This window comes from Candidatus Hinthialibacter antarcticus, from assembly GCA_030765645.1.
Lineage (GTDB): Bacteria > Hinthialibacterota > Hinthialibacteria > Hinthialibacterales > Hinthialibacteraceae > Hinthialibacter > Hinthialibacter antarcticus.
In genome coordinates this window covers 1-100,189 of the sequence record JAVCCE010000064.1, presented here as the reverse complement: position 1 = coordinate 100,189, position 100,189 = coordinate 1, and the positions used below count along the sequence as shown (strand labels likewise).

The window sequence follows — 100,189 nt, the reverse complement described above, 5'->3', positions numbered from 1 at the left end:
TTGCGAACGGAAAAGCCAAAATGACCGCTCTCATTGCTGCAATGCGAAAACTTCTATGTATCCTCAATGTCATCGCCAAACCACTTTCACCAGAAAAAACAACTTGACAACCAAGACAGTCGCTACCAGGCTGCCCGCCGATAATAAGTCGTATTGAATTTGGAAAGAGACTTTTATTCGCCTGCCAGGCGGGGGTCGATGGCGTCGCGTAGGGCGTCGCCGACCAGGTTGTAACTCAGCACGGCGAGGAAAATCGCGACGCAGGGCGGATAGACCATGTACGAGGCGGAACGGATGGAATCATAAGCCTCGCGCAGGATATTGCCCCAGGACGGGTCGGGTTGTTGGACGCCGAAGCCCAGCCACGAAAGCCCCGCTTCGGCCAAAATTGCGTAGGCGATGCCAAAGGTGATGGTAACCAGGATGGGCGCGACCGAATTGGGCAACAGATGAATAAACATAATACGGCCCGATGAACAGCCCAGCGATTTTGCCGCCAGAACGTAATCTTCATTTTGCAGGCGAATGAACTCGCCGCGCGCATAACGCGCAATCGACGTCCAACTGGTGAAACCGATGACGATCATGACGTTGATGATGCTAGGCTCCAACCAGGCGAGGATCGATAAAATCAAAAAGAAGGTAGGGAAGCACTGGACGATCTCGATGATGCGCGAAATGGTGATGTCGATCCAGCCGCCAAAATAACCCGCTAATGCACCGAGTACGATTCCTAGCAGCGCGGCGATGCCCATCGAAACCATGCCGACTTGCAGCGACACGATGGTCCCGTAGATGATGCGGGCGGCGATGTCGCGTCCGTTCTGGTCGGTGCCCAGCCAGTGTTCAGCGCTCGGCGGCCTGAGAGAGTCATAAGAGGTTTCGGTCGGGCCATATTTGATTAAAGGCCAGACGGTAAAATCATCTTCGCTGATTGAGCGCTTGGCGTTAAACGTGACTTGGCTGAACGGAGGCTTCTTGTCGATGATGCGTTTTGTGAAGGGGATTTTGTGGACGACTTCGATCAGCGCGGGAAAATGCCACTGCCCCTGGTAATGACAAACAATCGGTTGACGGTTGGCGAGCAATGGACTGAAGAACGCGGTCGCCGCCATCAGCAGGATGAACAACAAGCCCGCCATGCCGCGCCTGTTGCGGCGGAACGAGTCCCAGGCGATGCGGCCCAGTGAACGTCCGGCGGGCGCCTTACTCATAACGCACCCTCGGATCCACAACGGCGTATAGCAAGTCGGCGATTAAGGTTCCTAGCAAAACCAACATGGCGGTAATGAAAGACAACGCCATGATGGTGGGGTAGTCGCGTTGCAGGATGCTTTCAAAGAACAAGCGCCCGATTCCCGGCCAGTTAAACATGACTTCGAGAATGACCGAGCCGCCTAAAATTTGCGGGAAGGTCAATCCAAAGAGCGTCACCAGCGGGATCAGCGTATTGCGGAACCCGTGCTTGATGATAACGGTTGCTTCATCGACGCCCTTGGCGCGGGCGGTGAGGATGTAGTCTTGCTTAAAGACTTCTAATAAATTCTGGCGGACGAAGCGGGTTTGATAGGCGAGCGCGCCGTAGGTGAAGCAAAAGGTAATTAAGACGTAGTGCTGCGCGAGGTCGATGAGTTTGCCGCCGGTGGAGAAGTCCGCATAGCCGTCGGAGACCATGCCTTGAAACGGCAGCAAGTCGAGTTCGATGCTGACCCATAAAATCAGCGGGATCGCCATGACATAGCTCGGCACTGCATATAACGCATACAAAACCGTGCTGCTGATAGTGTCAAACCAGCCGTTTCGATACGCGCCGGACAAGATACCAATCGGGATCGCTAAGGCGAACCCCAGCGCGAGAGAGAGAAGCGCGAGCGAAAGCGTGGCGGGCAGACGCTCCATGATTTTGGTGGAAACCTTGCGGGCGTCGGGCGTCATGGAGTTGCCGAAGTCGAAGGTGACGATGCGCCGCAGCCAATCAAAATAGCGGACATGCAACGGACGGTCGAGCCCGTAGTATTCGCTCAGCTGTTCATAAACGCGGGCGGAGACGCGCGGGTCCATCACCGAGTCGGCGCGTACCGAAGCAGGGTCGCCCGGCGCCAAATTGATGACGGTGAACGTCACCAGCGAGATGCCGAACAAGGTTGGGATCGCGAGCAAGATGCGGCGAATGGCGTAGGCCAGCATGGATTCAGTCGGCCTCGCTTACGGTTTCATCGCTGCGTCGTTAGTGCTTGCAGGCGTCCACCAAGCCCTGATGGATGGGTCGAAATTAAAGATGCCGCGCGGGCCGGATTGCACGCCGCGAATACGCTTGTTGATTGCATAGGTACTGGCGCGGTTGAAAATAAACGTATACGGCTGATCGTCATAAATTAGTTTATGGATTTCCTGGTATATGGCTTTGCGCTTTTCGGCGTCAAATTCTTTGCGGCCTTGCGCGAATAGTTCGTCGACGCGCGGGTTTGAATAGCCGCCATAATTGCGCCCGCCGTCGTATTCTTCCGTGCGCCACAAGTTCCAACCAGTGTCAGGGTCGGTGCCCGTTCCCCAACCGGCGATATGAGATTGAAATTCATGTTTGCGGGTCATCTGTTGGAAGGTGGCCCATTCAATGGTGCGTGTGTTCATGTCGACGCCGATGCTGCGCAAGTCTTGTTGATAGTAATTGGCGACCTGCGGGCCGATGGCAGAACCTTGGGGAATCGACAGAGTGAATTCAAACTTCATGCGCTGGCCGTCGATTGTTTTATAGCGCCAACCGTCTTGCTCGTCTTTCATCCAACCCACTTCATCTAATAATTGTCCGGCTTTGGCGAGGTCAAATGGAAACAATTGAACTTCGGGATTGTACATCCATGCGTCGGGGTGATAGATGCCGGGCGCCTGATCTGACAAATTATAAAGAATTTTTTCGAGAATTAACGGCATGTTCAGTGCGTGGGTCATAGCGAGCCGGACGCGCTTGTCATTGAAGAATTGGTTGGTCTTGCCGTCCATGTTCCAACCGATGTAGTAGTAAGACCATTCGGGTTTGAGCAATTTGACGCCGAGTTTGTCGAACCGTTCGTCGTTGGTTTGGTTGGCGAATTGGTCTTGAGAAAGCAGGATGCAGTCGAGTTCGCCTTTTTCAAATGCGAGTAGTTGCGCGTTGCGGTCTTGAATGAGACGAAAAACGATGCGCTTGAAGTAGGGTTTGGGGCCCGGGTAGTTTTCCCAGCGTTCAAGAACAATACGCTCGTTGGCAGCCCATTCTACCAGTTTGTATGGGCCGCTGCCGATGGGGTTGCGGTTGAGTTGTGAATAGTAGTCGCCCGTCATCAAGTCAGGATTTTTATCCTGCTCTTTTTCGTATAAATGTTTGGGAATAATGGGGAACAGGATGTTCCATTTTGACGTGGGTACGGCTTCTTTGTGAATGTATTTCACCGTGAGGTCATCGAGGGCGATGCAATCAATGACATCAGTCGTTCCCGTTTTGACGGCGGGGCAGGGCACTTTGTCGTCGCAGATGCTTTTCCATGAATAGACGATGTCATGGGCGGTGATCGGGATGCCGTCTTGCCAGGCCAACCCCGGTTTTATTTTAACGATGGCTGAGAGGTGGTCTTCGGCTTCTTCGAATGATTCAACCCAATGCGGCGTTGTGGTCCATTCCATCGAACGGTCAAAGTTAAACGGTTGATCAAAAATCAATTCAGACACCGTAAATTCATATTGCGACGATCCGAATATCGGATTCAGGTTTTGCGGCGCGCCGTCAAGATTCAGGTACAAGGTCGCATCGGTATCAATCAGAGCGAGGTCGTCCGGCGCTGGTTCAAATAATTTGGGAAGATTCACCAGCGGGTCGGCGTCGGGGCTATACGCGACAGTCGGAGCACTTTTGCCGCATCCAGCCGCGAAAGCGATAACCAAGATGAAAACGGGAACGAATACGAAGAGGCTGCGATTGATGGTTTGTCGGCTGGGCGTATTCATTCTGGCTCCTAATTGATGGCGTATATGATTGGTTCGATTCAACGTTGTCATTGGATGTGATTAATCCATCAGCGCGTCGAGCGCTTCGAATTCGCTGGGGTATATTTCAAAACTTTGCTGTAAGTGGACGACCTGAAATAACTCTTGCAACTCAGGCGAGGGGGAGCAAATGGAAAGATGTTTGCTCTGTTCGGTCGCTTGTTTGTGGGCGACGATTAGTTCACGCAGACAGGAACTGCTGATGTACTCCGTCTTTGAAAAGTTGACTAACACATGCCCTTTTACATCGCGGATGCTGCGTTTCATCGATGACGCGAATTCGGATACCTGGTTGGCGTCAATGCGTCCTTCCGGTTGAATAATCGCGATTCCAGATTCTAGCCGAATATGTATGGGCATGTTTCGAGGTTCTCCTGAGTTTTTTTTGATTCTATCACAGGATATCAATGATGAGAAATGTCAGGTCATCGTCGATATCACCATGATGATACGTTTTGACTTCGTCATAAATGTTATCGAGAAACTCGCTGGAGGGTAGTGCGGAGAATTGAGTAATCATGTTTTGAAGGCCGATTTTGCCTAACATCTTGCCCGCTTGGTTGCGGGCTTCGATGAACCCGTCGGTGTATAAAAAGATGCGGTCGCCCGGAGCGATATTGACGGTGGTGTGCGTATCGTCCCCCAGAAAGGTCGGCGCAACCCCCACGGGCGGAAGATGCGATGAAATCGACTCAAGCGATTGCGTGTTCGCCCGCCAGATGTAAATCTCCGGGTGACCGGCGTTGGTGCAGGTCAGTTCGTTCTTGTTTAGGTCAATATGCACCAGCGCCAGCGTGATAAACATGCTGGTTTCTTGAATTTGATCGTGAATAAATCGGTTCAGCAAACTGACGGTTTCAAAAGGAGGATGGTTTTCTGCGATGCGCTGCAGGAGCTGCGCATAGACCAGGTTGGCGGTCAGCGCGGCGGAGACGCCGTGTCCGCTCACGTCGTAGAGCGACGCCGTCAATGCGTCGTCATTAAATTGATGGACGGTCAGATAGTCGCCGCCGATGGCGATTAACGGCTCAAAGCGATAATCTAATTTAAGACGCGGCATTTCGATGGGAGCGGGCAACAAGCAGCGTTGGATGCGTCCGGCGTGGTGGAGGTCTTCGTCGAGCTGGCGCTGTTGTTCTTTCACGCGCTGTTCGATTTCACTGATGTGGAGCACGCGCTCGACCACTTTCATCATGTAGGGCAAATCAATCGGCTTGGAGATAAAGTCGCTGGCGCCGGTCTTCATGGCTTCGATGGCTGATTCCATGGTGCCGAACGCCGTCATAATAACGACCGGGATTTCGTTGCCTTCCTTGGACAAATGTTGCAGAAACTCGATGCCTCCCATCTCCGGCATCATCAAGTCGGAAATAATCAGGTCGGGCGTATTATCGCGGAGTCGTTCCAGCGCTTGGCGTCCGTTGGCCGCTTCTAAGACGTCGAAGCCTTTGAAATCGGCGAAGTCGCGCAGGTTTTCGCGAATCTCTTCTTCGTCATCCACGATGAGCAAGCATTTGGTTGGGGACATCGTCTCTCTATTCGTTGGCGCCAGACGCCGTGATTTCGTCGATTACTCGTAAAATATCGTTGTGGTCATAAGGCTTGAGGATGATCTTGTAGGCGCCGGCGCTCTTGGCTTCTTGAATGACGGACGGCGCCGAGGACGCGCTGACAATGACCACGGGCGTATTGCGGTTTTGCGCTTTGATGGTGCGTAACACTTCAAGCCCGTTGATACCGGGCAGTTGGATATCCAACAGCACCAGTTGGGGATTCACGCGTTCAAACTGCGCGACCGCTTGTTCTCCATCGCTGCATGAGGTGACGGCGTGGCCTTTAAACTCCAACAGGTCCGTCAAGTTTTCGCGAAGTTCTTCTTCGTCTTCAACAACCATAATGGACAGGTTCGACACAACCGTCTCCCTCAATCTTGTAGTGCTTTGTAAAAACGCATTCTACATCAGAACTCACCGGTTTGTCTCTAGGGTGGTTTCCCACGGAGGGATTTTGTTAACCATCTGTTTTCGGCTATTCAACAATCCCGCCGCATGCTAGCGTATGAATACCATCTTAGAGGGGGCGGAAACATGCACACCATACCAATTCAATTTATCTCAAGACGGACGTTTGTGCAGATCAATGCCGGTTTGGCGGCGGGGGCGGTTTTGCCCGCGATTGGGGCTGAACATGCACTGATGACGCTGGAGCCTGCGAAATTGCTCAATGGCTTGAAACAAGACGGCGGCGAGGAACTCTTAGAAAACGGCGCATGGTATTCTAGCAACAAAACCGGGGCCGGGTTGGAATACAATATCCCGAAAGGCTCGTTGAGCGAGGCTTCGTACTTGTGTTCTGATTTTATTGTGGATGGAGACCATTTGGCGGTATTTCAAATTCGCTTGCATGAAGCCAATGACGGCCCATCGTTTAGCTTGCACTATAAAGGACTGAATCAGGCGCAAGCGCGTATCCGGCTGCCGCTAAGCGCGGTCAACTTGAATAAATGGCGGTTGGAGCGCGAGGGCGCTTGGCTGAAACCGATCTGCGGCGGTCAGCGGGTTGATCTGGCGAATGTCGACCGCATTACGCTGACCGTGATGCGCAAAAGCGAATCACCCGTGCGATGGATGCAAACGCCATTACTCGCCTTAAAGAACGAACCTGCAAGGTTAACCAAGCCTGTTTTGCCTAAGGGTAAACTTATAGATGAACTCGGACAAAGTTTAATTCATCAATGGCCGGGGCGTACAAAAAATGAAACCGAGATGAAGGCGCGCCTTGAAAAACAAAAACAAGAATCGGCCCAAAACCTTTGGCCTGAACATTTCTCGAAATGGGGCGGCTGGAAAGAAAAGAAAGTCGATTCGACTGGCTTTTTCCGTACCCACCACGATGGCAAGCGCTGGCATTTGATTGACCCTGATGGGCATTATTTTTGGTCGTCGGGTTTGGATTGCGTACGGGCGTATATCAATTCATTTTCAAAAGACATCGAGAGCGCGTTTACCTGGCTGCCGGAAGAAGGCAGCCGCTATCGTTCCGCCTATAACGGGCAATTTATGAATTATTTGCAATGCAATTTTATGCGCACGTTCGGCGCGGACGCGTGGTATCAGAACTGGGCGAAGATTTCACTTTCGGTGATGAAGCAGGTCGGCTTTAACACCGTCGGAAATTGGTCCAATTGGGACATTGCCCGCGATGCGCAGTTTCCCTATGTGATTCCGCTTTCGACGCGATTGGCGCGTTCGAAGATGGTCTATCGCGATTTCCCTGACGTGTTCCATTCGGATTTTGAATTGGATGCGGCGGAATACGGCAAACAATTGGAAGCCGTTCGCGATGATAAGGCGCTGATTGGGTACTTCTTGATGAACGAGCCGACCTGGGGCTTTTCGAGCGAATCGCCTGCGGCGGGGATGCTGTTCAACGCACCGTCATGCGAGACGCGCAAAGCGCTGGCGAAGCATCTTGGCGCCAAATACGGCGACGGCAAAACGCTTGCTCAAATATGGGGAATCAAGACGGACCTAGAGCAAGTCGCGCAAGGCGAGTGGAAACACCGGCTAACCGAACAAGCGAAGAAGGACTTATATGAATTTAGCGAAGTGATGGTTGAGAAATTGTTCAAGGCGCTTTCAAGTGCGTGTAAGAGCGTTGATCCCAATCACTTGAATCTCGGTATTCGCTACGCCAGTACGCCGCCCAAGTGGACCATCAAAGGGATGGAGCAGTTCGATGTATTCAGCATGAACAGCTATACCGAAAAAGTTTCGGCTGACGTATCGAAAGAAACCTCGACCCGCTTGAACATGCCGGTGATGATCGGTGAATGGCATTTTGGCGCATTAGACGCGGGGCTTCCTGCGTCCGGCATCGGTCGGGTGCATACGCAGGCCGACCGGGGACGCGCGTATCGCTATTACTTGGAAGATGCAGCGGCGAATCCGTATTGCGTCGGCGTACATTGGTTCACGATGTATGACCAGTCGGCGATGGGGCGCTTTGACGGAGAGAATTATAACATCGGATTTCTTGACGCCTGCAATCGGCCCTACAAAGAAATCGCTGAGGCGGCGCGGACGGCGCACGAGCGGATGTATTCGTTAGTGATGGGCGATGTGAAGCCGTTTAACGACCCGCCGGAGTATCTTCCCAAGTTGTTTTAGACCAAAAAGCGTAGAAAGAACAAGGGGCCGAAAAAGTAATGTCATTGACTTAAGGGGTGGCAAGCCAAGGCGTCGCGAAGTGAGGGCAGCCCTTGATGCAACGAAATCAAAAATATCAGCCCTGTAGGGGCGCAACGTGTTGCGCCCGAATCCCCCCTGGCGCTTTCAGCGCCGTCCCCCCCTTAAAAAGGGGGGCTAAAAGTCTTAAGTCAATGACATTGGCCGAAAAGGCCCCTTGTTAATTGCTATAATTAATCTGCCTATTTATATCGAATTCCATTCGACGATCAAGAAAAGATGAGGTAGAACTTTATGAAAGCGCGTGAACTTGATAAACAATTTGATGAAGGGCGCTCTATCAAAAAACATTTAGTCGTTTCTGAATCAAAAAAGCCCAATCAGGAACAGAAACGCGTAAACGTGGATTTTCCCGTCTGGATGATTCAACAACTGGATCAAGAAGCGAAGCGGTTAGGCGTTCCGCGCCAATCCATCATTAAGATTTGGGTTGCGGAACGCCTGGAGAAAGTGTCTTAGATTAAGGCTTCAGATGTTTCATCAGCCATTGATGCGCGTAGTCGCTGTGTTTCTTGTCGGTCCAATGCCCCATGTAAGGGATGATTTGGATCTCTTTTTCGCTGGGGATGGAGTTGTAAGCAGAAAACATCGACGTCGGCGGGCAGGTCTCATCGTTGTAACCCAATCCCATCAAAACAGGCATGTCTAATTTGCGGGCGAAATTGACCACGTCGTAATAGGCGGCGGTTTCGATTTTATCTTGCTTCACCGTGAATGGGTTCATGTTTTTAAACAGGTGCGGCCATCCGCCTGCGCGCCCATTCAAGTAACCGTAATGGTCGCACAACGCGGGGTAAGTTGACGCGACAAAACGGATGCGCGGATCGAGGCCAGCCGTTGTGATCGACAAGGCGCCGCCCTGGCTGCCGCCGTGAATGCCAAGCGTCTTGCCGTCGAATTGATCGAGTTGAACAATAAAATCGACTGCGCGGGCGCAGCCCAAAAAGACGCGGTTGTAATAATATTCGTCGCGGTCATCCAGATTGGCGGAGAAGTAATTTCGCAATGCTGCAGGGTTCAAACTGTTGTAGAGCCGGTCTGGCAAATTCACCGGGATGCCGTGGATTCCAACCGTCAGGTGAATAATGCCCTGTTCCGCCCAGTAGGCTTGTGGTCGGTAAGCGCGAACGCCTGCGCCGGGCACTTGCAGCAGCCCGGGGAAGGGGCCGTCGCCTTTGGGGACCGCCAACATGCCGTAAAAGCGAGGCGTGTAGCGCCAGTTATTTGGCCCTGTATTGAAGCTAACATGGTAGCAGTCGACCTTGTCGTTGCTTTGATCTTCGAGAAATTCCAATTCCGGCTCGAGCGGGGAATTGCGCATTTCTGCGAGTTCGCTTTGCCAGAAGTCGTCGAAGTCGTCGGGCATTGGCGTGGTCGGTTTGATGCCGGGCGCGTCGTATGCGCCAGTGGCGAGGCCTTTGTATGATTTGCCGTCAACCTCAGCGTAGACCATGCAGCGCAAAAAGCCGGGGCGATCGAGGCCGTGTGATTTGAGAGTGGTTTTCCCGTCCTCTAATGTCGCGTTGCCTGACTGAAACGGCGCCATTTGTTCGGGGCCGATGCTATACCGCACGTTTCCTTGAACCGATTTGCCGTCATCAAGAACGCTGACTTGAAACTGGATGGGTTCCGCAATTTGATATACCCAGTCTTCATGGTTCGGTTCGACCTTGACTTCGATCTCCGCTTGAATGGAAATTGTGTTCAATACCAATGCGGCAATAATGGAAAGAGGCAAGAAGAATCGCTTCATTATTTATTCCTTTTTAAATAAGGTCTAGAATAGGGCTTCGCCTTATCCTAGCAAAAGGGAAAAAACGCTTATAGCGGCAGAGCGAAAATATAGTTTGGTTTGAATATGAGAACGACGCCTGTTTAATAGATAATATGCGTCAGGACTAGCCGTGATCTTTTCAATGTCTGAGTTTGTTTTGCAGTTAATTTTTATTTTACAGTTAATAGGCATGATATAGTTATATAAACTGGATTGTATTTATTCATTGAGAAAGTGAAGCCTCTATGCTTTTTGAACGCGCAAGTGGAATTTTGCTGCATCCAACTTCATTGCCAGGACGCTTCGGCATCGGAGACATGGGAGAAGCGGCATTTCAGTTTATTGATTTTTTGCAGAGCAGCGGTCAACAATATTGGCAAGTTCTGCCGCTGGGCCACACTGGCTACGGCGACTCGCCTTATCAGTCATTCTCCGCCTTCGCAGGCAACCCTTTATTGCTGAGTTTTGAGATTTTGGCGAAAAAAGGTCTTGTGCTTCAAAGCGAATTGGATGCGTTTCCTGAATTTTCTGAAGGCCGCGTTGATTACGGCGCTGTGATTCCCGCAAAATTACGCGTATTACAAAAAGCCGCCAAGCGGTTTCGCGATTCAATGTCTGAAAAAGACCGTGAAGACTATCACCAGTTCTGGTTGCACAATAGTTGGTGGCTCGATGATTATGCTTTGTTTATTGCGTTAAAAGACTATTACAAGGGAGCGGTTTGGACGCAATGGGAGCCGGGCCTTGTTTATCGCGACTCTGAGACGATCGGGCGCTGGCAAAACGTATTGCATGACGCGATCGAGTCAATTAAAACGTGGCAGTTTCTTTTCATGCAACAATGGGGCGATGTGAAGCAATACGCCAATCGACGAGGGATCAAAATGATTGGCGATATTCCCATTTATGTTGCGCATGACAGCGTTGACGTTTGGGCGAACCAGTATTTGTTTCAACTGGATGAGAATGGCGAGCCGAGCGTTGTCGCTGGCGTACCGCCCGATTATTTCAGTGAAACGGGACAATTATGGGGCAACCCGATTTACCATTGGGACGTTGCGCGCGATCAAGGCTATTCGTGGTGGACAGCGCGGTTTCGCGATACCTTCAAACAAGTCGATATTGTTCGCTTAGACCACTTTCGCGGATTTGAAGCCTATTGGCAGGTGCCTGGCGGCGAAGAAACCGCGATCAATGGCGAGTGGATCGACGGCCCCGGCGCCGCGTTGTTTGACCATTTGCGCCATGAATTCGGCGGTGAGTTGCCCATCATCGCAGAAAATTTAGGCGTCATTACAGAAGAGGTTGAGAACCTACGTAAGCGCTTTGGCTTGCCGGGTATGGCGATTTTGCAATTTGCGTTTGGGGGAGACGCCGCTTGCGGCGACCTGCCTCATAATTATCCAAACGACATTGTCGCCTATTCAGGAACGCACGATAACGACACGACGGTTGCGTGGTGGCAATCAACCGGCGGAGAAGACAGTACCCGCACGGCGAAAGAAATTGCAGACGAAAAAGCATACGCAAAAAAATATTTGAACACGCCGGGAAACGAAATCCATTGGGATTGCATCCGAACTCTGATGGCGTCGGTCGCGAACACGGTTGTTACGCCAGTGCAAGATTTGTTGGGATTGGGCGGAGAGGCGCGAATGAATTTTCCCGGGCGCCCATACGGCAACTGGCAGTGGCGACTCAAACCGGGGCAATTAACGGATGACGTTAAAAAGCGCTTGCTGGAAATGACTGAATTATATGGTCGTGCTCCTCGGATACGTAAACAAAAAGGGATCAAGTAATTTTTCATTTTCGCTGAATGCTGCTTTATTAGTTTAATGTTCATCATTGTCGACATTTGGTCATTTGGAATACCACGTTACACTACGTTAAAGTATTAGTTAGTTATTTGTTGCTGACGTTTTGTATGAAATGACGAAAGCGAGCGTATGAAAGTAATCGTTGCGGATGATGAATCTGTATCCCGGCGTATGGTGCGTGAGTGGTTGTTACGGTGGGGATATGATGCGCTTGAAGCGGCTGATGGACTGACCGCATGGCATGAGATGCAATCCGAAGAGCCTCCTCGCATGGCGGTCGTCGATTGGTTGATGCCTGATTTGGACGGCTTAGAGTTTTGTCGAAAGATTCGTGAACGCGAGCAATACCAACCTTATACCTACATCATTCTTCTAACAGGAAAAACCTGCAAAGAAGACATCGTGCGCGGCCTCGAAGCAGGGGCTGACGATTTTATTTCCAAACCGTTTGACCGTGATATTTTGCGCGCCCGCTTATTGGTCGGCAAGCGCATCTTAGATTTGCATACACGGCTTCATCACGCGGCGACCCATGATGCGCTTACCAACATCACCAATCATGGGGCCATTTTAAAACTGCTTGAACAATTGATGGCGCGGGTCGAACGGGTGCGTGAACCCATCAGCGCCATCATGATCGACTTAGACCATTTTAAACGGGTGAACGATGAGTATGGGCATTTGGCTGGAGATACGGTGTTGAGCGAAGTTGCCAAAAAAATACAAGAATCTATCCGGGCGTACGATTCTGTCGGACGGTATGGCGGGGAAGAATTTTTGGTGGTGAATCCTGGAACGACGATGGCTGACGCCGCTGGTTTGGCGGAGCGTATTCGTCTGCGGTTTGAGAAAGAGCCGATTCGGTTTGATGACCGTGAGATTACTATTTCTTTGAGTTTTGGCGTTGCCGATAATCAAAATCCTTTCCATGCAAACGTAGAAACCCTCATTCGTGACGCGGACATGGCGCTGTATCAAGCAAAACAAAAAGGCCGAAACCGGGTGATCCGGGCTGACGACCGATAGTCCCGCTTGGTGTATTCTATATTGTAATCAATCGTATCGCCTAATCCTGCTTACCTGATCTGATTATTTTCCCTTCATTGTTTTTGAATCGGCGCTATTATATGCATATATCCGGATGAACGGATATAGAGAAACCGAATGATTCCCGCAACTCAAAGTTGCGCATGGATAGATAGAAAAAGGAAACATATGTCGAACGCTGATCTATTTCAACAACGATTAAAAGACCACATTGTCGTATTTGACGGCGCCATGGGCACCTCGATCCAAAATTTGGACCTGGCGCCGGATGACTTTGGCGGCGCTGATCTTGAAGGCTGTAACGAAAATCTGGTTTTGACCAAGCCGGATGTGATTGAAACCATCCACCGCCAGTTTTTTGAAGCGGGCGCAGACATCGTCGAATCCAACACTTTTGGCTCGGCCTCCTTGGTACTAGCTGAATACGACCTGCAAGATATGGCGGAAGAAATTACGCTCGAAGCCACCCGGATTGCGCGCCGCGCCGCAGACGCAATGAGCACGCCAAGCAAGCCGCGTTTTGTCGCGGGGTCGATGGGGCCAACCACGAAAAGCATCACCGTCACTGGCGGCGTGACATTCAACGAATTAATTGACACTTTCTATCAGCAAGCAAAGGCGTTAATCGAAGGCGGTTCGGACGTCTTGTTGCTCGAAACCCAACAAGATACGCGCAACGCCAAGGCGGGGCTGTTCGGCGTTCATAAAGCGTTTGAAGTCACCGGGCGCCGCCTGCCGATTATGGTGAGCGGCACCATTGAGCCGATGGGCGCCATGTTGGCGGGGCAGAGCGTCGATGCGCTCTATGCTTCGTTGGAACACGCCGACTTGTTGTCAATCGGCATCAACTGCGCCACCGGGCCGAAATTTATGACAGACCATATTCGCACCCTGGCGGAGATGGCGCAGTGCAACATCAGCTGCATCCCCAACGCCGGGCTGCCGGATGAAGAAGGCAACTACAACGAAACGCCGGAGATGATCGCCGGGGTTCTCGAACAATTCGTCCATGAAGGATGGATCAACATTCTGGGCGGATGTTGCGGGACAACGCCGGAGCATATCGCGGCCATCGCCAAATTAGCTGAGAACAAAAAACCGCGTCAGCCGCAAACCGTCACCCGCTGCCACATGTCGGGCATTGAATATTTTGAAGCCACTGACGAGAAGCGCCCCATCCTGGTTGGCGAGCGCACCAACGTCATCGGTAGCCGCAAATTCAAGCGTCTCATTTGTGAAAACAAATTTGAAGAAGCCAGTGAGATTGGCCGTAAGCAGGCCCGCACCGGGGCGCATATTCTCGATGTGTGTTTGGCCAACCCCGACCGGGAAGAGATGGAAGACATGGAGACCTTTCTTGAGCAAGTCATCAAGAAAGTGAAATTGCCTTTAATGATCGACTCGACGGACGCAGCGGTCATCGAGCGTTCGCTGACCTATTGCCAGGGTAAGAGCATCATCAATTCGATTAACCTGGAAGACGGCGAGGAACGCTTTGAGCAGGTCGTTCCGATGGCGAGGCAATTCGGCGCCGCATTTGTCGTAGGATGTATCGACGAAGACCCCGATCAAGGCATGGCGGTGACGGTCGAACGAAAAGTTGAAATCGCCAAGCGGTCTCATGATCTTCTCGTCAATAAATATGGAGTGAAGTCGCAAGAAATTATCTTCGACCCGCTGGTGTTCCCTTGCGCGACCGGCGACAAAAATTATATTGGCTCCGCCGAACAGACCATCAAAGGCGTCGCGGCCATCAAGCGTGAACTGCCTGAATGCAAAACGATTTTGGGCGTGAGCAACGTTTCATTTGGTCTGCCCGCTGCGGGCCGCGAAGTGCTCAACTCGGTTTTCTTGTATCATTGCGTCAAAGCCGGGCTGGACATGGCAATCGTCAACACCGAAAAATTAGAGCGGTACGCGTCGATTTCAGACGAAGAAAAGAAGCTCGCCGACGATTTGTTGTTCAACCGGGGCGAGGACCCCATCGCGACGTTTGCTGCGTTTTATAAAGACAAAAAAGTTTCCGATCAACCCGCAATGCCGCGCGACTCGATGCCGCTGGAAGAGCGCTTGTCGAATTGCATCATGGAGGGCAGCAAAGAAGGCTTGATTGAAGACCTCAATGAAGCGCTCAAAAAATACAAGCCGCTAGAGATCATCAATGGGCCGCTGATGGCGGGCATGGATGAAGTCGGGCGCTTGTTTGGCGCGAACGAGTTAATTGTCGCCGAGGTGTTGCAAAGCGCGGAAGTGATGAAAGCCGCCGTCAGCCATCTCGAGCCGTTAATGGAGAAGTCTGATATTCATGTCAAAGCCAAAATGTTGTTGGCGACGGTGAAGGGCGACGTCCATGACATCGGCAAAAATCTAGTCGATATTATCTTCTCAAATAATGGATACCAAATCATCAATCTGGGCATCAAGGTTTTGCCGGAAACACTGGTGAAAGCCTATCAAGATCACAAGGCGGACATGATTGGCTTGTCTGGTTTGTTGGTGAAATCCGCCCAGCAAATGGTGACCACGGTTCAAGATTTAAAGCGCGAGAATGTTCAAGTCCCGGTGTTGGTTGGCGGCGCTGCGCTGTCGAATGCGTTTACGCGCAATAAAATCGCGCCTGCGTACGGCGAATTGGTCGTGTACGCCAAAGACGCGATGAGCGGGCTTGATCTCGCCAATCAGATCAGCGATCCGAAGCGCCGCCCTGGTCTGGAAAAAAATATTCTTGAGATGACGGAGATGCTGCAAGACCGCGCCAAGAAGAAAGCCGAAGCCGCGCCTAAGCCAAAGAAAAAGCGCGTCAGCGTGCTTCGAAATGACCATGAGATTCCAACCCCACCGGACTTTAAATCGCATTTAATTCAAGACCATCCATTTGAAGAATTGATGGGCTACGTGAATCCCCAAATGCTATACGGCAAACATTTAGGCTTACGCGGCGCCGTCGAGAAAATGTGGGAAAGCGGCGACGAAAAAGCGTTAATGCTCAAGAAGCAAGTCGAAGAATGCGTCGATTTGATTTTATCGAACCAGATATTAAAGCCGCGCGCGGTGTTTAAGTTCTTCCCGGCGCGCCGCGACGGCGACGCCATCGCGATTTTGAACTCAGCGCGCAGCAAAGAAATTGACCGCCTTGTGTTCCCGCGCCAATCGGAGGGCGATGAACTCTGTTTGAGCGATTTTGTTTCATCCGACCGAGACGACGCGGTGTCGATGTTTGTTGTTTCAACGGCGGATGAGACGCTCTATGAATGGGCGGACCGCTTCAAACAAGACGGCGAGTATCTCAAATCGCACATGCTGCAGGCGATTGCGATTGAAAGCGCCGAAGGCCTGGCGGAACTATTGCACAAAAAAATTCGTGAAATGTGGGGAACCGCCGACGCGGCTTCGCTTTCAAAGAAAGAATTGTTCCATGCCAAATATCACGGCTTGCGCGTGAGTTTTGGTTATCCCGCTTGCCCAAGACTAGAAGATCAGCGTATCCTGTTCCAATTGCTGGACGCGACAAATCAGATTCAAGTGAAATTAACCGAAGGCGACATGATGGAACCGGAAGCGTCAGTCTCTGCATTGGTCTTTCATCATCCTGACGCCAAGTATTTCAATATTTCAGATTCTGATTTGCAAGCATTTGAAGAATCGTTAAAACCGTCGGCTCCCGCAGCGGTTTAACAGAACGTGGAATAGGGTGACAAAGATGAACCAGTTTGTATGCGCCGCTGCGGCGGCGCTTCTTTGTAGTGTTATGTATTGCGGCGCCGTTTGTGCGCAAGAAAGCGCAACGACGGCTGTTTCAGCCACTGCGCAAATCACCATTTTTCACACCAATGATTTTCATAGCCGTCTTGAGCGCGCCGACGCGTTGGTCGACACGATTTTTCGCTTACGTGAAGATCGCCCGGATTCGATTTTACTCGACGCGGGCGATATGTTTGAAAGCGAGTCGGAAGAAGCCGCGTCGACAAAAGGACGCGCCGTCGTCGAGATGATGAACCGGGCGGGGTATGATGGAATGACCTTGGGCGACGGCGCTTTTCGGGGATTTGACCTGGAAGACATGCGGCGTTGTATTCAAGAGTTTGCGTTTCCCGTTTTAAGTTCCAACCTGGTCAGCAGCGATAACGGCGACCCGATTACCATCCCCTATTGGATTTATACCGTTGGCCCTGTTCGCGTCGGAGTGATCGGCGCGTATAACGATGAGCCAATTCGCGACGCCGGGCTTCACGCGATTGATGCGCATACGGTACTTGAGTATTACGCCTATCATTTGAAGGGCAAAACGGATTGCATCGTGGCGCTGACTCACGCCGGATTAAACAATGATAAAGCGCTCGCCAAGGCGGTGCCGGTGATCGACGTTATTGTCGGCGGTTCGTCGAACGACGCGCTTGAACAACCGCTTGTGCTGGATGATACAATCATTGTGCAGGCGGGGTCGGTGGGGCGTTATGTGGGCGTATTGAATCTCACGATTGATCTGGATGCTGACAAAGTGGTTGCGCATTCAGGGCGCTTGGAACCCGTCCGGGAGCAATAACAACATGGCGTATGAAACAATGAACGGCGGCGCGGCATGAGTGATGGATTTTCCTTTCATATCCCGACCGGCGACGGCGATGAACACCTCATGCTGACCAATCCGTGCGTGGTCGATTGCAACACGGAAATTGGTCGCATTACGTTGATCCTTGATCGACAGTATCCACGGTTTTTGTTTGTTCAAATTATGAACGAATGGCGCAAGTGTATTTTGCTGGAACCGCAATTGACGCACTTCAACAATGATATGGAAATATTTGATTTTCTCCGCCGTTTTCAAGCGACCACCGCATTTAATAAACTCATCGAAGAAGAAAAAAACTTAGATGCGGGTTGGGAAGCGCTCTAAGTTATTCAATCTAACCTAAAACGGCCAGATGATAGGAGCCAGCGTGACGGTAACGGCGCCCAACAAAAAGTTGAGCGGCAGACCAACGCGGGCGTAGTCGGAGAAACGATACCCGCCCGGGCCGTAAACCATTAAGTTTGTTTGATATCCGATTGGTGACGAGAAACTGGCGGACGCCGCCATCATAATCGCGATGGCGAACGGAACAAAACTGACCTCCAGCGAATTAGCGGTTGCGAGCGCAATCGGGAACACCAGCACCGCCGCTGCGTTATTCGTAATCAATTCCGTGAAAATTGTGGTAATCAAATACACGATGATTAGAGCGAGAATCGGGCTGTCGCCGGCGAACGCGATGAATCCGCTTGCGATGTAGGCTGCTGCGCCTGTTTTATCGAGTGCGTGTCCTACTCCAAGCGAGGCTGCAATGACCAGCAAGACTTGCCAGTCAATGCTCTTTCGCGCGGTGGAGCCGCTGCAGCACCCGGTGGCGATCATGGCGCCTGCCGCCAACATCGCTGCTTGTAACATGCTCAAGACGTTAAACGCCGCAGACAAGACCATCGCCGCTAAAACGAGCAGGGCGATGAGGCCGCGTTCATGGCGCAAGGGTTGCGAGTCTTGCAACTGGCTTACCAAAAAGAAATCACGTGAATCGCGCGACTGTTGGAAAAACGTCGGCGGCGCTTCCAGCAGCAAGGTGTCGCCGGGGCGCAATACGATATCGCCGATTTTTTTGTTGATGCGCTCACCGTTGCGCGCCACTGCGATGACGGCGGCGTTATAGACTGTACGGAAACGCCCTTCACGAATGGTTTTTCCCACCAATGGGCATGAATCTGAAACCACGGCTTCGACCATGACGCGTTCGGTGCGGGGCGCATCGAGTTTAAACACTTGATTGGTGGCGGGCGTGAGTCCGCGTATTTTTTGCAAATCGACAATCGAATCTATGACGCCGACAAAAACCAGTCGGTCATTGGCTTCCAACTGTTCTTGCGGGCCGACGGCGGGAATCAAGTGTCCCGCCCGTTCGATTTCCATCAAAAAGAGGCTCGGCAGGTTTCTCAGTCCCGCATTTTCAATGCTGCGGCCCACCAACGGGCTGGCGTCTTCAACCAGCATTTCAACGGTATATTCGCGGGGGTCTTGCATGGCGCCGATGCTGGGGCGGCGATCCGGCAAAAGCCAGTCGCTGAACAGAAACATATAGGTCAGGCCTACCAAGGCGCTTGGGATTCCAACCCAGGCGATGCTGAAGACATGAAAGGGCGAGGCGCCGGTTTCACTAATCATCAAACCGTTGACGATCAGGTTGGTGCTGGTTCCGATGAGCGTACAGGTTCCCCCAAAGATGGAGGCGTAACTCAGCGGGATCAACAATTTGGACACTGAGAGGTTGTTTTGTTTGGCCCAGTCAATGACGGCTGGAATAAACATACCCACCACAGGCGTATTGTTTAAAAAAGCGCTGAGCGTTGTAACGGGAAACACCAAACGCAATTTTGCTTGAAATAAATTTTTGGGGCGCCCCAGTCCCCATTGAACAATCCAGGCGATGCCGCCGGTTTCACGGATGCCGCAAACGACGATATAAAGTGCGCCGATGGTAATCATGCCCGGGTTGCTGAATCCGCTCAGCGCATCCGCTGCGTCGACGCGGTTGCTAACGAACAGCACGGTCAATGCGCCTAAAAAGAGCACGTCAGGGGCGATCCGCGTGAACATCAGCGAGCCAAGCAGAACGACCAACAAAACCAACATGAAAAAAATATCAAAAGTCATTACTGTTTAGCGCCTGTATGAGTTGGAATTTTTTTACGTTTATTAAGAATGGTATGGTATCGCGAGAACAAGAAATGGTATACCGACTCAACCGTCTGGTTAGCGTCGCGGCGGGCGCACCATGCGAACGGCGGTTTGTTTTTTTGCAATGCCCATTCCCGCGCCGGATTTTTCGAGACGTACTTTCTTTTCAAATTTGATGCCTTTTTCGCGCAATTGCTCGCCGAAAGTATTGAACAAGGCTTCTTCTAATTGTTGCAGTTGTTCGAGTTGAGTCTGGCAATCGTCCAGGTGTTTGTCGATTGAGGATATTTGTTGTTGTTTGGAATCGAGGGTGACTTTATATTCTTCCAGAGTTTTGGGTGATTCGTCATGTTCGTTTTTGACCAGTGCGCCCGTTGATTTGACGGCGTTGATTTGCGTTAAAATCATATCCGAGACTTCGGGGTCTGCATCTTTAAAGAGTTTCGCCATTTCGCTGAGGTTGCGGTGGCATTGATTGCGGCAGGCGTCTAATAATTCTTGTTTGACGCGCAAGACCTTCTGATGGTGACGCGCCAGCGAAAGCTGCGAGACGGCCTGTTCGAGCATGTCCGGCTCGAGCGCCCGTTGCGCAAGCCGCACTTTCGATTGCATGTGGTTGTGTAAAGTGGCGCGCGCGTTGTCTAACTTTTTTTTGATCGCCGCATAGTCTTCAGACTCTGGATGGTGTTCTTTCAACGATTGTTCATAGCGGCGAATCAGAACTTGTAATTTAAACGCCATGACAAAATCGGGATGTTCGCGTTTTTTTTCAGCGATTTTCTTTTCCAACCGGGCGACTTCTTGCGCGGCGGTAGAGCCCGGGTCTAAGTAGTCGGCCATGATCGGCAGCATGGCTTGTAATTCTCTGCCGTTGGTTCCGCGTTCACGGGTCAGGTCGGCGACCAGCGAGAGGCAATCAGCCAGATTGCGGCGAATGGGAAGCAGAAAGACTTCGGTATCAAACGCGAGCGCATTTTCGGCGTTATTGAGCAGCTCGCGCGCTTTTTGCGTTGAGAGCGCTGACTCAAACTTTTGAAACGCCTGCGAAAATGTGTCGTTTGATTGCTGGGCTATTTTGAACTTATCCATAAGAAACCTTCATCACATCGCATCTTATTCACAGAGTCTATCAAACTTTTGATGATTTATCTCATCAACTATCACTTAACACTAAATGGTACTTGATATTATTTCATTTTCACAGCCGCGAAATGGGAAGATTGGACGGTGCTGTTATTAACTGGAATACCGTTGCGTGACGCCGCCAAAAGCGTCGATGCGACGGTCGCGCAAGAACGGCCAGTTGCGGCGGACGTCTTCGATGCGACTGGGATCAATCTCTGCGTACAAAATTTCTTCTTGATCGCTGGTCGCCTCTGCGAGCACGACGCCGAAAGGATCACAGATAAACGATCGTCCCCAAAATTCGATTCCAGGCGCTTGTGGGTCGGGCTTTTCAAGACCGATGCGATTGACGGCGGCGACGAATACGCCGTTGGCGATGGCGTGACCGCGTTGAATGGTGCGCCAGGCGTCATGCTGCTGATCGCCGTATTGCTCTTTCTCTGCGGGATGCCAACCGATGGCGGTCGGATAAACAAGCACTTCCGCCCCTTGCAGCGCGGTCAGGCGGGCGGCTTCTGGATACCATTGGTCCCAGCAGATTAGCGTGCCGATTTTTCCCGGCGCGGCGTCAAACATGCGAAACCCTAAGTCGCCGGGCGTGAAGTAATATTTTTCATAGAAGCCGGGGTCATCGGGAATGTGCATTTTGCGGTAGACGCCTAGCAAGGCGCCGTCTCGCCCGATCATAGCGATGCTGTTGTGATACAAACCCGGCGCGCGCTTTTCAAAAAGCGGAACAACAACGGCGATATTCTTGTCTTTCGCAACGTGCGCAACTGCTTCCGTCGTTGGGCCGGGGATGGGTTCGGCGAGATCAAACAACCGGGCGTCTTCGACCTGACACAAGTAGGGCGTTGTGCAGAGTTCTTGTAAGCAGATGACGCTGGCGCCGTTGTCCGCCGCTTCGGCGATGGCGTCGAGCACTTTGCTGCGGTTGTTTTCTACATTTTCAGTTAGCGCCATTTGCGCAGCAGCGAGCGTATAAGATGCTTGGTTAGCGTTTGACATAATCGCTCAACGCGTCTTCAAGTACGGGCGCTTGCGGGTAGCCGTGACCCTTGTGCATACGAAAGCCTTCGCCGTACTCATAACCAAAATCCAGGCCGCGTTTTTGGTTCCATTCCAACATCGAGTGGACGTAGTGGTCCATGCCATGATAGGCGCGCAGCCATTCGCGTTGCGATGCGTGTCGCTCCAGCATGGTTTTCTTGGTTTCGATGACGGAAGACACGTCTACGCAAAAGTCGGGGCGGATGGAACTTCCAAAGATGTCTTTGCCCTCGGAGGGGTCAGTGTAATAGAGCGTGGGTACGGCCTTCATCACGGGAGCGTCGCCGGTTTTGTAGTTGGGCGCCCCGACGATAAACGCTGCATGGCGCACGAGGTGGCTGCAGGCTTCATGGTCGGCGTGATAGTCTTGCGGCGGCGCGGTGATAATGACATCGGGATTCACCGCGCGGATAAATTCGGTCACGCGCCGTCTCGATGCGTCGTCGTCAAAAATTTCATAGTCGTTAAAATCGACGCAGCCGTAGGACGCGCCTATGACGTCCGCCGCGTTTTTGGCTTCGATCTTTCGGATGCGGGCGGTTTCTTCGTTGGATGTTTCAAGCGAGCCTTTGTCGCCATTACTGACGGTCGCGATGGCGATGTCGTGTCCCTGGTTTTTTAACAGCGCAAGCGCGCCTGAACACAGAAATTCTACGTCGTCAGGGTGGGCGTGGATAGCGAGTATTTTCATTGATTAACCTCGGTCAGTTTGTCATTATAACTTTAAGTATAGAGTGATTTCTGGACGTTTCATGTATTACATGGATGAAAACTGAAAAAGAGAATGATAATATTTTATTAGTATACTTTTTGCTTTATTAAATCTATAGCCATTGGTAAAATAGACCGGAATTTGAACGCTGTATCTTGAATAATTCTGACAATTTGGTCTAATTTAACTAAGTTAATCATCTTGGGCGGTATTTTTATCAAATCGCCTTAGTTCAAATGTATGCGCAACGAGGTACGACTTCATGAACGCTACAAAACGAATGCTGCTCAGTGGCAACGAAGCAGTCGCGTTAGCCGCAATCCGCGCCGGCGTCGCGCTTGGCGTCGGATACCCGGGTACACCCTCCACCGAAATACTCGAATCATTTTCTAATCTCCAAGGCAAGGCGCAATGGTCGCCCAATGAAAAAGTGGCGCTGGAAGTCGGTTTAGGCGCGGCCTATGCTGGCGCGCGCACTTTAGTGACCATGAAACACGTTGGCTTGAATGTCGCCGCCGATCCGCTTTTCACCGCCGCGTATACGGGCGTCTCGGGCGCATTGGTCATTGTGAACGCTGACGACCCTGGCATGGCGTCGAGCCAAAATGAGCAGGACAACCGCCGCTACGCCGTCGCGGCGGGACTGCCGATGATCGAGCCGTCTGATTCTCAAGAGGCGTATAATTTCTTTTTAGACGCCGTCAAACTTTCAGAGCGCTGGAACATTCCTGTTCTGTTTCGCGTAACCACGCGAATCTGTCACTCCAAAACCGTTGTGAACCAGAACGGCAATATTGATGACGCTGCCGCGCCCAATTTTATTCGCGACATCAAAGGTCGCGTGATGATTCCCGGTTATGCGCGGTTGGCTCATAAGCGCTTGCGCGTAAAGTTGGCTGAGATCGAGCAGTGGAACGAATCGGCGCCGATCAATCAAGAAATTCGTCAATCAAGCGAACTGGGCGTCATTACCTCCGGCATTTCCTATGTGCATGTGCGCGAGGCTGTCCCGGAAGCGAGCGTGTTGAAACTTGGATTGACCTATCCTTTGCCGATGGACCGCATTCGGGAATTTGCGTCTTCGGTTTCGCGATGCGTCGTGATTGAAGAAGGCGACCCTTGCCTGACGGACGCCATTCGCGCCGAAGGCATTGATATTGACTCCAAGCAGGAAGCGTTTCGTTTTGGCGAATTAAACGTCGAGCGCGTCAAACAAATCATCAACGACCATAAACCGATAGAGTTTGTACGTCCTCCGGGAAAGCCGCCGCAGTTATGCCAGGGGTGTCCGCATCGCAACGTGTTCCAGGCGTTGCATGATTTTGACTGCATTGTCTCCGGCGACATTGGCTGCTACACGTTGGGCGTGATGCCGCCGTTTGAGGCGATGGACACCTGCGTGTGTATGGGCGCCAGCATCGGCGTTGGCCTTGGCTTGCGTCATACATTGCCCGAAGCGCAGGCGCGCCGCGTGGTTAGCGTAATTGGCGATAGCACCTTCATCCATAGTGGAATCACCGGCATTGCGGAAATGGTTTATAACCCGCCCTCGACCGGGCACGTCGTTATGATTCTTGACAACGGAACCACAGCAATGACGGGCTTGCAGGAACACCCCGCAACCGGGCGCACTCTCGACCATCAGCGCACGCACATGGTCTCGATGGAAAAACTCTGCGAAGCCATGGGCGTCGACCGCGTCGAAGTGTTAGAACCAACCAACTTTGATGCGCCGCTGCAATCGGCGTTGAAGAGCAATGATCTAACGGTACTGATTGTGCGGCGTCCTTGTATTCTCGCAGCGGGCAAAATCCGCCAATACGAAAAAGCCATCACCCATGAAGAATCATGTTCATGTCATCAAGAGCAGGAGCATCATGAATCCAAAAGTCACTAATGTTGTATTCGCCGGTTTGGGAGGGCAGGGCGTCCTCAAAGCCTCTGATATATTCGCCGAAGTTGTTTTTTGCGCGGGCTTCGATGTAAAGAAAGCCGAAATACACGGCATGAGCCAACGCGGCGGTTCGGTGACGTCCGATGTTCGTTTTGGCGAGCAAGTTCACAGCCCGATGGTCTCTTCAAGCCAAGCCGACTATTTAGTCGTGTTGTCAGAAGACCAACTTGAAGTCAACCAGCACTACCTGGCGCCGGACGGCGTTCTCATTTCTTCCTCCGTGTTGAAAGATGTGAAACTACCTCATCCCAAAAGCGGTAATGTCGTTCAACTTGGAATTTTGAGTACACATCTTTCCATTGAAGAAGAGTATTGGCATGAAGCGATCCGCTTACTCATGCCGGAAAAAATACATGATGTGAACCTACAAGCGTTTGCTTTGGGGCGATCTTTGAATTCTGGGGAGGAAAGCTCATGACTCGCATCTCAGGTGATATGGCTTGCGCCGCAGGAGATTTTCATCCCGCCAGTGCACCCGATTATCTTCCCGTATCGCAATTGCGAAACCTGCAAACTCAGCGGCTGCAAAAAATTGTCTGGCAAGCCTATGACCGTGTGGAACTCTATCGCCGCCGCATGGACGAACGCGGCGTTTCGCCCGAAGACATCGGCTCAATCAAAGACATTACAAAACTGCCGTTCACGACTAAAAACGACTTACGCGACAATTATCCTTTTGGGCTATTCGCCGAACCCATGAACAAGGTTGTTCGCGTTCACGCGTCCAGCGGCACCACGGGAAAACCCACAGTGGTCGCTTACACGCAGGAAGACGTTGACGTGTGGGCGGACGCGATGGTGCGGTGTTTCGCCTGTTATGATCTTCATGCGGGCGACATCATTCAAAATGCTTATGGGTATGGTTTGTTCACTGGCGGCCTTGGCGCACACTACGGCGCCGAAGCGCTGGGCGCAACCGTGATCCCCATTTCAGGCGGCAATACCGACCGCCAGATTATGATTATGAAAGATTTTTCGGTTACGGCGATCTGCTGTACGCCGAGTTATTTCTTGCACATCATTGAACGCGCTGAAGAACTGGGCGTGAATATTCGCGACCTGCAATTGCGCGCGGGCGTGTTTGGCGCCGAGCCGTGGACGGAATCCATGCGGGAGCGCATCGAAGCCGCAACGGGCATCAAAGCCTATGACATTTATGGATTGTCTGAAATCGTTGGCCCCGGCGTTGGCGCAGAATGTTGCGCGCAAGACGGCCTGCACATCATTGAAGATTATTTCTATCCAGAAATTGTCGATCCCGAAACCGGAGAGCCAAAACCTGACGGCGAAGAAGGCGAACTGGTGTTGACCACATTGGGCAAGATGGCCATGCCCATGCTACGCTATCGTACTCATGACATCACCTTCATCTATCCTGAGCAATGCAAATGCGGGCGCAGCATTCGCCGCATCCAACGCATCGGGCGACGCAGCGACGATATGTTCATCATTCGCGGCGTCAATGTGTTCCCATCCCAGATCGAAACCGCTTTGCTCGCCGTTGAGGGGACGCTGCCGCATTATCAGATTATCCTCACCCGCGATAAGGGGTTGGACAAGATCGAAGTCCAGGTCGAAGTCACCGCCGAACTCTTCAGCGACAAGGTGCGCGAACTCGAAGGGCTTCAGGAAAAACTCAGCCAGTCGATTGAGCGTACGCTGGGCATTCGCGTCCATTTGCGTTTGGTTGAACCGCACACCATTGAACGCAGCATGGGCAAAGCCAAGCGCGTGATTGATAACCGGCAACTTTAAGTGAGGAGAATGAACCATGAAACTCAAACAGTTGTCACTCTTTTTAGAAAACCGCCTTGGTCAGTTGGACAACGCAATTCAAATTTTAGCAGACGCAGGCGTCAATATTCTCACGCTTTCGCTTGCTGATACGGAACAATTTGGAATTCTCCGTCTTGTGGTGAAGGATTGGGAAAAAGCCAAGACTGCGCTCGAAGCAAAACAGTGCGTAGTGAAAATTACCGACGTGGTCGCGGTCGAAGTGCCTGACCGTCCCGGCGGGCTGGCGGAGTTGCTGCGCCAAGTCGATCAATGCGGGATCAATATCGAATACATGTATGCATTCACGTTCGGTCGCGGCGGCAGCGCCATCTTGATTTTACGCTTTGACGACGTTGACGCTGCGATTGAGAAACTACGTGATAAAGCCGTGAACATGGTTGGCGAGGTTGAGTTGTTCGGGTTGTCTGCGGGCGAATAGGCATGGTTTTGAATCCACGTTCCGCTCCCGTTCAGGCGCCGGAGTTCGTCACAGAAAATCGCATCTGGGACCCAGACGAAACCCTGCCGCTCCCGCAATTGCAGGCGTTGCAAGTCGAGCGTCTGCGTGACTGCGTGGGTCGCGCGGGGACGGTGTCGTTTTATCGCGACGCGTTCCAAAAAAACAACATCACCATCAGCAGCATCAAGTCGCTGGACGACTTGAAACGTCTACCGCTTACTACCAAACAAGACCTGCGCGAACATTACCCGCTCGGCTTTCTCGCTGTGACCCGCGATAAAATCGCCCGGCTGCATGGCTCGTCGGGAACCACGGGCAAACCCACTTTCGTCGCCTATACCCAGGATGATCTTAAACTATGGGCGGACCTGTGCGCGCGTTTTTTGACCGCTGGCGGTTTGCAAGCCAAACACCTCGTTCATATCGCATTCGGCTACGGGTTGTTCACCGGAGGCTTTGGGCTGCATTACGGCGTGGAGCGCGTCGGTGCGGCGATTGTGCCCGCTGCGTCCGGCAACACCGAACGCCAAATCATGCTGCTGCGCGATCTCGAAGCGGATGCGCTCGTCTGTACGCCTTCGTATGCGCTCTATATCGCGGAAGTCGCGCAACAAGAGGGCATTGATCCTCGATCTCTGCCTTTGAAATTCGCCCACTTCGGCGGCGAACCCTGGACGGAAGACATGCGCGCTCAGATCGAGCGCGACATGGACATTCTCGCCTTTAACAATTACGGCCTGTCGGAAATCATTGGCCCCGGCGTGTCGGGCGAGTGCGCGGCGCGGCGGGGAATGCACATTCAAGAAGACCATTTTCTGGTCGAGTGCTTGGACCCCGATACGCTGGAGCCTGTCCCGGACGGGCAGCCCGGCGAACTTGTGATTACCGCCATGACCAAGCAGGCGATGCCGATTATTCGCTACCGTACCCGCGACATCGCTTCGCTGGACCATACGCCGTGTCCATGCGGGCGCACGACGGTTCGCATGGGCCGCGTCATCGGGCGTACGGACGACATGTTGATCGTGCGCGGCGTGAACTTGTATCCCTCGCAGATTGAAGAAGCCCTGCTGCGCGTTGAGGGCGCGGCGCCGCATTATCAGATCGAAGTTGACCGTCGAGGCAGCCGCGACAATATCACGGTCCGGGTCGAGATGCGCGCCCAGGATTTCTCCGACAAGATGCGCGAGATGGCGGTATTGCGCGACCGTATCGACCGTGAGATTCACCACATCACCGGCCTGCGAATGCACATCGAACTGGTCGCCCCGCAAACTCTCGAACGCTTTGTCGGCAAAGCCAAACGCGTCATCGACCACAGGCCGAAGGCGGAGTTGTAAGCACACTTAGGTTAAGCAATATGTCAAAAGATTTTTTTTCTACAGAAAATTTTATCGTGTGGGGATTTTTAATTCCACTGGTCTTTCTTTTAATTGAAGTGAGAAAACGAAGGCTTGATAGTGAATACAAGATAAATATCTTTATTCCAATATGGAGTCCTGTTGGGTTCTTTTTACTTTATTCTTTTGTTCTCTTGCGTGATTTTTTATATAGCACACTTGCTTTTGCTAATCATATTCTTTTGTCATTCACGATTTCGATTGTTCTATTCGTTTTATGTTATTGGTTTGGTTTAAAAAGGCTCAATGCAATTAAGAACCATAACCGAGAGAATGCGCCATCATTAGAACAACAGCGGCTCGGAGTTTTCTTTACTTCATTGATTATGGGGCTTATGACATTCCACACTGCTACTTTCCAGAATCAGTATGCACCTATTGCTATAATATTTGTTGGTGTGTTCCCTTTATGGTTCTATTTGGATAGAAAAGTCGAGTAGGGGCGGGCTCGCGTAACAGCCCGCACTGAAGCCAATGTCATTGACTTAAGGGATGGCGAGCCAAGGCGTCGCGAAGTGAGGGCAGACCTTGATGCAACGAAATCAAAAATATCAGCCCTGTAGGGGCGCAACGTGTTGCGCCCGAATCCCCCCTGGCGCTTTCAGCGCCGTCCCCCCCCTGGCGCTTTCAGCGCCGTCCCCCCCTTAAAAAGGGGGGCTAAAAGTCTTCAGTCAATGACATTGACACTGAAGCGAGCAGAGTTGTACCCATGCCACATGCAGCGAAATCTCAATTCAATTTGTAGAATAAAATTCTAATTTACAGAAGAATCCTTTTTCATTTACTTCTTCATCTCAATCCACACACCGTAGTTTATACCATCGCTGCCTGCGGGGCGCGGGCGGATGATGCGGAAATTTTCGATTCCTAATTCCATTAAATACTTACGCCAGGTCGCTTCGGCTTCGTCGGGGTCATACGCCGGAAACGAGCGGCTTTTGTTTTGCTTGTCGCGAATGGCGCGGGCGGTTTCGACAGGGACGTTTTCCGAGAATCCACGACCGATATACGCAACGCAACCCGGCTTGAGTACGCGGTAGACTTCAGCCAGCCCGGCTTTGACGTCACCCCAAAAGGGAATCGACCCGCGCGAGACAATAACGTCTGCGTAATTGTCTTTGAATGGTAGGTGCTGCGCATCCGCCAGCATGGCGCTGGCTCGACCGGTGAAGCCCGCTTGGTCAATGCGTTGTAGAAAAGCCGGAAACGCCTTGGCGTTGATATCCGCATTCACCCAATGCAGGCGGGTGCGGCTGCAAAGTTCGAGGATCAGGTCGCCGCGCCCGCTGCCGATGTCGAGAGCGACGCCTTCCAGACCAGCGAGATCATATTGTTCGACAAACCAGTCCGCCAATTTGGGGTAAACCGGAGCTAACAGGGGCTTCTTATCATCCTGACTTGACGAAGTGTTTGCGATTATCAATAGTAGGACTGAAGCGATAAAAAGTGGAAATAGAATTTTCATTGGTGATTGCTTCCTTTGAGTTGTATAGTACAATTGTTTTTCAGTTCTTGTGAATCAACCTGATTCATGTATTCTCTATCTTGTAAGATGTTATAACAAAATGTGATCTAATTTCAGTCTATTAAAAACTTCATGCGCCATTTACTTTTCATCCCGTGTCTAATTGCCTTATTTTCTATCGGCTTCGCTTTTGCTGAGAGCGAAACGAGGGGCATTGCGCTTTCACAACTTACTGAACTGAGTTTGGAAGACCTGCTCCAAGTTGAAATCACGTCCGTTTCTAAGAAAAAAGAATCGGTCTCCGGTGCGCCTGCGGCGGTCTTTGTTATCACCAACGAAGACATCCGCCGATCAGGGGCAACCAGCATACCGGAAGCGCTGCGGCTTGCGCCGGGGCTGATCGTTGCGCGGATTGATTCAAATAAATGGGCAATCACCTCACGGGGTTTTAATGATCGTTTATCCAATAAACTCCTGGTGCTGATTGATGGGCGCTCGGTATACACGCCTTTGTTTTCGGGCGTATATTGGGAATTTCAAGATGTCGTTCTCGAAGATATCGACCGCATCGAAGTGATCCGCGGCCCGGGCGCGACGTTGTGGGGCGCGAATGCTGTCAACGGCGTCATCAACATCATTACCAAAAATGCGAGAGAGACTCAAGGCGGGTTGGTCAGTGTCGGTGGGGGGACGCAGGAACACGGCTTTGGAACGGTGCGGTACGGCGGCAGTCTTGGCGAAGACTTTTATTATCGAACTTATCTCAAATACTTTAATCGCGACGGCTACCTCGATGAAAACGAAAACGAGGCGGAAGACGATTGGGACATGTTGCGTGGTGGATTTCGCGCCGACTGGCAAATGGATGAAAACGACTCATTAACGCTGCAAGGCGATGGATACGGCGGGAGCGTCGGCAATATCTATACGTTCCCGAAACCCAATGATCCATTTTGGGTTTTTGAAAATGTGAATGATAACGCCCAGGGCGCCAACTTTCTTTCGCGATGGACGCGCGAGTTTTCAGAGGATTCGGATTTATCGCTGCAATTCTTTTATGACTATACCGAGCGCGACCATTACGCCTTCCATGAGCGACGCGACATTCTTGATTGGGATTTTCAACATCGCTTTAAAATTGGCGAGAGACAAGAATTGGTCTGGGGGCTGGGCTATCGCCTGAATCTGGATGATCTGCAAGGCGGACAAGAAATTAATTTTGATCCTGACAGCCGCACCGACCAATTATTCAGTGGATTTGTACAAGATGAATTTGAATTGCTTCCAGACAAATTACGGTTGATACTCGGCTCGAAATTTGAGCATAACGATTATACGGGATTTGAGATTCAACCAAACGCCCGCATGGTGTGGACGCCGGATGAAAACCACTCATTCTGGGCGTCCATCTCGCGCGCCGTCCGTACGCCGTCGCGCGGCGAACATGATTTAGAACGATATGAAAGCGCAAGAATTTTTGGCGATGATCTGGCTCTTCCTTTTGATATTTTGATAAAAACAGTAGGGAACGAAGAGTTTTTGTCAGAAGAACTCATTGCCTATGAAATCGGATATCGAACGATCATTTCAGAGAAAGCATTATTCGATGCGACGCTGTTCTTTCATGATTATGATCGGCTGCGCGTTGCGGTGAATGGTGACATCGAATTTATGGTTGATGACCTCGGACGTCCCTTTATAGAACTTAGCAGCCCGCTTGTGAACGATATAGAGGGGACTATCTATGGTTTTGAAGCGGCCTCAACAATCAATGTCGCTGATTGGATGAAATGGAAATTGGCCTACACACTTTCCGTCGTAGAACTTGATTATCAGCGTGTTACTTTACTTGAAGGCGCTGAAGAAATTGAAGAAACCGTAACGCCGCAGCAACAAGTTTCATGGCTGACGAGCATCGACGTGGCGAAAGATGTCGAACTTGATTTATGGCTGCGTTACGTCGATGAAATTCCCTTTCCCGATTACAGTTTATTTCTTGCCGATGGCCAGTTGGCTGACCACATAAATCTGGATATTCGGATTTCATGGTCGCCGAATGAGAACATTGAACTCTCTGTTGTCGGACAAAACCTGTTGGATTCCAGCCGCCGGGAATTTTATGATTCTCCCTACTGGTTTTCTGCGCCAACCTATATAGATCGAAGCGTTTACGCAAAAGCAACTTTCCGATTCTGATTTAATTTTCGCTATTCTTTCAATTGACTGCCATAATAAACAAATCACTTTGTTAATCCATCTGTCTTTTATATCCAAAGGGGAATCAAACATGTCTCACAAAATTTTATGTTCAATCGTTGCGCTATTCATGGTTGTTGGAGTTGCAGTCGGGCAGGAACTCGATGACGTTGTCATCGTGACGGACGCAATTTTTGGTCAACAGTTTCCTGATGTGACTTACAACTCGACGGACAATACGTTTCTTGTGGTATGGGAAGAACAACTGGTTGATCGTGTGCATGACATTCACGGCGTGATCGTGAATGGTGATACTGGCGCGCCAATCATGGAGCCGTTTTTGATTATGAGCGACCCCGCTGGAATGGAGGCGCCGGAAGCCGCGTATAACAGCACGGACAACGAGTTTGTTGTTGTTGCGCGTATGACCAATAGCAGCCAAGCCTATGGTCAACGTGTGGCGACTGATGGTCAGCTGCTAGGCAATTTCACTGTGATTGACAATAGCGGCGGCCCGACGTTTTTTGATCCTGCCGCCCGCGCCCGCGTCGTGTCAGTCGCTTATAACGCAACCGATAACAAATACATTGCTGGATTATCACAGAACCCTTCCGCCCAAATTCTATTTCCCAATCTTGATCTGGATATTCCCGTTGACGTATTCGGCAACGGCACCAATTCGTCAGTCGCGTGGTCAAGCGTTAGCAATGTCTATCTGGTTGCTTGGGAAGACCGCGAGTCGCGCAATACTGGCTCCGAAAATTTGAGCGCACAACTATTAGATGCAAACGGTGAATTGATTGGCGAAACGCTGTTTATTCGCGACCAGGAATTCGCCGAAGAATCGCCAAGGGTTGCCTACAACTCCGATGACGATCAGTTTCTTGTGATTTGGGATGAACGCATTGGCTTCTCCGAAGGCCTTGATCCTCAAACAGCGACTGACGTAATCGGGCAGATTGTTTCTGCGGATGGAAGCCTGGTTGGAGAGCCGGTTCCCATTGAGAAAACGACGGCCTACTCGCTTCGTCAGGACGCCGATTATAGTTCTGCTGCTGGCGTTTATCTTGTCGTTTGGAAAGGCGACCCCAGCGGCGAATTTGCCTTCGCTGATATTTATGGGCGATTTATTGGGCGGGACGGCTCACTGGCAAGCGATATTTTTCTGATCTATGACGGCGGCGATGACGCCACCGAAGACTTCGGCAGCGAACGGTATTATGACGAATCGAAACTGCCTGCCGTAGCGACGAACACGCAGTCGGGTGATTTTTTCGTTGTATGGGAAGAAGACGGAACGGAAGGCGATCCCGACATTCGAGATATCTATGCGCGTTTTGTTCGGGGCAGTAGTTCAATCACAAAAAATTGGCAGCTCTATTAATAAGAAATAACGTCGCTTCAAATAAGCAGGGCGGGGAGCAATCTCCCCGCCCAACATTTTGCTTATTCGTACAATGTCCAGTCGGCGACGTTTGATGTGCCCTCGCTTCCAGAAATAGTAATCGTAGCCGCTGGCGGCCAAGCATAATCCAGCATCCCATCAGGATCATCAAGAACCGAATAGGAATTGATTTCAGCAACTAGGCCGTTTTCATCCGGCCCGCCGGCGTTTCCATAGAATGGAATATGTTCCACAAGCCCGGTGTTCATTTCTGTTCCCGCGTCATAGGCGACTGCTTCAATAGAAGCCGGGGCGCCCATGGTTGGAAGTTCTACGCTGTTAATTCCGATGAATACGTCATTCGTTCGTGCAAACATACTCACGACGCTGACAAGCATTCCGGGCGCCGCCATGAATGATGTTTCATGCTCAAAGCCAGGGCCTGTTCCCGCGACGTTGACGGAAAAAACGCCTTCCGTAGGAAATAACTCACTAACAAGCGTGTCTGGCATGCCTTCTTCTGCGATGATTTCTAAACCCGCCGAGGCTTCGCTGCCGATGGTAAACACTTGAGCGCGTGAATCGTGGACAACAACGACGGGAGGCGTCAGCGGTTGGCCTTCGCTTGTTCCTGTGATGTTGATGGTGTAGTGAAGCGCATTCGCTAACGGGGTAATGATGATTTTCGCTGATGGAGGCCAGGTGAAGTTTTCTTGGCCATTGGCTGGGTCGTCTTGAATGGTGAAGGCGTTTGCGATTTGGATGGTCCCATTTTCTTCTTCGCCGACAAACTCATTGCCATAGGCTGGGATGTGAGCGATGAGACCAGTGTTCATTTCTGTGCCAGCGTCATAAACGTCTGCGTCAATTTCGACGGGAGCGCCTTCACCAGGCAATGCCATTGAGGAAACGCCGATGAAATTGTCATTGGTGCGGGCGAACATGGAGACGAGTGAAAATAAATCTCCCGGTTCAGCATCAATGAAAAATTTAAAGGAACCAAACGTCGGGGCGCTGCCGCCGACATGGACGCTTTGTACGCTGCTGCTGGCATTGGCTTCGTCGACCAACATGTTTGGGTGACCGTCTTCAGCCAGCGTCTCTAAACCAGGAGTCGCAGGTCCATTGATCGCAAACAATTGATAGCCTGCATCATGGACTACTGCAACCGGCGGGGTTAGCGGCTGGCCCGGTTCTAAGTCTCTTACTTCAATGTGATAAACCAAAGCATAGGTCGGCATGGAAGCCGAAAGTGCTACAACGAGAACCGCAATACCAAACAGATTAACAATACGACGCTTCATACACAAAACTCCTTCTGCAATCAAAAAATTTCCATTTCTCTCTTTTATAGTGGTTGCCAGAATTATGTGCGGATTGAGTTTTGTTAACTCTCTCTCACGCTGAGCCTCTGCCTGCGACAGGCAGGCTACGGGCGCGCTTAGCGCACATACTTTTGACAAACGCTCTGACGGAAATGGTTTGCAGTAAGTGAGTCGAAGCGGGAGGTGAAATCTTACAAAAAAAGTGAGTGATTAAAAAAAAGGCAAGATTGAGTCGTAAAGGAACTACTGATTCAATTCATCATCAATGGATTTTTGTATTCGCTGTTTGGCTTCAGACGGCAGGGCGGTGATGAGTTGTTCTTCTTGGTCCAGCTCGCTTCCAAGAGAGTGCAGAAATGTAATTTGAACACGAAAGCGCCTGCACCATTTGCAAACAGTCAAATGAATTCTCAGCGCGAATCTTTCGAGGAACGAAAGTTCTCGATCTAAAGACGCAGACAATAGAATGGATGCTTTCTTACAAGAAATCATGACGTCCTATTTTTTGAACCAATTTATTTCCAGACATTGCCTCAGCCGAAGCCGCGCGCGATGAATGAGGACTCCTAAGTGAGTCGTTGTGATGTCCATCATCTTACAAATTTCTTCGCTATTTGTTTCATCAAACACGCGCAGCGAGAACGCGTCCGCCATTGGTTCGGGTAGATTTTCGATGCATTGGTTCAATGTCAGCCAAAATTCTTTTTCGTTTAACGATGCGCTGGGGTTCTTCCATGTAGCGGGATGGTTTTTCCAGTGGTTGAAATAATCAAACCATTGGCGGATCGGATAGGTGTTTTCTAAGTCGCTCGACGGATCGAGGATTTCTTGTTCGCGGTATTTTTTTCGCAACATATCGTGAATCTTGTTGCGCAGGATGCCGATTAACCAAGTGCGGACGGTTGACTTACCTTTGAACGAATCTTTAGCGCGAATGGCGGCGATGAAGGTTTCCTGAACAGCGTCTTCGGCCTGGTCTGGATTTTTTAACATCCGTAACGCATAGCGATATAACACGTCGCCGTAGTCTTCCGCCCAATTTTGTGGGGACAAAGTAGTCGTTTCATTCATTTGCTTAAAGGCTTTCCATGCAGTCGGCCGTTTCTTAGTTGGTCAAACTGGACAAGGATTTCTTCGCCTTTTTGTATTGGAAGAGGTGAGGTGAATTCGGCGCGAAGATAGTTTGAAGTATAGCCGATAAATCGGCTTTGCTCGGATGATTCACAAAGAACGGGCAACGATTTTGTCAAATACGCTTGCTTGACTTTATTCGCGGTTTCGTTGGCGATGCGGTCGAGTTCAATGCGGCGTTGTTTAATTAGATTCGGAGGCAGATGGTTCTTCATTCGCGCTGCGGGCGCTTCGTCGCGAACCGAGAAGGGAAACGAATGGACGCGGTTGAACCGGCTGATACGGACTGACTCAAGCGTCTGTTCAAAATCATCATCGCTTTCATCCGGGAACCCGACCATGATGTCTGTCGAGACTTCAAAATTGGGGATCAGATCGCGGGCGGTTTGTATTCGTTCAAAAAAGGACTCCCGCTGGTAAGGGCGTTTCATTCGGCGCAGAATTTTGTTGGAGCCGCTTTGGATGGGCAGATGCAGATGCGGGCAGGCGATGTCGCCGTAGTCCGCCATCACGCGAAACAAATCATCGCTCACGTCTTGCGGTTCCAGCGAAGAGATACGAATGCGCTTAACGCCCTTGATGTTGGCTAATTCTTCGAGGAGATTGTGTAGCCCAAAATCTTCGCCGATGCCGTAATGTCCGATGCAGATGCCGCACAAGACGACTTCCGGGTAACCCAAATCAATCATCCGGCGCGCTTCATTCATTACTTCAGGAATGGGCCGACTGCGGGCGACGCCCCGGCTGGTGGGGATGCTGCAAAAGGTGCATTTTAAATCGCAGCCGTCTTGGATTTTAATGAACGCGCGGGTGTGTTCGTGAAAGATTTCGATGCCGCCGCCTTTCCAGAGGTGGCTTTGGTCTTCGCATCCCCAACCGAGTTCGTCGGCGATGCGCGCCGCCCAGGCGTCTTGGTCTTGAATGGGGACGATTTCGTCAACGCCTTCAATCGCTCCGATTTCGAGCGGTTTGCGTTCCGAGTAACATCCGGTGACGGCGACGCGCGCATCCGGGTTTTGGCGGATCAACTTACGGATCATCTGGCGGCCTTTGCGGTCGCTTTCAGAGGTCACCGAACAAGTGTTCACCACGATTAAGTCCAGCGATTCATCGGCCTCGCCTTGCAACTGAAAGCCGCGTTGCATCAGCTGGGTGCGGATGCGTTCTGAGTCATATTGATTGACTTTGCACCCTAGGGTATGAATGGAGAAGCGCGGCGCGCGCGTGCTGGTGGTCATGGTTTTGTTTTCTTATTTGGTTCTTCCGTAAAATTGGATACTTTTTTTATACATTGAATTGAGATTTCGCTGCATGTGGCATGGGTACAACCCGGCTCACTTACCGGATGAACCTCTTATTTTCTAATGTCGGGATTATAGCAGCCTATTTTTCTGGATGAGGGGAAACTGCGCTGAAAATTCCCCTGCGGTCTTGTACCAGCGCTACGCCCACCGTAACAGCCAACTCGCTGCGCAAAATCCGGGGGCCAAGGCTTCTGGTTTGAACTCCCATCTGTTTTGCCCAGTCAATTTCATTGTCGGTAAAACCGCCCTCCGGCCCAAAAATTAATTGCATCGGGGCTGTTGTGAATTCAAATCGAAGCGCTCGCTCTGTTTCATTTTCCCAAAACAAGACGGATTGTTGGTCGATTTTGGCTGCTTCTTGTAATGGTTTGTCGATGATTTCTATTGTTGGAACCGTGGAGCGCCCGCATTGGCGGCAGGCCTCAATCGCGATTTTTTGTAGACGCGGTTGTTGGTCGGCTTCGGGGCGGCTCACGCAACGCTCCGCATAATAAAACACGATTCGGGTTACGCCAAGCGGGGGGAGATCGCGAACGATGCGGTCTTTATTTTTTCCTTTAACGGCGGAGATCATTACGGTTGTCTCTGGGATGTTGTCGCTTGGGTTGTGAAGATGCTTTTCAAGGTCAAGCGAGAGAGCGTTTTTCTGAGACGCTGCGACAGCGTAAATATAGCAATTTCCGTCTCCATTGAAGCAGTCGATCCGTTCCCCTCGCCGTAGACGTAAAACTCGTGATACGCTTAACGTATCCGAGTCGTCGAGGCAGAGCATGGGAGCGCCTGCGCTTGGAACAAAAAGACGGGTCCGTATTTTTTCGGTCACTTGCCGCACCTGTTAAAAAAGGATGGTCTGAACCCTTGCAAAGTTTAGATTCTATTCGTATGCTAATTGGTTGCGGAAGCGTAGTACACCCGTCGAATTCTTATTAGACAAAAGGAGTTCTCCGATGGCGGAATTAGTAAGTGATGAACGGCGTATGGAAATTGTGGCGATGGTAACTTCATCGTATATCAGTGCATTTAACGGTGACGATATGCGTCCGCCTGACTCCATCACGATTAGCCGGTTTATGGACGATATTATAACCAAACTGGATGAAAAATTTCCCCGCCCCGAATAAGGTTGCGGGGATTTTTTCGTCCTGGCTGGTCAAGCGCTGGCCGAAAATTTTAACTTTCTCATACGTAAGGTAGGTTTGTATGGACCCGAGGTTGTCGCAATTGCTGGTATTGCAGGAAACGCTCAGCGAACAACGAGAGATTGAATCTGAGTACGATATCATCCCCAAACGGCGCCAGGAAATCGAAGGCCTGTTTGGCGCGTTGGAAGATGCTGTCGAAGCCGCGAAAACAAAAATTCAAGAATGCGAAACTGAGCAGAAAACCCGCGAATTAGATTTGAGTTCCAACCAAGATAAGCGGGTGAAAAAAGAAGCGCAGCTGCTTTCCATCAAAAATAAAAAAGAATACGACGCCACCCTGGGCGAGATCGAAGCCCTCGACAAAAAAAATCAACGCATCGAAACCCGGATGCTTGAGTTGATGGAATCGGTCGAAAAAGCCAACAAGACCATTGAAGAAAAAACCGCTGAACTTGACCTGAAAAAATCGCAATTCAGCGGCGAGCTTGGCGCTCTGGAAGACCGCGCCAGCGAGATGAACTCTTCGATTGAAGAAGCCAAATCGGCTTCGCAAGAAGTTGTTGATAAAGTCAATCCCAGCCTCTATCAACGCTTCATTCGCGTATTCAATTCTCGAAATGGCTTGGCTGTGGTTCCCGCGAATAACGGGCATTGCGGCGGGTGCAGCGTACGGCTCACTCCACGGATTATACAGTTGGTCAAACGGGGTCAGGACGTAGTGCAGTGTGAGGCGTGCCATCGTTTTCTGGTTTGGGAAAGCGATGAACTGATCGACGACGACCAAGCCCTCCTGTAAGGGTTCGGCGGGCGGAGAGGTGGAGCCGTGTTGACCGTATCCGGGTCCGACTGGAACCTGATTCGCGTGAAGTGGCTGCGCATGGTGCGCTATTGGCGTCGGTTTAACCTCGACGCTTTTTTGCAGGCGTCAGCGTTTCTGTTGCTGCTAGGATTGTTTTGGACGCTATGTTTCGCAGGCGTCAGCCGGTTGTGTAACAACCTCGCGACGATTGACGTGATTGGCCCCATCATTCTTACGCGCTTTCTCTCGCTTGGTTTTTTCTCTGCGTCTCTCATTGTTTTTCTTGGTCACGCCCTCACCGCGTTTGGTTCACTGTTTCGTGGGCATGAACTGCCGTTGCTCATGTCAACTCCCTACCATGTAAGCAATATATTTCGCATCCAATGCTGCGAGGCGTTGATACGCGGCGGTTGGGGATTGGCCTTGCTCTGCATTCCCGTCTTATTGGCCTATGGATGGGCGTTAGACGCGCCGCTCATTTATTACCCCATTGCTTTGATCGGTATGCTGGGATTTTGGGGCGTCATCGGCTTGTCGGGAATCATCGCGATGGTGTTTATCGCACGCTGGATTCTGGGGCGGCCTTATCGGACGTTGTTCGCCAGCACTTTATTGTTGACCACCGTTTTTTCATTGGTGGGATATGTAGTCGCAAACAATAGTGATTTGTTCACCCAGGTTGACGCGCAGGCGATTGGCGAGCGCCTCGCGAATATGCAACTTTCAACGCTGCCCTATTTACCCAATCAATGGTTGGCAAGCCTGTTGACCGCTTCCGTACAAAATGATTTAAAGGGCGTCGGCATCAACTTGCTCTTGCTGGTTAGCGGCGCCTTCCTGCTCTGGCAGTTTGCGATGGAGTTGGGAGACCGCTGGTATCGCGAAGCCTGGTTGTGGTCGCAAGAACGCATCCGCATTAGCCGGTCGCGCGAGTCGAAAGAATTCCATCCGCGCGGGCTGCGCGCCATTCCGTTTTTGCCGAAAGCGTCGGGCGCGATTTTGCTGAAAGAAATCCGGCTGTTCATGCGTGATTTTTCTCAGTGGGGGCAAATGGTGCTCATCATTGGCCTGGTGTTGTTTTACATCGCCCACATGCAGAACGTGAATCTAGAAGGGACTGAATCAGAAGAACGCGCCTACTTCCTTGTGTTTTTTAATATCATGCTGCTCGGGTTTATTCAGGCCACGCTTTCACTGCGGTTTACTTTTCCCTCGATTAGTCTCGAAGGTCGCGCCTTTTGGAAAATCATGAGTTCCGGCGTGGGGATGCCGCGCTTTTTCTTTACCAAATATTACCTCCATGCTTTCTTTTTGCTGGTCATTGGCGAGAGCATGTTGTATCTGTTGAACTCCATCCTGCAAGCGGACGCAACACTGTGGATGATTAGCTCGACCTCGTTACTTTTGTTTGCGTTTGGGTTTACCAGTTGGACGATGGGGCTAGGCGCGGTGTTTCATAAATTTGACGCGACCAGCGCGGCGGACGTGAGCTCAAACACGGGCGCATTGGTGACGATGATTTTAACCATGTTATATTTTGCTGTGAGCGCGGCGCTGTTGGGGCGCTTTGCGCTCGATCATACCCCTGGCGTTGATTTCTCGACCTTGCTTGCTATTGAACCGGGGCTGATGATGTGGGTTACGCTCTTTTTGTTATGGCAAACCTGCGCCATTTTGATTCCTGTTTGGTATGGTCTGCAGAAACTGCATGAATTGGAATGGTAGTCGAATCAACCAGCGGGTTTTAATACTTCAACCAAATCATACGGAAACACGCGAACTCCATACATGGGGTCGATGGTAAAGGCTTGCACGGCGCCCCATGAATCGGCAATGACAAATGTATAGCCCTCCTGATAGTCTCCAAAACGAACGTCTTGCAACTCAACGTATGACAAATACCCGCCCTCGGTTTTGTGGCTCACAAGTTTGGCTCTTGAGCGAGGAGGTGCAACCTCAATCGACTCAAAGTCGCGCTTGACGACGAAGCCTTCGCTCTCCGTGCCGAAGTTTGGGTGGTACGCAATCACGCATTTCTGGTTCATATCCTCTTGGCTGATTTGAATGCCAAGTCGCTGAAATGCATTGGCCCAATTCAAGCGGTCGCTCGCAACCAAACTGGGCGAACCAGCAATGAAGACGCTTTTTCCTTGCGCTGTTTTTTGTAACCGCTCGAAAAAGGTTTCATTGAGCGGCGAGTTTGTGGGTGAATAGATACGTTGAACTTGAAGCCCAAGCCTTTGGTAGGCTGCGATGTCAGAAAATGTGAATGCGCGTCGTCCCGCAGGGATGGTCTCGCCGCGCGCCGAGAGGGGAACGCCGTACACGATGTAATTAAATGTTTGCGCGGCGAATTGGGGCAGAATAAACGGCTTCACGTCAAAACGGTTTTGCTCCATGCGGTAGTAATTGAATAACTGTTCGTAGGTATAGAACCCCGCGTCGAGTATTGAATCGTTTGGAACCTGCCTGAGCATTTCTTGAATGGGCTGCGGCTGCGAAGCGCGGTATTTGACTAACTCTTGCGGCGGCGCTGTCCATCGGAAGCCGACGAAACATACGACAACCAGAGAGAGCAACGGAACATAAAATTTTTGATGGTTCTTAAAACAAGTCGGCAGGCGATGCGCAATTAAAAGCAAAACGAGAATAAGCGCATGGGGAAAATATTGGTCGATGTCTGCGATGTCATAGGGGCCGCAGATAATGAACCAGGTCAGCAAACTCGCGAGCAACAATAGCTCGCTGCGTCTGTATTGAATCGCTGCGCGGACGTTCGCGGCTGCGGCGACCAGCGCAATGATGAGCGCGGGCCAACTCCATTCCTGCGCGAGCCGAAGGCAGAGCGCCCCGCATTTTTGTATCCATGAAAGCATGGTCTCATCCGCAAACAATAGGGTGCGATATCCGCCGCCCATGACGTAACTCACATACCCGCGTACGTCCAATTCGCCCCCGTCCATATAGGGAGGCTCCATTTGTAAGCGCAAATAAAACAAAGCGTGTACGCCGACGAAAACAAATAAGGAAATAGCAATTGCCAGAAGGACGCGTTTGACGCGGGGCCATTTCGGTCGGTTCAAAAACAAGAACAATAAAAAAGCGGGCAGCAGCGTGATGGTCAAAAGATGATGGAGAAACGAGAGCGTTAGAATAAGAAGTAAGAAGAGAAACCGCCGGGGCGTCGGCGCCTGTTGCCATTCATACGCAATCCGCAAAAACAGTAGCATAAGAAACCAATGCAGCGAATAGACTTCCGCCACGCAGGAGTAACTCCATACGGCGGGAGTCGAAGCGAAAAATGCGGAAAGAGAAAACGCCGTCCAGTGTGAGGCGCCGAGCCGACGGATGCTTGCGTATAACAAAAGAAGAGACGCTAGCGAGAAAAATAAACTCAGGACATTGGCTTTGAACGCGTACGTAGAAATCGGAATTTTTGCCGTCGCCCACAAAAGTCCCATGTATAATGGGTAGCCGGTGGGGTGGGGGGCGCCGAGCACAGGCCCGATCGCCTGGAATTTAATACTATCGCCGCTGAATCCGGGTTTGTCGAATAAATAGGGCAAGTAAAGTGCGCAAGCAATTGCCAGCAGCACTCCAATCGCGACAGCATCACAATATCGTTGTTTCATTGATGAATGGAGATGGTTTCCCTACAATTATTAAAGAGGCGCAAGTTACTGTATCATTGGAACGGCTAAGAACGAAGGAGATGACATAATGTTGAGTCGCCGTATTGCTTATGTATTTCTATTTATTTGTTGCGCGGGTATCAGTTTCGCGGAGACCCCAAATCCGCTGCCTTGGGCGAACCCTTGGGACGTTGGCTTAGATTACGAATACGTCAACGCGGCGTTTTCTGACTTGGCGGGAGAAGTGGAAAACAAAAGCGGGCCGGGCGGCGTCGGTATGATTATCAAAGACGGCAAGATCGTCGCGCGGCGCGCAGTGGGCAATATGCAAACCCAAATGATGAGCCGTGGATCTGACGGCGATATCGTCTATACGCCTGCGCAACAACCCATGATGGAAATGACCATTTTTGATATGGCGTCCGTTACTAAAGCGGTGGCTTGTACAACTTCGATCATGCTTCTGGTTGAACGCGGACAGTTAGATTTAGACGCAACCGTTGCGAGTTATATCCCCACCTTTGGCGCGCGCGCGAAAGACCAGGTCACCGTTCGCCAATTGATTACCCACACCTCGGGGTTGCCAGCGTGGTTCCCGTTTTATACTTTGTTTATTGATCGACAGGATGTCTACCGCCAAATTGATGAGGCGCTCTCGTTGTCTTACAAACCGGGCGACAAACGTATTTACAGCGATTTGGGCTTCATCATGTTAGGGCGCATTGTCGAAGTGATTTCAGACGAACGCCTGGACGTATTTACTCGCGATAACATTTTTGAGCCGTTGGGTATGGAAGACACCATGTACTTACCCGACTTGCAGCACCGCTTGCGCACGGCGCCGACCGAATATGACTTGATGCGCGATAAAGAACTCAAGGGCATCGTCCATGATGAAAACACCCGCGCGATGGGCGGCGTTTCCGGCCATGCCGGGCTTTATTCGACTGTGAACGACTTGGCGATCTTCGCCCAGATGCTGTTAAACAAGGGCGAATTCAACAGCGTCCGCATCTTCAAAGAAGAAACCATTGATCTGATGCTGAAGCGACAGATTGCGGAAGGGCCTCGAAAAAAAGGCAGCGGATTTCTGCAAAGCCGCGAGCAGCTGATCGGCTGGTGGGGAATGGACGACAAGTTGACGTTACACGGCGGCGGCGGGTTGCCCTCAACGTCGGCGTTCGGTCACCAGGGTTTTACCGGTACCATGATTTGGGTTGACCCCGAGCACAATTGCGCGGCGATTTTGCTGACCAATGCGGTGCACCCCAAACGTGCAGAGGCTTCCAAACCGTCTCTGTTCCGCGCGTTTTATATTAACGTCAGCAAAGCGCTGGTCGGCGAAAAGGTGAACATTCTCGAACCATAATTCAGCCTGAGGGGAGGAAGAGCGATGGGATATCTATTTGCGCGAGCCATGGAGATATTCGCACCTGGGATTAGTGTTGGCGTTGCGCTTTTTATTGCGGGCTTTCTTATGGATTCGCGGGAAGAAGATGAGCGTCGCGGCTTAATGGGGAACCTGTTCGGGGCGGTTGGTGTGATGCTTGGATTAAGCCTGGCGCTTTTTCTTTCTCAATGGGTTCCACTTTTCAGGTATTTGTTAACGCCGATCATGTGGGTTCTTATATTTGTCAGTTTTCGACTGGGCTCTTTGATTGAAATGGTGGCGATGTGCGTCTTGTCATTTCTTATCATGAAAATTTTAACAGCAATGCTCATAGGGCTTGCATAATTGATTCGCAGATTTTTATTGAGACAAAAAAACAGCCGGGCGAAACCGCCCGGCTGTTTTGTATTATATCTAGCAAATTTCGCTACGCTTTGAGGCCCCAGGATTTCATGTTCTTGATGCTGAGCGTGATGCTTTCAAAGTGGTCGCGATAGCATTGGTCTTGCTCAACGATGACGTATTTTGGTTTCGCTTTTTTGATCGCGTCAAGAATGGCGGGCCAATTCAAGTTGCCTGCTCCAACTTCGGCGAACACTTGCTTGCCGTCTAACATCAACATGTCTTTCATGTGGACGGTGGGGACGCGGCCCGCCGTTTTTTCGATCCATTGCGCGGGGTCGGCGCCGCCAGCTTGAATCCAATAGGTGTCAATTTCAAAGTTGAATGCTTTGGGGTCGCTCTCGGTCCGTAAGACTTCCTGGCCCGCGATTCCATCGAAATGATGGAATTCAAAGTTATGATTGTGATAGCCAAAGGTCATATTGTGTTCAGCCAAATTTTGGCCCACTTCGCTGGCTTGTTTGGCGAATTCTATATAACTGGCTTTGTCTTTGCGCATGTCGCCAGGCATGGAGCCGACGCATATATGTGAGCAGCCGATTTCTTTGTGCTCATCGACGACTTTGTTTAAGTCATTTCTCATTTGATCAAACGAGGAGTGGGTTGAAACCGCGTTCAGTTCATTGGCTTTCAACAGTTTGGCCAGTTCGGAGTTTGACACCGCGCCGCAGCTGGTGATTTCCACATTGTTGTAACCAATTTTTTTGATCTTTTCAAACGTGCGCGCAATATCATCGCCCGTCTTCAAAAAGTCGCGAAGCGTGTAAAGGATGAGACCAATTTTGGGTTCATTCGCGGTGGTAGACGGCGCGGCAAAAGCCGATTGGTTCAAGCCAGCGCTGGCGGCGAAAGCGGCGGTTGCGCCCGCTGCAAGAAATTGACGGCGTTGTAAAGCATCTTTCATGATGGTTTCCCCTTTGACTTTGAGTGTTCAACTTTAAATAGAATACGACGGCGGTGAATTGAACGAAAGAGGCTTGATCTTGAATTGCTTCAAAATGATTGAATCAAAAAAATCGGGAACAGAAAACTGTTCCCGATCAGATTTACGATTTCACGCTTCGAGTTGAATTCACAAATCACAAATTGAGTCTGGATTAGTAAATTTGTGAAACGATGTCTTCGATGCTATTCGGGTCGATGTTTGAGCCGGGTTTATGTGACATGCGTTGAACGATAGAACTCATTTGTTGTTGCGAGAGCGCGTTGTGAGCAACATGCACCCGGTCTAATGTGTGGCATTTTGAGCACATCTCTTCAAATTTTGGATGAGAACCCGATGCCGCAGTTGATGTTGATTGCCCTGTTGTCGCACACCCCATTGCTAGAACGACAGCAGCGATTGTCCCCAAGAATACCCAGTGAATTGCTTTCATTGTGTTGCTCCTTTGATGGTAATCTTTCCCCAGTAACTCCATTGTTACATTATTTTACTGAAAAGGTCAAATGCTAGTTAACTATTTCTCTGAAATAATGTGAATAATATATCTATTGTGGTGGAGGCGCCGAGTCGTCGTATTGACGATAATTATTGAGCATGAGCCGATAAAACGCGGTGAGATAAAAACAAGTTGTTGAGAGGTTATCTATGATATAATCTTTATCATTGCAGGGTATATTAGACAATGGAACGCTTAGAAAAACTATTAGGGCAAGTTGACCTTTCGCTTCACGATGAACATTCAGCAAAAGATTCTTTTGCTGAGACAAGTGAATTGAAAGCGGATCAAGTTGAATCGCTTGAAGCCGTTATGATTCAAGCGGGCGTTTCTTTGGTGATGAACCATTCGCATACTAAAGCATGGTTGCGGTTCCATCCGTCTCTTGGTCGTCCTCCCAAAAAATACGATGCGCGTGCTTGCCTGAAACAGTTAAATGAAATGGGCGTCATCCAAGGCGTCATTGAACGTAATGCGCTCAAAGGATTTCAGCTGTTAAAGAACCAGCCCGATGTTGAATTAGAAATCGTGATCGCAGTGGGCCGCGACCCTATCCCCATTGAAAATTTTCGCCGCTCATTTTGGATTGCTGGCGAGGCGCCCATCGACGAGTCGGTTGAAGTGGTCGTGCGGAAGAATGAGTTATTACTGAAGTTAGAAACGACAGGGACTGGCGAGCCGGGCATTGACATTTACGGCCACACCCTCGAAGCGCCTGTGATTGACAATGAACCGCCCAAAGTTGGCGCGAATATCCACACCAAAAATGGGCACGAATACTATTCCTCCCTTGAAGGAACGCTGAAAGTTAACGAAGGCGTTTTGTCTGTTCGCCCGAATAACAAAGACGCTGCCATTACAATTTCCGTTGATGAGAATGGAATGCGCGCCCTGCTTTCGATTGAACCGCCGCAGGGTCTCGGGCGCGGCGCTTATTTTCAAGATATTGAAAACCGCTTGTCGAAATTAAAAGTCGTGCGAGGCATTGACCGGGTACGAATCCGCGAGGCGATTAAGCAAGCGAACGAACAATTAAAGCCAGTTCAACAATGGCAAATTGCGCGGGGCAAACCCGCCCGGCATGGAAAAAACGGGTCCATTGAATGGATATGTAAACCCACGCTCGGTAAAAAGTTTTTCTCTATTGGAGAAGACGGGGGCATCAATTTTTATAATTTACAAAAATTTTCGCAAGTTCCGGCCGGGGAGCATCTGGTCTCGGTGCAATTTCCAACCCAGGGGATGAATGGCTTTGATATTCACGGACATCTGCTCGAAGGCAAAGCCGGAAAAGCAGCGAACCTCGAACCGGGCGAAGGTATCCGCGTAGACAATGACGGCAAAGATTGGTTCTCGACCCTAGCAGGGCGTTATCGCTTTGAAAATGATGTGCTGAGTGTTTCTGAAGTATTAGAAATTGACGGAGATGTTGATTTCTCTGTCGGGAATATTGATTTTCGGGGAGACGTTGTCATTCGCGGCAGCGTCTTGGATGATTTTAAAGTCAAAGCCTCTGGTTCGGTCACCGTGGTTGGCGCTGTTGAAGCGGCGGAAATCAGCGCGGGCAAAGATGTCGAAATTAAAAAAGGGATTTTTGGCAAAGAACAGGGGACCGTTTCGGCGCAGCGCGACGTGATCGCCGGTTTTTTACAGAATGCGGATATTCGCGCAGGCCGCGACGTTGCCGTGGGGACGCAAATATTAAACAGCCAAGTCATGGCGGCGAGAAATATTGAATTGCGCTCAGGCAAGGGTGCGGTGGTCGGCGGGCGCTGCGTTGCGGGACACACAATTGTCTCACGCATCGTGGGCGCGGAATACGGCACCCGTACGGAAATTGAGGTCGGAATTGATTTTGCCGTGATGGAAGTAATGGCGACCATGTCGCAAAAAATGAAAAACAACACGGAGTTGCTCAAACAACTCAATGAAGCCATACGCTCCTATCAAGATTTAGATGAAAGACTGTTAGACCGCGCTCAAGAAAAATGCAACTTGTTGGAGCAGAAAATCAAAACGCAACGAGAGGCCTATCAGGCTCTGGCGAAAAAACTCCATTGCACCAAAAATCCGTCAGTGATTGCTGGGATTATTTATCCCGATGTCTTTGTGCGGATGCACGACGCCCGATACAAATTCCGTACGCCCCAACATACATGCGTCGTGACCTATGACGAAAAAGACGAGAAAATACACATTAAATCAAAAGAAACGAACTCGGATAGTGAATAAATGTACGGCTGATTTGATTGAAGTGTTCGAAGAGTCTCTATTTCGATTTTAGTTTTTGTTCCAGCAAATTCACGAGCGTTTTTAAGGTCTTGATACGCGCATGGAGTTTGCAATCTCCTTCAACGATTACCCAGGGCGCATAGTTGGTGTTGGTGCGTTCGATCATTTCACTGACGGCAACGTTGTATTCGTTCCACTTCTCCCGGTTGCGCCAATCTTCTTCTGTGAGTTTGTATCGTTTGCGGGGCGTTTGCTCGCGTTCTTCAAAGCGGCGTAGTTGTTCTTCGTTGCTGATATGCAGCCAGAATTTTAAAATCACCGTTCCGAAATCCGCCAGGTGGCGCTCGAACTCGTTGATCTCATAATAGGCGCGTTTCCATTCATCTTCGCGGCAGAACCCTTCAACGCGTTCCACCATGACGCGCCCATACCAGGAACGGTCAAAGATCGCGAAGTGTCCGGCTTTTGGGGCGTGTCGCCAAAAACGCCAAAGATAATGCTTGGTGGCTTCTTCGCCCTGCGGCGCTGAGATGGGAATCACATTGTATCCGCGCGGATCAAGTTTTTGGGTCATACGTTTAATGTTGCCGCCCTTGCCGCCCGCGTCCCAACCTTCATACACCAAAATCACAGGGAGGCGTTTCGCATAGCAGGCAAACTCCAGCTGGCGCAAGCGCATTTGATATTGGTCTAAATCTTCGCGGTATTTTTCGCGTGAGATTTCGATGGTTGGGTCGACCCGGTCCAGCAGGGTTCCTTCTTCGCTGCCGCGAATTTCATACGGCGTTGGAACATGGTTTACGACGGATACGGTTGTGGGCGGCTGTTCTAACGAACGCGAGAGCGTCTCGACGATTGTGCGCAATACGATGACGCGGCGGTAGCGTCGGTCGGTTGATGGAACCAGCGTCCAGGGCGCGTAGGGCGTATCGGTTTCGACGATGATGTCGTCTGTGGCTTCTATATAGTCGTTGAATTTTTTATGGTTTTTCCAAGAATCTTTGTCGACCCGCCAGCCTTCATAAGCGCTTTTCTCTCTGACTTTAAAGCGGTCGCGTTGTTCTTTTTTGCTGATATGCAGCCAAAATTTGATTAACACGGTTCCATCATCAATGAGTTGGCGTTCAAACTGTTTCACTTCATCAATCCAAGTGCTCCAGTCTGAGTTGGACAGTTCGCCTTCCACGCGCGCGCGGACCGTTTCCATATACCAGGATTTGTCATAGATGGCGATCTCGCCCCGCTTCGGAATCCGCAGCCAATGGCGGCGCAGTTTCGGCCAGTATTGCTCATCTTCGGTCAGGATGCTGTTCATCAGGTGGACTTTAAAACCGCGCGGGTCGAGCGGAGACACCACTTGGCGAATGCTGTCGCCTTTGCCGCAGGCTTCTATCCCCTCGAAGACAATCAAGACGGGGCGCTCTGCGTCTACAACGGCCCGCTGTAATTCGACCAAGCGCTCTTTGAGGGGAGCCAGAGCCTCTTTGTATGCCTCTTTGGCAAGAGATACATCCAGGTCGAGGGTGTTCAACATAATCACTGCTCCTTAGCAGGCATTTCAATCGTTAGGTACTAACACTTTAAAAGTGAGTATATTACAATTTTGCTTTGCAGAGAGTGAATTATGTGATTTGTTTTTGATTTGTTACTCGATACGAGAGTGCGCGGCCTCCAGATAGTCTAACAATACACCGATGTTTCGTTCATAGATTACTGAATGGATACACTTCATTTGAGGATCGGGGTTTTCTTCACTTTCGAGATAAAAATTGCGCATGGATCCGCCTAGCGATGACAGCCAGCGGCCTTTGCCGTCTAGTGTTTTGATGGCCTCTTGCGCGCGCTCTCTTGCAGACCGCAATGAACGAGGTTTCTGTTGGTTTTTTTCCTCATGGCGTTGATCGGTCGGCGCTGCGATGAGCCGCTGAATTTCTGCTTGGAGACTTTCGCTGAAATAAGAACCTTGCCAGCCATAGCCCGGCCGGGCTTGGTTGACGTCATAGATAACTTTGCCGTCGGCGGTTGAATAAATGGCGCGGTTGCTGCCGTATTCATAAAGACGCGCCCATTTTCCGTTTTCGAGTTTTGAGCGTTTGAGCCAATCGAAGACGGGGAGGCACGCTTCCAAATATTTCTTGTCTCCCGTCTCGATGTATATCTCTTTTAGAACGCGCACTGCGTCCATGGACTCGGCGCTGCTGAGACCAACCGGCTCAAACGCGCGGGCGGAATCGGGTTTTCCGTCCGGCGTGAACTGCTGCGCCCAACCTGCCTGCGGCGGCGCGCCGCGCAGCGCGACCAAACAATCGGCGCCGCGTAGAGCGGCGTTGCGGTAGCGTTCGTCGCCAAATTCGTGATAACACACGAGCAGTGTTCGCATGACATCCATCATCGCTTGGTCATTGAGAGTGATGTTTTTTCCATAGCCGTTGCCGCCGGGGTAACGTTGAGGCCAACCGCCGTTTTCATATTGTGAATCAAGCATGAATTGGGCGGCGCGTTTGACGGCAGCCTCGATTGTTGCATCCTGCGTCTCGCGATACATGGAGAGAAGAAAACGGGTCGCGCCTTGGGTAACGTCATCGTCGAACGTACCAGTTCCTTTCTTATCGCCGGGATAATACTCGTGGGGCCAGCCGCCGTTTTCTAACTGTCCCTCGATTAAGGCTTGGGCGGCGGCTAACGCAACTTGGCGATATTTTTCATCCTTGAGAATTTGGCTCGCTTTGAGAAATGTTTGACCGAGTCCCGGCGTGGCGGGCGGCTGTACGGTAATGATATTGTGTTCCCGAATACGATGCTCTCCGTAGAAATATTTCAGGTCTTCCGTCCATGCCATTGCCCATCCGCCGCCGCGTTGTAAGCCTGCGATGAAATTCAAGGCGCTGCGTAAAGCGGTTTCAGCCTCTTTTTGGAACGCCTGTTCATCATCTGCGCCGATTGGCGTGCGGCAGAATAAACAGGCAATCAAAACGATAATGGAAACTCGGACAATTTGGATCATTGGACTTTGTTCTCCCATGCATTGCTTTTTACTCTAATCTATTGAATCATAAATCAATCTGAATTTCGCCACCTGATTTGCCAAAGGGGAAAAGAATGAAGAACAGTGTTTATCTGTCCACGTTTTTAATATTACTAGTTAGCGGTGCCGCAATTGCTGAAGAACGCACCATCACCCGCGAAGAACTGATGGATAAACTGTCCGGCTTTTGGGTGGGGCAGTTAGTTGGTAATTATATGGGGTTTCCCTTTGAGAATAATTACGTGGATGAGTCGATTCCCGTTCTCGTTGACCATTATTATACCTTTAAAGACGATTCGGGCGTTCGTGTGAATCGTAACGACCATCGCGGCTATATTCCGATCTTCGCTGCTGCTGTGGAAGGCGCGTTTTCAGACGATGACACCGACATCGAACTCGTCACCCTGCATGCAGTCGAGAAATACGGCCTTGACCTCAATTACGAAGAAATCACCGCGATGTGGAAAAAACACATCAATCGAAAAATCTGGGTTGCCAACCGAACCGCGCGAAACCTGATGGAGCAGGGTATGGTTGCGCCCGACACGGGCAAGAAAGAGAATAACGAAAACTGGTTTCAGATTGACCCGCAACTGGTCAACGAAATTTGGAGCGCGTTTTATCCTGGCTTGACCCAACAGGCTGCTGAACGCGCTGACTGGGGCGCGCGCATTACCAACGACGACTGGGGGACGCATCCGACAATTGCATACGCGGTGATGTACAGCGCGGCGTTCTTTGAGAAAGACACCGAGAAACTCGTTCAGTTGGCGCTTAAGGCAATTCCACAGGAAGGCCCGTTTTATGAAGGCATGCTCGACGTAATCAAATGGCATAAGCAGAACAAAAATTGGCGCGACACGCGTAAGTTAATTCACGATAAATATTACCGCTACAAAAAAGGCGATTTCGAAGCGCCGGTTTCGGTCGTGTCTTCCTTACAAAACGGATTGTGCGGCATCATGGCGGTACTTTACGGCGAAGGCGATTTTATGAAAACAACCGGAATTGCGGTTTCAGCCGGATACGATTGTGACAACCAGGCGGCGACTTGCGCGGGACTCATGGGCGTGTTAAACGGCGCCAAGACGATCCCCGATGCGCTGACCAAAGACTTCGTCGGCAAAGGGATGTGGGATAAACCGTTCAATGACCGCTATATCAATTACACGCGCGATGAAATTGCAATCGTGACGCCCATTAGCGAAATTGTCGAACGCATTGCCGCCGTCGCCGAGCAAGCCATCTGGAACGCAGGCGGACGGAAAATCGAAAAGAACGGCGAAGTGGTTTACGTCATCCCGTGTGATTTTTAAACGCCGTGCTCTTACCAGACAAGATCGTCTGGCATGACGTCTTTTTCCCAGGCGGCGAGATCGCTCAGTAGAGACTGGACTTGTTGAGGGCGTTTCGATGCCAAGTTGTTCGCTTCACTTGGGTCGTTTTTTAAATTAAATAATTCGATTTCGTCTTTGTTCAGTTTTTTTGTAATAACCAGTTTCCAATCGCCGTCTCGAACCGCGCGTTGTTTGTTGTACGACCAAAACAGTTTGCGGGTGGGGACAGATTCTCCATCGAATAGAATTGGCGATAAGTCTCGTCCATCAATGGGGCGGTCGATTGGGGCTTCTGCGCCGCCAAGCGTGAGCAGCGTTGGGAAGATATCGAGGCTGATGGTTGTGTCGTCGATCACGCCGGGTTGAATGCGTCCCGGCCAGTACGCCATGGCGGGTACGCGATGGCCGCCTTCCCACAGCGTACCTTTCCATGCTCTTAAATCGCCGTTTGAGCCGACCTTGGTTGCGCCATTGTCAGAGAAGAAGAAGACGAATGTGTCTTCTTCGAGATGGTATTTTTTTAGCGCGGCTAAAATTTCTCCTACGCCCTTGTCCATCTCTTCGATCATTGTTTTGTAAGCGCTTTTTTTGTCTTGGCGCGAACCATGCGAGTTAAACGTGCCGCCGACAGTTCGGTCTGCTGTGTCACTAGGTGCTTGATAGGGGTAGTGGGGCGACTCGTGCGCGACATACAGACAAAACGGTTGAGCGTGGTTGTCTTCAATAAATTGTACGGAATGTTGCGTGATGAGATGAGTCGAATACCCTTCTTCCGGGGCGAGGCGTCCGTTCTCCCACCAGTCGGCGACGCCGCCCTGGTCGATATGCGAGATGTAATCGACGTTGCCGCTGACATAACCGCGAAAGCGGTCAAAGCCTTGCCGGGTCGGGTTGAATTGATTCTGATAGCCCAAGTGCCATTTGCCGAATACCCCGGTCGCATAGCCGGTGTCACGCAGGCGTTCGGCAAAAGTGATCTCACTGGGCGGCAGCCCTCTATCACGATGTTTGGCGACGGTTACGACGCCGGGGACGCGGCAGCGTTGTTGGTATCGCCCTGTGAGTAAGCCTGCGCGGGTCGGGCTGCATACCGGACAACTGGAATGAAAATCAGTGAAGCGCAAGCCGCCCTTGGCGAGTGAGTCTAAATGAGGCGTTTGTATTTCGGTATTGCCGTAGCAACCCAAATCGCCATAACCCAAATCATCCGCCAGAATGACGATGATGTTCGGCTTACAGGCTGAACTAAACGCATTGGGCGCCGTCATCGCCGCCACCGCGCTTTGAATGAAAGAACGTCGTGAAATCGTGTCCATTAGTCTGTTTGAAAGACGTCTACGTATTGCATTCCAACTGCTTGATCTCCAAAGTCGATCCATGCCTCTAAACGAGCGGGGCCTTTCGGCAGTTTGACCGAGGCGAAGGTCAATGAATCTGAACCGGCCTTGAGTTCTTGCGCAAGCAATACGCTACGTAATTTAAAATAGGCAACGCCCTTTTGGGGTGCGCGTTTAAAACGGAGCCGCACATCATATCTCTTGTCTTCCAACACATTCACTTCCCAATACCCGACCGAGTTTTTGTTCCAGCCAGCGTCAGGCCCGCGCCAATCTTGTGGAGTCAGAATGGTGGGATTCTCGTCGGGTGAACCAATATGAATCAGCGGCGGGGAGTAGCCGCGTTCACCGGAAACGTCGCGGTACCAGTCGAGGTACTCCTGGCGCATTTTCGCTACGATGTTTGGATGTTGACTGGCGATGTTGGTCGTTTCGCCAGGATCGTTTTCGATGTCATACAGTTCTTTTCCATTGACCAATTTATAGCGCTGTCCTCGTACGGCGCAGGCTTCAAAGCGCTGCGGAACGTCGCCGCGATGCCATTGAAAATAGAGATTGCGGTCAGGCCAGGCGGTTGGTTTTTTCTCAAGTAGTGGCATAAGATTTTTGCCGTCAAACGCAATCTCTTGCGGTTTGTTGACGCCGCAGGCTTCAAGAATCGTCGGCGTAATATCAATATGCCCGGCGATGCGGTCTACCGAAGCGCCTGCTTGTAAGCGTTTTGGCCAGCGGATATAAAACGGAACGCGCACCCCGCCTTCATAGACGGAGCCTTTGCGCCCGCGTAAATTCGCGGTGTAGCGTTTTTGTTGGGGGCCGTTGTCGGTCATAAAAATCACGATGGTGTTATCGACCAAATCAAGGCGCTCCAGCGCACTCATCAACTTGCCCATGTTATCGTCGATGTTTTCTACCATGCCGTAGACTTTGGCGGTGGTTTCATCAAGTCCCATATCCAAATAGGGCTTCACGTAATCCGCGTGGATTTGCAATGGCGTATGCGGCGCGTTGGTCGCAAGATAAGCGAAAAATGGTTGCTCTTTATTTTGCTGAATAAAATCAATGCAGGCGTCAGCGAAGATGTCCGTGCAATAACCGTTGTAGGTCTTCGTCTCGCCGTTGTGAGATAGTTTTGGATCAAAGTAGCGGTTGCCCGGCGGGTCGGAGGGCTGACCGATGCCGCCGCCCATGTGCACCAGCGATTCTTGGAAGCCTTGTTCGCTGGCGCGAAGCGGCGCGTTATCGCCCAAGTGCCATTTGCCGAAAATGCCCGTTTTGTATCCAGCGCCGCTGAGCATCTCCGCAAGAGTTGTTTCTTCGCTGTGCATCATGGCGCGTCCTATGTAAGTATCGACGACGCCGGTGCGATAGTTATAACGCCCCGTCATCAAACAGGCGCGCGTGGGCGCGCAAACCGGGCATACATAAAAATGGGGGATGTGTACGCTTTGTTTGGCGAAAGCGTCCAAGTGAGGCGTGCGGATTTTATCATTGCCATGGACGCCCAAGTCGCCGTATCCCTGGTCGTCCGTCATTACCAAAATGACGTTCGGTCGCTCTTGGTTGGCTGCAACAGCCTGATAGGGAAGCGCCAGCGCCGCTGCCCCTGCGCCAATAAATGTTCGACGGTTTAAGTTTGCGTTGTGCATAATCAGGTTTTCTCCGGTTTTTATATCCTATTCCATGTTGTATATATAAAATTGACTTTCTTGTCTATGTGAGTGTTTCGTATGTAAATCAAGAGAGAGACAAAAGTATTTGAAAATTTGTCTTTTTCTTCTTGCTATTTAAGCGATCATTAAATACTATTTAGTTAAATAGCTAATAAAGATGAATGGGATTATATTACTGATTTAGTAAACTTTGAGTGGAAAATACCCAGATGTATTTTGTCATAATGCGGGTTTATAAAAATAAAAATGCTAATATAGTAAAGTTTGGATGGACGTTAATATTTTGAGGTAAATTAAATTTGATTGTTTCAATCAATTTCAATCTAGTCATCTAGGGATACGACAGAATGGATGTTAAAGAGCTTACCATTGGAATAGTGGGAAGCGGTGGTGACGGCAGCGTAACCTGTGGAGAGTTAATCACCCGCGCTTCTGCAAGAGTTGGATTACACGCATTGTTTCTCAAGTCATACGGCCCCCAGATTCGCGGGGGAGAGTCTTCCGCACACATACGCCTCAGCACAAAGCCGATCCCTTCACAAGGCGACCGCTTAGATGTCTTAGTGGTTTTCTCTTGGAATGAATTCAAGAAATTTCAAGACGAGATGTCGCTCAAAACAGGCGCCATCGTCATTCATGACGAAACGATGGAACCGGACTTCGCAAATACCAACCCGCTCGGCGCGAATTTTGATGCGCAGTATATTCATGCGCCGTTTAGTGAATTGGCTGAACAAAGCGCGGGAACGACGCTTTCAAAAAATATGGTCATGTTGGGCGTTTTGTTTGATTTATTTAATTTGCCCTATGATGATTTATGTACGTTGATTCAGCGGCGTTTCAAGAAAAAGGGCGATGATGTCGTCGCATCGAACATGAATGCGGTCGAGGCGGGGCGTCATTATGCACAAGCGTTCCAAAATGATTTCCCTATTCCACGTTTAAAGTATACGCCAAGTCAAACGAAGATGGTCATGGCGGGCAATGAAGCCATTGCTTGCGGGGCGATTTCTGCTGGCTGCCGTTTTTTTGCGGGCTATCCGATCACGCCGTCCAGCGAAGTGATGGAATGGTTGAGCCGCGAGTTGCCTAAAGTAGACGGCTCGGTGGTGCAGACTGAAGACGAGATTTCCGCGATGAACATGGTGATTGGCGCGGGCTACTCGGGTGAAAAAGCCATGACGGCTACTTCCGGGCCGGGTCTTTCGTTGAAGCAAGAGGCGATTGGCTTGGCGTCGATGGCTGAAGTTCCCTGCGTGATTGCCAACGTCCAGCGGGTCGGCCCCAGCACGGGCATCCCCACCAAATCGGAGCAATCTGATTTGATGGCGACCATCTATGGCTCTCACGGCGACGCGGCAAAAGTTGTTGTGGCGCCAACCTGCGTCAGCGATTGTTTTGACGTTACCCGCAAAGCCTTCGCGATTGCCGAAGCTTACCAATTGCCTGTCATCATTTTGTCTGACCAGTTTATCGGACAGCGCATGGAAGCGATCGATCCGCTAGATGCGACTTTGCCTCCTGTTCCTGACCGAAAACAGTTGAGCGGCGAAGCGTTGGCGACGATGAAGCGCTATCAATTGACGGATGACGGCGTCTCGCCGACGGTGAAACTCGCGACGCCCGGCGGCGAACACCTCGTCAGCGGAATTGAACACGATGAAGCGGGCAAACCTACATCATCGTTTACTATTCATGAACAGATGAATGAAAAACGCTTTAAAAAGTTAGAAGGCGTTTTAAAAGATTTTTCATTGATTCATCATTGCGGCGATTCAAAGTCGGAGATCGGCTTGATTGGCTGGGGTTCCAGCCGGGGCGCAATCGAAGAAGCAATCGAAAGCGCTGATATACTGGGCCTCGCAGTTGAAGGTTTCGTCCCTGAAATGATTCACCCGCTGCCTCTGGAAGACCTAAACGCATTTATCCAAACCAAGCGCCTTGTATTGACAGTCGAACTTTCCTTCCAAGGCCAGTTTTATCGTTATTTGAAAAGTTTGGTTGATGATCCAAATAAATTACATTGCTTTGCTCGTAGCGGCGCCAAAGTGTTGGGCAGCGAAGAGATCGTGTGCCAATTGCAAAAAATGGCCCAAAATACAGCGATTGCGAACTAAGGGAGTTGGAATCGTATCATGGTTACATTATCCAGTCAGCCGGTTCACCCGGATTATATTCCGAAGGATTTTCGCAGCGAACTAAAACCAATTTGGTGTAAAGGCTGCGGCAACTTCGCCGTATTAAGCCCGGTTCACAAAGCGCTTGCTGAAGTCGGGGTTCCACCGCATCTCGTCGCTGTGATTTCCGGTATTGGATGCAGCAGCCGCATTCCCGGTTATTGCGCGACGTATGGGTTCAATTCGATTCACGGGCGCGCATTGCCAATCGCTTCCGGCGTGAAGATTTGCAAACCCGAAATGACCGTGATCGTTGCGGGCGGCGACGGCGACGGGCTTGCCATTGGCGGCGGGCATTTTCCCCACGCGGGGCGCCGCAACGTCGACATGACCTATATCATGATGGACAATTCTATTTATGGTTTAACCAAAGGGCAGGCGTCACCCTCAACGCCGCTGGGCGACCTCACCAAGTCGACGCCATACGGGACGACCGAGTCGCCCTTGGACGCGGTGTCGTTGGCGTTGGCGTACAACGTTTCGTTTGTTGCGCGGTGTTTTGTTGGTGAAGGCGCTCATTTGGTCAACACTATTACCGAGGGCATTCGCCATCCGGGTTTTGCGTTCATTCACGTGATCTCGCCATGCCCGACTTATCGCGGCATGGATGTATTTAAGCAGGTGAAAAGCCAAGTCGAAATTCTCGGCGACGATCATGACACGATGGATAAAGGCGAAGCCTATAAAATGGCGATTCGCGGCGACGGAAAAATTTCGTTAGGCTTATTTCACAAACACATTCGCCCCACGATGCTCGACAACGTCGAACATATCGAAGAAGAAGCCCATCATCGCGGCGACAATTCGATGGAGACCATTTTTTCGCAATTCATGCCGTAAAATAAAAAAATGCACTTATTAAACAAACGCGTCGGCGCCGAGTTAGCGCCGACGTTTTTTTTATGATAAAAAATAGTAATCGTTTATTTTGGGAAGGAATTGCAATGAGTAATCAACAACATACCAGAAGAGATTTTCATAAAACGCTTGGCGCGAGTCTGGCTCTGGGCGTTGCGCCTGCCATTAATGTGATTGGCGCCAATGAGCGCATCAACATAGGCGTGATTGGTTGCGGCGGGCGGGGGCAATACGACCTCAGTTTGTTTTTGCGCGATGAGAATGTACGCGCACTTGCGATCTGCGACGTTGACCAGGAACGCATCGACCAAACCCGCAAAGACAAACTCAAGGGCGATTCTTCTGTGAAAGCCTTTAAGGATTTTCGCGACCTGCTCGAAATCAATGAGATTGACGCAGTCATTATCGGTACGCCAGACCATTGGCACGCGATACCGTTCGTTCGCGCCTGTGAGGCAGGGAAGGACGTCTATTGTGAAAAACCGCTGGCGCTCACCATCGGCGAAGGCCGTAAAATGGTTACCGCCGCCCGCAAACACAAGCGCGTCACACAGATCGGAACTCAACAGCGTACAATTCCTCATTTTAAGCAAGCCGTCGAGTTGCTTCACTCGGGCAAGATTGGAAAAATGACCCATGTTGAATGCTGGAACGTCGATAACCGCATAGAGCGAAACATGGGCGCTCCGCCAGACAGCGACCCGCCTGCAGGCCTCGATTATGACATGTGGTTAGGGCAAGCGCCGATGCGGCCTTATAACAGAAACCGCTGCCGCCAATGGCGTTGGTTCTGGGATTACTCCGGCGGACAAATGACCGACTGGGGGACGCACCACATGGACATCGCCCGTTGGGCGGTCGGCGCCGAATACCCCATCAGCGCTAGCGCGACCGGCGGTAAGTTCGCCTTGCCCGACAATAGCGAAACACCCGACACCATGAACGCTGTCTGGGAATATGACGGCGGCGTAACGGTTTCGTATATGTTCCGCATGTGCAGCGAAATCAAACACCTGGGACAAGGCTACGGCATGATGTGTTATGGGACGGACGCGACCTTGTTTATGAACCGCAGCGGGTTCGAGATTACGCCTATCGGCGAGTCCGAGCCGGTCATGAAGGAATCCGGCAGCGATGACACCTATATACACGTTCGCAACTTCTTGGATTGCCTGCGCAGCCGAAAGTTATGCAATGCGGACGTCGAAATCGGTCACCGCTCGACGCTGGGGCCGCATCTGGCGAACATTGCGCAATGGAGTAACGAAAAACTCACCTTTGACGGCGAAACCGAAACCATTATCAATCATCCCGAATGCAACCGCTTTTTGGATCGGGAAAAACGCCCGCCCTGGACGCTGTAAGGTTGGGCTGAATATTTCGTATTAGAAGCCATCTCACAATCAATGATTACGAAAAAGGCTTTCAGCATATCAAAAATTGCAAACCAATTTTGGCATGGGTGCAACTCTGGGAGCGCCTGTGCATAAGGGCCTGAAAGCCCGCACTGAAGCAAGCAGAGTTGCACCCATGCCACACGCAGCGAACAATCAAGTATTTTTGAGGTGGCTTCTATTAGGCGTAAGCGATTGCAATAGGCTTACGCCTTTTTTCATCTCAGGAGGATAAAATGGATACGAAGTCGATCAAATGCCCTTTTTGCGATGTGGAAAAAGAACAAGGATTCGTTGTCGATATGAGTATGGGCGACACTTTTGCTAACTCTTGGCATCCAGGAAAACCTGAACCAGGGTGGTTGTACACAATCAAAGTGAGTTCTGATAAAACAATACCAATCAAAGCCATGCGCTGCCCGCAATGCGGGCACCTCGACCTGTTCGCAGAGAAGATTCGCTACAACAAAAACGAAGACTGAAGTCGAACTTTCCTGCTTGCGAAGTGAACCATTCATTCGGATGCAATGAACTATTGCATCGTTTTCTGACATTTTTTCGCATAATCCCTAAATATTGTTTACTGAAGAAGGTAAATGTGATATTATTAACATTATCCTTTAATATAAGGGGTAATAAATCATGAATAATAATTCCTTGATAAGTCTATTAAGAAGTGGAGAGGGCAAAATGAACGCATTTCTTCAATCCGCACAAGTTTTTTTGAATGATGACGACGGCCCGACTGCGGTCGAATACGCGGTTGTCGTAGCGTTGATTATCATCTCGTGCATCGGCGCAGTCACCGCCTTCGGCGGCGCCGTCGCGGGGTGGTTTAACGGCGCGGCCCCAACCATTACAGGCTTGCCGACCAGCTAAACGCTGCACGGCTTGTCGAATCGGCGTTCCCTTGAGAAAATAGGCTTTTGGAGGGAACGCCATGAACAATCTACCTGTCTCACGCCGCCAATTTATCGCTTCGACGGCTCTGGGTGCGGCTGTATGTACGTCGCCTTGGAGTGCGCTTGCTGCTAGTCATTCTCGGAAGCCGAATGTGCTGCTGATTATCACCGATGACCAGGGCTGGGGCGACGTGCGTTCACATGGCAACCCCCAGATTGATACTCCCACAATGGACAGTCTCGCTGCGGATGGGGCGCGGTTTGAGCGCTTCTATGTCAGTCCAGTATGTGCGCCAACCCGTGCTAGCCTGCTGACGGGCCGATATCACATTCGTACGGGCGTCACCGGCGTTACGCGCAACCTCGAAACCATGGATGCTGATGAAACGACCCTCGCGGAAGTTTTCCAGAAGGCAGGCTATACCACTGGATGTTTTGGCAAGTGGCATAACGGCGCCCATTATCCCCAGCACCCCAACGGACAGGGATTCGATGAATTTTTCGGGTTCTGCGCCGGGCATTGGAACAACTACTTTGATACGACGCTTGAGCGCAATGGAAAATATGAGAAGACCAAAGGGTTCATCAGCGACGTGCTGACAGATGAGGCGCAGAGGTTCATTGTCTCAAACAAAGATAAGCCATTTTTCTGCTATGTTCCCTACAACGCTCCTCATTCTCCCTGGCAGGTTCCAGCTCAGTATTTTAATAAGTATAAAGCAAAAAGACTTGACGACACTACAGCATGCGCTTATGCCATGTGTGAGAATCTCGATGATAACATTAAGCGGCTGCTCGATTGCTTGGACGACCAAAACCTGAGCGAGGATACCATCGTTATTTTTATGACGGACAATGGGCCTAACAGCGACCGCTACAATGGTGGAATGCGGGGCCGCAAGGGGAGCGTTGATGAGGGCGGCGTCCGTGTGCCGTGTTTTATCCGATGGCCGGGCAAGATCAAGGCTGGGACGCGCATCCCTCACCAATCCGCCCATATTGATATGCTACCGACTTTGGCGGCTCTCTGCGGCGTTGAGGCGAATCTCTCTAAGTCTATAGACGGTAGTGATCTATCTGGTTGGATTACGGAAAATTCCAACCAACCGCTTGACCGTATGCTCTTCCACACGTGGGGCGGTCGAGGTTCGGTTCGGCATGATCGTTGGCTTGCAACTTGTGAGAGAAATGGTTCCTGGCGTTTATATGATATGAAGGCGGATCCTCAACAGAAACAAAATGTTGCGGAACAATATCCCGATAAATTAAAGCAATACCAGAGTGCTTATCAAAAATGGTATCAGGATGTCACCGCCCGAAACCTGGAACCGGACGCAATCTCAATCGGTTATCCTGAAATGAATGAGGTTGTTATGCCAGGCCATGAGGCGTTGCTTTCTCCTCCATCAAAAGAGGGAATCAGCTATCTGGGCAGCAACGGCTGGGCGAATGATTATATTACCAATTGGACGGATGTTACGGCTTATCCCTATTGGGATGTTGAAGTTGTCTCTCAAGGTAACTATGAAATCTCACTTGAGTATATATGTGATAAGTCAAATATTGGTAGTGAGTTTCAGGTTGAAATTGGCGGGAAAATCATCAAAGGGAAAATCACCAAAGCGCATAATCCGCCGCATATCCCTAGCCCTGATCTGGTTCCTCGAAAAGAGGTCTATGAAAAAGAATGGCAGCCGCTTCGGGTTGGCGCGGTTCAACTAAAGCCAGGGCGAACAAAACTTTCGGTAAAAGCCTTATCAAAGACAGGCGAGCAAGTGATGGATTTGAAGGCAGTTATCGTTAGAAAAGTTAATTGAGGATCAAGGTTCTATCTCTTTTCACTTAACCGCCAATGAGGCCTGAGGCGCGGATGTCGCCGCCAAAATAACCAATATCGCCAAAACTCTCTAATCCGTTGCTGGGATTATAGATAGAATCTCTAACCGTCTCGCCCGGAAAGCGATAATACTGCGGGAACGGAAAATCAACCATATACGAATCTTGCCGATCTGGCCCCACACTGACCAAAGCGAAGCCCTCACGGCGCAATTCCGGCCTTCCATGCAATCGAGACAAACTCACGTAAGGTGTGTAAGTATAGGAGTTTTTGATGAGTGGTTGGTTTTTAGCGGAAAATCCTTCATCTTCAAGACCGGGTGGCGCCAATCGTACTTCCTCATACTCTTCAACCGGTCCGAATGGGTCGATTACGCTTGGATTATTTACGTATGCAACCGGAGTCGTCAGGTCGGGCATTAAATAGTATGTGAAAAAAAGGACATCACTGTTTTTTCTTGGAAAGCGACTATTGTCAAGGCGATAACTTTCCAACCCAACGCTTAGAGTGCGCAAATCCATTTTCGCCTTAACCACATGGCTCTTGATGGTTGCATTGCGATAATTTGGCAGCGCAATTGATGATAAGATGCCGATGATTGCAACGACAACAAGCAGCTCGACAAGGGTGAATGCTTGACGGTGTTTCATCGCTTGTCTTTCTCTGGCGCCGCCAGGGAGGGGAAGTAGCGCTTCATTTCTTCTTTGTCCCAGTCCTGATGTAAATCGTTCGCCCATTGAAACTGCTTGTTGTCTCGATATCTTTGGATTGGAAGCAAGCCGCTTTTGGCGAGTGAACTTTGATATCCCTGCCGAACCATGACTTTCTCTTGTTGATTTGCGACCTCAACCACGCCGCGGGCAACCATCACTTCGCTGGATTCTGGACTAATTTCAATGGAGAACGCCGTCCCTAAAACTCTCACCTCGCCATGCGGCAGAGCGACTTCAAAGCCTTTTCCGCCTTTGGGTACGTCAAAATAGACGCGGCCAACGTGTAAAGCGACTTTTTTAGGACTCAGCAAGGTCAGTCGGCTGCGGGCGTCTACATAAGCGATGACGCCGTTGTCTAATTCGACAATCGTTTGAGATTCGGTCGTGGTTTGAATGGTCTGGCCGCGTTTGACGGTGGTTTGGCGTTGTATGGTCGGGGCGCCGCTGGACTCGAGCATTACGGCCCCGGCGGTGTATTGTACGGCGCCAATGTTATTGTACGTGTTGATCGAAACGTAGAGGGTAGGGAACAAAAGCGCAGCGACGATTGCAACCGTAACAACCTTGCGCCAGCTAAACACGGCGTTAAACCATTCGCCGGCGACCTTGTCGAGAGCCAGTTCGCGCCGGGTTGAGTCAGACAATGCGGCGCGGCGCTTCTCACGGACAGCGTTTTGAGTGAGTGATTGGAAGAAATTGTCTTCCGGCTCCCAGGTTTCGGGTTGATGCAGCGCCTGCAGCCAGCCTTGGGTGCGTTTCCACTCTTCGAAAAGTTCTTCTGATTCATTCAAGGCATTTTGATAATGCGGCGGCAATTCGGCGCCGGGGTGGTCTAATTTCCACTCAACCATTTCATTCATCAAGCGTTTATCAATCATGAAAACCACTCTTCCTCACGCACGCCTTCAATACGCGCGAGTTTGCGAAGATGTTGCAATGCACGATGGGTTCGAGTGTTGACTGTTGGAACCGGAATTTTTAACAAGCGTGAAACCTGATCGCTGGGCAGTCCTTCCATAATGCGAAGGATCAACACATCCCGGTATTTTGGTTTGATGCGATCAACCAGTTTCTTAATCACGCTGAGAACTTCGCGCTCTTCGGTGGCGTTGCGTGGATCGGGCGTATCGGCGGGCGGATCGTACGGATTGCCCGCTTCGTTGGGTTCATCCATTGAGACGACTGGCTGGCGTTTCAACCGATTGTGTTCTTTGTAGGCCATATTCCTGGCAATTTGAAATAACCACGGCCCCAGCGGTCTGGTTGGATCGACTTGATGATGGGCGCGGCAGGCCAAAAAGAAGGCCTCCTGCACCAAGTCAACGGCGCGGTCGCGGTTATGGTTAAGATGCGTGACAAAATGGACCATGGTTTTGAAATAGGTTCTCGCGGCGGCTTCAAAGGCCCAAGCCTCGCCGCGTTGAAATCCTTGTGAGATTTCCCGTTCCCGGTCGCTTCCGATTCCGTCCACCAATTCCATCCAGTTGAATACGAGCCCCGGAAGCGCAGGTCGCGAGTCAAGCAAACTGATGAGGGGCGTTCGCGCATGATCGCGTCGCTGGCTCCCCCGCTAAGTGTGCTTATCTATTAACTATCTGCTTCGCTAGAGTCTGTTTCATTTATTTTATAGTGGTTGCCAGAATTATGTGCGGATTGAGTTCCTGTAACTATATCTATCGCTATGCCCCTGCGGCAATGTCATTACCAGCCCCCTTTTTTAAGGGGGGACGGCGCTGAAAGCGCCAGGGGGGATCTCAAAACAGCATAAACAAAACGATGCATTCAAACAATATTTCAAGGGCTGGCTTCATTTGATTCAGCCTTGCCCTTGCCACCCCTTAAGTCAATGACATTGAGCCTTGCGGTCGTACTTTACGCACATATTTTGACACTCGCTCTCACAATTCAATGTTGTTCTGCAGTTTGGCGTGACAATATCATAGAGACGAAAAAGCGTATGTGAAATATGAATTACAAATGATAGAAAAAAAATGAAAGATATACGTCTGGCTGCGATACAACTAAGTAGAAGGCATTTTTTTTACTGGAGGCGCTGTAGATGAAATACCGTTTTGATTATTTGAATGTCATCGCACTTTTAATGTTGATGTTTGTTGTGTGCCTGGGCGCGGCATTCGCCCAAAGCCAAGAGACAGAACCTACCATCCCCTTTTATCGGCCCGCGCTTGAGGTTACGCCTGCGTTTCCGGTCGAAGGCGGTGATGTGACATTCACCGTTCGGGGATATTTAGATGACGGAAGTTATGCGTTCATCGCGCCGAATGAAGCGCAGATCGTTTTCGACGATGAAAATGATGTGACGCGAGTTTTTTTGCCATTCAAAGTCATTAAAGCCTCCGAAGTTGGTATTCAAGTTTTAATTGACGTTGAAGAGAAAATTACAGTAACGGGTCTGCCTGAAGGCCAGTATGAGGCTATTGCGACGATCAACGGTGTCGTAAGCGATCAAAAGAAATTCCGCGTCGCCCCTGAAGGAACGCCTGAGCCAATTGATTACTCGCAATTCAATTTGCAGATCGCTATGGACCCCGTCATGCCTGCGCCGGGCGATGAAGTCACGTTCTATATTATTGGCGCGTTTCCCAGCGCGGGGTACACGGTTGTTGACCAGCGCCTCGATATTATGGAGTCATTGCCGGAACAAATTGCAGCGCGGATTTATGTTGACGAACCGACTGGGCCGGATGCGCAAGTCATCACGCCATTTCGCGTCATTGCGGGCAAAGCAGTCCTGAGCGAAGGAGTTCATCCGTTGATTGGAACGGTCAACGATGTGGTGTTTTTTGAAGGCGCCTTTGATGTCGGCGGAAAAGTCCAACCGCGTCCTGAGCCAATGGTTCCCGATGTGAAAATCGTGATTGAACCAGAATATCCTGAAGCAGGAGAAGAATTCACCGTATTCGTTGAAGGCGTGTTTCCGTCGCCGGGGTATTTCATTGCGGAAAAATCAATGTACATGACGCGCTCGATTCCGGCGCATGTGGTTGTGAACCTCACGGTGTTGCCATTGGAAGGCATCGCGCCGCATGACCCCATGCCCTTCAAAGAAGAAGTCGGAACGGTCGCATTGCCGACGGGGGCGCATCCTCTGCGTGGGTTTATGAATGATGTCTTGTTCTATGAAGCGCGATTGATTGTCGGTGAAGATGAAAAACCGGAATTCCCTATATACAAATTTGGTATAGAAATGCTCCCGCCGAATCCCCGACCGGGCGAAGCGTTCGATGTCTACGCTGTTGGAATCTTTCCAACGCCGGGTTATGTATTTACCCGGAAAGACCTCTCGGTTGGAGAATCGGAACCGGAGACTTTGATCGCAGCATTGCAGATTGAGGCGCCTGTCGGCGGACAGCCTGAAGTGGAAGAACCGTTTCGTGAATGGATCGGAACGCAGACGTTGGATGAAGGCAAATATCCAGTTCACGCCATTGTGAACAATATCATGATGTATCGCGCGACGTTGACCGTTGGCGGGGATGAATCACCGCCGAATTCGGAATGGATTACCTTTCAACGCAGCGGCGGCTTTACCGGGTGGGTTCAAAATTTGACTGTTGATATGGACCGCAGCGCATTGATTACCAGTGACTCTGTCATCGAAGCAAACAACCGCTCAGGCCTCGTTCCACAAGAGAGTTTTGACCGCTTAAGCGAGATCATGGAGACAATTGATTTCAGTGTTCTCGATTCGTATTATCCGAAAGAAGTCCCGATTGCAGACGGTTATGTTTATGAAATTACGGTGAATCGCGATCAAGCGCTTCTTGTTGAACAAGGCGCGATGGCGCCGCCGGAAGTAGCCGACCTGGTTTCAGTGTTAGAGAGAATACTCGACGGTCGCATTGATCTAGATCGCCGATTGGACAGTGAATCTTCGGTCTCGAATTGGAGCATGTATTAGAAAAAAGAAGTATCACGACCTACCAGACGATTTATTCGTCTCTATTTCTAGGGCTTGGGCGCTGCTATCAGCGCCCATTTTTTTTAAATAATTCTTGACAAGAGTTAGCGCATGTAATATCTTGATTTGTAACGACTTTCGCTTGAATGGTTTTGGCTAGTTTTGGCGAGTTGCCGTGAGATTGAATGGCCGGTTATGAATCGTTTTGATTTGTTGCATGTTTTTGTGCATAGTCCATTTCCGTATGAAATTTAATTTTGAAGAACCGATATCACCCTACGCAAAGTTTGGTGAATCTAATTATTGGGAGGAAGAATGATGAAACATGCGAGTAAATTGATGATGGGAGTCTGCGCATTGGCATTATGCGTGTGCAGTACGCAAGCTTTTTCGCAAGGTTTGATTGGACACTGGACGTTTGAAGAAGGTTCGGGAGAAGTCGCAGGGGATTCTAGCGGCAGCAACAATGTAGGAACAATATCCAATGTGAACAATGGCTTAGGAGACGGCGGGTCTGTTTGGGTTACTGATTCTGAACGCGGTTCCGTCATCAGTTTCGGCGGTACGGCAGAGGGCGCTTATATCCAGACTGCGAATTTATTACCCGTGTTGTCGCTAGAACAGAACTTCACCTGGATGTTTTGGGCAAAGCAGGGAGAAGGAAACGAGAGCAACCATATCATCATGGGCAATCGCTATAACCTGGATGCGGTAGACTTTGTTCCGCGCCAATTTGTAAAATTAACTCCGACGAAATTTGAGTGGCACACTGAAGGTAACGGCAACGATAACATGGAATATGATGACCTTGAAAATGGCGTATGGAACCATCATGTTGTCGTTAAAAGTGGCGCAAATTTGACCTATTACCGTAACGGCGCCAGAGCGTCAACAAGCGTAATCACTCAACCATTACTTGATGCCATGCCGCTGTTCTTAGGTGGAAACAATAGCGGTGATGCGGGCGAAAACTGGAACGGATATATGGATGATGCGCGTGTATATGACGCCGCATTGAGCCGCGACCAGGTAATCGAAGTCTTTGTCAGTGAAGGCGGCGTGAAATCATACGCTGGCGATGAATCACTTCAATTGAAATAAACTTCATTCTTACAATTCGTGTGCTTTCATGTAATGCGCCTGTTTTTCAGGCGCATTTTTTTTGTTTTCTCTGAATTTCAGTCTGTTTTGTCGTCTGATTGTCGTTTCAGTCATTTTGGTCGACCCCGCCACATTTACAATTCCCGATTGTATATAATCTGCTTTCGCGTATCAACTTCGGTTTCAAAAGCCCTACCCAAAACCTATTTTCTTAGCAAAATTACATTACACAAAGAGTCAAAAAAAGAATCAAAAAGAGAGCAAAAAACTAAAAAATAAGTTGACGTTGTGTATCGTTCATGCTTTACTAACTATTGTAATGTTTGATATGGTTTTAATTGAGGCGTGTTGAGTTTCCCAGTAATATTTCTTTTCAGGGTTGTTATGTTTCAAATGTTTTGTGGATAAGGCTAGAATTATTAGCTCTTTATCGGCAGAGGTGCAGCCTTTTTTATTTGCTTTAAATCCTTGCTTGTTTAAGTAAGGTAAAAATAACGGGTGGTAGCGATAGGAGAAAATATCATGAACAGTATCACATCCAAACTGCATCATTTCATTACGAGTGAAGATGGCCCGACCGCAGTCGAGTACGCAGTCGTTGTTGCGTTGATTATCATCGGTTGCATTGGCGCGATTACTGCGTTCAGCGGCGCGCTACAAGGTTGGTTCAACGGCACATCGGCCACAATCACCGGTTTGCCCACCAGCTAATTGTTGGACATGAATTGCTTTTCGGGAATGTATTAATTGTCGATTGGTGGAAGAAAGGGCGCTTAAGCGCAGGAACAGACGTGAGGGTGTGAGCCTGTAGCGTCCTTTCTTCCCACCCAATTCCCGCCACTCTTTAAATCGAGGTGATATGTAATGAGCGTTGAAATTCTCGCGGCTACGGTTGTGTTGACCATCGCCGCTTATATCGACTGGAAAGAACATCGGGTCCCCAATTGGTTGACCTTTGGCGGTCTCGGATTTGCTTTGGTTTACCATGCGGCTATGACAGGCTACCCCGGCTTGGGCTATGCGCTTTTGGGCGCGTCGGTTGGCTTGGCGACATTAATTGTCATGTACGCCTTGGGCGGCATGGGAGCGGGCGACGTAAAACTGATGGCGGCGGTTGGCGCCTGGGTCGGCGCGACTGCGACGATTCAAGCCTTTGTCTGGATCGCCGTGATTGGCGGGATGATGGGAGCCTATTCCATGTACCGCAGCGGCCAATGGCAGCAGCGTTTGGCTACAGTCGGCGTTGCCAGCAAAAACCTGGCTTCACTTAAAACATTAAATAATGGCTCTGAACAAGCGCCAGCAAAAATATTGTTGCCTTACGGCGTTCCCATCGCATTTGGGTTTTACGCCTACTTCCTCATCGGAGGGATGGTGGCATGAACAGCAAGCCAAAGAAGGCTTGGAACCAGGGCGAACGAGGTTCCGCGACGGTGGAATTTGCATTGGTGCTGCCCATTCTGATGCTGATGTTGTTTGGCATTATCGAATTTGGGCGCGTACTGAGCGTACAACACCTATTAAACACCGCTGTGCGCGAGGGAGCGCGAATGGCTGCGCTGCCGGGAGCGGACAATGCAACCGTGATTGCAAAAGTGAACGAAGTATTGTCCGGCGCAGGCGTTTCATACGACGGGTTGCAATTGACCCCGGCGGACGTGTCGTCGGCAAGCCGCAATGATCCAGTCACGGTGCGCGTCCAAGTGAACTATGAATCGGTGGCTTGGGTCGGCGGCATCGTTCCGGGGTTTGGCGGAACGCAATTGCAAGGCGTGGTTGTCATGCGCAAAGAAGGCTTCATCTAAGTTCATTCGCCAACGGAATATCAGCCAACGGGGTTGAACCATCAACCTGCGAAAGGGCTAAAACCATGTCGAAATTAGGGGCGTTACTCATATTGGTTGTTGCGGTGTTTTCGGGCTTATTCGCAAGCGCGACCGTATTGCGATATATCAAGCAACAACAGACCGTCGTGAACGCAGAGCCAGAAGCTGCTCAGGTTGTCGTTGCGGTTGAAAAAATTTCTGCAGGTTCATTGATTCGCGCTGAGAAATTAAAGATGTCCGCAATGTTGAACGAAAGCGTTCCACTTGGCGTTTTTGGCAGCATTGAGGAGATCGCGGGACGTTATGCGCGTACGACGATTTACCCTGGAGAAATGATCGTTGCAGACCGGCTGGCGGATGCGAATTCATTTGGCGGATTGCCGGCGTTGATTCCTGAAGGGATGCGGGCGATTACGCTTCGCGTTGACGACACCATCAGCGTGGCGGGTTTTGTTCGTCCCGGGCACAGGGTCGATGTATTAAGCACATTTGATGTTGATGAAGGCAATCGCGACACCGTAACAAAAACTATTTTGCAAAACCTTGAAGTGATCGCGACTGGACAGGAACTTGACGATGTTGACGACGCCGTGAAACGGGCAAAACTCGTTCCAACGGTTACCGTCCTGGTTTCATTGGCGCAAGCAGAGCAGCTGACGTTGGCTTCAAACGCTGGCGTCATTCGTTTGGTGTTGAGAAATACTACAGACCAATTTCAAGAATTAACAGAAGGCACTTTTCTAACGAGCATGATTTCAAGAGAGAAGCCGGAAGTGCCGTTACCGGAACCCGTCCAGGTTGAAGTTGAACCTGCGCCGCAGGTCCCGATGAAAGTTGTGGAAGTCTTTCGCGGCATCGATAAATCTGAAGTGAATTTTTAATTTTTATTGCATTGCAGGTTGAGAGAGAAATCCACTGAAGATGGATAGAGTTACAGTGAATTTCTAAACGAAAAGAGGTTCAAAATGGGCGGCTACTATTGTTTGTTTTCACGGGCGATTGTGTGGATTGGTATAACGGTGTTCTGTTGCAATAGTTTTGCGGGGAACCTGCCAACCATCGAAGAGTTAATTCCAAACGAAGAAAACCTCACACTCACGATCAATAAGTCGCAGCTGCTTGCGCTGAATGTTCCCGCGACGCGGGTTTCGGTGGTTGCGCCTGAGATCGCGGATGTTCAAATTCTGGACCCCAAACAAATATTAATTACGGCGCGCCAAGTGGGCGAGACGACGGTCATCGTCTGGACGGAAGACGACAAAACGCGCATGTTCGACGTTTGCGTCGATTGGAACACGCAACAAATTGAACGCCAGTTAAAACACATCATGCCGGACGACTCGATTGAAGTGCTTTCGACTGACCACGGCGTTGCGCTGAGCGGTTCGGTTGGCAGCATCTACGGCGTCGAGCGCGCGATGAACATTGCGTCGGCTTATTCATCAGAAGTGCTAAATTTGATGGAAGTGCCTGGCGTTCATCAAGTCATGTTAAAAGTGAAAATCGCTGAAGTCGCGCGGTCATTCCGTGATGAAATTGGCATTAATTTTCGGTACTTGGGCAGCGACTTTCAGGGCGGATCACTATTAGGCAATTTAGCGTCGGGCGATCTGGGCGGACAATTAACCGTTGCTGACGCCGTTACCACATTTTTTGGAATTCCAGGTAGCAACATTGAAGGCTATGTAAAAGCGTTGAAAGAAAAAGGTTTGCTTGAAATTCTTGCTGAACCAAACTTGGTTGCGCGTAGCGGCGAGAAGGCGAGTTTTCTTGCAGGCGGTGAGTTTCCGATTCCAGTTGTGCAATCAGGCTCTAATAATTCGATCACGATTGAGTATAAAGAATTTGGCGTGAAAGTCGATTTCAGCCCGACGGTAACCGAAGACCAGCAGATTCAAATGGAAGTGTTATCGGAGGTCAGCGATCTCGATTTTTCACAAGGTCTCGAACTGGGCGGGTATGTGATTCCGACCGTGATTACACGACGAACCAACACCGTTGTGAAATTGAGAGACGGTCAAACGTTCGCCATTGCAGGGCTTATCAGCAAAGGCAAGCAGATTACCAGTCAAAAAGTTCCAGGCGTCGGCGATATTCCATTGTTTGGAAATTTGTTCAAATCAAAACAATTGGAAGAAACCGAAACCGAATTGCTGGTAATGATTACGCCGCAATTGGTGGCGCCGTTAAACGATGCAGATGACTACCCCGGGCCATCCGAAATTGATTACGAAAGCATGTCGCCCTCTGACCTGCAACGATTAGAAACAGGCCTTAAAGGCGTGTTGGATGATCCGGCGATTAAGACGTTTGAATTGCCTGAAGCGAAAAATGAAACCCTTACCGAGCCGGATGATTCCGCCGCGCTTTCAATGAACGGCGCCGCATTACATTCTTCAACAATTCAATCTACTGAACTGCCGAAACAATTTGATCCACTAGATAATCCTTCGCCCATCGCCTTGCGCAAGAACGATAAAAAAGCCGTTTCCCAAAGAGAAGAAGCCTTGCAAGGTGGTGTTGGTGAAAGTGAAAAGCGACAGCGCTACCAGCGAAAAAATTCTAAGGGTAAACGCATTCGCTAGTAAGAAAATGAAATGACGAATTGATTCGGCTTGGATGCGATAGAGAACTTAAGGAGCGGCAACCATGGGCAAGACCGGAAAATCCACACTGTTTCAAGCGGTGGTGGTCGATCCGCATCATCACGATCTGGCGAAGATTGTGAAGATGTTGGAGTCAAGCCAATTGGTTGAAGTGGTCGGTGAAACGACTTCGCGTTTTTTGGGATCGTCGTTGATCGAACGCAATCAACCCGATTTGGTTTTTATCACTGCTCCAGAACAAAATGTAACTACTGAAAATTTTATTCAAGGCGCGAAGCAAGCCCACAAAGAATGTTGCGTTGTTGTTTTAGGGACGGAATCGAATTCTGAATTAATTTTGCAATGTTTCCGCGCCGGGGCGGACGAGTTTCTGACCTTGCCGCTGAAGGCGGAAGAACTGATCCCGACGTTTGATCGCGTTCGCCAGAAACAAGCGGCGATGCAATCCGGTTCCGGTCAAGGAAAAGTGATCGGCGTTTGGGGCGCGCGCGGCGGATGCGGCGCGACGACGGTTGCTTGTAACACGGCGTATTCGCTGTTGAACGCAGGGCCTACGATGTTGGTTGATTTCCATTTCGCGCAAGGCGATCTCAGCGTCTATTTTGATATGCAGCCCACGTTGTCGTTGATGGACATCAGCGAAACCGCCGACCGTTTAGACCGGACGTTGATCGAGAGCGTAACCGCGAAACATGAATGCGGTTTGCATTTGATGTTGCAGCCTTACGATCAACACCCGCCCCAACTAAGCAACGACGAGATGTGCAGCCTGATTTATGAACTACAACACATGTACCCGTTTGTGGTGCTTGATCTGGGGCATGACGAGGAAAACGTGACGTTAGCCGCACCGTATTTGCACCAGTTGATCCTTACGGTCAAGCCCGATCTGCCGTCTCTGTTTTTGGCGAACCGCAAAATTAACTGGCTGGGCGAAATCGGTTATGACGTGAACCAACTGACCGTCGTGGTGAATGGATATGACGCAAAAAATTCATTATCAAAAGGACGAATCGCGAAAGCGTTAAAAACGAAAAAGATTGATTATGTTCGTTCGGACGAGAAGCGCGTTCACGCGGCGATTAATCAGGGGCAGCCGTTACGGCGCATGTCGCGTTGGGGAAAGGCAGCGAAAGATATTGAGAGAATCGCCAAGCGCCTTCATTCCGGCGAGTCTCAGCCAAGTCTTGAACCATTAAACGATTATGCGCCTGAAAAGGCCGTAGAAAAATCTATTTTGGCGGAATCAATCGGGTAATCCATGATGAACCAGTCAACAGCAAAAACACAAGACACAAATGGTTCGATGCGCAATGCGGAACGCCGCAGCGTGTATCAGGAATTGAAACAATCCGTTCACCGCCAGTTGATTGAACGGCTCGATCTTGAGCGTGTTCGTGAAGATAACAAGGAAGCGGTCAAGCGGCAGGTGCGGCCTGTTTTAACTGAGTTGATTACTTCAAATCCGGCTCCATTAAATGGCGCCGAACGGCGTCGCATGACGGATGAAGTTCTTGATGAAGTGTTTGGATTTGGGCCGCTGGAACCCTTGCTGAAAGATACGGAGATTTCCGATATTCTCGTTAATCGTTTTGATGAAATATTCATTGAGAAAAAAGGCAAATTACAAAAAGCGGAAGCATCGTTTCGAGACGACCGCCATTTGTTGCAGATCATTGACCGGATTGTTTCGCGGATAGGCCGCCGGGTCGATGAAACCTCGCCGATGGTAGACGCGCGACTGCCGGACGGCTCTCGCGTCAATGCGATTATCCCCCCGCTTGCGTTGAACGGACCGGCGATGTCAATTCGACGGTTCGGCGTCAATCCATTAACTATTGATAACTTGATTGAAAATAAATCAATGACGCCGGAGATGATCGAATTCATTGAAGGCGCGGTGCGCGCCAAATTGAACATGATTATTTCTGGCGGGACCGGGTCAGGGAAAACAACGCTTCTCAACATTATGACGTCGTTTATTCCGCCGGATGAGCGCATTATTACCATCGAAGATTCGGCGGAATTGATTCTTCAACAACCGCATGTTGTGCGATTGGAAACGCGGCCTCCGAATATTGAAAACTTCGGCGCGATTACGCAGCGCGACTTGTTATTTAACACGCTACGGATGCGCCCTGACCGGATCATCGTCGGCGAAGTGCGCGGCTCCGAAGCGTTAGACATGCTGCAAGCGATGAACACCGGTCACGAAGGCTCGCTGACGACCATTCACGCAAACACGCCCCGCGATGGACTCAGCCGCATCGAAATGATGGTGGCGATGGGCGGGTTGGATATTCCCGTGCGGGTCGTTCGGCAACAAATTTCTTCCGCCGTTAATTTGATTATTCAGGCGTCGAGAATGATTGACGGCACCCGCCGCATTACGCGCATTTCTGAATTGGTCGGCATGGAAGGCGAAGTTATTACCATGCAGGATATTTTCGTTTTCGACCAAAAAACGGTGGATAGCGAAGGCCGCGTGCATGGCGCTTTTCAAGCGACGGGCGTGCGCCCGCGTTGTATTAAACGTCTGGAAGCGGCAGGCGTGAGATTATCGCCCTCGGTGTTTGAACCAGGCGATAAGTTGGTGGTGGGAAACGAATGAATCAAGCCGCGTTGGTGATGATTGTTTTTTTGGGGACGACTGCGCTGGTCATGGCTGGCGCGTTTGGCCTGTATTGGCTGATGTTTGCAGAGACCCGCGCCGTTGAAAAACGCTTAGACCGTATGATGAGCCAAGGCGGCGGGCCGAGCCAAAAGCAAATTTTAGACATGCTGAAACAACGCAAAGATTCAGATAAATACCCCATCTTTTCGACGTTTCCTCCTTTGATGAACCTTCCACTCCTTTTTGAACAGGCGGGTAAAAATAGTGATGTGGTGACATGGTTATGGATGTCGGGAATCTTGAGCATCGTTACTTTGATCGGGACATGGTTTGGAACGCAGAGTGTACTTTATGCGTTGCTTGCGGGCGTGGGTTTCTTTGGACTACGCTATCTGATGATACTGCGCCAGCGTCAGTCTCGCTTAAAGAAATTTGAAGGACTCTTCGCGCAATCGCTAGAGATCATTGGTCGTTCTTTACGCGCTGGGCACCCATTTTCGATGGGACTCTACATGGTTTCGACGGAGATGCCAGACCCGGTTGGAACGGAATTTGGCATTGTGTTTCAACAAAATCAAATGGGGTTACCGATGGAAGATGCGCTCGCTTGTATGGCGGTCCGCGTCCCCATTTTAGATGTGCGGTTTTTTATTCTGACTGTAATGATTCACCAGGAAACCGGCGGCGACTTGGCTGAGGTCTTAGACAATCTCTCCGGCGTGATTCGCGACCGTTTCAAAATTCAAGGACAGGTGAGAGCGTTGACGGCGGAAGGCCGCTTGTCGGGCTGGGTGTTGAGTTTGCTTCCTGTGTTTGTGTTTGGCATCATTTTTATTATGAACCGCGATTATGTCTTGGTGCTGATTACAACCGAATTGGGCAACAAAATGATGTATGCCGCGATTGGTTTACAGATCATCGGGATGCTTCTCATTCGAAAGATTGTGAACATAAAAGTCTAATGATAGAAACTGCGATAGTTGCGTTGGTGTTTTCCGCCGTATTTTTTGGAGTGGTCTCGTTCGCCGCGTTGTCAGGCATTGCGCGGCATCCAATGGATGAACGGATCGCGCGTTTGCACGGCGCACAAAATGGGAGCCGCGCGCTTCAAGCGGGGCATGAAAAAAATGAAATGAACATGGTTGCGGCGCTCGGTCGTAAACTGGCGCCCAAAGAAGCCAAGCAGCGTAACGACTCCAAGAGACGCTTAGCGCTCGCGGGTTACTACAGCGACGTCGCTTACTTTGTTTATTGGGGTGCGCGCTTGATTTTAATGATTACGCCCGCCATCGCAATCACACTGATTTATATCCTCATGGGCAAAGCGCTTCTGGATGGATTGATGCCGATGGCGTTTGCTTGCGGGTTGGGCATGTTTCTTCCTGATATATTTCTGTTCTTCGTCAAACGGCAAAGGCAAGAGCATATTTTTTGCGGATTGCCGGATGCGTTAGACCTCTTGGTTGTTTGCATAGAAGCGGGGCTAGGGCTTGACGCGGCGATGCAAAAAATCAGCCAGGAATTTCACATGAGCAACCCGACCTTGAGCCGCGAATTTCAGATTACTTGCGCGGCGATTCGCTTGGGGCAAGAACGAGAAATGGCCTTGCGTGAATTGGGAGACCGCACCGGCGTCGCTGATCTAAAGTCGTTGACCTGTGTGTTGATTCAAGCCGATAAATTTGGTTCAAGCCTCGCAACGGCGCTTCGCGTTCACTCGGAAGATATGCGGACGCGGCGCAAACAGCGGGCGGAAGAAAAAGCAGCAAAGACGACGGTCAAATTGATTTTTCCATTAGTGCTATTTATTTTCCCCGCGATCTTCGTCGTCTTGGGCGGGCCTGCGGTGATTAAAATTTTAGACACATTTATGAGTATGAATCAGTAACCAGCGAATTAGGGCGCTGGTCAACTTGGAGGCGTAAGATGAAACGTTTATTGCTACTCGGCCCGTTGGTTTTTCTTGCGGTGGGATGTGAGTCGATTGATACCAATCAATGGACGGCCTATCAGTCCACGTCATTACAACGAGTGGTTGAAGCGCCGTTTGAAAAGATGGCGGAAAATGCAAACCCGATTGATCGTGAAGTTGGGCGCATCCACTTTGCCTACGACAAAGCAAACCTCAATGCAGAGGCGAAACATGAATTGGATCGCATCGCGTTACAGCTCAAACGCCGCGCAGGCGCGGTCGTGATTGAAGGACACGCCGACCATAACAATAGCGATGAGTACAACACGCGCCTTGGATATCAACGCGCCATCACGGCGGCGCACTATCTGCGAAGCGCAGGCGTATGGGAAGAGCGTTTGGTGGTGCGGAGTTTCGGCGAGGGCCGACCGTCTGCCAGCAATTGGAGTGAAGACGGCCAAATGGCAAACCGGATCGTGATCGTAAAAACCTATGCGCAAGGCGAGGGGATGGCGGGAGATGAAGCCGAGCGGGCATATAAATTGATGCGCGCAATTCCTGAAGAAGAACAATCTAGCCCATCAATGATGGAGTCGTTATTGTCATCCGAGTCGGGTTCCTGAGAGACATGATGATGCAAAATGTACTCGCTGAGAAAATAATAAATGGAAGTGGACGAGCAAACGGCTGCTCTCCATTTGCGCATGATGCATCTGCGTCAAATGCGATTTCTGCTCCGGCGACGTTAGAGGATGTCGGGTTATCGTCATCGTATATCAGCGATTTGATTGCGAAGCATCTTTATCGCTACGGCGTATTGAGCGGCAGCGAGATTTCACAAAAAGTCTGTTTGCCGTTTTTGTTAATTGACGATTTGCTTGACGATATGGTGCAAAGCGCAAAAGCGGAAAAGCGCGGCGGTCGCGGCCTGGGCAACGCCGCTGATGTATTTGCGTTGACCGAGCGAGGACGTAATTTCGTTAAACAATTACTCGAGGCGGACACCTATACCGGCCCGGCGCCAGTCCCGCTAACGCAATATGAAACCTACGTTCGCGCGCATAGCCTTTCGAATGTTTCCGTGACGGAAAAGCAATTGCGCGAAACGTGGGACGGCTTCATTGTTGATGATTCGATGTTCAAACAAATTGGGCCGGCGATTCGTTCCGGTAAATCGTGTTTTCTCTATGGGCCTCCCGGTACGGGCAAAAGCACGTTAGCGAAAGCGGTTGCGCGATTTCTTGACCGTAGCGGCGGGCAGGTTGCGATTCCACATGCGGTGTTGGTCGGCGGCAGCGTGATTCGCGTCTACGATCCCGTCCATCATGTTCCAATTGAAAATGAAAAATCTGACCCAGACGCTGTTTGGCTGGATGGTACCGTCTCCAATGATCGGCGTTGGGTAATGTGTAGGCGTCCCGCTGTTGTGGTCGGCGGCGAACTTACGCTGGATATGCTTGATCTTCGATACAATTCGACCACGCGGTTTTATGAAGCGCCGCTGCAAATGAAAGCCAACGGCGGCGTCTTCACCATTGACGACTTTGGACGCCAGATGGTGCAGCCCAAAGATTTACTCAACCGTTGGATTATCCCTCTTGAAGAACGCATGGATTATTTGACGCTTCATACAGGCAAAAAATTTTCGATTCCGTTTGAACAATTTGTGGTTTTTGCAACGAACTTAGACCCGGCTGATTTGGCGGACCCGGCATTTTTGCGTCGCATTCGCTACAAAATTTATGTAGGGGCGCCGTCACAAGCGGCGTATGAATCGATCTTTCGACAAGAATGCCATAAAAAAGAAATGAATATGGATGGCTTGAATCTAAAGGCGTTTATTGATGAATTCTATAAGAAAACCAACCGGTTGTTGCGCGCTTGTGATCCACGCGATTTGACGGATTTGATTTCAGATGAGTGTCGATTCAATCAGCAAAATACGGACATTACTGCAGAGCGTTTATATCAAGTCGCTCAGTCGTATTTTTCTGATTTGAGAACATGAATTAAAATTCCATTCACTCCGTAAGGAGAAAGACGATGAAGCAGACAAGAAATAATAATGGATCGGTTTTAGTGTTACTTTCGATTTCATTGGTGATGATCTTTACCATGATGGCGATTGTTCTTGATTTGGGCATTATGGTGTCAACGCACAATGAATTACAAAATGCGGCGGACTCGGCTTCGCTGGCTGCTGCGTCGCAATTGGTGGACGAAGACGTCCTGACCGGTTCAGCCAATCTGACGGACGACATTATTGAAGCGCGCGCGTATGCGGAACAATTCGCTTCGTACAATGTTGCGGCCAAGCGCACGTTGGCGGTTGATCGCAACGACGCCAATGATGCGTCCGGCGGCGTCGTTGTGGGCTATATTGATAATCCACTCGATATCAATGACGCGATTCAAACCAGCGGCGTAACAAATTATAATTCCGTTCAAGTTCAGGCGGATTTAACGAATACGCTGAATGGGCCGTTGTCGATGTTGCTGGGGGCATTTTCCGGTAAGTCGCAGATTGCCATGCGCGCTCAGGCCACCGCCACGCTGGAAGACCGCATTGCCGGATTTACGTTAGGGCCGAATGAGACGCTGCCGATGTTGCCGTTTGCTGCGTACGCTGGCGCTTGGGAAGATGCGTTGGTTAGCGGGCCGGACAATTATCGCGTGGTGAATGGGCAGGTGCAATCGGGCAGCGACGGCATTCCTGAATTAACGCTGTACCCTTATCGTTACAACATTGGCGTTCCTGGAACGCGAGGCAACGTCGGGACGATCTTTATCTCAATGGTGGTCGGCACGTCGTATGTGAACAACCAAATTTATGATGGCATGACCGCAGGCGACCTGGCGACGATTGATGAACTCTTACTCGTTGACAACGGCGGCGGCGGGTTATCGCAATGGCTGCCTGGCGAGAATTGGATGTCGAGTAGTTGGCATTATTCCTTACGCAACATTCGCGGCGAACCACGCATCATGGCGCTGTATACCGCCATCAGTTCAAATAATCCGACTGCGTACGCCGATCCCAGCCAATTTGATGAACCGATGAGCGACCTTCCAAGTGTTGAGACCTGCTGCGCGATTCAGCAATATTATAAAGCGACGGAATTTAAAGCAGTCACGGTGGTAGATTCCACTTGGTCGAGCAACAGTAATTATATCCGTTTCGTTGTTCAACCGACGCAAATCACCAGTGATTCCGCCGTCGTCAATCCAGATGCGCCTCATTCGGAACTGATCTATACGCTGTCGCTGACGCGCTAAGCAGATGGGGCGGCTTATGCTATTTCGCATATTGGTTGCAATGGTTGTTGTTATTTCCGCTCAAGTTGGAATTACGCTTCTCAGTATGCAAGAGGCGCCAACAAAGCCGATGACGGTTAAGCCCGTTGCAATTTTGATTAATAATGACGACTCGCAACGGCACGTCGATAACATCCTTGCTGCGAAAAATGCTTGCACTCAATTTGGCATTGAGCCGATCATTATCTCAAGCGACGAACACGGAAAGCCTACTCGTAAGAAAGTAATCCAAACATTAGAGCAAGTACAAGACAATCAACAGCCGCTTGCTTTAATTTATTTAACAGGGCATGGTTTATTGTTGTTTAACGGCTCTGAAAAGCCTTCTTCGTCCATTCATTTTAAAGATGGCCCGCTTGTCGCAAATGACATTGCATCGCGGCTCGGATCAGGCCCAATCGCAATTTATATTGATGTTTGTTTTGCGCCGGGATGGGTGGAAGAATTAAACCAAGCGATGCCAGGGCCGTTTCTGCTGCTTAGCGATAAGCCGGTCAATGCTCAGCAACGCTCCTGTCGCGGCGTGAGTACCGAATTTTGGCGTCTTGTCGGCGAGAATCAGTCTGTCCCTTTTACAACGTCGTTGAGCCAGGCATGGGAAAGCGTTTGCCCTGACGGCGTTCGTATTGGTCATTGTATGAGTGAGGCGGCATGTCGTTAGTCGGCTGATTTTTTCATTGATTGTAGAACGTCAAAGATGCTATCAATGCGTATATTGGCGGGTTTGGTCATTGCTTGCTGAATTTCTTCTTGTGAGAAATTTTCAGTCAACCAGGTTTGCAGGTCAAGTTCGTTGCCCCAGCAGCGAAACAGGTTGAAGCAGGGAAGCGTTTTGTTCATCCGGCGGCAATACTCAAACGTCACGGAACCGCCCAGTTGCGGGCAGCGCCACATGCTGCATTCATCGTGTTGTTTGAGCGTCGGTTTATCGTTCATGTTTATATTCTTAATGAAATTACAAAGAAGTCAATTGTTCCTGTAGCAGTATTTCTTCGACCGCTTCTTGAATTAATTCACGTGAAGTGATAGCGATTTGCGCATCGCTTACCGCTTGAATCGTATACGAATCTGTATTGCCGGAATATAGCGTCTCAAATCCGATCCATTCACACGACCTATATATCTCCTCACCGATTTTCGCTTCTCCTTTTACGACGACGCCGAGAGAGCCTTCAACGCCTCCTTCCCAGTTTAACGATTCGCCCGGATTTAATTCATGCAAGTGAGTTTGAAGAACCGCCCGTAAAAACAGCGACGGCGACATTTCATTAAACAGGGGGAGAGAGGCTAATAACTGGCTCCACTGGCGTTCTTCGGATGTTTGTTTCAAATGTTTCTCTAATAGGGGACATTCGTTTTTAACATCTCTGCGGCGCAAAGCGACCGCTAAAAATGGTTGGGAAGCGCGGACTGTCGCGGTACGTGGTTCAGTGGTTAAAAATGACACTTCGCCAAAAAAAGCGCCCTCGCTTAAATAGGCGACTGTGTGTGAGGAAACGAAACTATGATTGTTTTCAATGCGAACTCTACCTGACAAGATGACCGCTAATGCATCATCATCAGAGTCCTGGCGTATCAATATATCTCCCTCATCGGCGACCCAGACGCGGACAATTGCATTCAGGTGTTTGCGGTCAAGATCGAATCCGCGCAGGCATGGCACATGTAAGAATGCCTCCAGTATCGTTTTCTCATTCAACTGTACATCACCGGATATCAATCGGATTTCTTGCATTAAAGTGGGTTCTGTCTGGATTTCTTTCCACGTCAGCGTTGGCAGCCAGTGTTTGAAAACGCAACGCCAGGCATGAGGGCCAATCTGTTTTTTGATTGCAAGAATGGATTTCATTTCATCATCGGCGCTTGGCAAATTGATTCTGGCGCCCGTCGCCTGATGAACGCAATAATTTAAGCGGTCTAATGGCCGAGATATCGCATAAGGGCGCCAGTCATCAAGCCGCAAATCGTAAATGGATGATTTCGCCAGTATCGCGATACAGAGCGCAGATTGACTGAGATAGCCCACCCACGGACTTAATTCATTTTCAAATGGTAACAGGCTGCTATAAGAATCAAGTAAAAAGGCGACGCTCAACCATCCCCAGATCAGACGTTCACGGCTGGTAATGGATAAGCAAAATTGTAGAAGAATGATGATAAACAGGGGAAGCCTGAGATATTGAAATGAGATTTGGTCGAGAAAAGAAAAATAAATAACGGAGATCACAAGAGCGCTGATTAACAGCGCTTGTGCGAACCGGCCCTGACGCTGCGCTGAAATCACAATGCCCAACGCGACCGCGCACCAAGCGTAAAGCGTATAATTGAACGGTGAGTTCAACGCCGCAGCGATGTGGGCGGCGCCGAGCAGCCCGACGCCCAACCAGGGCCAGGCGTTCTGTTGGATCCATTGGGAGGAAGTAAATTTGAGCGAGAAAAAAATGATTGCCAATCCCAAAACGGCTTGGGTGATAGATTGCGCCGCCGGAAGAATTATCGGTGGTAAAAATGAGATGCGGCAAGTCACGGCGGCGATCAGCGCAAACAACATGAATAACAGAATATGGGTTTGTTGCGGTCGCCATCTCATGGTCAGGTTTTTAATGGCGCCGCGAATGAAGAAGATCAATGTCGAAGCAACGGCGAAGACCGCGCCAACGCTGATGAACGCGGCGACAAAGAGCGCGGCCCACCAACCCGGGCTGCCGCTCTCTTGCGTGAGCCGCCCCAGCAATCGGGGAATGTCATTTTTAAATAAAGCGGCAAATGTGCGAACGACCAACAGCGGCCACAATAGCGTCCAGACTCCCCAAATAACAAAGTGAGTGCTCTCGCCTTTGTTGTTTGCTCCGACGAATAGATAACCAAACAGTGACCGCAGTGAATCATAGAGTAATGCGGTAAGGCTTCTTTTACGAAAGCCGGGCCGAGCGAGGCTGGAATAGGGAGACTCAAACCAAGGCGAAGAATACATCAACAATCCAAGCCAAGCCCCGAGTGCTAGTTGAGTTGCAACGTCTTTCCAGAACACTGTTAACGGGAGCGTTGTGATCCATAAAAACAATCCAACCGCGCTTAATAAGCGAAGAACCGGAAACAGAATGATGCGCGTACGTTGGCGGCGAGGTAAAATAAAACTCGCGGAAGCATCAAATGAAGGAACCGGCAACCCAATTGGAAAAACGCACCCCAATGGAATAGGCCTATTCACACATGCAGAAAGTGAAACGGACTGTATCCAGGCGACGAGCCATAGAAAAACAAACGCGCTAAATGATGCAATACAGGCGCCCCATGCGGTCGATCCTTCAATTTGCAAAAAACGCAATAGTGGTGAGGAAATGAAAAAGGCCGTGAATGTAGCGAGGATGAGAAGGCATAATACTATAAATAAAAATTTCGATGCAACGGCGGCGCCGATAAGTTTGAGCGCCGGGTTGATGCGCGGTTCGAGCGGAGCGGGCGTGACATTGCTGCCATGCGCGCTGGTTTCATCTTCGCACGGCGCGTTTACCAGAAAACCAAAATGGTCCAGATCGTGCAGCAATTTTCCAAGCGTGGTTAGCGGTTTTTGTTTGAGATGAAAGATTGACTGAACTAACGATTCGATTGTCGAGCCGTTTAAGCGTTGAATGAGTGTTTTTTCTTGTGCAGTTAAAAAGATTGATCGCCCGCTTGAAGCGTCGGTCAATATATGATTGTTCGGTTGGTCGGACGGCGATTGGATCGCGTATGGTTTCAGCGCAATTTTTCGGGAATGAATAGTCACAATTCTATCTCCGTCTTGGTTGAATCAAGACTGGTGGATTGCGATTCGGTGGATAAGGCGTGGTCAGGTCGTCGTTTGAAAAGAGTTTCTGATCTGCGCCCAGGCATCGTATCTCAACTTCGGGGCCTAAAAATAAGTATTCCGCTCCCCATGGATCTTTGATCGTTTCTTCGGGCGGCGTGTCATATTCTTCCTTGATAAAAAAATGCAGTTCTTGCGGCGGGGTCGGGTAGCGGCCGTTTGTTGTGTAAAACTCAGAAAACTTTTGGTGAAACGATTTCATATCAGCGCGGGCGACGACAACTCCTGTCGATTGCGTTAATCCTCCGATGAAATCTTCTGCAGACGCCGTTGCCATATAGCCCACAGCGCCGATTACGGCAAACTTCGCAACCAATGATCCCAACGTCATGATCTCTCTCCCCGATCGGACACCATTTAAATCATTAGTTTGACATAATTGTGGGAAAGCGGGAATGTTTTTTTGCGGATTCTAAAATTTGAAAAATCAATAAAAACTTGTTCGATAATCAATCAATTAGAAAAGGGCTGATGATTTAATATTTCATCAGCCCTTGTAATGACTCTGTTAATGCGATTATAAAATTGTTACAGCGCCCACGGGCGGCGATGGGGGCGGTTGAGCATGGCATTCGCGCCTGCATCATTGATGATTTCTTCTTTGTCCGGGTCCCATTTCAGGTCGCGGCCTGTTTGCAGGGCAATGTTGCCCAAGTGCGCGAGTGTGATTGAACGGTGCGCGGCTTCGACGGGCGCGACGCATTCTTCACGGGAAATCATGCAATCAATAAAATTCGTAACATGGTCGTCACTCTTATACAGATGAATTTCATTTTCGCCGATCTTTTCATTGAGAATAGATTTCGGGTCGGCGTCATGGCTGCCGCGGTTTGCCCATACGCTGCCGTTTTTGCCTTCAAAGGTGACGCCGCCGCGCTTCTCTTTGCTGGAGATAATTAACTTCACGCCGTTGGCGTAATGGCATTCAAAGTAATATTCGACCGCAGTGTTGTAAAGCGGGTGCTCGGCGAATTTTCCGCTGGCGTTTTTCACCGCGACCGGGCCGGTGTATTGCGTCCCCATGCCCCATTGCGCGATGTCGGGATGGTGTCCGCCCCAATCAGTGATCTGTCCGCCCGAATAATTCAGGTTCCAACGGAAATTAACGCCGACGCGGGCAGGGCAGTAATACTCAACCGGAGTTGGCCCTAGCCAGTAACTATAATTGAAGCCTTCCGGGATTGGCTCGGGGTCCGTGCGATGCGCCGTCTTGCCAAAATCGGGGATGCCTCCTGGCAATCCGCAACGCACGGTATGTAATTTGCCAATGCGACCGTTGAGTACGAGTTCACATGCGCGGCGGAAATTTGAGTCGGAGCGCTGCTGGCTGCCGGTTTGGAAAACAACGCCTGCTTTGTTGACTGCGTCTGACATCATGCGGCCTTCGCCAATGGTTAACGACAACGGCTTTTGGCAATAGATATCTTTTTTGGCTTTCGCCGCCTGGATCGCCATGATGGCGTGCCAGTGATCGGGCGTACCGATGTATACGGCGTCAATGTCTTTTCGCGCAATAACTTCGCGGTAGTCTTCATACCCGTCGCATAGTGTCTGGTCGTAAAATTGGTTGACCATGCGCAGCGCCGGTTCACGGCCTCTGATCGAATTGTCCCAGTAGCCGGGGCCTTCTTTATTGACGTCGCAAACCGCAACCACTTTAACGCGGTCGTCGCGTAGAAACGGGCTGAGCCAATTGGTGCCGTTATTGCCCGTCCCAATGAATGCAACGGTGATTTTGTTGTTGGGCGAGTCAGCAAACACGCTTGATGAAATAAACATTGGCGCGGTCGCAGCAGTGAGTGATGAAGCAAGAAATGATCGGCGATTGATATTAGAAGACATGATAAACCTCTCCGCATTTTTTTTGATATTACTGAATCAAAGCAAAAATAGATATTGGCGCTTACGAATTAGTTTTCGCTTAGTATATCAGAATAAGAAAGCAATTTGATTCCTCGCTGTTTGATGACGGCTTTGACTTTTTCGCTGCAAAACGCCCGCGTCACGCCTTCGCGGTCAATGGCGACGTTTTCATAACCCTTGTGCCCGATGGCTTGCATTTCCTGCACGTCGTGACCGGGATGCTCAACGGTCAACCAGGTTCCAGGCTTAAGGTTTTTGATCATTTCAATTAACGCGGCTTCTTTTTCTGCGGGCGACTTATCGTTGCCGCTCCATCGCGGTGTGCTTTTCACAAAATCAGGAAGCCCAATCGGGAGGCCGTATTCGTCCGCTAGGCTTTGCGTAAGTTTTCGTAACTCTGGCGTACAGGTTGGCGTTCCCATGTGCGAGGAAAGATGGCTGACATTGTGAATATATTTCTTGGCAGTTTCAATTTGAGCGCGCAACTCGCGTTCGACTTCTTGCAAGTCTGGTTTCGCTTCAAGAAAACTGGAGCCAGCAGGAAAGTTTGGGTTCTTTCCCGTCATTGGGAAAAAATAACCGAATGCGTCAACGAATGAAGTTGCGTGCGTTAGCGGTCGCCATTTGACGTTTTTCCATTCGCTAGTCAGAGTGAGGTGGACGCCGACGTCGAGGTTGGGATGTTGGTTGAGCATCTCGACCGCTTCCAGAAACCACGGGCCGGGAACCATCACTTCAACGGTGCGGGCGACGCCGTTTGTATAGGCTTCAATACAGGCAAGATTCACCGCATGGGCGCAGCCTATATCATCCGCTCTGACGATAAGACGAATTTCATTGTCATCTGCTGCGTAAGAATGAAATACTGAGCATAAGATGAAAAATATAATCAAGTATTGAATATTCCTCATGATTCTCCTCCTGCTAAAACTTCATCTGCTTCTGGTGAATTGCGCCAAATCGACGCTAACACGCTGGCTGTGATAATGCAAACGAAAACGAATATTGCGGCGGGCGCGGCGGTTTCTTCGCCAAAATGCTGCAACGCTAATACGACGCCAAGACCTGCGTTCTGCATTCCAATTTCGATAGCAAGCGTTCGGCGGCGGCGTTTTTCCATGCGAAAAATGGAACCGACGCTGTAGCCCATGATGGTTCCATACGCATTAAGAAATAGCGCGGCAACAAAAATTCCGCCCGTAATATTTGGCAGACGGTCGCGGTTGGCTGCGATGACCAGGCTGCATACCATGACGATGAAGGTGGTGGAAATTGCCGGAAAGACAAACAGAATTCGATCTATCGTTTTACGGAAAAAATGCCGAAGCGCAAACCCCGCCAGTAATGGAACCAGCACCATCCAAACGATGTCGATCATCATTTTGGTGAACGGCACGTCCATCTTTGCGCCTGCCAGCAGGAGGGTGAGTCCTGGCGTGAGGATCGGACAAAGCATAGTCGAGGCCGTTGTGAGTGACACCGAGTAAGCGACGTCGGCCTTGGCGATGTAACTGAGTACATTGCTTGACATCGCGCCCGGTGCGGAGCCTGTCAGCACCAAGCCGACGGTGATGGCGTCTGAAAATCCCATCCATTGGCAGATCAAATAAGCGCCCAGCGGCATGATGGTGTATTGAGAAACCACGCCAATCAATATGACGAGCGGGTGGCGTATGATGCGGACGAAATCTTCGGCTTGCAACACAACGCCGATGCCGAACATGGTCAGCGCAAAGAACCAGTTCATGCCGGGTTTGATTGCAACGAACGGACCGGGGACGTAAAAAGCGATGATTCCAAAAAGGACAACCCAGACGGCAAACAGGTTGGTGTAAACCGTGAGAATTGTTTTCAATTGTTTCATTACAAATCGTTTCCAATCCCAAATGAATCGGCGTATTCTACCGGAATATGTAAGTTGCGTAAATTGGGCGAGTTAAAGCGTTTGACAAAATACTGTGCGGTCAGCGCTTCTGTACCCATGCCACATGCAGCGAAATCTCAATTCAATTTATAAAGAAAGTATCCAATATACGGAAGAACCATAAATAGGTTTTTTAGAGTCAAACACGCTTGGCTATTAATCCCTCTACAAAATAGCCGATAACTGAAACGAGTAGAACGATACTGTTTTCAGAGTTTTGTGATGCCTTTACCTTCAACAACTTCAGAAATATCTGCACTCAATCTTCAATATGCTATTCATCTGCATCAAAACCGCAGGTTTCAAGAAGCCCGTTTGGGATATCTTCAGTATATTCAGAATAATCCGAATGACGCCAATGCCTTTAAGATGATAAGCCTTCTCTATCATGAGAGCGATCAACCGGAACGGGCAATTCAAGCAATCGACAAAGCCATTCAAATTGAGCCGGAGCAAGTCGCTTTCTTTATTTTGAAAGGTGTATATTGCACGAATTCAAGCCGCTACCCGGAGGCGATTCATGCACTAAAACAGGCTTGCGTAATGGATTCTGAAAACATTGAAGCCTATCAAAAACTCGGATACGCCTATGGACAGAATGAGCAATATCATGAAGCGGCGGCTTGCTTTAAGCGGGCAATTAAAATTGATCCTCAAAAAAGTGAATCTCACTCAAACCTGGGCGCACTGTATATGGAAATGAGTGAACACGCGCTCGCGGAAGATTGTTTAATGCGGGCGCTTACGCTCGGCCCCAATCAAGCGACTGTACATGCCAATCTCGGCAAATTATATCTGAACCAACGGCGCTTTTTCGATGCAGAGAAAGAACTGCGGCATGCAATTACTCTCAACCCTGATCTGCGAAATGCAAAGCTTCTTTTGGCGAAAGTGTTGAAAGAACAGGGCGCGGTTGATGACGCTGTGCAACACTATCAGAACTGGCTTCTCCTTGAGCAACCCCGCGATCCTTATTGGAACAACTATCTCTTAACGCTTCAATATTCAGGTACAGCGACTTCTGAGCAACTCTGTCAAGCGGCCGTTCACTGGGGGCGCCAACTATCAAACATCACGCCGAAGGCTCCATGTCTTCAGCGGGATTGGCGTGAAGACCGGCCCTTGCGTATTGGCTATGTGTCCGGCGATTTGCGAAACCATCCCGTCGGGTATTTTATCGAGCATGTTTTTCGAGCACATAACCGGGAACAATATGAAGTCTATTGTTATTCCAATGCAAAAGTCGAAGATGATTTAAGTCTGCGTTTAAAACGCTATGTTCAACAGTGGCGTGATATCCATTTGCTGAATGACAAGGCGGTCGTTCAGCGTATTCAACAGGATGGCATTGATATTCTGATCGATTTGTCAGGGCATACGGCTAATAACCGGTTAGAGGTGTTCGCTGCAAAGCCTGCGCCGGTTCAAGCGACTTGGTTGGGGTATTTTTCCTCTACGGGATTGCCCGAAATGGATGTGATTATTGGCGACTCATTCGTCATTCCTCCCGAAGAAGAACAATATTACATTGAACGAGTCGAGCGTCTTCCAAATAGTTATCTTTGTTTCACGCCGCCTTGTATGAATGTTTCTGTCGGCGAACTTCCTTGCAAGAAAAACGGTTTTGTTACGTTTGGCTGTTTCAACGCAATCTCAAAATTCAATGACAACGTACTTGAGTTGTGGGCGAACATTTTACAGAAAATCGAACAGAGCCGTTTGTTGTTAAAAACAAATGGTTTTGACGATCCCTCTCTTCGCCAGAAAATGATTGACGCATTCAAACGCAACGGCATTGATGAGGAGCGTATCATCATTGAAGGGAATTCGCCGCGCATTGAATTGTTGAATACATACAATCAAGTAGATATTGCGCTGGACCCGTTTCCGTTTAACGGCGGCACCACCACAGCGGAAGCGTTGTGGATGGGCGTCCCTGTTATTACGTTACGCGGCGACCGGTTTGTCTCTCATGTCGGTGAGAGCATTCTGCAGGCGATCGGGCGCCCTGAGTGGATCGCTTCGAGCATCGAGGAATATAGTAAAATCGCAATCCATCTCGCGAACCAGATTCCATCACTTGAACAATTACGCGCATCGCTTCGAACGCAACTTTGTCAGTCTCCTCTTTGTGATGCGGAAACATTTACGAACGATTTAGAAACCCTTTACAGGAGACTTTGGCATGACTGCATCCGTCAAACGCAAACAGGTTGCATCCCGTCCGCATAAAGCGCGGCCCAAGCCATTGATCGCGACATGCCCTGCTTGCGGTCATCATATTGCTGCGCCGTTTTTTCCCGCGGGCGACAAGCCGCTGGCGACTTTGGCTTGGCCTAAAAGCCAGGGGGAAGCGCAGCGTATGAAGCAACTGCCGCTGAACTATGTTTGTTGCGTTGATTGCAGCCATGTCTTTAATACCGAATTTCAGTATGACGAAGTGCCATATTCAGAGAAACCCAACCTGATGTTTAACGAGGGCAAAAACTGGTCGGAATTTATTCAACGGATGCAACGGCGAATTATTGACCCACTCCCATCTGCGCCGCGCGTTGTTGAGATTGGTCACGGCAACGGCGCGTTTCTTTCTGCACTTTCGAGATTGCGTCCCGAGGGGAAATTCATCGGATTTGATCCAAACGGCGCTGCCAAGGGATCAGAAAATGTAGAGTTAGTCCAGGCGTTATTTCAGCCGGACATTCACCTGGCGGAGATCATGCCCGATATCGTTATCAGCCGCCATGTGTTAGAACACTTAATGAATCCTCTGGCGTTTTTACAATCGCTGCAATTTCATGCCAGCAGCATTGACCTTGATCTGCTCGCCTATTTTGAAGCGCCTTGTATTGACCGGGCAATTCAAACACAGCGCACGGTAGATTTTTATTACGAACACAATTCGCAATTCACCAGCAAGTCATTCTCGCGCATGTTGTCCCGATGCGGCGCTGTACCGGAAGACATCGGCCTGGGCTACGGAGGAGAAGTGATCTACGGCTTCGTGCGCATGGGAGACTGCAAGCGCCAGATTGAACATGCGCACATGGCGACAAGTTTTATGGAATCCGCCTACGCAAGCGAGCGGACGATCAAACGGCAATTGCAGGAACTGACCGACGCCGGGCGCCGCGTGGCGATATGGGGCGGGACAGGGAAATCCGCAGCATTTATTAATCGTTACGAATTGGATGCGGAGCGCTTTCCGATTGTCGTTGATTCCGACCCAGACAAAGCGGGTACGTATGTTCCCGGCGCAGGGCAGGAGATTCGTTATCGCGATTATCTGAAAGGACGCCCGGTTGACGTCCTCATCATCCCGCCGCAGTGGCGCGCAAGAGACATTGTGGCTGAGATGAAGCGTGAGAGCATTCAGGTGAATTCAATCTTAATCGAACATAAAGGCGAATTGGTTGAATTTAACAATCAGTATTAATCAGAGTTTCATCATCGTTGTACGTGAAAGGCCGGAATCTTCGGCCTTTTTTTATGCGCTACAATATGATTTCTTATTAGTGTATTGAAACAACGCTCGATTTTTTGGGAGGAGCAGCATGAATCGTTTCATCAATCTCATTGGCTTATTAACGTTGTGTGTATTTTTGAATCTGTCGTTCGCACAGGAAAGTTTAGATCGCGGCATGGTTGCGGTACAGCGTGCTGACGGTTCCGTGTTTGTCAGTTGGCGCTCGCTTGAAAGTGATGGTGAAGACCAAGCATTTAAAGTAATGAAGTTGAAATCGTCTTTTATGAGTGGCGGGCCTCGGATGCCACTGAAGAATGATGGTAAAACAACTTGTGTTGTCGATACTGATGTCAAGACTGGCGATGAACCTCACTATCTGCTCTTTAAGGCGGACGCGCCGTCGAAAGTCATTGGCTCAGCAGGGATCAAGGTAAGCAAGAACCCAAAGCCTTACATCAGCATTCCATTGCAAGGTGATTATGATTTTCAAAAAGTCGGCGTGGGCGACTTAAACGGCGACGGCTCGCTGGAATTTGTCATCAAACAACCTAATTTCAATACAGACCCCTATCAACAACCGGGCTATTGGAAGCCCAGCCCGACGACCTATAAGATCGAAGCCTATAACCTCAACGGCGAGATGTTATGGCGCTATGACATGGGCTGGTCGATTGAAGCGGGGATGTGGTATTCGCCCTTTGTAGTGTATGACCTCGATGGCGACGGCAAAGCGGAAGTCTATTGCAAAGCGGGCGAAGGCGACCCGCGAGACGAAAAAGGTTTGGTCAAAGACGGCCCGGAATATTTGGTGAAACTCGACGGCGAAACCGGCAAGGTCGTCAAGAAAATTGATTGGCTGACGCGCGACGGGTACGTCGATTACAACCGCTCATGCCGCAACTTTTTGACGATCGCCTATCTCGACGGCGTAAAGCCATCGCTCATTATGCAACGCGGAACATACAAATTGATCCGCACTCAAGCGCTCGATAAAAACCTGAAACAAGAGTGGCTTTGGCAAGCGACGGAAGATATGCCCAAGTATCGCGGCAGCGGCTCGCACGGCCTCATCAGCGCAGACATTGATAACGACGGCAAAGACGAACTGGTGATTGGTTCCTCTGCCATTGACGATAACGGAAAAGAACTCTGGACGCTGGGCATGGGGCATCCCGACGTGTGTTATGTCGCGGATATTGATCCTAAAAACCCCGGGCTTGAAATCTATTACGGCTTCGAGACGCGACAGGATACCGACGGCGTTTGTCTCGTCGATGCGAAAAGCGGCAAGAAACTTTGGGCGCACAAAAAACCGACGAAGCATATCCATAATCAGGGCATGATCGGCGACGTGTTGGCGGAGCATCCCGGCATCGAAACTTTCAGCGGCGAGCGTGATTCAGACGACCGCTGGTTCTATAGCGCGTCGGGTGAGTTAATTGATGTGGAGCAGGGAGGTACCTTGTCGCCGCGTCCGCTTTGGTGGGACGACGATCCACAAAAAGAGGTAATCAAAAAGCGTTCGATCCAAGACTGGGGCAGCGACGATAGTTTACAGGATATCGAAGGGCGTTTGATTGCCGTGATGGATTGCCTGGGCGACCATCGCGAAGAAGTCATCACCGCGCTGAAAGGCGAATTGCGTATTTATACGACAACGATCTCAACGAATGAAGTGAAGCCTTGTTTATTGCAAAACCGCCAATACCGCGTTGGCGTCGCCGCACAAACCACGGGGTATTACTACCCCGCTCAATTAGGGATTGAATAAGATTCGCAACAAAATGTCAAAATTAAAAACGCCCAATTTATTTGTTGGGCGTTTTTGTTTTTAACTGATCCGATGGAAATAGCAGAGAATCGGTTTCAACCGTATTTAGGCTTTCGGTTCAAAGTCTTTATACAACAGGCTGGGTTGAATGCCTTTGTTGTTCTGGTATTTATCGCTGTGATACAAATCGTATTCACCGTCGATGCGGTGGTAATAGATTTGGCAGATTTCAACATTGGGATAAATGCGAACCGGTTGGACGCAGAACATTTCTAACGTCCAGAAGCCAGCAAACCCGACGTCGCCGAATCCGGCGGTTACGTGAACAAACAACCCCAGGCGCCCAATCGAAGACCGTCCTTCCAACATGGGGACATACGCTTTGGTTTCGGTGAATTCAACCGTGCGGCCTAAGTACAGTTTTCCAGTTTCGAGCAGCAAACCCTCTTCAGGGATGGTAATGTATTCGGTCGGGTTGGGCGTCTTCATATCAAGCGCCTGGTTTTGGTAAACCAGCAATTGATGATGAAGGCGTAAATTATAACTATTCGGATTCAGGCGGTTCTCGTCAAAAGGATCAATGAAGATCGTCTTGCCGAGTTGGCTATGAATTTCACGCCCGGATAGAATCATAAATGAACTGGCCTAACGCCCACTGCGGCGGGCGCTGTGCATACCAGAACGCTTTGATGGTTCGGCTACGGGGTCGCTGGAGCCGGGCTGCGGTGCGCCCTCTGAGCGGTTTTGCGCGGCGGAGGCCAGCGCTTCCTGACATATCCGGTCAAACGTTTCCTGGTCTTCGTCGCTTGCTTTCATACGTAACACGCCCCGCACAATCCCGACCAACATCATAAAGCGCAACAGCACTTCAATGCCTGCGGTTTCTTGCGCCTGGTCTTTGGTGGGGAGTTTGTCGATGCCGCGGTCCATCAATTGCTCAACATAAAGGCGGACATCATCCTGGTTCGCATGAAATGAAGCATTGGCAAGCATATCTTTCCAATGCACTTTGTCGGAATCTTCCGTAGGGAATTTATTGGCTGGATCAAAAACAAATTCCCGAACGTAGGGCGCAATGCTGCGGATTGAGGTTCCAACCGCAGCCAGTTCGCGTTTGATCTTCGGGTTGTTCATCAAAACCATCGCTTTGGATGGAATCATATTTGAAATCCGGTAGCAACTAGGGCACATGAGGTAGGTTAATGAAACGCTGTCGCTGTCGCACCACTGGCAATGTCCAAAACTACGCTCTGGAATACTATGCTTCAAGTCTGCACACATCGCAGTCTCCCAACCTGGAAAAAATTGATCAATGATGTCGCGCTACAATTGTTGCACATAAATTTCTAACAAATCTTAAACCAAAAAAACCAACAATGGAATGCTTTTATCAAGATGGTAAATTTTATTAACAATTATAATACAAGTAAAACATTAATCTTCTATTTCAGAAACCGGAACTAATTGGCTGATGCGAGTAGATTGATTCTTTCCACCATAGAGAAAAAACCGTTCCTCCGGTTGGGGCTAAGGTGGCTATCTAGCCCCAGACGCGCAAATATATCCTCAATTTTGACTTCGCGGATTTCGTCGAGAGTTTTGCCTGAATACGCCAATTGCAAAACGCCGATGAGTCCCTTCACGATATGAGAATCGCTATCAGCAATAAATTCGTAACGCGGTGGAGCGTCATCAATTTTTTTGGTAATCATCCACACCTGGCTCATACAACCGCGTACTTTGGTTTCTTCCGTCTTCTGTTCTTCCGGCATTTCGGGCAATTTGCGGCCTAAATCAATGATGACGCGGTAGCGTTCTTCCCAGTCATCTAGAAATTCAAATGTTTCGTATAAATGGTCTAAATCCATGTTGGCGCTCATGATAATCCTCACTTACAACGGTTTATTCATTTTAAAATTGATGGGGCGGATTTCTTTCTGCACATCATACGCAATTCCGTTTACGACGGTGAATAGCATCTCGCCCCGCAGCGTTTCGTCGCGATAGGCGGAATGATATTCGCCATCCTGCAATTGTAGCCGTAATTCATTTTCGTCAACTTGGTATGGCGTTTCTGGATTAAAGATCGCCAGGTTCGCCATCGCGCCGTTCTGCATTTCACCGACAGGGTAGGGGAACGATTTATACTGCGCCATGTACTTGGCGGGTGCGATAGACGTTAACCAGTCGATGTCGGCAAACGTATAACCATGTGCGTGAACCAAGTTCATATAGACCTGCAATGAGTGCTCCAGGATACGGGTTCCCGGTGCGCCGGGCAGGCCATTTTCGCGCAATCGTTTCGCCGAGAGCGCATGAGGCGCGTGGTCGGAGCCAATAAATGTAAGCGGGTCGCGTTGTTGCGCGCATTGCCGCGTCAGTTCGATTAAAGCCGCCTGGTCTTGCTGTGAAGGCAGGGCGGGACGGCGAAAATTAATCTCCCGCGTTGCCCGGCTTTCGAGCATGTCGCGGTTGAAATACAGATAATCCAACCCGACTTCAGCTGGCGCCTCAAATGGTACATCTGAGCGTGAAGTTAAAATCATGTCGAGCGCAGGGCCGGTTGGGATATGCCGAGTTAGCAAGCGTTTTAATCTGGCTTCCTGCGCCAGGGCAAAGGTCTCTTTTTGCGCGGCGAGCACGGTATCGCCGTCGTAATAGAGGTGATGAAGCATGTAGTCAGGCGGATTCACGCGTTCGCGAAATGCTTCGATTGTTTCGTCGTCGCGGGCTTTGTCGTTGTGGTAGGAGATCATCCCGCCGCTGCGGTCGAGATACATCTGTTTTCGTACTTCAGGCGGCAAGCCTGACCCGCCGAAAGTGGAGCCGAAGTCTTTTTCTTCCTGTCCTGCAATGGGCGCGACGCCGGGTTCGATGCGCGGCCACAAATGAGTGAAGACCAGCGCGCGATCTTGATATAACTGGTCAGACTGCTTCCAACGCTTCTCGCCCAACGGCGCCCAAAGTGTGTTTCCCATTGCGCCCGCCAGCCAGATTCCGCCTTTGAGCGCGGCGAGCGACCCCTGGCGAACGTCATAGAGCGCATTGGCCGACTGGATTTTTGCAACCAAATCTTCATAAGAAATATCGGTTGGTTTCAGCGGGTCGTCTTCAAACTCGTCTTTTGTAGGAACCAGGCACTCGCGAAAATGCACATGAGGATCCACTCGCGCAAGCGAGATATGGCATGCGTCGGGCAACTCGACGTCGCAGGCGGCGTTTCCATCAAACTCAATAAACAACGGTTCGCCGGGCGTACAATGGACGCAGGCGGGTGCGACGTCTCCGTTGTCTAAATGAAGATGTTTTGTTTTGATCCGTACCGTTTTTGTTGTTGTGTTCATAACCGCCATGATGACCGATTTTTATTTTCAATCAATCGACTTGAGGAACCTTTGTCCATTGTTTTGATGCGCCCGATTCAAGCGCCGCTTCAAGCACGGCCTGTACTTTGGCGCCGTCAAAAATGCTAGGCTGCGGTTGGACGCCGTCAACGATTGATTTGACGAAATGATACAGGCAATGAACGTGAAAGCGCTCCCAGCCGATGGTGTTTTTGGGGCCGGGTAATGACGCTGGCTTGGGATAACGCGCCACGCACTCGATCGCTTTGAAGCCGCGCTCCCCGCCGTAATCGCCTCCCGGAGAAGTTGCGTCGTAAAATTCCAGGAAATTCGGTTGCATCAAATTGAATCGTATCGCGCCCTTGTCGCCGTGCGCCTCAAAGCGAATTTCATCTTGAACGCCAGTCGCGAGGCGAGATGACTCTAGTGTCCCGATTGCTCCATTTTCAAGACGGAACATCATAAGAGAAATATCATCGACTTCGACCGGGGCGGTTTTGTTTGGATTGTCGGGCAGAGGGCGCTCTTTAACAAACGTCTCGCCGCAATGCAGAACTTCTTCGAACTCGCCCAATAAATGCCGCGTCAGATCAATGACATGAGCGCCGAGATCAAACAACGCGCCGCCTTTTCCGCTTTGGGATACATCCAACCGCCAGGAGTGAGGCCGCTTGGGATCGACATACCCCGCATGAAGGTAACAGACGCGGGCGCTGAACAGACGCCCCAACGCGCCTTGTTCGATCAGTTGCTTCGCGCGTAATAATGCCGGGACAAAGCGGTATTGAAATGTCATCTGGGTGAATTGCTCGGGATGCTGTTTGGCGCAATTCGCCATGATGCGGGCTTCATCAAGATTCATACACAGCGGCTTGTCCATGTATACATGCTTGCCGTTTTCCAAAGCGCATAGCAGGATGTCTTTATGCAAATAATTGGGCGTACAGCAATGAATCACGTCAATGTCTGGATGCGCGCATAGTTCTTTGTAGTCGGTGGTTCCGAACGCAAAGCCCCCATTTTCAATCGCCCGTTTCATGGAAGATTCGCTTTGCGTCGCGACGCCCGTCAATTCGGTTTTTGCAGGCGCGGGGTCGTAATAAAACGGCAGCGAGCGGTAGGCGTGGGCGTGCATCTTGCCCATGAAGCCGTGACCGATGACACCTATACGTAATTTTGCGTTCGGCATGAATTACTCCAATTGTTATATTAAACTCAGCGTAGGGCATGAAATTTCCCTATTGTTTATGGTACGATCTTAGCGTTTGAATCTGCAAGCCGGGCGAGAGCCTCGGCCACTGGGAGGAATCGTACACATGAGCAACATTGCGACGTTAGATTACATTATCTTTTTTCTGTACTTTGCGATTGTCATATCAATCGCTATCTGGGTGTCAACCAAGCCGAAAGGGGAAGAGCGAACCTCCGAAGATTACTTTCTTGCGGGCCGCTCATTGCCCTGGTGGATTATCGGCACTTCATTGATCGCGTCGAACATATCCGCTGAGCAAATGATCGGCATGACCGGATCAGCATTCGCCAGCGGAATCGCCGTGGTGTCGTATGAATGGATGGCGGCGGTCACACTGCTGATCGTGGCGAAGTTCTTCCTGCCAACATTCTTGAAGATGCGCATCTACAGCATGCCGCAGTATCTCGAAAACCGCTTTGACGCCCGCGTCAGTATGGGCTTGGGCGTGTTTTGGCTATTGGTATATGTCTTCGTGAACTTGACCGCAGTGCTCTATCTCGGAGCATTAACCATGGAGCGGGTCGCGCAAATCCCACTTTGGTACGGTATCATCGGCCTCGCTGCGATTTCGTTGATTTATACGCTTTATGGTGGTTTGTCGGCGGTGGCGTGGACGGACATCATCCAAGTCGCGGTGTTGTTCTTAGGCGGTACGGCGTTGACTTATGTTGGCCTAAATGCGGTCAGTGACGGCGGCGGCGCCATTGTTGGATTTAACATGCTGATTGAGCAAGCGCCCGACCGCTTTCACACGTTTCTGCCGTGGAACCACCCCGATCTGCCCTGGATCGGCGTATTCATCGGCGGGATGTGGATGGCGAACATCAGCTATTGGGGATTCAACCAATATATCACTCAACGCGCCTTGGCGGGAAAGAACATCCGTGAGGCGCAATTGGGTTTGGTCTTCGCCGCGTTTTTGAAGGTAATTGTGCCGATTGTCGTCTTGCTGCCAGGCATTATTGTTTATGTCTTGATGCCAGACCTGGTCCCGGTTGATGAATTCGGTGTTCAGCGCAATGACATGGCCTATGCGACATTGATAAACGAACTCGCCCCGGTTGGGCTTAAAGGCCTAGTCATCGCGGCATTGATCGCTGCTATCGTCTCGTCGCTTAACTCAATGACCAATAGTTCCGCCACCATCTTTACGATGGATATCTACCGAAAATTCGACCACAAAGCCTCTGAACGCCGCCTAGTCTTCATTGGCCGCGTTACCTCGTTGGTTGCCATCATGATCGCGATTTGTATGGCGCCGTTGATGCAGAGTTTCGACCAGATGTTCCAGTACATCCAGGAATACACCGGTTTCGTCTCGCCCGGTGTTGTAGCGATCTTCTTCTATGGTCTGTTCTGGAAACGCGCTACGCCCGCTGCTGCATTGTGGATGGTGATTCTGACGATTCCATTGTCGGTTGCGTTCAAGTTTGCGCCGGATATGCTGTTCCCCGATACGATGGCGGCGGCGTTTATTAACCCGTTCTTAAATCGCATGGGGCTGACATTTGTTATCTTGATGATCGTTGGTTATGTGGTTTCAATGATGACCACGCCAAAACCGATTGATGTCGAAGAAGAGCCCGTTTCATTCTCGACTTCATTTGTGTTTAATTTGGCGGCCATCACGATTTTGGGCGCTTTGGCTGCTCTCTATACCATGTTCTATTAAGATTGATTCACATTGAAATCATGAAGCGGCGCTTTCAATTCAGAGAGCGCCGCTTTTCTATTGCCTCGCTTTTCAATTGCGATTAACAGTTGTAGTAAGTTATCTTGTATTGGTAGGGATATTGGTTGCTTCTTAGTAAATGCCATATCCAAATTGTTGGAGCAACGATGAGAAATGGAATCGAGATGTAACAAAGCAAGTTGTATACGTCGAGAATGTCCCAATCAAAACCGCTTAATGCACAAAATACCTGTAGAGTTTGTGTGTTAGGCGTGGGTACATCTCTCTTCGCTTCGGTGCGGGCTTTCAGGCTCTTTTGCACAGGCGCTCACAGAGTTGCACCCACGCCTAATTTGGCTCGTCAAAAATATGGCGAGTTTTTTTTAGTCTAATTCGGGTTTAATTCCCCGCCCCTTGGGCAATGTCATTGACTTAAGACTTTTAGCCCCCCTTTTTAAGGGGGGACGGCGCTGAAAGCGCCAGGGGGGATTTCAAAACAGCACAAATAAAGCGATACATTCAAACAATATTTCAAGGGCTGGCTTCATTTTATTCAGCCTTGCCCTTGCCAC

General features: G+C 50.1%; 84 protein-coding genes. 47 read left to right on the top strand and 37 right to left on the bottom strand.

Annotated elements, in window-relative coordinates:
* Positions 1-173: 173 nt before the first annotated feature.
* The 6 genes from P9L94_16365 to P9L94_16340 are packed head-to-tail and all read right to left on the bottom strand — an operon-like array spanning position 174 to position 5,933.
* Entirely contained in the window at positions 174-1,214 is a 1,041-nt protein-coding gene (locus tag P9L94_16365; protein MDP8245660.1) for an ABC transporter permease, read from the bottom strand.
* A complete protein-coding gene (locus P9L94_16360; protein MDP8245659.1) occupies positions 1,207-2,187 on the bottom strand; it encodes an ABC transporter permease in 981 nt (326 codons plus the stop codon). The genes P9L94_16365 and P9L94_16360 overlap by 8 nt, the downstream gene beginning before the upstream one ends.
* Before the next feature lie 18 nt (positions 2,188-2,205).
* On the bottom strand, positions 2,206-3,981 hold the full coding sequence (locus tag P9L94_16355) for an ABC transporter substrate-binding protein (GenBank protein ID MDP8245658.1): 1,776 nt from the start codon (positions 3,979-3,981) through the stop codon (positions 2,206-2,208).
* A gap of 60 nt (positions 3,982-4,041) precedes the next feature.
* On the bottom strand, positions 4,042-4,380 hold the full coding sequence (locus P9L94_16350; GenBank protein ID MDP8245657.1) for an STAS domain-containing protein: 339 nt from the start codon (positions 4,378-4,380) through the stop codon (positions 4,042-4,044).
* A 34-nt stretch (positions 4,381-4,414) separates the two neighbouring features.
* Positions 4,415-5,548: a SpoIIE family protein phosphatase gene (locus P9L94_16345; GenBank protein ID MDP8245656.1), complete on the bottom strand. Its 1,134-nt coding sequence runs from the start codon at positions 5,546-5,548 to the stop codon at positions 4,415-4,417.
* A 7-nt stretch (positions 5,549-5,555) separates the two neighbouring features.
* Positions 5,556-5,933 (bottom strand): response regulator, encoded by a 378-nt coding sequence (locus P9L94_16340; protein MDP8245655.1) that lies wholly within the window; start codon positions 5,931-5,933, stop codon positions 5,556-5,558.
* Between the two features lie 174 nt (positions 5,934-6,107).
* On the opposite strand from P9L94_16340, the gene P9L94_16335 reads away from it, so the two are divergent.
* Both P9L94_16335 and P9L94_16330 read left to right on the top strand, forming a co-directional pair.
* On the top strand, positions 6,108-8,189 hold the full coding sequence (locus tag P9L94_16335) for a hypothetical protein (protein MDP8245654.1): 2,082 nt from the start codon (positions 6,108-6,110) through the stop codon (positions 8,187-8,189).
* A 312-nt stretch (positions 8,190-8,501) separates the two neighbouring features.
* Positions 8,502-8,726 carry a hypothetical protein gene (locus P9L94_16330; GenBank protein MDP8245653.1) on the top strand — a complete coding sequence of 75 codons (225 nt, stop codon included), beginning with the start codon at positions 8,502-8,504 and terminating at the stop codon, positions 8,724-8,726.
* Position 8,727: 1 nt separating this feature from the next.
* Here the strand turns inward: P9L94_16330 and P9L94_16325 are convergent, their stop codons facing one another.
* The gene (locus P9L94_16325; protein MDP8245652.1) at positions 8,728-10,020 is read right to left on the bottom strand and encodes an acetylxylan esterase; all 1,293 of its coding nucleotides are present in this window, start codon (positions 10,018-10,020) and stop codon (positions 8,728-8,730) included.
* Positions 10,021-10,286: 266 nt separating this feature from the next.
* Between P9L94_16325 and malQ the strand changes: the two genes are divergently transcribed.
* From malQ to P9L94_16300, 5 genes are all read left to right on the top strand, one after another.
* Positions 10,287-11,843: a 4-alpha-glucanotransferase gene (malQ, locus tag P9L94_16320; protein MDP8245651.1), complete on the top strand. Its 1,557-nt coding sequence runs from the start codon at positions 10,287-10,289 to the stop codon at positions 11,841-11,843.
* 147 nt (positions 11,844-11,990) lie between these two features.
* Complete coding sequence (locus P9L94_16315) at positions 11,991-12,887, top strand: diguanylate cyclase (protein MDP8245650.1); 897 nt, start codon at positions 11,991-11,993, stop codon at positions 12,885-12,887.
* Between the two features lie 189 nt (positions 12,888-13,076).
* Positions 13,077-16,583 (top strand): methionine synthase, encoded by a 3,507-nt coding sequence (gene metH, locus P9L94_16310; protein MDP8245649.1) that lies wholly within the window; start codon positions 13,077-13,079, stop codon positions 16,581-16,583.
* 25 nt (positions 16,584-16,608) lie between these two features.
* Positions 16,609-17,451, top strand: a complete 843-nt coding sequence (locus P9L94_16305; GenBank protein ID MDP8245648.1) for a metallophosphatase — start codon at positions 16,609-16,611, stop codon at positions 17,449-17,451.
* 36 nt (positions 17,452-17,487) lie between these two features.
* Positions 17,488-17,802, top strand: coding sequence for a hypothetical protein (locus tag P9L94_16300; GenBank protein MDP8245647.1), 315 nt, complete (start codon positions 17,488-17,490; stop codon positions 17,800-17,802).
* Positions 17,803-17,817: 15 nt separating this feature from the next.
* On the opposite strand, the gene P9L94_16295 is transcribed toward P9L94_16300, so the two are convergent.
* The 4 genes from P9L94_16295 to P9L94_16280 form a co-directional block, all read right to left on the bottom strand.
* The gene (locus P9L94_16295; protein MDP8245646.1) at positions 17,818-19,587 is read right to left on the bottom strand and encodes an SLC13 family permease; all 1,770 of its coding nucleotides are present in this window, start codon (positions 19,585-19,587) and stop codon (positions 17,818-17,820) included.
* Between the two features lie 99 nt (positions 19,588-19,686).
* Positions 19,687-20,700 carry a hypothetical protein gene (locus P9L94_16290; GenBank protein ID MDP8245645.1) on the bottom strand — a complete coding sequence of 338 codons (1,014 nt, stop codon included), beginning with the start codon at positions 20,698-20,700 and terminating at the stop codon, positions 19,687-19,689.
* 147 nt (positions 20,701-20,847) lie between these two features.
* On the bottom strand, positions 20,848-21,744 hold the full coding sequence (locus tag P9L94_16285) for a carbon-nitrogen hydrolase (protein MDP8245644.1): 897 nt from the start codon (positions 21,742-21,744) through the stop codon (positions 20,848-20,850).
* Positions 21,731-22,477, bottom strand: a complete 747-nt coding sequence (locus P9L94_16280; GenBank protein MDP8245643.1) for a PIG-L family deacetylase — start codon at positions 22,475-22,477, stop codon at positions 21,731-21,733. Before P9L94_16280 ends, P9L94_16285 begins: the two co-directional genes overlap by 14 nt.
* Positions 22,478-22,760: 283 nt before the next feature.
* On the opposite strand from P9L94_16280, the gene P9L94_16275 reads away from it, so the two are divergent.
* From P9L94_16275 to P9L94_16250, 6 genes are read left to right on the top strand one after another with little or no spacing between them, the layout of a single operon-like run.
* Positions 22,761-24,395: a thiamine pyrophosphate-dependent enzyme gene (locus P9L94_16275; protein ID MDP8245642.1), complete on the top strand. Its 1,635-nt coding sequence runs from the start codon at positions 22,761-22,763 to the stop codon at positions 24,393-24,395.
* Positions 24,376-24,870: an indolepyruvate oxidoreductase subunit beta gene (locus tag P9L94_16270; GenBank protein MDP8245641.1), complete on the top strand. Its 495-nt coding sequence runs from the start codon at positions 24,376-24,378 to the stop codon at positions 24,868-24,870. Before P9L94_16275 ends, P9L94_16270 begins: the two co-directional genes overlap by 20 nt.
* Positions 24,867-26,207 (top strand): phenylacetate--CoA ligase, encoded by a 1,341-nt coding sequence (locus P9L94_16265; protein ID MDP8245640.1) that lies wholly within the window; start codon positions 24,867-24,869, stop codon positions 26,205-26,207. Before P9L94_16270 ends, P9L94_16265 begins: the two co-directional genes overlap by 4 nt.
* 16 nt (positions 26,208-26,223) lie before the next feature.
* Entirely contained in the window at positions 26,224-26,667 is a 444-nt protein-coding gene (locus P9L94_16260) for an amino acid-binding protein (protein ID MDP8245639.1), read from the top strand.
* 2 nt (positions 26,668-26,669) lie between these two features.
* Positions 26,670-28,028 (top strand): phenylacetate--CoA ligase, encoded by a 1,359-nt coding sequence (locus P9L94_16255; protein MDP8245638.1) that lies wholly within the window; start codon positions 26,670-26,672, stop codon positions 28,026-28,028.
* A gap of 20 nt (positions 28,029-28,048) precedes the next feature.
* Positions 28,049-28,528, top strand: a complete 480-nt coding sequence (locus tag P9L94_16250) for a hypothetical protein (protein MDP8245637.1) — start codon at positions 28,049-28,051, stop codon at positions 28,526-28,528.
* Positions 28,529-28,869: 341 nt separating this feature from the next.
* Here P9L94_16250 and P9L94_16245 read toward each other — a convergent pair whose 3' ends face one another.
* Positions 28,870-29,553 (bottom strand): class I SAM-dependent methyltransferase, encoded by a 684-nt coding sequence (locus P9L94_16245; GenBank protein ID MDP8245636.1) that lies wholly within the window; start codon positions 29,551-29,553, stop codon positions 28,870-28,872.
* A gap of 132 nt (positions 29,554-29,685) precedes the next feature.
* On the opposite strand from P9L94_16245, the gene P9L94_16240 reads away from it, so the two are divergent.
* Positions 29,686-31,749 carry a TonB-dependent receptor gene (locus P9L94_16240; protein ID MDP8245635.1) on the top strand — a complete coding sequence of 688 codons (2,064 nt, stop codon included), beginning with the start codon at positions 29,686-29,688 and terminating at the stop codon, positions 31,747-31,749.
* A 91-nt stretch (positions 31,750-31,840) separates the two neighbouring features.
* Positions 31,841-33,133 (top strand): hypothetical protein, encoded by a 1,293-nt coding sequence (locus tag P9L94_16235; protein MDP8245634.1) that lies wholly within the window; start codon positions 31,841-31,843, stop codon positions 33,131-33,133.
* Positions 33,134-33,195: 62 nt separating this feature from the next.
* On the opposite strand, the gene P9L94_16230 is transcribed toward P9L94_16235, so the two are convergent.
* From P9L94_16230 to P9L94_16215, 4 genes are all read right to left on the bottom strand, one after another.
* Positions 33,196-34,437 carry a spondin domain-containing protein gene (locus P9L94_16230; GenBank protein MDP8245633.1) on the bottom strand — a complete coding sequence of 414 codons (1,242 nt, stop codon included), beginning with the start codon at positions 34,435-34,437 and terminating at the stop codon, positions 33,196-33,198.
* A gap of 519 nt (positions 34,438-34,956) precedes the next feature.
* The gene (locus P9L94_16225) at positions 34,957-35,529 is read right to left on the bottom strand and encodes a sigma-70 family RNA polymerase sigma factor (GenBank protein ID MDP8245632.1); all 573 of its coding nucleotides are present in this window, start codon (positions 35,527-35,529) and stop codon (positions 34,957-34,959) included.
* A complete protein-coding gene (gene mtaB / locus P9L94_16220) occupies positions 35,526-36,827 on the bottom strand; it encodes a tRNA (N(6)-L-threonylcarbamoyladenosine(37)-C(2))-methylthiotransferase MtaB (protein ID MDP8245631.1) in 1,302 nt (433 codons plus the stop codon). Before mtaB ends, P9L94_16225 begins: the two co-directional genes overlap by 4 nt.
* 145 nt (positions 36,828-36,972) lie before the next feature.
* Positions 36,973-37,716 (bottom strand): RsmE family RNA methyltransferase, encoded by a 744-nt coding sequence (locus P9L94_16215; GenBank protein MDP8245630.1) that lies wholly within the window; start codon positions 37,714-37,716, stop codon positions 36,973-36,975.
* Between the two features lie 124 nt (positions 37,717-37,840).
* Between P9L94_16215 and P9L94_16210 the strand changes: the two genes are divergently transcribed.
* The 3 genes from P9L94_16210 (at position 37,841) to P9L94_16200 (ending at position 40,559) form a co-directional block, all read left to right on the top strand.
* Positions 37,841-38,014 carry a hypothetical protein gene (locus tag P9L94_16210; GenBank protein MDP8245629.1) on the top strand — a complete coding sequence of 58 codons (174 nt, stop codon included), beginning with the start codon at positions 37,841-37,843 and terminating at the stop codon, positions 38,012-38,014.
* A gap of 79 nt (positions 38,015-38,093) precedes the next feature.
* Positions 38,094-38,831, top strand: a complete 738-nt coding sequence (locus tag P9L94_16205) for a hypothetical protein (protein ID MDP8245628.1) — start codon at positions 38,094-38,096, stop codon at positions 38,829-38,831.
* 27 nt (positions 38,832-38,858) lie between these two features.
* Complete coding sequence (locus tag P9L94_16200; GenBank protein ID MDP8245627.1) at positions 38,859-40,559, top strand: hypothetical protein; 1,701 nt, start codon at positions 38,859-38,861, stop codon at positions 40,557-40,559.
* 5 nt (positions 40,560-40,564) lie between these two features.
* On the opposite strand, the gene P9L94_16195 is transcribed toward P9L94_16200, so the two are convergent.
* Positions 40,565-42,466 carry a DUF2723 domain-containing protein gene (locus tag P9L94_16195; GenBank protein ID MDP8245626.1) on the bottom strand — a complete coding sequence of 634 codons (1,902 nt, stop codon included), beginning with the start codon at positions 42,464-42,466 and terminating at the stop codon, positions 40,565-40,567.
* An 88-nt stretch (positions 42,467-42,554) separates the two neighbouring features.
* On the opposite strand from P9L94_16195, the gene P9L94_16190 reads away from it, so the two are divergent.
* Positions 42,555-43,835 carry a serine hydrolase gene (locus P9L94_16190; GenBank protein MDP8245625.1) on the top strand — a complete coding sequence of 427 codons (1,281 nt, stop codon included), beginning with the start codon at positions 42,555-42,557 and terminating at the stop codon, positions 43,833-43,835.
* A 24-nt stretch (positions 43,836-43,859) separates the two neighbouring features.
* Positions 43,860-44,201 (top strand): hypothetical protein, encoded by a 342-nt coding sequence (locus P9L94_16185; GenBank protein ID MDP8245624.1) that lies wholly within the window; start codon positions 43,860-43,862, stop codon positions 44,199-44,201.
* 82 nt (positions 44,202-44,283) lie between these two features.
* Here the strand turns inward: P9L94_16185 and P9L94_16180 are convergent, their stop codons facing one another.
* Both P9L94_16180 and P9L94_16175 read right to left on the bottom strand, forming a co-directional pair.
* Positions 44,284-45,162 carry a sugar phosphate isomerase/epimerase gene (locus P9L94_16180; protein ID MDP8245623.1) on the bottom strand — a complete coding sequence of 293 codons (879 nt, stop codon included), beginning with the start codon at positions 45,160-45,162 and terminating at the stop codon, positions 44,284-44,286.
* 193 nt (positions 45,163-45,355) lie between these two features.
* A complete protein-coding gene (locus P9L94_16175) occupies positions 45,356-45,634 on the bottom strand; it encodes a hypothetical protein (protein ID MDP8245622.1) in 279 nt (92 codons plus the stop codon).
* 249 nt (positions 45,635-45,883) lie between these two features.
* Here P9L94_16175 and P9L94_16170 point away from each other — a divergent pair, with 249 nt between their 5' ends.
* Positions 45,884-47,929 (top strand): FapA family protein, encoded by a 2,046-nt coding sequence (locus P9L94_16170; protein ID MDP8245621.1) that lies wholly within the window; start codon positions 45,884-45,886, stop codon positions 47,927-47,929.
* A 37-nt stretch (positions 47,930-47,966) separates the two neighbouring features.
* Here the strand turns inward: P9L94_16170 and pap are convergent, their stop codons facing one another.
* Positions 47,967-49,463 (bottom strand): polyphosphate:AMP phosphotransferase, encoded by a 1,497-nt coding sequence (gene pap, locus P9L94_16165; GenBank protein ID MDP8245620.1) that lies wholly within the window; start codon positions 49,461-49,463, stop codon positions 47,967-47,969.
* Between the two features lie 111 nt (positions 49,464-49,574).
* Positions 49,575-50,933: a pectate lyase gene (locus tag P9L94_16160; protein ID MDP8245619.1), complete on the bottom strand. Its 1,359-nt coding sequence runs from the start codon at positions 50,931-50,933 to the stop codon at positions 49,575-49,577.
* Positions 50,934-51,028: 95 nt separating this feature from the next.
* Here P9L94_16160 and P9L94_16155 point away from each other — a divergent pair, with 95 nt between their 5' ends.
* Positions 51,029-52,270: an ADP-ribosylglycohydrolase family protein gene (locus P9L94_16155; GenBank protein MDP8245618.1), complete on the top strand. Its 1,242-nt coding sequence runs from the start codon at positions 51,029-51,031 to the stop codon at positions 52,268-52,270.
* 11 nt (positions 52,271-52,281) lie between these two features.
* Here the strand turns inward: P9L94_16155 and P9L94_16150 are convergent, their stop codons facing one another.
* A complete protein-coding gene (locus tag P9L94_16150) occupies positions 52,282-53,607 on the bottom strand; it encodes a sulfatase-like hydrolase/transferase (GenBank protein ID MDP8245617.1) in 1,326 nt (441 codons plus the stop codon).
* Positions 53,607-55,277 (bottom strand): arylsulfatase, encoded by a 1,671-nt coding sequence (locus P9L94_16145; protein ID MDP8245616.1) that lies wholly within the window; start codon positions 55,275-55,277, stop codon positions 53,607-53,609. Before P9L94_16145 ends, P9L94_16150 begins: the two co-directional genes overlap by 1 nt.
* A 371-nt stretch (positions 55,278-55,648) precedes the next feature.
* Here P9L94_16145 and P9L94_16140 point away from each other — a divergent pair, with 371 nt between their 5' ends.
* The 6 genes from P9L94_16140 to P9L94_16115 all read left to right on the top strand — a co-directional run bounded on the left by P9L94_16140 (position 55,649) and on the right by P9L94_16115 (position 62,449).
* Positions 55,649-57,418, top strand: a complete 1,770-nt coding sequence (locus tag P9L94_16140; protein ID MDP8245615.1) for a 2-oxoacid:acceptor oxidoreductase subunit alpha — start codon at positions 55,649-55,651, stop codon at positions 57,416-57,418.
* A gap of 18 nt (positions 57,419-57,436) precedes the next feature.
* Positions 57,437-58,318: a 2-oxoacid:ferredoxin oxidoreductase subunit beta gene (locus P9L94_16135; GenBank protein ID MDP8245614.1), complete on the top strand. Its 882-nt coding sequence runs from the start codon at positions 57,437-57,439 to the stop codon at positions 58,316-58,318.
* A 104-nt stretch (positions 58,319-58,422) separates the two neighbouring features.
* Positions 58,423-59,700 (top strand): Gfo/Idh/MocA family oxidoreductase, encoded by a 1,278-nt coding sequence (locus tag P9L94_16130; GenBank protein MDP8245613.1) that lies wholly within the window; start codon positions 58,423-58,425, stop codon positions 59,698-59,700.
* Positions 59,701-59,966: 266 nt separating this feature from the next.
* Positions 59,967-60,212: a hypothetical protein gene (locus P9L94_16125; GenBank protein ID MDP8245612.1), complete on the top strand. Its 246-nt coding sequence runs from the start codon at positions 59,967-59,969 to the stop codon at positions 60,210-60,212.
* Between the two features lie 208 nt (positions 60,213-60,420).
* The gene (locus P9L94_16120) at positions 60,421-60,609 is read left to right on the top strand and encodes a Flp family type IVb pilin (protein MDP8245611.1); all 189 of its coding nucleotides are present in this window, start codon (positions 60,421-60,423) and stop codon (positions 60,607-60,609) included.
* Between the two features lie 61 nt (positions 60,610-60,670).
* The gene (locus tag P9L94_16115; GenBank protein MDP8245610.1) at positions 60,671-62,449 is read left to right on the top strand and encodes an arylsulfatase; all 1,779 of its coding nucleotides are present in this window, start codon (positions 60,671-60,673) and stop codon (positions 62,447-62,449) included.
* A 25-nt stretch (positions 62,450-62,474) separates the two neighbouring features.
* Here the strand turns inward: P9L94_16115 and P9L94_16110 are convergent, their stop codons facing one another.
* Genes P9L94_16110 through P9L94_16100 form a run of 3 tightly spaced genes read right to left on the bottom strand, consistent with a single transcriptional unit; the run spans position 62,475 to position 64,653 of the window.
* A complete protein-coding gene (locus tag P9L94_16110) occupies positions 62,475-63,119 on the bottom strand; it encodes a prepilin-type N-terminal cleavage/methylation domain-containing protein (GenBank protein MDP8245609.1) in 645 nt (214 codons plus the stop codon).
* Positions 63,116-64,060, bottom strand: coding sequence for a FecR family protein (locus tag P9L94_16105; GenBank protein ID MDP8245608.1), 945 nt, complete (start codon positions 64,058-64,060; stop codon positions 63,116-63,118). Before P9L94_16105 ends, P9L94_16110 begins: the two co-directional genes overlap by 4 nt.
* Entirely contained in the window at positions 64,057-64,653 is a 597-nt protein-coding gene (locus P9L94_16100; GenBank protein ID MDP8245607.1) for an RNA polymerase sigma factor, read from the bottom strand. Before P9L94_16100 ends, P9L94_16105 begins: the two co-directional genes overlap by 4 nt.
* Before the next feature lie 588 nt (positions 64,654-65,241).
* Here P9L94_16100 and P9L94_16095 point away from each other — a divergent pair.
* From P9L94_16095 to P9L94_16025, 15 genes are all read left to right on the top strand, one after another.
* Positions 65,242-67,104, top strand: coding sequence for a hypothetical protein (locus tag P9L94_16095; protein MDP8245606.1), 1,863 nt, complete (start codon positions 65,242-65,244; stop codon positions 67,102-67,104).
* A 315-nt stretch (positions 67,105-67,419) separates the two neighbouring features.
* Entirely contained in the window at positions 67,420-68,205 is a 786-nt protein-coding gene (locus P9L94_16090) for a LamG domain-containing protein (GenBank protein MDP8245605.1), read from the top strand.
* Between the two features lie 522 nt (positions 68,206-68,727).
* Positions 68,728-68,916, top strand: a complete 189-nt coding sequence (locus tag P9L94_16085) for a Flp family type IVb pilin (protein ID MDP8245604.1) — start codon at positions 68,728-68,730, stop codon at positions 68,914-68,916.
* A gap of 153 nt (positions 68,917-69,069) precedes the next feature.
* Positions 69,070-69,588, top strand: a complete 519-nt coding sequence (locus P9L94_16080; GenBank protein MDP8245603.1) for an A24 family peptidase — start codon at positions 69,070-69,072, stop codon at positions 69,586-69,588.
* Entirely contained in the window at positions 69,585-70,010 is a 426-nt protein-coding gene (locus tag P9L94_16075) for a TadE/TadG family type IV pilus assembly protein (GenBank protein MDP8245602.1), read from the top strand. The genes P9L94_16080 and P9L94_16075 overlap by 4 nt, the downstream gene beginning before the upstream one ends.
* 65 nt (positions 70,011-70,075) lie before the next feature.
* Positions 70,076-70,912 carry a Flp pilus assembly protein CpaB gene (gene cpaB, locus P9L94_16070; protein MDP8245601.1) on the top strand — a complete coding sequence of 279 codons (837 nt, stop codon included), beginning with the start codon at positions 70,076-70,078 and terminating at the stop codon, positions 70,910-70,912.
* An 84-nt stretch (positions 70,913-70,996) separates the two neighbouring features.
* Positions 70,997-72,616, top strand: a complete 1,620-nt coding sequence (locus tag P9L94_16065) for a type II and III secretion system protein family protein (GenBank protein MDP8245600.1) — start codon at positions 70,997-70,999, stop codon at positions 72,614-72,616.
* Between the two features lie 64 nt (positions 72,617-72,680).
* A complete protein-coding gene (locus P9L94_16060) occupies positions 72,681-73,895 on the top strand; it encodes a hypothetical protein (protein ID MDP8245599.1) in 1,215 nt (404 codons plus the stop codon).
* 3 nt (positions 73,896-73,898) lie between these two features.
* Entirely contained in the window at positions 73,899-75,248 is a 1,350-nt protein-coding gene (locus P9L94_16055; protein ID MDP8245598.1) for a CpaF family protein, read from the top strand.
* Entirely contained in the window at positions 75,245-76,213 is a 969-nt protein-coding gene (locus P9L94_16050) for a type II secretion system F family protein (protein ID MDP8245597.1), read from the top strand. The genes P9L94_16055 and P9L94_16050 overlap by 4 nt, the downstream gene beginning before the upstream one ends.
* The gene (locus P9L94_16045) at positions 76,213-77,139 is read left to right on the top strand and encodes a type II secretion system F family protein (protein MDP8245596.1); all 927 of its coding nucleotides are present in this window, start codon (positions 76,213-76,215) and stop codon (positions 77,137-77,139) included. Before P9L94_16050 ends, P9L94_16045 begins: the two co-directional genes overlap by 1 nt.
* Before the next feature lie 38 nt (positions 77,140-77,177).
* A complete protein-coding gene (locus tag P9L94_16040) occupies positions 77,178-77,786 on the top strand; it encodes an OmpA family protein (GenBank protein ID MDP8245595.1) in 609 nt (202 codons plus the stop codon).
* 5 nt (positions 77,787-77,791) lie between these two features.
* The gene (locus P9L94_16035) at positions 77,792-79,171 is read left to right on the top strand and encodes an AAA family ATPase (protein ID MDP8245594.1); all 1,380 of its coding nucleotides are present in this window, start codon (positions 77,792-77,794) and stop codon (positions 79,169-79,171) included.
* A 35-nt stretch (positions 79,172-79,206) separates the two neighbouring features.
* Positions 79,207-80,439, top strand: a complete 1,233-nt coding sequence (locus P9L94_16030) for a pilus assembly protein TadG-related protein (GenBank protein MDP8245593.1) — start codon at positions 79,207-79,209, stop codon at positions 80,437-80,439.
* A 40-nt stretch (positions 80,440-80,479) separates the two neighbouring features.
* Positions 80,480-81,139 carry a hypothetical protein gene (locus P9L94_16025; GenBank protein MDP8245592.1) on the top strand — a complete coding sequence of 220 codons (660 nt, stop codon included), beginning with the start codon at positions 80,480-80,482 and terminating at the stop codon, positions 81,137-81,139.
* Here P9L94_16025 and P9L94_16020 read toward each other — a convergent pair.
* From P9L94_16020 to P9L94_15995, 6 genes are all read right to left on the bottom strand, one after another.
* On the bottom strand, positions 81,136-81,414 hold the full coding sequence (locus P9L94_16020) for a hypothetical protein (GenBank protein ID MDP8245591.1): 279 nt from the start codon (positions 81,412-81,414) through the stop codon (positions 81,136-81,138). The genes P9L94_16025 and P9L94_16020 overlap by 4 nt on opposite strands.
* Before the next feature lie 19 nt (positions 81,415-81,433).
* Positions 81,434-84,247, bottom strand: coding sequence for a cyclic nucleotide-binding domain-containing protein (locus tag P9L94_16015; protein ID MDP8245590.1), 2,814 nt, complete (start codon positions 84,245-84,247; stop codon positions 81,434-81,436).
* A gap of 4 nt (positions 84,248-84,251) precedes the next feature.
* Entirely contained in the window at positions 84,252-84,659 is a 408-nt protein-coding gene (locus P9L94_16010; protein ID MDP8245589.1) for a type II secretion system protein GspG, read from the bottom strand.
* Between the two features lie 197 nt (positions 84,660-84,856).
* Complete coding sequence (locus tag P9L94_16005) at positions 84,857-86,170, bottom strand: Gfo/Idh/MocA family oxidoreductase (GenBank protein ID MDP8245588.1); 1,314 nt, start codon at positions 86,168-86,170, stop codon at positions 84,857-84,859.
* A gap of 68 nt (positions 86,171-86,238) precedes the next feature.
* Positions 86,239-87,102: a polysaccharide deacetylase family protein gene (locus tag P9L94_16000; protein MDP8245587.1), complete on the bottom strand. Its 864-nt coding sequence runs from the start codon at positions 87,100-87,102 to the stop codon at positions 86,239-86,241.
* The gene (locus P9L94_15995) at positions 87,099-88,055 is read right to left on the bottom strand and encodes a bile acid:sodium symporter family protein (protein MDP8245586.1); all 957 of its coding nucleotides are present in this window, start codon (positions 88,053-88,055) and stop codon (positions 87,099-87,101) included. Before P9L94_15995 ends, P9L94_16000 begins: the two co-directional genes overlap by 4 nt.
* A gap of 375 nt (positions 88,056-88,430) precedes the next feature.
* Here P9L94_15995 and P9L94_15990 point away from each other — a divergent pair, with 375 nt between their 5' ends.
* The 3 genes from P9L94_15990 (at position 88,431) to P9L94_15980 (ending at position 93,349) form a co-directional block, all read left to right on the top strand.
* Positions 88,431-90,347 carry a tetratricopeptide repeat protein gene (locus P9L94_15990; protein ID MDP8245585.1) on the top strand — a complete coding sequence of 639 codons (1,917 nt, stop codon included), beginning with the start codon at positions 88,431-88,433 and terminating at the stop codon, positions 90,345-90,347.
* Entirely contained in the window at positions 90,301-91,548 is a 1,248-nt protein-coding gene (locus tag P9L94_15985) for a class I SAM-dependent methyltransferase (protein ID MDP8245584.1), read from the top strand. The genes P9L94_15990 and P9L94_15985 overlap by 47 nt, the downstream gene beginning before the upstream one ends.
* 118 nt (positions 91,549-91,666) lie before the next feature.
* Positions 91,667-93,349, top strand: a complete 1,683-nt coding sequence (locus P9L94_15980; GenBank protein ID MDP8245583.1) for a hypothetical protein — start codon at positions 91,667-91,669, stop codon at positions 93,347-93,349.
* Between the two features lie 105 nt (positions 93,350-93,454).
* Here the strand turns inward: P9L94_15980 and dcd are convergent, their stop codons facing one another.
* The 5 genes from dcd to P9L94_15955 all read right to left on the bottom strand — a co-directional run bounded on the left by dcd (position 93,455) and on the right by P9L94_15955 (position 97,882).
* Entirely contained in the window at positions 93,455-93,982 is a 528-nt protein-coding gene (gene dcd / locus P9L94_15975) for a dCTP deaminase (protein ID MDP8245582.1), read from the bottom strand.
* 12 nt (positions 93,983-93,994) lie between these two features.
* On the bottom strand, positions 93,995-94,630 hold the full coding sequence (locus P9L94_15970; protein ID MDP8245581.1) for a hypothetical protein: 636 nt from the start codon (positions 94,628-94,630) through the stop codon (positions 93,995-93,997).
* A gap of 179 nt (positions 94,631-94,809) precedes the next feature.
* Positions 94,810-95,229, bottom strand: coding sequence for a SufE family protein (locus P9L94_15965; GenBank protein ID MDP8245580.1), 420 nt, complete (start codon positions 95,227-95,229; stop codon positions 94,810-94,812).
* Between the two features lie 12 nt (positions 95,230-95,241).
* A complete protein-coding gene (locus P9L94_15960; GenBank protein ID MDP8245579.1) occupies positions 95,242-96,693 on the bottom strand; it encodes a hypothetical protein in 1,452 nt (483 codons plus the stop codon).
* A 31-nt stretch (positions 96,694-96,724) separates the two neighbouring features.
* Entirely contained in the window at positions 96,725-97,882 is a 1,158-nt protein-coding gene (locus P9L94_15955; protein ID MDP8245578.1) for a Gfo/Idh/MocA family oxidoreductase, read from the bottom strand.
* A gap of 127 nt (positions 97,883-98,009) precedes the next feature.
* On the opposite strand from P9L94_15955, the gene P9L94_15950 reads away from it, so the two are divergent.
* On the top strand, positions 98,010-99,617 hold the full coding sequence (locus tag P9L94_15950; GenBank protein ID MDP8245577.1) for a sodium/solute symporter: 1,608 nt from the start codon (positions 98,010-98,012) through the stop codon (positions 99,615-99,617).
* The last annotated feature ends 572 nt before the right edge of the window (positions 99,618-100,189 follow it).

Excerpts from the sequence above, each read along its gene's own strand:
- P9L94_16365 (MDP8245660.1), bottom strand. The coding sequence starts at position 1,214 with ATGAGTAAGGCGCCCGCCGGACGTTCACTGGGCCGCATCGCCTGGGAC.
- P9L94_16360 (MDP8245659.1), bottom strand. The coding sequence starts at position 2,187 with ATGCTGGCCTACGCCATTCGCCGCATCTTGCTCGCGATCCCAACCTTG.
- P9L94_16355 (MDP8245658.1), bottom strand. The coding sequence starts at position 3,981 with ATGAATACGCCCAGCCGACAAACCATCAATCGCAGCCTCTTCGTATTC.
- P9L94_16350 (MDP8245657.1), bottom strand. The coding sequence starts at position 4,380 with ATGCCCATACATATTCGGCTAGAATCTGGAATCGCGATTATTCAACCG.
- P9L94_16345 (MDP8245656.1), bottom strand. The coding sequence starts at position 5,548 with ATGTCCCCAACCAAATGCTTGCTCATCGTGGATGACGAAGAAGAGATT.
- P9L94_16335 (MDP8245654.1), top strand. The coding sequence starts at position 6,108 with ATGCACACCATACCAATTCAATTTATCTCAAGACGGACGTTTGTGCAG.
- P9L94_16330 (MDP8245653.1), top strand. The coding sequence starts at position 8,502 with ATGAAAGCGCGTGAACTTGATAAACAATTTGATGAAGGGCGCTCTATC.
- P9L94_16325 (MDP8245652.1), bottom strand. The coding sequence starts at position 10,020 with ATGAAGCGATTCTTCTTGCCTCTTTCCATTATTGCCGCATTGGTATTG.
- malQ (MDP8245651.1), top strand. The coding sequence starts at position 10,287 with ATGCTTTTTGAACGCGCAAGTGGAATTTTGCTGCATCCAACTTCATTG.
- P9L94_16315 (MDP8245650.1), top strand. The coding sequence starts at position 11,991 with ATGAAAGTAATCGTTGCGGATGATGAATCTGTATCCCGGCGTATGGTG.
- metH (MDP8245649.1), top strand. The coding sequence starts at position 13,077 with ATGTCGAACGCTGATCTATTTCAACAACGATTAAAAGACCACATTGTC.
- P9L94_16305 (MDP8245648.1), top strand. The coding sequence starts at position 16,609 with ATGAACCAGTTTGTATGCGCCGCTGCGGCGGCGCTTCTTTGTAGTGTT.
- P9L94_16300 (MDP8245647.1), top strand. The coding sequence starts at position 17,488 with ATGAGTGATGGATTTTCCTTTCATATCCCGACCGGCGACGGCGATGAA.
- P9L94_16295 (MDP8245646.1), bottom strand. The coding sequence starts at position 19,587 with ATGACTTTTGATATTTTTTTCATGTTGGTTTTGTTGGTCGTTCTGCTT.
- P9L94_16290 (MDP8245645.1), bottom strand. The coding sequence starts at position 20,700 with ATGGATAAGTTCAAAATAGCCCAGCAATCAAACGACACATTTTCGCAG.
- P9L94_16285 (MDP8245644.1), bottom strand. The coding sequence starts at position 21,744 with ATGTCAAACGCTAACCAAGCATCTTATACGCTCGCTGCTGCGCAAATG.
- P9L94_16280 (MDP8245643.1), bottom strand. The coding sequence starts at position 22,477 with ATGAAAATACTCGCTATCCACGCCCACCCTGACGACGTAGAATTTCTG.
- P9L94_16275 (MDP8245642.1), top strand. The coding sequence starts at position 22,761 with ATGAACGCTACAAAACGAATGCTGCTCAGTGGCAACGAAGCAGTCGCG.
- P9L94_16270 (MDP8245641.1), top strand. The coding sequence starts at position 24,376 with ATGAATCCAAAAGTCACTAATGTTGTATTCGCCGGTTTGGGAGGGCAG.
- P9L94_16265 (MDP8245640.1), top strand. The coding sequence starts at position 24,867 with ATGACTCGCATCTCAGGTGATATGGCTTGCGCCGCAGGAGATTTTCAT.
- P9L94_16260 (MDP8245639.1), top strand. The coding sequence starts at position 26,224 with ATGAAACTCAAACAGTTGTCACTCTTTTTAGAAAACCGCCTTGGTCAG.
- P9L94_16255 (MDP8245638.1), top strand. The coding sequence starts at position 26,670 with ATGGTTTTGAATCCACGTTCCGCTCCCGTTCAGGCGCCGGAGTTCGTC.
- P9L94_16250 (MDP8245637.1), top strand. The coding sequence starts at position 28,049 with ATGTCAAAAGATTTTTTTTCTACAGAAAATTTTATCGTGTGGGGATTT.
- P9L94_16245 (MDP8245636.1), bottom strand. The coding sequence starts at position 29,553 with ATGAAAATTCTATTTCCACTTTTTATCGCTTCAGTCCTACTATTGATA.
- P9L94_16240 (MDP8245635.1), top strand. The coding sequence starts at position 29,686 with ATGCGCCATTTACTTTTCATCCCGTGTCTAATTGCCTTATTTTCTATC.
- P9L94_16235 (MDP8245634.1), top strand. The coding sequence starts at position 31,841 with ATGTCTCACAAAATTTTATGTTCAATCGTTGCGCTATTCATGGTTGTT.
- P9L94_16230 (MDP8245633.1), bottom strand. The coding sequence starts at position 34,437 with ATGAAGCGTCGTATTGTTAATCTGTTTGGTATTGCGGTTCTCGTTGTA.
- P9L94_16225 (MDP8245632.1), bottom strand. The coding sequence starts at position 35,529 with ATGAATGAAACGACTACTTTGTCCCCACAAAATTGGGCGGAAGACTAC.
- mtaB (MDP8245631.1), bottom strand. The coding sequence starts at position 36,827 with ATGACCACCAGCACGCGCGCGCCGCGCTTCTCCATTCATACCCTAGGG.
- P9L94_16210 (MDP8245629.1), top strand. The coding sequence starts at position 37,841 with ATGGCGGAATTAGTAAGTGATGAACGGCGTATGGAAATTGTGGCGATG.
- P9L94_16205 (MDP8245628.1), top strand. The coding sequence starts at position 38,094 with ATGGACCCGAGGTTGTCGCAATTGCTGGTATTGCAGGAAACGCTCAGC.
- P9L94_16195 (MDP8245626.1), bottom strand. The coding sequence starts at position 42,466 with ATGAAACAACGATATTGTGATGCTGTCGCGATTGGAGTGCTGCTGGCA.
- P9L94_16190 (MDP8245625.1), top strand. The coding sequence starts at position 42,555 with ATGTTGAGTCGCCGTATTGCTTATGTATTTCTATTTATTTGTTGCGCG.
- P9L94_16185 (MDP8245624.1), top strand. The coding sequence starts at position 43,860 with ATGGGATATCTATTTGCGCGAGCCATGGAGATATTCGCACCTGGGATT.
- P9L94_16180 (MDP8245623.1), bottom strand. The coding sequence starts at position 45,162 with ATGAAAGATGCTTTACAACGCCGTCAATTTCTTGCAGCGGGCGCAACC.
- P9L94_16175 (MDP8245622.1), bottom strand. The coding sequence starts at position 45,634 with ATGAAAGCAATTCACTGGGTATTCTTGGGGACAATCGCTGCTGTCGTT.
- P9L94_16170 (MDP8245621.1), top strand. The coding sequence starts at position 45,884 with ATGGAACGCTTAGAAAAACTATTAGGGCAAGTTGACCTTTCGCTTCAC.
- pap (MDP8245620.1), bottom strand. The coding sequence starts at position 49,463 with ATGTTGAACACCCTCGACCTGGATGTATCTCTTGCCAAAGAGGCATAC.
- P9L94_16160 (MDP8245619.1), bottom strand. The coding sequence starts at position 50,933 with ATGATCCAAATTGTCCGAGTTTCCATTATCGTTTTGATTGCCTGTTTA.
- P9L94_16155 (MDP8245618.1), top strand. The coding sequence starts at position 51,029 with ATGAAGAACAGTGTTTATCTGTCCACGTTTTTAATATTACTAGTTAGC.
- P9L94_16150 (MDP8245617.1), bottom strand. The coding sequence starts at position 53,607 with ATGGACACGATTTCACGACGTTCTTTCATTCAAAGCGCGGTGGCGGCG.
- P9L94_16145 (MDP8245616.1), bottom strand. The coding sequence starts at position 55,277 with ATGCACAACGCAAACTTAAACCGTCGAACATTTATTGGCGCAGGGGCA.
- P9L94_16140 (MDP8245615.1), top strand. The coding sequence starts at position 55,649 with ATGGATGTTAAAGAGCTTACCATTGGAATAGTGGGAAGCGGTGGTGAC.
- P9L94_16135 (MDP8245614.1), top strand. The coding sequence starts at position 57,437 with ATGGTTACATTATCCAGTCAGCCGGTTCACCCGGATTATATTCCGAAG.
- P9L94_16130 (MDP8245613.1), top strand. The coding sequence starts at position 58,423 with ATGAGTAATCAACAACATACCAGAAGAGATTTTCATAAAACGCTTGGC.
- P9L94_16125 (MDP8245612.1), top strand. The coding sequence starts at position 59,967 with ATGGATACGAAGTCGATCAAATGCCCTTTTTGCGATGTGGAAAAAGAA.
- P9L94_16120 (MDP8245611.1), top strand. The coding sequence starts at position 60,421 with ATGAACGCATTTCTTCAATCCGCACAAGTTTTTTTGAATGATGACGAC.
- P9L94_16115 (MDP8245610.1), top strand. The coding sequence starts at position 60,671 with ATGAACAATCTACCTGTCTCACGCCGCCAATTTATCGCTTCGACGGCT.
- P9L94_16110 (MDP8245609.1), bottom strand. The coding sequence starts at position 63,119 with ATGAAACACCGTCAAGCATTCACCCTTGTCGAGCTGCTTGTTGTCGTT.
- P9L94_16105 (MDP8245608.1), bottom strand. The coding sequence starts at position 64,060 with ATGATTGATAAACGCTTGATGAATGAAATGGTTGAGTGGAAATTAGAC.
- P9L94_16095 (MDP8245606.1), top strand. The coding sequence starts at position 65,242 with ATGAAATACCGTTTTGATTATTTGAATGTCATCGCACTTTTAATGTTG.
- P9L94_16090 (MDP8245605.1), top strand. The coding sequence starts at position 67,420 with ATGATGAAACATGCGAGTAAATTGATGATGGGAGTCTGCGCATTGGCA.
- P9L94_16085 (MDP8245604.1), top strand. The coding sequence starts at position 68,728 with ATGAACAGTATCACATCCAAACTGCATCATTTCATTACGAGTGAAGAT.
- P9L94_16080 (MDP8245603.1), top strand. The coding sequence starts at position 69,070 with ATGAGCGTTGAAATTCTCGCGGCTACGGTTGTGTTGACCATCGCCGCT.
- P9L94_16075 (MDP8245602.1), top strand. The coding sequence starts at position 69,585 with ATGAACAGCAAGCCAAAGAAGGCTTGGAACCAGGGCGAACGAGGTTCC.
- cpaB (MDP8245601.1), top strand. The coding sequence starts at position 70,076 with ATGTCGAAATTAGGGGCGTTACTCATATTGGTTGTTGCGGTGTTTTCG.
- P9L94_16065 (MDP8245600.1), top strand. The coding sequence starts at position 70,997 with ATGGGCGGCTACTATTGTTTGTTTTCACGGGCGATTGTGTGGATTGGT.
- P9L94_16060 (MDP8245599.1), top strand. The coding sequence starts at position 72,681 with ATGGGCAAGACCGGAAAATCCACACTGTTTCAAGCGGTGGTGGTCGAT.
- P9L94_16055 (MDP8245598.1), top strand. The coding sequence starts at position 73,899 with ATGATGAACCAGTCAACAGCAAAAACACAAGACACAAATGGTTCGATG.
- P9L94_16050 (MDP8245597.1), top strand. The coding sequence starts at position 75,245 with ATGAATCAAGCCGCGTTGGTGATGATTGTTTTTTTGGGGACGACTGCG.
- P9L94_16045 (MDP8245596.1), top strand. The coding sequence starts at position 76,213 with ATGATAGAAACTGCGATAGTTGCGTTGGTGTTTTCCGCCGTATTTTTT.
- P9L94_16040 (MDP8245595.1), top strand. The coding sequence starts at position 77,178 with ATGAAACGTTTATTGCTACTCGGCCCGTTGGTTTTTCTTGCGGTGGGA.
- P9L94_16035 (MDP8245594.1), top strand. The coding sequence starts at position 77,792 with ATGATGATGCAAAATGTACTCGCTGAGAAAATAATAAATGGAAGTGGA.
- P9L94_16030 (MDP8245593.1), top strand. The coding sequence starts at position 79,207 with ATGAAGCAGACAAGAAATAATAATGGATCGGTTTTAGTGTTACTTTCG.
- P9L94_16025 (MDP8245592.1), top strand. The coding sequence starts at position 80,480 with ATGGTTGTTGTTATTTCCGCTCAAGTTGGAATTACGCTTCTCAGTATG.
- P9L94_16020 (MDP8245591.1), bottom strand. The coding sequence starts at position 81,414 with ATGAACGATAAACCGACGCTCAAACAACACGATGAATGCAGCATGTGG.
- P9L94_16010 (MDP8245589.1), bottom strand. The coding sequence starts at position 84,659 with ATGACGTTGGGATCATTGGTTGCGAAGTTTGCCGTAATCGGCGCTGTG.
- P9L94_16005 (MDP8245588.1), bottom strand. The coding sequence starts at position 86,170 with ATGTCTTCTAATATCAATCGCCGATCATTTCTTGCTTCATCACTCACT.
- P9L94_16000 (MDP8245587.1), bottom strand. The coding sequence starts at position 87,102 with ATGAGGAATATTCAATACTTGATTATATTTTTCATCTTATGCTCAGTA.
- P9L94_15995 (MDP8245586.1), bottom strand. The coding sequence starts at position 88,055 with ATGAAACAATTGAAAACAATTCTCACGGTTTACACCAACCTGTTTGCC.
- P9L94_15985 (MDP8245584.1), top strand. The coding sequence starts at position 90,301 with ATGACTGCATCCGTCAAACGCAAACAGGTTGCATCCCGTCCGCATAAA.
- P9L94_15980 (MDP8245583.1), top strand. The coding sequence starts at position 91,667 with ATGAATCGTTTCATCAATCTCATTGGCTTATTAACGTTGTGTGTATTT.
- dcd (MDP8245582.1), bottom strand. The coding sequence starts at position 93,982 with ATGATTCTATCCGGGCGTGAAATTCATAGCCAACTCGGCAAGACGATC.
- P9L94_15970 (MDP8245581.1), bottom strand. The coding sequence starts at position 94,630 with ATGTGTGCAGACTTGAAGCATAGTATTCCAGAGCGTAGTTTTGGACAT.
- P9L94_15965 (MDP8245580.1), bottom strand. The coding sequence starts at position 95,229 with ATGAGCGCCAACATGGATTTAGACCATTTATACGAAACATTTGAATTT.
- P9L94_15960 (MDP8245579.1), bottom strand. The coding sequence starts at position 96,693 with ATGAACACAACAACAAAAACGGTACGGATCAAAACAAAACATCTTCAT.
- P9L94_15955 (MDP8245578.1), bottom strand. The coding sequence starts at position 97,882 with ATGCCGAACGCAAAATTACGTATAGGTGTCATCGGTCACGGCTTCATG.
- P9L94_15950 (MDP8245577.1), top strand. The coding sequence starts at position 98,010 with ATGAGCAACATTGCGACGTTAGATTACATTATCTTTTTTCTGTACTTT.